Here is a 115,343-nt window from a genome sequence, read left to right as displayed (position 1 = left end):
TCCCCGGATTCAAAAAAAGGATGTCGCGCTCAACTGCGCATCCCGGCACGTGGGAATGACCGAACAGCACTACGTTCGCCCCTGTTTCCTCTGCTCGGTAATGAAGGCGCAGCAGCGAGCTTTTCACGCCAAACAAATGTCCATGTGTCTGGAGGATCGTAAGTCCCTTCCAGGAGGTCTTCCTCTCAGTCGGCACGTCCGAAGGGAAATCGCAATTTCCCTTGACCAGTTTCATGCCCGAAAACGGCTCGCGCTGATGGTCGACGCAGTAATCGCCGCAGTGAAAGACCATCTCCGCCTTGTGTCTTTCGACTACTTCCTTTACTTCACGGACCAGTCCATGGGTATCGCTCAGGATGAGAATGCTCACTTTTCCTCACTCTCCTTGCGTACACTGAATTACTCGCCGGACTTTAAGGTCGTCAGCAAATTCTGCATGGCCATGGCGCGGTGGCTGATCTGATTTTTTTCCTCGGATGTCAGCTCGGCCATCATTTTCTTTTGCTGCGGCAGATAAAAAACCGGGTCGTAGCCGAAGCCATTGGTGCCTTTTGGTTCGCGGGCGATCACACCCTCGCAGGAGCCCGCTGCCACTACCGGCTCCCGTCCCGGCTCCACGAGGGCGAGTACGCAGCGAAATCTCGCCGTCCTCTGCTCGTCCGGCACGTCAGCCAGCTCGCCCAGCAGTTTTCGCCAGTTGGCTTCATCAGACGCATTCTCGCCGGAGTACCGGGCGGAGTAGACGCCGGGACGGCCGCCCAGCGCATCTACCTCCAGACCGGAATCGTCACCGACTGCCGGCATGTTCAAGTATGTAGAAATGGTTACAGCTTTTTTCAGTGCGTTGGCTTCAAACGTATCGCCGTCCTCCACCACTTCCGGAACGCCTTCGAACGCATCCAGGCTGATTCCTTCCCATCCCAATTCTGCAAAGAGCTTGTTAAACTCCTTCACTTTTCCTTTGTTCCGCGTAGCGAGTACGACTTTTTTCGGTTCAGACATGATTTTCCTCCGCCTCTTTCTCCTGATCGCCTTCGCCTTTGTTCTCAAAAGAGAGCGTCAGCTCGGACAAGGCCTCCCTTTGAGCGGCAAATAGCTGGTCAATGCCCTTTTTCGCCAGTGCAAGCAGCTCCTGCAGCTGTTCTACGGAAAAAGGAGCCTCTTCCCCGGTGCCTTGCAGCTCGACGAATTTTCCTTCCCCGGTCATCACGATGTTCATATCGACCGTCGCTGTCGAGTCTTCCTTGTAGTTCAGATCAAGCAAGACTTCCCCGTCGATAATTCCGACAGATGTCGCTGCGAGAAAATCAGTCAGCGGGTACTGTTTCCACGTACCGTTTTCGACGAGCTTTGACATTGCTTCTACCATCGCCACGTAGGCTCCGGTAATCGACGCTGTCCGGGTGCCTCCGTCCGCCTGGATTACGTCGCAGTCCAGCCAGATCGTACGTTCACCCATCGCTTCCAGTTGAACGACAGACCGCAGTGCCCGACCGATCAGACGCTGGATTTCCATGGTTCGCCCTGCCACTTTCCCTTTGGAAGACTCTCGGGCATTGCGTGATTCCGTAGCCCGGGGGAGCATGGCGTATTCGGCTGTAATCCATCCTTTGCCGCCACCGCGCATGAACGGCGGAACGCGGTCCTCCAGCGTCGCCGTGCAGATTACTTTGGTGTCTCCCACCTCGATCAGGCAAGAACCTTCCGCGTGCTTGATGTAATTCCGCGTAATCTTAACAGGACGCAGTTGGTCATGGGTGCGGCCATCATTTCTCATTCCATGTTCCTCCTAGTGTACTTTCATCAACTCCGCCCATTATACCAGAGAGACAAAACCACTTGCCACTCTGCACGGGGTTTGACTTGCGCAGGTGCGTTGAAAGTTTGCCGGCCGACTTTCGGAAAAGCAAAACCACGCCGGGACCAGAGGCGTGGAATGATATCCTTCCTTAATATTGGATCGGGTTGATGTGAACGGACCGGCTGACCGGCTTGCTGAAATCAAAGCTTCCGCTCTTGAGCGGCTTGCCTTCCACCATGAGCTGAACATTTTTCGCTCCCGTACTGTCGGAAAGCGACAACACCAGCGATTCCAAAGCCTCCGGACTCGCTTCCCTGCCGTCATCGTATTTCAGGATATCATCGCTCAGATTGACAGTGACCAGCCCGTTTTCCTGGCGAACATCGAGAACGCGGGTCGTCTGCAGCAGCGAGCTGAAAAGAGGCGAGCCTTCTTTTGGTCCCTTGATCAATTCCTCTACAGCTGCTTTGGCAAGGTTCTCTGTTTCTGGCACCAGCCTCGTCACCGGTACAAAATACGTCCGTTTGTCATCGAGCTGCCCCTGAAAATAGACGGTGACCGAGGACGTTTTCCCGGGTACCGCCCCCTCTCCGAGCTCCACGTTGACTCCCTGATTGCGGTCGAGGTACGTGGTTGGCGTGTTGCTTGCCGGCATTTCCGAGAGCGGCGTGCCGTTTACCCAGATCTGTACCGATTTTACGTTGCCAAACTCAGTGAGTGCCCGCGTCACCGCATCGACAATCTTTTTTTCCTGCTTTTCGTCGTACTTCTTAAACTCCTTGGAAAAGTCGACCGTAGCCACACCTTCCTTGATGACAAGCCCCTTTACCTCTGTCCCTTTTGGCAGGACGGCCGAAAAACCGCTGGGCAGCATGCTCTCTACCGGACCGCCTTTCACCATGTAGGTCAGTACCTGCTTTGCCATGCCTTCCACCTTTGGCAGCGTCAACGATACAGGTACGACGTATCCATTATTATCAAGCAGATAAACGGTTCGGTCGACCGATTCCTGTGTTGCCGCCACTGTCTCTCCGGCTGCAGCGTCTGCGGGGGTTTGGGTACCTGGCGTCTCCACCGCCACTTCCGACAACGGGGGCGGGTCGATGCTGGTCGCTTCCTTTTCCGGCCCAAACAATCCGCACCCTGAAAGCAGCAGGGCGCTAACCCCGATCACGGCCGTCATTTTGCCGATGCGTCGTATTTCCATGTTATCCAGCCTCCTCCAGACACTTTGTACTAACATGTATACGAGCATGGCTTGGGTTTATGCGTTGTTTGTCCGCAAAAAGGAAGGTTCTTTCGCGTCAATCAGAGAATGACTGACGAAAAAGAACCTCCTGCGTTTATTTGCCGACTCAGGATTGATACAGCTTTTCCAGCGACCTGCTTTCAACCTGTACCGGAAAGCCCAGCCATTCTTCCGCTATTCGCTGGAAGGAAAGCGCATTTCCGCTCGTGTAAAAGCAGTGTATGGGAGGATCTGCAGGTCGCTCTTTTCCCCGCGCCAAACCGTTCGTGACGTCTCCCAGCAACCGGCTTACCTCGCGTGCCGTTTCCTCCGCCGAGCTGATGAGGGCAACCCCCGATCCGACGGCTTTCTGAATCAATGGCGCAAGCAGCGGATAGTGCGTGCACCCGAGAATCAAGGTGTCCAGTTCGAGACCCTGCAACGGCTCAAGGGTCCGCTCCACCTCTTTTTGCGCTTCCTCTGAATGCTGACAATGCGTCTCCACCAGAGGCACGAAGGCAGGACAAGCAAGTCCGACTACACATGAATCGGGTCTCAACTGCTTGACAGCCTGCTCATATGCTTTGGTGCGGATCGTGGTTTCTGTTCCGATCACCCCAATCCGGTCTGTTTTCGTTACGCTGATCGCTGCCCTTGCCCCCGGCTCGATTACCCCAATGACCGGCAACGGAAGCCTTCTCCTCGCTTCTTCCAGCACCACCGCTGTCGCTGTGTTGCAGGCAATGACGAGCGCCTTGATCGGAAACTTCGAGACAAACTCAATCATCTGAAAACTGTAGGCACGTATTTCTTCCGGCGTCCTGGACCCATAAGGACAGCGGGCATTATCGCCGAAATAGAGAATGGATTCACCGGGCAACTGCCGCATGACTTCTTTGGCAACAGTCAGCCCCCCCACTCCGGAATCAATGATTGCAATGGATTCATGGTCGCTCATCGGTGTGTCTCCCCTGTTGTGTTGTCCATACCTAATAGCATACCACTTCCTTTTATTTTCGCTACTACCATATGCGCTGGATATTTACCATGTACTCCGCGAATGCCGCACATCCGCTGGGCTTCTGTCATACGTTGTAGATGAGATTGCAAGCGAGGAGGAAAACCATTGCAGGAGCATACCCGACACCTGTCCAACTGGAGCCAGTGGGGCATTCAATGGATTGAGCATCTCCGCCGCCAGCATCGCTTCAATCGCGAACTGGAAAGGCATATGCACAAATTTGAAGAAGCCTTTAGCCAAATAGGCCGCAGGGCGAATTCACTTAAAAATGAAGAATCCGCAACAGCCATTCCTGCGCTGATGCAACAGGCAGAAGCTGTACAGCAGCAATTCCACCAGTTCCTGCGTCTGATCCAGGACCGCGAAAAACAGGAGCCCGAAGTCAGCCAGTCGGTGTACCCGCCTGCTCGCCAACCGGCACCGGTACCCATCGCTCGGCCTGTACCTATAGGCAAGCATACATTGCCCCCGATTCCCTATGCCTACGATGCACTGGAGCCGTATATCGATGCCGAGACGATGCGCATCCATCACGACAAGCTGCATCGCAAGTACGTAGAGGATCTCAACAAGGCGGAGAGTAAGCTTGCGGAAGCTCGCGCCAGAAACGACTTTGAGCTCGTCCGCCACTGGGAACGGGAGCTGGCCTTCAACGGAGCCGGACATTACCTCCATACGATTTTTTGGAACGTAATGAGTCCGGAGGGCGGCGGCGAGCCGACAGGAGATCTTGCGCGACAGCTCGCCCGCGATTTTGGCTCATTCGCCGCATTTCAAGCCCATTTCTCCCAGGCCGCCGAAAAAGTGGAGGGGCCGGGCTGGGCTATTCTCGTCTGGTCCCCGCGTGCACAGCACCTGGAGATTTTGCAGGCCGAAAAGCACCAGAATCTGTCGCAGTGGGATGTCATCCCGCTGCTCGTCCTCGATGTCTGGGAGCATTCCTATTTCTTGCGGTACAAGAACGACCGGGCCCACTACGTGGAAAACTGGTGGAAGCTGGTCAACTGGCCCTATGTAGAGGAGCGCTTTGGGCAAGCGAGAAACCTGCGCTGGCAGCCATTTTGACGAAGGAAACCTGTCGAAACCAAAGCCTATCCAAAAACTGCTTCATCAAAATATCCCCGGCCAAACAAGCGGCACGGGGATATTTGTTTGGCCCTCCACACTCGCCGCCTATCATATTGATGAAAGGCTTTTACAAGTTTCCTAAGCTTCCAAAGGTTTAGACACAAGAGAGCGGAAAAATACGTTATCATAGGATTATGGAAAAATGAATCCGTTCAACCTCACTGTACAAAGGACGTGGATCACACCATGGGCAAACGGCTTACATACCTGCTCCCCGCGGCGCTGCTGCTCGCACTCGCCGCAGGCTTCCTCTTCTCTTCGCAGACGCTCCTGGGGCTGATCAACCAAAGCTTTCTGGCGGGACTGTTCTTCTTGCTTCTCGGCAGCATCTCTCTGGTGCTTCGCTCCGGCTTTTTCACTGTCTTCCTCCAAGGCTTCAAGCAAGTAAAGCTGCTTTTTTTCAAGCGGCCCAGAATCATGGAAAGTGATTGGTTTCAGGAAAAAGACCCGGTATTGCAAAAAAAGACAGAGACGCTGATCCGAATCTGCACGTCTCTGTCATTATGGGCGGGGGCTGCCCTGCTGATGTTTTCGGTTGTGCTGACTTGCTTCTATCTCTATCAGTCGTAAAGGTGGCAGGCTACCCAGTGGCCTGCCTCCGCTTCTTTCCAGACAGGCTCTTCCAGCGCGCAGCGCTCGGTCGCCTTCGGACAGCGGGTACGGAAACCGCAGCCGCTCGGGCGGTTGGCCGGACTTGGCAGGTCTCCCTGCAAAATAATTCTCTCCCGCTTGACGGTCGGGTCTGGCACCGGCACCGAGGAGAGCAGCGCCTGCGTATACGGATGCAGCGGCAGCTTGTACAATTCGTTGCTGGTTGCAAGCTCTACCATTTTCCCCAAATACATGACGCCGATGCGCGTCGAGATATGCTTCACCATCGACAGATCATGGGCAATGAACAGATAAGTAAGCCCGCGCTCCGCCTGCAAATCCTCCAGCAGATTGACCACCTGCGCCTGAATCGAAACGTCCAGGGCGGAAATCGGCTCGTCCGCAATGATAAATTCAGGCTCCACCGCAAGCGCCCTGGCGATGCCGATCCGCTGCCGCTGACCGCCGCTGAATTCATGCGGAAAACGGGAAGCGTGTTCCTTTCTCAGGCCGACGAGCTGCAGCAGCTCGGTAACGCGCTCCCGGCGCATTCCCCTGGCGAGGCCGTGGATGTCCAGTCCCTCTGCAATAATGTCCTCCACCGTCATCCGCGGATTCAGACTCGCCTGCGGGTCCTGGAAGATCATCTGTACATCCCGGTTGAACTGGCCCGCTTCCTTCCCTTTCAGGCGATGGACGTTCTTTCCTTTGTACAGCACTTCTCCGTCCGTATTTTCGTAAAGACGGATGATCGTCCGCCCCAGCGTAGACTTTCCGCAGCCGCTCTCTCCCACCAGGCCGAGCGTCTCGCCCTGCCTGATGGAAAATGTCACGCCGTCGACCGCCTTCAAAAGCTGGCCGTTTCCGATATGAAAGTGCTTCTTCAGGTTGTTTACTTCTACCAAGCTGTCTTTCATTCTCCCTGCCTCCCTGCTGCAACCAATTCCTCGATACGCGGCGCACGCGGATCATGCAACCAGCAGGCTGCCTGATGTCCCGGCTCGAACGTGCTGATCTCGGGCATTTGCTGATTGCAGATTTCCATGGCGTAATCGCAGCGGGCTGCAAAAGGACAGCCCTTCGGCGGGTTGAACAAGTCCGGCGGCGTTCCGTCGATCGGGACAAGCCGCTGCTTTTCCTCTCCGTCAATTCGCGGCAGAGAACGCATCAGACCCCATGTATACGGGTGGCGCGGCGCGGCAAACACGTCTTCAACCGTTCCCGTCTCCACCACGATCCCCGCGTACATGACAACCATGCGGTGGGCGATTTCAGACACGACGCCGAGATCATGGGTAATGATGACGACAGAGAGCTCCTGCTCCTCCTGCAGACGCCGCAGCAGGTCGAGGATTTGTGCTTGAATCGTCACGTCCAGCGCTGTCGTCGGCTCGTCTGCGATGACAAGCTGGGGCTGGCACGCCAGTGCGATCGCGATGACGACACGCTGGCGCATCCCGCCGCTGAATTGGTGCGGATACTGGTCGACCCGTTTTTCCGGATCGGGAATCCCGACGAGACGCAGCATCTCAATCGCGCGTTTTTGCGCTTCCTCGCGGGTTACCTGATGGTTGCGGATAAATCCTTCGACGATTTGCGTTCCGACCTTCATCGTCGGATTGAGCGCAGTCATCGGGTCCTGGAACACCATCCCGATCTTGGAGCCGCGGATTTGCATCCACTCTTTTTTCGTCAGATGGGTGATGTCGCTTCCTTCAAAGACGATCTTTCCGTCCACGATCCGGCCCGGAGGATTGGGAATCAAGCCCATGATCGCCTGGGCGGTTACGCTTTTTCCGCAGCCGCTCTCGCCGACGATCGCCAGCGTCTCCCCTTTGTCCACATGGAAGGATACGCCACGAACAGCTTGTACTTCGCCGCCGTATGTCTTAAAGTTCACTTTCAGGTTGTCAATCGTTAGCAGATGTTTTTCCATCGCGGTTCCTCCCTCCAGTCCTACTCGCGCAGACGCGGATCAAGTGCATCCTGCAAGCCGTCTCCAAATACGTTAAACGCAAACATCGTCAGTGAAATCATCAGGCCAGGGAAGAAAAGCCGCCACCAGTCGCCTGTCAAAATAACCCCCATCGCATCGTTGGTCATGGTTCCCCAGCTTGCGTCCGGCGCTTGCACGCCCAGGCCCAGGAAGCTGAGGAATGATTCCGCGAAAATCGCAGACGGAATCGTAAAGGTCAGGTTGACGATGATGACACCGATCGTATTGGGAATCAGATGTTTAAACAAAATTCGGGAAAACTTGGCTCCCAGCACTTGAGAGGCAAGGATGAACTCCTGGTTCTTCAACTGGAGGATTTGACCGCGCACAAGCCGCGCCATCCCTGTCCAGCCGGTAGCCGAGAGCGCGATGATAATAGTGAGCATCCCCGGTTCCATCACGACCATCAGCAAAATGACGACGAGCAGATACGGCAACCCGTACAGTACCTCGATCACACGCATGATGATGGTGTCGATCCGCTCACCCCGCTTTCCTCTGCCGGCCATGTAACCGGCAATACCGCCGACGGTCACGCCGATAATCAAATCGATCAGAGCGGCAACTACGCCAATCGTGAGGGAGATGCGGGCTCCGGCCCAGGTACGGGCGAACATGTCCCGGCCGAGATCATCCGTTCCGAACCAGTGCTCTGCCGACACCGGCTTGTTTTTCGTGAGCAGGCTTTGATCCGATGCGCTGTAAGGCACCAGATGGGGACCGATGATTGCCATCACCACGAGCAGCAGGATGATCGCAAGACCGAGCATGGCCAGTTTGTTTTTTACGAGTTTGCGCACCACTTGCTGAACATTTGTCAGACTGGGGCGCATGGATATGTCATGGGCTTCCGACTGCTTGGAAAGCGGTCGGAACAGCGGATCGATACGTTGTTCCATCGCCACTGGTTATCCCTCCTTGTTCGTCAGCTTAATTCTCGGGTCAATCAGGGTGTACGCCAAGTCGATCAGGAAGATCGTTACGATCAGGATGGAGCTGTAGAAAATCGTCGTTCCCAAAATTACCGGGTAGTCGCGGTTAAAGATTCCATCCACAAAGTATTTCCCGATGCCCGGAACGGCGAAGATTTTCTCCACCACGAACGTTCCCGTAATCAACGAAGCGATAAGCGGTCCCAAGAAGGTGACGACCGGCAGGATCGCGTTGCGAATGCCGTGCTTGACCACAAGCGCAAAGGTAGGAACACCTTTGGCTTCTGCGGTGCGAATGTAGTTCTGGTTCATCACTTCGATCATGCTGGCCCGCATGTAACGGGTGATGATCGCCAGCGGCCCGAAAGCCAAGGCGAGCGACGGCAGAACCGTATGCATCCAGGTGCCCCACGTTGCGACCGGAAAGATCGGAAACTTGATCGCAAAAAAGTTGATCAGGAGCGGCGCCATGATAAAGCTCGGAATGGCAATGCCTAGGACGGCTATCGCCATCGCAGCGTAATCAAGCCATTTGTTTCGGTTCAGCGCTGCGATGATTCCAAAGGTGATCCCGAAAAATATTGCAATGACAATCGCTTGCGCCCCCAAGGTAGCGGAAGCGGAAAATCCGTCGGCGATCATATCGTTTACGCCGCGCGTGTCTGACTTGATCGATGGACCGAGGTCAAGCATGACGAGGTTTTTCAAATAGAGCACATACTGTACGGGCAACGGCTCATCGAGGTTGTATTTGGCGCGCAGGTTGGCCAAAATTTGTTCCGGGAGCTGATCCGATTCGGAAGCAAACGGATCACCAGGGATGGCATGCATCAAAGAAAACGTCAGCGTCACGATGATCCACAGTGTGAGCAGCATCATCAGAACGCGTTTTACGAGGTAATGGGACATGGCTCAACCTCCATGATGTTATTTCGCCAGTTCGTACATGGCTTCCGCGTAGATAGCCATCGCCCTGAGCAAGTCGTCAATCTCTGCGTACTCATCGGTGAGATGAGCCATCGATTTCTTTCCGGGGAAGAGAGGGCCGAATGCGACTCCTGCTTTCAGCGATTTGGCATAGGTTGCACCGCCGGACGAAAGCAGTGTCGCTTCCTCTCCCGTATGATTGGTGTAGACGCGGGAGAGTGTTTGGATGACCGGATGATCCTTCGGTACGTAATGGGAGCGCGACGTCCTCAGGCTGGCTATCGTGACGTCCAGCTGCGGGGCCCGTTCCTTCAGTTTTTCAACGTACTCTTCCGGATTAATCGTCGCAGGGTAGCGAATATTCAGTCTGACAGAGCCGCCTTCGTTGCGGTCATAGGTCAGGATGCCGGCATTGACGGTCAAGCGCCCTGTAGCTTCGTCGGCGCAGGCAAGACCGAGCTTTTCTCCGTAGTAGTCCTCATGCAAAACATCGGACAACAGATTCAGGAAAGTTCGATCAGATCCGGCGAACGGCAGGCGATTGAGGAAGCTTGCCATAATTGTCCCCGCATTTTTTCCCTTGAACGGCTCCATGCCGTGGGCAGGCAAGCCTTTGGCAAAAAAGCGAAGTGAACCGTCGCCGCCCGGAATCACCTCTCCTGTGGCTCCATGTGCGAAAAGATGCTTTTGAAAGCTCTCTTGCAGATCCCGAATGGCTTGTTCGTTATCCGCGGCGGCCGGCAGAGAAACGATGGCAACCGCTTTTTCCGGTACGCTGTTCCCCTGGTCGCCAGAAGCAAACGAGAGCAAATTCCAAGACGACGAGTCATTAGACGCAATGCGCGGCGCAATCGCCAGCGTCGGATTGATCTGTCCCTTTTCCGCGTGAATCATAGGGAAGGATGCATCCGGGGAAAAGCCTACCTCCGGCAGCTTTTCTACCTTGGTGTAATGCTGCATGCAGAGCCAGCCACTCTCTTCATCCGTGCCGATAATGAGGCGAATCCGTTTGGATATCGGGAGCCCGGAGTCCTTCAACAGCTTCAGGGCAAAATACGCAGCCAATGCGGGCCCTTTGTCATCAATTGCCCCCCGGGCGTAAATTTTGCCGTCCCGAATGTCGGGCTCAAACGGCGGCGTCGTCCATCCTTCGCCAACCGTTACAACGTCGACGTGCACGAGAACGCCGATTTCCTCTTCGCCCTCGCCGTACTCCACATATCCGGCGTAGCCATCCAGATTTTTTGTGGCAAAACCGTCCGCTTCGCCCAGCTTGAGCAAGTATTCAAGCGCCTGAGCGACACCCTCGCCGAACGGCTTGCCCTCAGATGCGGTCGTCAAATCCTCAATGCTGTTGATTGACAAAAACGGAATCAGCTTGTCCAGATAACTCTCATTCTGCGCTACAGCCGCTTCTTTCCAGTTTCCGCTCATCTCGATTCCTCCCTATCCGGTAGCTTTACTTGCAAAAGGCGAGAAACGCTTCTCCCTTTGATGAGATACTGCTGCCCTGCCGGCCCTTGCCGACACGGATCAATTCATCCTGCTGAAGCATTTTCAGACGGTAGCGCAGCTGCTGCGTGGTCAAGTCGATTCCTCGCTCGCGCAACTGCTCCTGAAGTGCGTATCTCCCGCCTCCTGCCGTGGACAGCTCTTGAAGAATGGCGGTCATTTCGAGCAGAAACCCGCGCTTTTCGTACGCCTGATAGACTTCTTCACATTCATGCTGCAAGCCATCTGCTTCCAACGGGACAACGGCTGCAGTCTGCAAAAAGGGCAGATGATACGCGTAAACCTCTTCCTCCACCACGTGTGCCAAATACTCCACGACATTTTCCAGCTCGCGGATATTTCCCGGCCAGTCGTACGCCTGCATGGCGTTCAAAGCTTCGCGCGACAGGGTAAAAGGAGGGCGTCTCAAATCTACACAATAACGACGGATAAATGCGTCTACCAACCACGGAATATCTTCCGCCCGTTTTCGCAGCGGCGGCAAATGAATCGGCAAAATATTGAGCCGGTAATACAAGTCGGCCCGAAACCTTCCCTCTTTGACCATTTGCTGCAAATCCTGATTTGTGGCGGCGATGACCCGGATGTTGATCGGGATTACCTTGTTGCCCCCTACGCGCATGATCTGCCGCTCTTGCAGCACCCGCAGCAGCCGATTTTGGATCGCTCCGCTTGCGTCCCCGATTTCATCGAGAAAAATCGTCCCTTTGTGCGCCAATTCAAACCAGCCGATGTGTCCGCCCTTTCTCGCCCCGGTAAAAGCTCCCTCCTCGTAGCCGAAGAGCTCGCTTTCCAGAAGCGATTCGGAAATCGCGGCAAAGTTTACGCCGACGAACGGCTCCCGTTTTCGCGGGGAGGCATTGTGAATGGCTTGTGCCAGCAATTCCTTGCCTGTTCCCGTTTCGCCGAGCAGCAGCACGGTGGAATTGCTTCTGGCAATTTTTTTGGCGATCTGGATGACCTGTTGAAAGGACTGGCTTTTGCCGTAAATTTCGTCAAAGCTGTACTTGGCGATCAAGCCTTTGCTGTACAAGCGCAACCGGTAGTCGTGCTCCATCTTTTCGATCTCCGCTGCCTTCCGAAACAACAGCAGACTCCCCAGATAGCGTCCTTCCATGACGATGTGCATTTTTCGGAAAAAGTAAGTCCGGCCTGCCCAGTCCACGAGCACTTCTTCATTTTCGTCGCAGTCGCGAACCGTCTCCATAAAGTCTTCCGGCAGACAAACGGCCGCTTTCTCCCCTTGGACACCCGGTCCGTGCAAATGAAGCGTATCGATGGCTTTCTGATTGATAAACCGGATGACTTCTTGCTCGTCCAAAGCGATGACTGCGTCTTCAATCCGGTTGACAATACCCTCCAGATACATTTGCAGCAGGCGGGCATGAAGAATTTCATTGTTCAACTGCTTCGTGATGTAAATGAGCGACTGCATGGTGCGGGCTGTTACCTTTTGGAAATTCCCGTTGTCAAAATGGGCGTAAATCTCCAACCACGTAGACAAGTCGATGACCCGAAAGCCGATGTCGACGACCTTGCGAATCGTCGGAGGAACATGCTCGGCCTCGCCCGGCGTTACGGCGATGTCAATGTCCAGCGGATAATCAGATCCGGGGTAATACGGATACAGCTCAAAGTCCATCCCCGATGCGATCAAAAGCCTCATCGTTTCGTCCACCGTCTCGGCCGTATCGCTGACGAGCAGTACCTTCACACCTCTTGGTATCTCCAGCATTTCCCGCAGGTTGTGATAGGGCAGCATCCGCTTTGCCACGATCGCCCTGGAGTCTTGCGGCAAATACGGCTCCACCTGTTCGTAGATGCTTTTCGTGGAGAGTACAACCAGTGAACCTTCGGCAATCGGCCGGTAAGGCAGCTGGTCGACCCGCCGACCTTCGATATGAAAGTCTTGCGAGATGCCCAATTCATGGCATTGACTAACCACGGATTGTAAAAATTCGTCCATCTTCGCAACAAAGGTTACAGTCTTTTTTTCCATGAGTACCCGCTCCAAGATGTATAGTGAGGACAAGGGCGGGATTGCAAGCCCTTGTCCTCACTATCGTACTATTTTTTCGAAATTTCGGCCCACTTGAAGTCAAGCGTTCCAACAGGGTGACGGATAATGCCTTTTACATTCGGCTGATCCATGAACACTTTGGTACCAAAGTAGATCGGCACAAGCGGCATATCGTCCATGAACATCTTCTCGGCATCGTGCATCAGCTGGAAGCGTTCTTTTTCGTCAGCCGTATTGCGGATTTTTTCTACCAGCGCATCGTACTCTTTGTTGCTGTAGTTGATGCGGTTGCCAGGATGATCGGTCACGAACAGCTCCAGGTAGTTGAGCGGATCGCCGTAATCAGCCGGGATGGTGGAACGGGAGATTTGCAATTGACGGGCGCGCTGGTCGGCCAGGAACACTTTCCATTCCTTGTTCTCCAGCTTTACATCAACACCCAGGTTTTTCTTGTACATTTCTTGCAGTACTTGCGCGATCTGCTTGTGGGCGTCGCTTGTGTTGTACGTCAAAGTAACCGGCGGAAGAGTCGTGTAGCCTTCTTCTTCCATCCCTTTTTTCAACAGCGCTTTTGCCTGTTCTACATCGTTGTCCTTGATGAAATCGCCGCCGACTTCACGGAAATCGCGGCCGTCCGGTTCAGGGAAGCCGACCGGGATATGCGCCAGTGCCGGAAGCTGTTTTCCTTGTGCCACGTTGTCGATCAGAGCCTGACGGTCGATCGCCAGTGCAAATGCCTTGCGGATGTTTGCGTTTTGGAACGGCTCCATTTTGACGTTCATCCGGTAGTAGTAGATGGATGCTTCCGGTTCCACTTTCGCTTCGCCAGAATCGATCAGTTGCTTTTTCATATCGTTTGGCACGGTTTGGATCATGTCCAATTGGCCTGTTTTGTACATTTGGTATTGGGTGTTTTCGTCGTTTACCATGACCCAATCGATGCCCGCGTATTTCACGGAATCCTTATCCCAGTAGCCTTCGTTCTTTTCTACTTTGACGGATTGATCATGTACCCATTCGGTGATTTTGAACGGTCCGTTGCTCACGAGAGTAGATGCTTCCGCAGCAAAGTTCGGATTGCTTTCTACCACTTTTTGTTAACCGGGAAGAAGGTTGGCTGAGTCAGGATGTGCAGGAAAAATCCCGCAGGAGACTTCAGCTTTACTTCCAGTGTCTTCTCATCGATTGCTTTGACTTTTACGCCGTCGGCTGTGCCTTCGCCCTTGTTGAACTCCTCGGCTCCCTCGATGTAGTAAGCCAGGAATGCGGACGGGAATGCGTTCTTCGGATCGACGATGCGCTTGAACGCGTATTCAAAGTCTTGCGCCGTTACCGGATCGCCATTGGACCATTTGCTGTCGCGAAGCGTAAAGGTGTATGTTTTTCCGTCTTCGCTCACTTCCCACTTCTCGGCCATCGCCGGCTGCGGCTTGTGATCCTTGTCCAGGCGGGCAAGGCCCTCCATCGTTGCGTTCAGCACTTCGTTGGAGGTGCTGTCAAACCCTTTCGGCGGATCGAGAGAAGGCGGCTCCGTCTTCAGGTTCAACCGAAGCTTGGCCGAAGCGTCTGCTTGTCCTCCCGTTTCCCCCGCTTGCTGCTTGCCTGGATCTGCCGGTGCTGCTGACTGGCTGCAGCCTGTCAGCACCAGCGAGAGCAGCAAAGCGGAAGTGCTCAGTACTTTCCATCCTTTGCGCAAATTCATCGCAGGATTTCCCCCTTTTTTATGCTTGTTGTATATATGCGTAAACGGCTGTCAGGAAGCAACGAGCCTTTACACGCCCAGTGGAGTGTTGCTTGCGTGCAGGGTAAAGGCAGTTTCAATACGGCCTACTGCCTTTCCGCTCATGTTCTTTACGATCGGGTTGGTGTACTCTGCGAGCTTCTCAAGCGGACCGTCCGTGCCGATGCCGAGCTGGCGAAGCACTTCATTGACCACCGCGTATATAGCGCGCGGTCCACCGTCCTCGATCTTCACAGCGATGCCGATGCCTGTTTGACGGTCGCCCAGGCAGTATACGGACTCTGCACCTGCCTTGCCAAACACTCGTCCGGCAAAGGCCGTCATCAAATCGGTACAGTAGCGGTTATTGCCGCCGACCATTTCCGGATGCGCAATCATCGCATCGGTGATCCGGGCAACCGCCTGACGGCGAGTCGGATTTTCGATCACGTCGGGCCTTGCCATTTTGGCGTACGCCCAGGCGTAGTGGGCCAGTGGCAGGCGGTGAACAGGAACGCCGCAACCATCCGTTCCCAGAACGATTTTGCCTTTTGGATAGGAAGTCAGATCGACAACTGCATCCAAAATGCGCTGCTGCACGGGGTGCTCAGGCAGATGGTACGTGGCTACTTCTTCTCCCATGTGTACAGCTGTAGCGATCATCCCTGCATGCTTGCCGGAACAGTTGCTGTAGATCGGGGTCAATGGCTTGCCCGCACGGATCAGTTCCTTATAGCTTTCCTCGTCGCGAGGCACATGGGTTCCACATTGGAGCATTTCTTCCGGCTGTCCGGCGCGTATCAGCATTTCCATCGCCCGCGAGCGGTGACGCGGCTCGCCGCTGTGTGAAGCGCAGCAGAGAGACAGATCGGCTGGTTCCAGTCCAAACTTGTCCGCTGTTCCCGTCTCAATGACCGGAATCGCCTGGATCGGCTTCATGCTGGAACGCGCGAAGGTTTGGCGATGAGGATCACCGTAGGAATAAAGCAAGTTTCCGTTTGCATCGACGACAGCTACATGACCGAGGTGTGTGCTTTCTACCGCATCCCCCCGGTATACGTTGGCTACCAGGTTCATGACTAATCTCCTTTGGTGTTGAAATATGGAGTTGCTATATAAACGAGTTATTGCAAGATGCGTGCCAACCATTCCGACAAGTCGAAGGACGTTGAATTTTCGCTTAATTCCTACGCTTCAGGCTGTTCCATAGATTGTGACCAATTAGTATTAGGTTACCCTATTTTTATTAATAGGTGAACAATTTGTTTAAAATAGGTGAAATAAATTCTAACAAAAATGAAAAGCACCCCTTTTCCCCCAGCACCGGGGAAAAAGGGGCACCCATTGGCCCAGTTATTCGGTTGCTCCTTCTTTGCGCAGGCATTCGGCCTTCTCCAAGCTGACGAATGTATCCTCCCACATGACCAGATACTGCTCTCCCTTTATGTCCAGGATGATTCCCCTCGCCCCGTCACCCGCGTACGTCACGACTTCGCCCACTTTAAACATCATCCATCGCCTGTTACCCCAATCTGAAGATGATGCCGTGTCCGCCTTTGGGGTATACCCATTTGATGTTTTCATGTGGACAACCGATCCGGCAGCTTCCGCATTCGTGACACCCTTCGTATCCCACATGCATTCGCACCTCTTCCCACTTGTACACTTCTGCCGGACAAAAAATCGTACACAGCTTGTCGGGACATTTTGTGGCACATACATCCGTATCCAATACGTGCAGGTGCGACTCCGTATCCGCCTTGAAGCGGACCAGGTACTGCTTTTCCTCGATCGATTGACCTTTGGGCAGTTCCTTCATCACTTCATCACCCTCCAAGCCTGCATCAGATCGCGGGCCATTTTCCACTTTTCTTTGGCGGAGCCAAGCTCCCTCCAGATTTTCTTTTGCTTCTCCCACTTGGAGCTGCCATCGACGGTGAACATCTGGCTGGCGGCCCTGTTCATGAGCGGAATGTACTTCTCGAAGTAATGCGGGTACTTTTCAAAGTGGTGCGTGGCATCCTTGTATTTTTTCATGTCCTGTCCAACGAAGCTGTCCATCAGCCTCTGCCGGTAAGAGTCGAGCATGGAAGCCGAAAAGTCTCCCGCAGCTTTAGCTTCGAGGATGGCCTCTGCCGCCAGCACCCCTGAAGTCATCGCCATATTGGAGCCTTCCCGGTGAATCGCGTTGACCAGTTGAGCCGCGTCCCCCACTACAATCACGCCATCGCCTACGACCTTCGGGATCGAGCGGTAGCCTCCCTCCGGAATCAGATGCGCCAGGTATTCCTGCTGCTCCGTTCCCTGAATGTACGGCCGGATGATCGGGTGCTTCTTGACGTAATCCAGTAGCTGATGCGGCTTGATCTTGTTCTTGATCAGGCCGGACAGCATCGCGCCGACGCCGATATTGAGGCTGTCCTTGTTGGTGTAGAGCCAGGCTGTTCCGAGAATTCCTTTGGTCGCGTCGCCGAAAATTTCAAACGTGCAGCCCTGGTCCTGCTCCAGGCTGAAGCGGTCTTCGATGATTTTCCGGTCGAGCTTGAGCACTTCCATGACCGCCAGCGCCACCTCGTCCGGGCGAAACTCCTTGTGAAAGCCGAGCGATTTGGCCAAAAGGGAGTTTACCCCGTCAGCCAGCACGACCACATCGGCAAACAGATCGCCGTCCGGGCGGTCTGTCCTCACCCCGATGACCTTCCCGTTTTCAACCAGACACTCAGTCACAACCGTTTCATTGACGAGCAGGGCTCCCTGCTGAACCGCCTTTTCTGCAAACCACTGGTCAAACTTCGCCCGAAGGACGGTGAAGTTGTTGTACGGCTCCTCTCCCCACTCCAGGCCCTTGTAGCTAAAGGTGACGGCGGATTTTTCATCGAGCAGCATGAACCGCTGCTCCACGATCAGCCGTTCGACTGGCGCTTCCTTGTAGAAGCCGGGGATAATATCCTCCATCATTTTGCGGTACAAGACGCCGCCCATCACGTTTTTGGAGCCCGGATACTCGCCCCGCTCGAGGAGCAGGACGTTGACACCCGCCTTTGCCAGCGTATACGCGCAGGACGTACCGGCCGGCCCCGCTCCCACGACAATGACATCAAATTTTTCCGCCATACTGTACCTCCTTGCCAGCTGTCACCTGGAACGCGTCGATCAGCATCGGAACGATCTCGAATGCATCCCCGGCAATGCCGTAATGACAGGATTGGAAAATGGGCGCCTGCGGGTCTTTGTTGATGGCAATGATCAGGCCGGAGTTCTGCATGCCGACCAGATGCTGGATCGCTCCGGAAATGCCAATGGCAACATACAGCTTGGGCGTGACTGTCACCCCGGTTTGGCCTACCTGGTGGGCGTGGTCGATCCATCCCGCCTCGACGGCATCCCGGCTCGCCCCTACAGTGCCTCCGATCGCCTCGGCCAGGCGATGGATGAGCTGAAAGCCTTCCTTGCTGCCGAGCCCCTTGCCCCCTGCGACGATAATGTCAGCCTCGTCCAGGCGGATTTTTGTCTGCGTTTCCCGGACGATCTTCAGCACCTTGGTCCGAATGTCTTCCTCCCGCAACGGGATGGATTCCTCGATGAGCTCTCCTTTGCGGCTGGTGTCGATCGGGAGCGCTTTCATGACCTTCGGCCGCACCGTGGCCATTTGCGGCCGGTGCTTTTTGCAGAGAATCGTGGCCATGATGTTGCCGCCGAATGCGGGCCGGCTCGCTTCCAAAAGCCCTGTCGCCTCATCCACATCGAGCATCGTCGTATCCGCAGTCAGCCCTGTCTCCAGATCGGTGGCAACCGCGCTGGCGAGGTCCTTGCCCGTCGAGGTCGCACCGTACAGGATCGTTTCCGGCTTGTGCTTTTCTACGCAAGCAATGACTGCACGCATGTACGATTCGGTCCGGTAATCCCGGAAAACGGGATCATCGTAGAGATAGACCGTATCGGCACCGTAGTGAAACGCGGTCGCGGCCAACTGCCGAACTCCCTCTCCAATCAGTATGCCGGCCAGGGGTACTCTCCGCTTGTCTGCCAGCTTTCGCCCCGCTCCCAAAAGCTCCAGGGAGACAGGCACGATTTTCCCGTCCTGGTGTTCGAGGAATACCCACACGCCTTTGTACTCGTCCAGATTCATGCCCGTGCCTCCTTCCCTGCAAAGAGCTCTTGTTTCTGCTGCAAAATTTCCATCAATCGCTCAACCTGCTGCTGTGCCGATCCCTCCAGCATTTCGCCGCCTTTTGGCTTTTCCGGAGGCCAGACCTTGGCCACAATCGTCGGGGAGCCTTTGAGACCCAGCAGTGTCCTGTCGACGTCCTCCAGATCGCTGACCGCCCAGATTACGGGCTGGTAGCGTGCGGCGCGAAGCATGTTGGGCAGCGGCGAATAGGGTACCTCGTTGATTTCCTTTTCCACCGAAAACAGGCAGGGCAAAGCGGACTGAATCACTTCATAGCCGTCCTCCAGCTTGCGGTGGACGATGGCATAGCCTTGCTGCTTGTTTACCTCGACCACCTTTTTCACGCTGGTCAAAGGCGGGATGTCGAGCCGTCTGGCAATGCCCGGTCCTACCTGGCCCGTATCCCCGTCGATCGTCATCTTTCCGCAGATGATCAGGTCGATCGGCTTTTCCTTGGCGATTTTTTCGAGGGCTTTCGTCAGCGCATAGCTGGTGGCCAGCGTATCTGCCCCGGCAAAGGCCCGGTCGGTAATCATGTACCCCTCATCCGCACCGATCTCGATGCATTTCCGGATCGCTTTGACAGCGGGCGGAGGCCCCATGGTCAGGACGGAAACTGTTCCCCCGTACCTTTTTTTCAAGCGGACAGCTTCCTCCACGGCATGCGCATCGTACGGATTCAAAATGGCAGGCGCGCTGGAACGGTCCATCGTATTTGTCTTCGGGTTCATCTTGATGATCTTCGTGTCCGGCACCTGTTTGATACAGGCGACGATATGCAGCATGAAAAACTCCCCCCTTGCAGCCCGGCGGGGCATCGTTTCGATGGCAGCTCTTGCACAGGTTGTCTCTTTTTGACACGACGCTTCGGGCGGCATGTTCATCATTGATATAACGTATTGCTCAGCGCTGTCGAATAGACCAAGAACTGCCAGAAGCGGGGGATCGATCAATTTTTTTCAATCCATTGACAAGCTCGCTTCGCTCCTTATAATTGATTTATAAATCACATATCGTTCGGATGAACCATTCAGGAGAAGACAGATGTCTACCGACGGGGCAAGGGAACCTTCCCGAAACTCTCAGGTCTAGGAAACTAGTAAAACTGCATGGGGACGAGCCTCTGGAGAGACTCCCTCTTTTTTCAAAAAGAGGATTGGGCACCGAAGGAGCAAATTCGCCGCGGCGAATAATCTCTCAGGTAAAAGGACAGAGTGGACGCTTGGACTTATACAAAAACGGTTAGTAATTTGTCGATAAAAAGCTTTGCTGTCAGTTCTCTCGAAGATATTCGTTCTTCGTATGACGAAGTTTTTTATGTGTTGCAGAAGATTGAACATTTTTCATGTTGCTAAACTTTTCTGCACCCATCAACAAATGCGGTTTGCCGCCGGTTTTTTGTATTCTTATTTACGTAATTTTGTACGTCCTGCGACCGTCTCCAGAGAACATTTCATTTTCGGGTGAAATGTTTTTTCTTTTTCTCTTCAAAAACAGCAAGGGGGAAACCGAGATGGACATGCTTATGCAATGGTTGGAAATGGTGAATGGATTTGTGTGGGGACTGCCTACGCTGATACTGCTCGTCGGCACTGGGGTAATGCTGACGATCCGCCTTCGAGGGCTGCAGTTCAGAAAGCTGTGGTATGCGCTGCGCCTCGCTTTTGGGAAGCAGCAGGAGCAAACAGCGGCTGGGGACATCAACCACTTTCAGGCGCTGATGACCGCGCTTGCGGCAACGATCGGGATGGGAAATATCGCCGGGGTGGCCACGGCTGTCGCGGTCGGCGGACCGGGTGCTCTGTTCTGGATGTGGATCACAGCTCTGTTCGGGATGGCGACGAAATACGCCGAAGCGATTCTCGCTGTCAAGTACCGCATCCGGCAGGCTGACGGCACTTTTTCCGGCGGACCGATGTACTATTTGGAGAAAGGGTTGAAGCAAAAATGGCTCGCTGTTTTGTTCGCCTTGTTTGGAACAATGGCTTCCTTCGGGATCGGAAACATGGTCCAGTCCCATTCCGTCGCTGAAGCGGTACAGTTGAACTTCTCGATCCCTCCGGTCGCAACGGGGATTGTACTGGCTGCCTTTACCGCCTTTGTCATTCTCGGCGGCGTAAAAAAGATCGGACAGGTCACCGGCGTCATGGTGCCGTTTATGGCCCTTTTCTATATCGTTGCCGGAATCATTGTCGTGCTCTTTCATGCGGGTCAAGTACCGCAGGCATTGGCAGACATTGTACACGGAGCGTTTAACGGCACTTCGGCTGCAGGCGGCTTTTTGGGAGCGACCGTAGCCATGGCGATCCAAAAAGGGGTTGCCCGGGGTGTCTTCTCCAACGAGGCCGGTCTGGGCAGCGCACCGATCGCAGCCGCGGCGGCAAAAACAGACGAACCGGCCAAGCAGGCGCTCGTTTCCATGACAGGGACGTTTATTGATACGATTCTCGTCTGTACGATCACAGGGCTTGCTTTGGTCACTACGGGAGCCTGGTCCACCGGTATGTCTGGCGTGGAAGCGACTACCTACGCCTTCCAAAGCGTCTTCGGTCAAGCCGGCAGCTACGTGCTGGCCGTTGCGATCATCCTGTTTGCCTACTCCACCATCCTCGGGTGGGCGTATTACGGCGAGAAATGCTTTGAATATTTGTTCGGCAAAGGCTCTGCCAAATACTACCGATTCGTCTGGGTAGTCATGGTCGCTGTCGGAGCAACGATGAAGCTCGATCTGGTCTGGACGCTCTCCGACATCATGAACGGCTTGATGGCAGTGCCCAACCTGATCGGCCTGATCGGACTCTCCGGTGTGGTCGTTGCCGAGACGAAGCGCTTTTTGAATGGGCCTCTGGAGTCGAAGCTGTCACAGTAAATATGCTCGCACCCCAAAAATTCCCCCCTCATAATGAGGGGGTTTTCCTATTTCTGCGGGATTCGTTTTGCGGGACGAGCGCACTTGCGGAGCGGATGCTCCCCCCTCCTCGTGACATTACCGGACTTGCGGAAAAAAGTGTGTATAATAGAAGGCATATCTTCTATGCACGGATCAAACCGGTTGGAGGGCATTGTCATGTTGGAAACATTCGGATTTTCCCATTACGAAAGCAAAGTATATGAGACGCTCGCGGCAAGCGAGTCTCCCATGGATGCCACAATGATCGTCAAGCATTCCGGCGTTCCCAAAGCGAAAATTTACGAAGTGCTGACCCGTCTGGTAGACAAGGGCCTGGTCCTCGATTCTGTGTCGGATAAAAAGAAATGGTATACCGCTCTGCCGCTAAACAGCCTGATCGACAAGCTGACCAGTCAATTTCAGCACGACGTGGAGCGGCTCAAAACCTCTTTGGCCAGCAAGCAGGTACGGGATGACCGGATTTGGAACCTCAAGGTCGACTCCTCCATACGCGCTGAAAGCAAGCACTTGATTCAGCGAGCCGTCAAGTCCATCCGCATCTCCGCCTGGAATGACGATTTTGCCGGATTTATCCCTCTCCTCGAGGAAAAGGAACGGGAAGGCGTAGAAGTGGAAGCGCTGGTGGTCGGAGAGATACAGACAAACCTCAAACGGGTCCACGTCTTAATCCCTTCGGAGGAGCACGAGGGATTGGAACGCTTCCAGCTCATCGTAGCGGATCAGGAGGAGATCATGTTTGCCGGAGAAGAAGACGGCAACTGGCAAGCTATTCAGACGAGAGCACAGCCGTTTGTCAAATTCTTCGCCGACTTCTTTTTCCATGACGTAGCATTGGCCCGCATTACGCAAAAGCATTACGACCTGCTTTTTGGAGACGAAGAGATACGGCGCATGCTCATCCGGCTCCGTTACTAACATCATCCATGATTTTTTTCTTGAATGCGCAGACCAAAAAGGTTACCATCATGGTGGTAACCTTTTTCAGGTGCAGAAAGGAGCTCTTCTGTGTGAATCCTCGCGTTTTTATTCTTGCTATTGCAACCTTTGTGGTCGGGACGGTGGAGCTGATCATCGGCGGGACGATGAATCTGATCACCGCAGACCTGAATATTCCGCTTAGCGCCGCCGGGCAGTTGATTACAGTGTTTTCCCTGTCGTTTGCCGTTTCAGCGCCAATCCTAATGCACGTCACTCGAAAAATTGCCCGCAAGCGCCTTTATTTGCTGGCCCTGTTCGGCTTTTTTCTGAGCAATGTGCTAGCCGCGCTCAGTCCGGTGTACTCGGTCCTGCTCATCGCCCGGATTCTTTCCGCCTCCTGCGGGGCCCTGCTGACCGTCTTGTCCATTTCAATCGCCACGCAAATCGTCGAGCCTGCCTACCGGGGCCGGGCATTGGGCATCATCTTCATGGGGATCAGCGGCTCTTTGGTGCTCGGTGTCCCGATGGGAATGACACTCGGCAACGCATTTGGCTGGCGTGCTCCGTTTTGGCTCATCGCCGGACTTAGCCTTGTGGCGATGCTCTGCCTCAGCATTATGCTGACCAATGTTCAAACGCCTCCGGCGATACCGCTGCGGCAACAGCTCGCTTCATTGAAAAGCGAGAAGATCGTCAGCGCCCAGTTGATTACGATGCTGATGCTGACCGGCCATTTGACGCTGTATGCGTACTTTACTCCCTTTTTGCAGGAAACGATGCAGTTGGAAGGAGCCTGGCTCAGTTTTGTCTATCTGCTGTTCGGCGTCGCTGCAGTCATGGGCGGGGGCGTAGGCGGATGGATTTCCGATAAATGGGGGCCGCCCAAATCAATCCTCGTCATCGTTTCGGCCTTCGGGCTGGTGATGGCATCCCTGCCCTTTACCACCGGATCGCTCTACGTATTTTTGATCGTGATGGTGGTGTGGAGCGCACTGAGCTGGGCCATTTCACCCGCCCAGCAGAACTACTTGATCCAGACCTCTCCCCGGACAGCCGACATTCTGCTTGGGTTGAACACCTCTGTCCTGCACGTCGGGATCGCGCTTGGATCGGCTGTCGGAGGCATCGTGATCGAGAAAGCCTCGGTTCAGTACAACGCGTGGGTCGGCGCCTGCTTCGTCCTGGTTTCGCTGGGGTGTGCGGTCTTTTCCATTACCCGTCCCGGTTCCGAAAAGACGACTGCAGACGCTGCTTCAACTATCGACGCCTGAATCGCCAATCAACAAATCAGATCGTCCACAGCCGGCCCGTCCGGCTGCCCAGAAAAAGGCTTTGCGAGCGATGGCCCCGCTCCCGAAGCCTTTTTCTCGTTTCCAGCCGAATCTGGACGGTTCGGCTGGCCCCCTATTGGCATCTTTTCTGCCGAGAAAGCTTCCTGCGCCGGACAGACCGACCTCTTATTCCAGACCATTACAAAAAATGTAACTTTCCATCCTGTCATTCGTATCGATTTATGGCAGATTAAAAAATTGCCAAATATGGTGAATACCATTAAAAAGGGAGCAAGTTTGCCATGCAGCAAAAAAGGACTATAGCCGTCTTTTGACGGTCAATAAGCTTTTGCTACCGTCGAACAATGCATGCCAGGGAAGGAAGCGGATTGCCTTGATCCAGGCCTGATCCGGCAAGCGGGGGAATGGCTGGGAGCCATGCATCGCCTCTCCGCAGAAGACGCCATTCCGTTTACTTCTTTCAGCCCGTGGAGCATGTTCGGCCCAACTGACGATCTCGCTGAAGACGTCTGCACCCTCCAAAAAGCCGTGCAAGCCAGCGAAGCGAATCAAAGCTTGTGGCAGGAGATTTACGCGTTATACGAGAAAAAACGGGCGTTTCTGGAGATATTGTGGCCAGATTTCCCCGCAGAAGCGGTATAAGGGGATTTTTCTCTGAATAACCTGCTCGTGGATGATGACGGCAGCCTGTGCAGCATCATTGACTTTCACCTTGCAGGAAACGATGGTATTCTCTGTCACTTCGCCGGTGAAGCAGCGTTCTTGGCCTACGAAGGGAACCGGAAGGATGATGACTCCGAAGAGACGGGAGATCTGTACTTTGGCGCATTTGCCGCAGGATATTTCAAAAACCGGCAGCTCCATGATCTGGAACGGGACTGCTTGCAGGATGTGCTCAGGATAAAAAGAGCGTTTGCCTGTCATCAAGTGGACGATGTGCTGGACAAGTTCAACGCCGGAGAAATCGGCCAGGTTGACATGGCACTGGAAAAGATCCGATTTTGTTTAACGAAAACACTTCCTGTCTGATTGCTCATTTGTGAAGGGAGACGAATGGAAAATGACTATCCGTATCGAACAAGCATCACATGATCATTTTACCGACATCATCAAGCTGTGGAATGAAAATTGCAAAGAAGTAGCAGAAAGCGAACTGTCTGCCGAAGAACAGGAGAGTATCCATGACCAGCTCGTGCAATACACCCAATCCCGTTTCGGCGTGGTGTATGTAGCGCTCGACAGCGCTTCCAGACTGATCGGCTATGCTCTTGCCTCTCTGAAAAAAGATTTGATCGAAGACATCTTCCTCGGCCAAATCGACGAAGTATACGTTGTGCCGGAATATCGCAGACAGCACACGGCAAAAGCGCTTGTGGCAGAAATGAATGACTGGTTTCAGCGCCAGGAGGTCTCAGCCGTTTCCGTACTTGTCGATGTGGAGAACACTTCAGCGCAAAAATTCTGGGAGAAGATCGGCTACGGCAAGGAGTTTTTCGTTATGTCCAGCGATGAGTGATTGGGACGAAAGAAGCTGCCCTTAAAAAGGGGCAGCTTCTTAGAAATATTCATCTCTTCTTCACAGGCAAACGAACCTGAAACCTCGTGACTCCGTTCGCCGATTCGACGTCAATTTCTCCTGCGTACTTCCTTATGACCTCCCGGACGATCGAAAGACCGATGCCTCTGGGCGGCTCGCCATCGCGCCGTTTCGTGCTGACCCCCTCCTGGAAGATCGCCGTCAGTTGACGGGGCGGGATTTCGGGGCCGGTATTTTCCACCGTAAACCGGTACGCCGAATCATCCTCCTGGCAGCACAGCCGGATTCGCTTTTCTCCTTCCGCCTCCTCGGCCGCCTCAATTGCATTGTCCAGCAAATTGGACAAAATCTTGATCAGATCAACGGAAGGAATCTGGTCAAATGGGTGCTGGCTGACCTCCAATTGCATCAAAATTTGACGTGTCCGTGCCTTTTCCCATTTGGTATGCAGCAAGACCATCAACGCCGGATTTTGTATCCGTACGGACAGATCGAGTACTTTGGCCTCCCGAATCAGGGTCCTGATGTACTCATGCGCCTTGTCGTAATACCTGCATTCGATCAAGCCGTACAGAACCTGCATGTGATTGACAAAGTCGTGGCGGATCGAACGCATCGAGGCAATCACGGAACGGATCTCGTCCTGATACGTTCTCTCCGTATCCCCGACGGCCGCTTTCAGCTCGCGACGGTACCATTTTTGCAGCAAGAGGAAAATTGCCGCCAGCAGCGCGACAAACAATGCATGAAAGACAAAAGTGTATGTGCTGCTGCGCAACACTTCCCGGCCGATGCTGTACATATTGTCCGCGCTGACATCCACACCGAGAATGCCGATCACATGTCCGGCTTCGTCGTAGATGGGTGCCCCTGCCGACACGTACTCCCCATAAATCGGGTCTTTGATGACATCGGAATAGTAGCTGTAGCCCTGTTTCACCTGCCCGATTTGCTGTTCCGTCACGTTGCAAATTTGTCCAGGCGGAAACGAAAGCGGCGAATCGGGCGGGTGGGCGGTTACAACGGTTTTGGCAATTTTTTGGCGATCATCGATTTGCATCGTATAGACGTACAAAGCACCTGCCATCTCACGAGCGGCTTGCAGCTGCTCCTGAATTCTGGCAAAGGCGGCTTGATTGCTTGCAGGCGCTCGCAACAGCGTCCTGTAGGCCGATACGTCCAGTTTCCCGGCAATATATGCTGCTTCCTGCATGCTTTTGGATGCGAGGGAGATGTGCACGGATTTCATCGTGTTTCGATAGGAAACGGCCACATTAACGGCTGTCAGCACGAGCAGTATAATCGCGGCTATCCATAACACCAGCATGACACGGGGTTTTTTATATATGGTTACAAACATGTTCTCTACCCCATTGCGGACCCTATGGCATCCCCTTATCTTACAGCCATTTGTCTCCAGTCTCGGTCACGTTCATTCTAGTACACCTGCAGGGACGTGTCTATATTTACTTCGTTTCCGATCAGCTTGCGGATGACCAGATCGGTTAGCTGCGGAACGATTTCAGTCGAGAACGCGATTTCCATCCGCTCGTATTTTTTGTGCGCGTCATACCCATAAGGGCCGATATTAATGGCAGGAACATTGAGGTCGCGGATGTCTTCGTAATTCACATAGTGCTTGGTCCCCCAACCCGGGTTGTTGTCGCTTACGGCGCGAATCCCTGCTTCGTCATCACGCAAGCAAACCATGCTCATGTCGCAAATATAAGGAAAGAAATTTTTTGCTACGATCGGATGGGCATAGTTCGGTTGAACGGCTTCGACTGCCTCCTCCAATGCACGCAGCAGCTGCCTCTCCCGTTCGTCTTTGCCGCTCAAATCGATCGGCGGTGAATACAGCGAGGAATAAAACAGGATGATCGCCGGGCTTTTGTCCCTCATCCAGCTCCACTCTTCTTCTACCACTCTCGCGGCAAACATTCTCGTATCCAATGTCTTGTCTTGCATAAGCTCCTCTTTGAAGGCTTTCATATGAAGGGCGAAGCTTTCCCCATGCTCCTCCAGCAGCTGCCGGTGCATCTCCTCGTAGATCATGACCCGGGGCTTCCACGGCAGCGGCTGATACGCTTCATTGCAGCGCTCGCGGTAACGGCGGTAGCGGTCTTCCAAAACACAGAGCGCATTGGCAAAGGCAATCTCCGCCTGCTCCTTCAACTTGTCCAGCACTTCCTTCGGCGACCAGGAAACGGTGAAAAAGTTGTAGTACACATAGGCTGACAGCGCGGTTTGAACCGTATAGGTCGGCTTCAAATCCATTTGCTTCAACGAAACCGGCGGTACCGGGATCTCACCCAACGCCTCGTCGCACAGCTCCGGATTGTAGCTGATCTGCCGCGTCAGCTCGGCGGCGAGAAAATTCGGGTCCAGGCCTTCAAAGCAGGAGCCTACATGCGTCTCCGCTCCCGTGATGAAAAAGGAAGGCAGGAGTTTGCCAATCGTCCCCTTGTAAACATAACGGTTTTCGTCTCCCTCATAAAGCGGCGCCACAAAATCCGAATTGATCAGCGCAATATATTCGAAGCCATGCTCTTCCTTCCAGCGTTTCAAGTCTTTGATGCCGGACAGTACTCCATGCGAACTGTCTTCTTCATCGCATTCAGCCAGCAGCACCAGGTTGCCCGCCAGCTCGTCGGGGTGCTCGGCGTAATATTTCAGCAAATATACATGGCTGGCCACCCCGCTTTTCATATCCAGCACACCGCGCCCGAAATGCCACTCGCCCGACTCCAACTGTTCTTTTACCAGAGGTGGCAGCGATTCCTGTCGAAGCGCTTTCATAAGTTCCTGCGGATGGCAAGCCTTGTCTTTCAAATGGCCAAAATCTTCGATGCCGACCGTATCGGTGTGTCCCATCAAAATGACGGTTCGACTGTCAGCAGCCTTGGTTCCCTTTACGAAGGCAAGCACATTGTACCGCTCTACCTCATCGTCTACGGTACGTGAAAGGAGCAGTCTGTCCGGATGTTCCTGAAAATAGGGCAACGAGGATAACAGCTCATACAAGGCTCGGGCGACATCGATCTCTCCCGGCGTGTTGACCACACTCTCTACCTTCACCAATTGATCTGTCAATTGCAACACCACTTCACGAGAGGACAACATCTGAACACTCCTTTTCGCAAATCGCGGATCTGGAATAGAAACGGCCCGTCATGCTTTACCCAGGTCCATCTCCCTACATAACCCATTCGTCAGACGCATGGTTCATCCTGCCGATGGTCTTGATTTTTTCTGGCAGCTACCCTTTGCAATCATATGCTTTACAAGGTGATATTGCGAAAATTCGGTAAATTTATCTATACTAAAAGTGTTTCTTCATCTCTACATGCCCCGGCGTTCGTTGAAAACTATGGAATGGGAGTGAATTGCATGCGTGAACAATTATTTGCCCGGCTTCAAGAGCTGTACCCGGAAATGGTGAGCCTGCGGCGCGACCTGCACATGTACCCCGAGCTTTCTTATGAAGAAGTAAACACGGCAAAAAAAGTGGCAGATCGACTGGCGTCACTCGGCATCGAGGTACGTACCGGCGTTGGCGGCATGGGGGTCGTCGGGCTGCTCAGGGGCGGCAAACCGGGGAAAACGGTTGCTTTGCGGGCCGACTTTGACGCCCTTCCGATCCAGGATGAAAAAGAGGTTGCGTACAAATCCCGCGTCCCTGGCGTCATGCATGCCTGCGGCCACGACATTCACACCTCCGCCCTGCTCGGTGTCGCACAGGTATTGAGTGAAGTCCGTGATAAGCTGCCGGGCAATGTCGTATTCATTCACCAGTTCGCAGAGGAGCTGCCTCCCGGGGGAGCGCAGGCCATGGTGGCAGATGGCTGTCTCGATGGGGTGGACGTCGTATATGGCGCCCACGTCGCTTCCGACATTCCTTGCGGCGTCGTCGGGATCGGGAACGGTTTTGTCTCCGCCGCATCCGATCAGTTTGAGATTGTCGTCTCCGGCAAGGGCGGTCACGCTGCCCATCCCCATCAGGCCATCGACCCGATCGTCATCGGCAGCCAGATCGTGATGAATCTGCAGCTCATAGCCAGCCGACGAGTAGATCCGCTGGAGCAAATCGTCGTGTCCGTCTGTTCCTTCCAGGGCGGGGATGCTTTCAACGTCATTCCAGATTCCGTAAAACTGAAGGGAACTGTTCGTACATATAATGAAGAGGTTCGGGAAATGGCCGAAAAAGCGATCTTCCAAATCGCGGAGGCCGCTTGCCAGGCTTCGGGCGCAAGCTGCGAGGTCGTCTACCGGCGCGGCTACCCGGCCACCTGGAACCACCCCGAAGAGACACAAGCGCTATTTGATGTCGCCAAACAAATCTGGGGCGACAAAGAAGTCATGGAAGTCCCGCCGGGCATGGGAGGCGAAGACTTCGCCTACTACGTCAAGGAAAGACCCGGTACATTTTTCAACGTAGGCGGACAAAACCCGGACATTCAGGCGACCTATCCGCATCATCACCCCAAATTTGACGTCGACGAGCGCTCCATGGTCCGCATCGGGCAAGTATTCATCGCCGCTCTGCTCGACTATCAGGAACGGCATCAATAGCGGAAATACGTTCTCCAAACGCAAGTCAAGCTGATCGGAGGCCCTAGCGAAATATTGAATGCAGGGCCTCTTTTTTTGCAATGTTATACCTCATGCCCCACGATCCAATCGAGCCGCTTGCTTTGCAGGCGAGCCGGAATCATCCTCATGGCAAGATTGCGAACAGCGAGCGCCAACGGATTTTCCAGCTGGACAATCCTGCCCATCATGCGCGAGCCTCGTACAATCGCCTTGGTGCGCTTGAGCCTCAGCAGCTCGTATCGCTGGCATGCAGCCTCTATGCCTGAAGCAGTTACCGCGTTTTCAGCAGAATTAGCGGCGTTTTCCCGATACTTGGACAAAGACAAGCACCGGGCCAACACCAGCGCGTCTTCCATCCCTTGTCCAGCTCCCTGTCCCAAATTCGGCAGCATCGGATGAGCCGCGTCCCCGGCCAGTGTCACCCTCCCCGCGCTCCAGGACTTTAATGGCTTCCGGTCATAGATGTCGTTCCATAGCATGGCAGACACATCTGTGGCCGCGATCACTTCGCGTATTGGTTCGTACCAGCCTTCAAAGCGTTTCAGGAGGTCTTCCTTGTTTCCGGCAAAACGCTTTTCCGCGCCCTCCGGCGCATTGATCGCCGCAAACCAGTGAATCCGCCCGTGGCCAATGTGCGAAAAACCAAACCGAACCCCTTTTCCCCACGCCTCAAACCCGCCTCCCGTCTCCACGGGGTAGCGTTCATTCCTGTAGACAGCAATGCCCCGGACAGCCGTATACCCGGAATATCGCAGCAGCTCTTCGCCAAACAGCTGCTTTCGAACGTTCGAATGAATCCCGTCCGCCCCGATCAGCACATCGCCGCAAGCCGCCTCGCCGTTTTCAAAAAACGCCCGAACCCCGTTCTCTTCCGTCTCAAAACGGCTGAACGAATGCCCCAGGCAGATCGACTCCTTGCGTATGCACCCAAGCAAGGCCTGCTGGAGGTCAGCGCGGTGGATCATATAGCTGTCCGCCCCGCATCTCTGCGCTTGCTCCCTCACCGGCAGCCTGACGAGCAGCCTACCCGTCCAGTCGCGAATCTCCGCAGTCCGGACAGGGGCGCCCAATGCCCGGACTCGTTCTCCGGCTCCCAGCCTATCGAGCGCCTTCATCGCATTCGCGGCCAAAACAATACCGGCCCCGATCCCTTTCAATTCGCGTGCACGCTCATAGATGACTGCCTCCCAGCCGATCTGCTCCAGGGCAATCGCTGTACACAGGCCGCCGATCCCTGCACCGATGACGATCGCTTTTCCTTGTTTGCCAAAACGATTCTGCATCCCGGCTCCTCCACTTTCCGCTTCGTCTGTGCTTTCTTGCCCTTAGTCTACGGGCTTTCGGCATCGGCGTCCAGCTTCTTCCCTTGTGGGCAACTCTTTGCAAGTCTTACAGCTCATTAGCATCTCTCCCCTTCGCCCTTCTACTTAGGAACACAGAAAACCTCCTTTTGCCCATGGGGCATAAAGGAGGCCTGGATTTGTACGGAATGAAGTCAAGCGTTTATCTGCACCCGCGTTCTTTCCAGGAGCAGCGCCTTTACTTGCTCCTGACCCTCCAGCTTCAGGGCGGCTTCCGCGAGCTCCTTCATCTCTTCGAAGGACAGATGATTGATCAGCTCACGGGCAGCCAGCACAGACGATGCGCTCATGCTGAACCCGTCAAGACCCATGCCCAGAAGCAGCGGGATAGCCAGGGGATCGGAAGCCATCTCACCGCACATGCTTACACGGCGGCCGTATCGGTGAGCGGCATCGATCACCTGCCGGATCAGACGCAGAATGGCTGGATGAAACGGCTGATACAAGCCGGATACTTGTTCGTTCATCCGGTCGCAGGCGAGGGTATACTGGATCAGATCGTTGGTCCCGATCGACAAAAAGTCGGCGTCCCGGGCAAACAGCTCGCTGGCCAGGGCCGCTGCCGGCACTTCGATCATCAAGCCTACCTCAATGGCAGGGTCAAACGGAATCCCCGCTCGGGCAAGCGTTTCTTTTGCCTCCGCCAGCAACCGGTTCGCCGCCCGCCATTCTTCCAGCGTAGCGATCATCGGGTACATCAGCTTGACGGAGCCGTAGTGCGAAGCGCGGAGAATCGCCCGCAGCTGGGTAAGAAACAATTCCTCCCGATCGAGACACAACCGGATCGCGCGATAGCCGAGAAACGGGTTCAGCTCGCTTTGCAGGTTCATATACGGCAGCTCTTTGTCGCCGCCGATATCCAGCGTCCGGATGACGACCGGCTTACCATTCATGTCTTGCGCGACCTGCCGATACGCCTGGAACTGCTCTTCTTCATCCGGCATACTTGCCCTGTTCATGAACAAAAACTCGGAGCGAAACAGTCCGATCCCCTCTCCGCCAACCTGCTGCACAGCCCGACATTCATCCGGATGGCCGATGTTTGCTCCCAATTCGACACGATGTCCATCCTGGGTTACCGTGGGTAGCTCTGCCCAGCGTGCCTGCCTCTTTTTCTCTCGTAACCAGTCGGCTCGCTTTTGTTCGTAGGACGAAAGCTCCTCCTCGTCCGGTCGCAGACAAAGCAGTCCTGCTGTCCCATCCAGCACGATCAGGTCCCCATCCTCCACCTGCTCCAAAGCCTGTCCGAGGCCGACGACTGCCGGAATCCCAAGAGCACGGGCCATAACCGCGGAATGCGAGGTGCCGCCTCCGATTTGTGTGGCAAAACCCTTGATCAGGCCGGTATCAAGCTGGGCCGTATCGGATGGAGACAAGTCATGTGCGACAACGATGACCGCATCAAGCGAAGTTCCTTTCTCTTCCCGTGCAGTTCCTTGCAGATTTCCCCATACAGCTTCTTGCAGACAGGACAGAAGACGCTGGCCCACATCCCGAATATCTGCCGCGCGCTCCCGCATGTACTCGTCTTCCAGCGATGAAAATAAAGTCGCCAGCTCGCCGGTCGCTTGCTGTACAGCCGCTTCCGCGTTTATGTTTCCTGCTGCCAGCAGCACCTCGATTTGACCGATCAGCTCCGGGTCTTGCAGCAGCATCATATGGGCCTGAAAAATATCGGCTTCCTTCTGTCCCAAACGCAACCTGGTCTCTTCATATAATGTCGCCAGTCCGCTCAATGCCAGCTCGCTTGCTGTTTTGAAACGAGCCAGCTCCTCTTCAGGCGATCTTACTTCCTGACTGATTTTTTGGTCCTGCTTTTTCCACACCTGTGCTCTGGCGATCGCGATTCCGGCGGATGCGCCTATCCCATGTACGCGTACGGTTCCCATGACTACTCGGCTCCTTGTTCCAGAAAGGCGGCCAGCTTATCCAACGCTTCTTCCTCATCGGAACCGTCGGCGGTAAGCTTCACGGTCTCCCCGTTTGCCACGGCAAGCGACATCACGCCAATGATGCTTTTGGCGTTTGCGCTTTTGTCCCCCTTGACCAAACCGATCTCACTGGAAAAGGCGGTGGCCGTTTTTACAAACAGCGTAGCCGGCCGGGCATGCAGTCCCTGGGGAAGGTGAACAACGACTTGCTTCTCTCTCATCTCGCTTCACTCCTATCTCAATTCGTTGAAAAGCTATACGGCAGGCAAGGCGGCGAGCAAATCTTCCACCTGATCGAGCCGCGTCAGTCCCGTCTCCCGGTCCACGATGGACGTATAGACGTGCGGGATGACCTCTTTTACGCCTTGCTCCAGGCAGGTTTCCACGATGGGTCGGATGGATTTTTCATCGATTCCGCCCGTCGGCTCGAATACGGGGATGCCGTAGCGGACGGCTGCTTTTGCCATCATTTTGACTTCGTCCAGCTTTTCGGTTCCGCCGACCGGATAAAATTTGACGGAATGAACGCCGATCTCGGCAAGCATGGCGGCAGCGGCATCGCAGGATACCAAGTCTTGAGCCTGCCCGCTGAGCGGACCAGTTGCGACAATGACCTTTCCCGGCGTGCCGCTCGGCGCTATCAGGGCATTGACCAGCGTGTGCCGGCTGTCAACCGCCTGCAAGGCACCCAACGTATAGCCGGCGGCAGGAAAAACCTGATTGACGTGATCGGGCTTCGTGAGCACAGCGGTCTCGGCGACCTTTTTCCACTGGCTTGGATCGCCTGCACCAAGTCCTACAGACACGGGAATGCTTGCCTGCTGGTATGCTCTGATCGTTTCCGCAGCTGCCTCCACGGAGGGGTAACCCTTGACCATAATGCCGATCAAAACGCGACCCTCTGCCGCATCTACGATCTGTCTGGCATTGTCTACATCTCTGGCCAGTACGTTTAAACGGATGACTGGATGTATCGTCACGACTTATCACTCACTTTCTGTTGTCCCATATCTCTTTGAAGCGTGCGGCAATGACCTTCTCCTGGCCTTCATGGAGCGGGCGGGGATCGAGGAAAATCACTCCCGTATTGGCGTAATGGTTTCGCGTGAAAATGGCGGGATCACCCTTTTCGAGGAGCCGGATCACTTCCTTTGCCGAATATCCCGACTCGCGTTCATCGATCCGTACTTGTGTCCTGTAGATGTCCCGGCCAGCTTCGTCCTTGACCACGCTGGCTGAGAGTCCGGGCAACTGGTTCAATTCCTGGGCGAGCCGTTCCGCCCGATCACGCCATTCTCCGCCATGGCCTGCTGCCTGACTGTACCTGGCAAGCGCGGAGAGCAGTCCGACGATCGCCTCCTTGCCCGTTTTCATGGCGCGCCCCACGCCTTTATACTGGGCCCGGCACGCTTCGATCAGGTCTTTGCGGCCGGTGATAAAGCCCGATGTCGGTCCGCCAATTGCTTTCCCCCCACTGTATATGACCAGATCGGCCCCCATCGCCACATAGCGGCGCAATTCCTCTTCCGCAGCGGCATCGACAATCACCGGGACCTTGTGATCGCGTCCGAGCTGTATCATCGTCTCAAGCGACTGCATGCCTTTTTGCACCGCATGATGGGATTGCACGAACAAAAGCGCCGCTGTCTGCTCGTCTATCTCCGCACGCAAATGCGCTTCCTCCACGTGATTCGCATGACCCGCTTCGATGGCCTGCCCCCCTCCGAGGGCAACCATCTGCCGCAGCGACGCTCCAAAATGCACCGCGTGTCCTTTTTGCAAAATGATTTTGTTTTTCAGTCCTGCCGAGTCTGGCAAACGTTCGATCAGACGCAGATCGGTACCGGCGATGACAGCCGCCACGCTGATCGCGATCCCCGCTCCCGCTCCCGCCGTCGGACAGCCGTCCTCGCCGCCGGTAGCCTCCGCGATCAGCTTTCCCGCTTTTTCGATCAGTTCGCTGATCTCTACGTAATCCATCGCCGCCTCACCCATGGCCCGGGCTACCTCCGGATGGACGGCGCTTCCGCCTAGCGCCGTCATTTTTCCGCTTGCATTGATGACTTGCTTCAGCCCTAGCTGCTGATAGATGCCCATATCTCATATCCCGTCCTTCCTGATTCTGTTTCCGACCCCCTGTTTACTGGGTAGGAATGGGGAAAATCGCGCCGAGAACCATCGCTCCGATGATCGCTCCTCCGGCGATCGGCTTATTGAAGTAGTAAAAGATGGCCGCTCCTGCCGTTGCACCGATTCCAACCGGAATGGAGGCCATGATGGCGGAAATGACGATGAGCGGACCGAGATAGCGTCCTGCGGCATTCCCTGCACCCATCATGACATCGGCTCCAAAGGTAGAGTTGACCGAATTGATCGTAAATTTGCGAATCAAAATAATTACCGCTCCAATCGCCAAACCCAATACCGCCCCCGTCGTCAAAGCCAAGGGAAAGGAAATCAGTGGCGCAGTAAACCCGGCACCCAGCATCAGAGCCGGAACGCCGATTCCGATACCTGTTTGCAGAGAACCGCCGATGTCGAGGATGCCGACCAGCGGCCCCTCCAAAATCCGGGCAAACAGAAAGCTTGCGCCAAACGCGGCCGCAGCTCCGTATCCGCCTCCCTTGATACCCGCCTCGAGCATGGCGACAATCGCGATGTCGTTAAAAGCACCTACGTGATAGACGTAATACAGATGAGTACCGGCAAAGATTCCCGACGAGAGGCACGCGACAAAGAGGGCAAACGCCCATTCCGAATACCAAAATCCTTTTGCTTGCAGCTCATTCATTATTTCTTCACCGCCGATCCAAATGTTTCGTGAAGCTCAACCAGCCATTGCGGAATTTCTACTTGCAGACTCTTCAACAAAGCGACATCAAAGGCACGGAAGAAGCCGCTCAGAACAAACAAGAGTGCGACAGCCACGACCATCGTTTTTGTAATTCGGTTCCAGCCGCTGTCGTCCAGCCCTTTTCCGATCAGGATACCGAGCACGATGCCAGGCACGGCGTTGCCCATGACCAGGTGGGACATCCCGCCCAATACGGTGCCCCAGATTCCTGTGCGCTTCCCCGCATCCAAGGCCGCCATCCAGAAAACAATCGGCATGATCGGGTTGATCAGCCAGTTGGCGGCAGGGACCAGCACTTTTGTCGCCACCAGCTGCATCGATTGGGGAATGGCGGTTGCCGTCGAGTTGAGCAGCGTCACAACGACGACACCGACGAGTGCTCCGGCGAACGCCATCCGCTTCGGATTGTGCAGCGTTTCCTCGACGTTTTTGTTTTTCCAAAGAAGGATCGCAGCCGCCCAGTTCGGGATGACCCGGTGATCGACGTCCTGCGTCAGAGCTCCCGCCCCGACCACGGAAGCCCATGAGTTGAACAAGAAGCCAAGTCCGAACGAAAAATGGGAAATCGGATCTCCGGCGCAAGCATTCAGTTCTCCGAACGTGCGAAATGCCCCCATCCCCTGGACGTTCGGCGCGTGAAACATGCGAGCGGCACCCGCCCCCACGCCGAAGCCGACCAATGCGCCAATGACAATCGACTTCAAAACGATGATGATCGTTACCATGAACCTTCCCCCCTTTACTATCTATCGCTGACTTGCCACCTGTCCCAGCCTTGCTGTCTGTTCTGTCTGCGTTTGAAACGGAATGCTTGCCACGTCCACCACACCCAGCCGCACCTGGATATCTACGGTGATGTCGTACCTCGTTCGCGTGCGCGGGAAAAACAGGCCGAACAGACGCTCTTTGTACATGCTCTCTGTTGCTGATACGACCTCGATGCGGACCGGCTCGATACGAACGACGAGATCACTTGTCTGTCTGGCCACGACGTGCTTGATCTGTCCGAAGATCTTGTTAAATGCTCCTTCCTTCGTATCCCCGCTGCCCGTCAGCCGCAAGCTCTCGATCCTCTCTCTGTACATGGCTTACCTCCCCCTCAGCTTTATGCATTCTTCGGTCATTCTTCTGCCGAGTTCCTCTGTATCCATAAAGCCAAAACCGATTACTTTCTTGCCGCTGCGCAGGGCTGTAATTCCCGCGTCCACAGAGCGCAGGCCATATTCGACGGGATAGCCGTACTTTGTCTTGGCCGTCAAAGCGCCTGCTCCTCCGCTGCCGCAAAACGACAAGCCGAGATCGGCCCCTTCCTGCATCATGACATCTCCTACTTTCATGTCAGCCCCTACCCCAGAAATAACAATCGGGATCCCTCCGGCAGCCTCCACACCTTTGGCGATGTTCTGTCCCTTTCCCAAACGATCTCCGATGACGATCTTTACTTTTGTCATCCTTTCAGCCTCCCTTTGTGCAATGGTTTGCAGGTTTGTGTTCATTTCCCCTGGTTTGCTCGTATCGCCTCAAAATGGACAGCGAGCAGAAACACTTCCGTTCCGTCTTCCTGCGAGCACGTTTCCTCGCCAAACAGGACGCGGCTAGACAGCGACAACATTTCTGGGTGAATCTCCTCGAACAATTCCGCTTCGACCTGCGGCAGCTTTTCACCGCTTGCCATCCGGCGGACGAAAGCGAGCAGATGGGCGCAAATGGCCAGCCATCGATCACGCGGTATATCGATTTTTTTCTCCCGCATTTCCGACTCAATCATTCGCATGAGTCGTTTGCATTCTGAATATTCCGACATATTTTCATCTGCTGGTCCTGCTACTTCTCTCACAATCTCCTCAATCATGTGCATGTCAAAACCTTTCCTGATGAAATGACCTGTTGGGCAAACACGGTTTCTTTGGCAAAAATCGTTTCCTGTTCCGAATCGGTCAAAGCGGCGGGCACCTGTTCCTTTTTCAAGATTGTGACATCCGCATGGGCTCCAGGCGCTAGCGTCCCGATCTCCCGCTCAAGCCCCAGAACCTTGGCCGGGGCGGCAGTGCAAGCCGCTACTATGTCATACAAGGTGTAGCCCAGGGCGAGAAATTTGCTCATCGTATGCGTCAGGCTGTGGACAGGACCGTTCAGATTGCGCACATGGACGTCCGTGCTGATGGAGTAAGGGGCGATTCCCAGCGCTTTTGCCTGCTGCATGGTGCGAAAGCTGAAGCTGGCTTCGCCGTGCCCGACATCAAACAGCACTCCTCTGGCGAGAGCGGACTCTGCTTCCGGGATAAGCTGTCCCTGTTCATCCAGGATGCCTCCTTTTTTTCCATGGAACGCGTGCGTTACCACGTCCCCCTTGTCGAGCAGGCCGAGCACATCGGAAAGGGCTGGCGGAGCATTGCCGATGTGGACCATCAGCGGCACCCCGGCCTCTCGGGCAGCCTGCTTTGCCACCACCAAGGGAGCGAGGCCGTTCGCTTTGACCACAGACGCGCTCATCCTCGCCTTGATCCCGCGGATTGACGGCTGCTCGGAAATGAGCGTTACCGCGTCCTTCACTGCCAGTCTGGACATGTCGGACAGTTCGGCTCCGCCTTTGCACAAGCCGTCGCCTGAAATATTGAGAAACGCCAAAACACGTGTGACAGATGGCTCCACCGCCTCCTTCAGGAAAGCGTCGAATGTCCATGCCCCGGCGCTGCCCGCGTCGACCAGTGTGGTCACTCCCTGCTCAATGCCAACGGAATCAGCCCTAACCCCCAGCTGCGTGCTCTCAGGCATGACATGAGCATGCAAGTCGATCAGCCCCGGCGTAACAAAACATCCGGCGGCATCTATCGTTTCCCGCGCCCCAATAGGCTCTTTTGCCTGCCCCTCATCGGCCCTCTCGACGTCGAGGATGCGTCCATCTGAAATGACGATATCATATAATCCATTCAGCTTCTGGGAAGGATCGATCACCCACCCGTTCCGAATCAGCAAATCAGCACTCATCGTCTCCCCCCTCCTTTTTCGCAAGATAACGCAGGATGGCCGTTACTTCACTTTGCGGAACAATGATTCCCGCTTCCTGCATAATTTGGTTGATGCGACTGCGCCAAGCGGAATGCGCTGCGCTCTCTTCCCCGCCATGTACGTCCCATTCGTCATAGGAGGAACCGAATGCCAGCCGGTTTACCATCAGCAGCACATGGAGCACAAGCCCGCTTGCCGTCTGCTCCGTCAGTTGGCTGCGGAAGGCTTCCGTCAGCTTGCAGCTGATCTCGTATCCTTTTACAATCACATCCTGGGAAAGCCTCTCCACCAATGGCAAATCCCGCGGACTTATCTCCGTTGTCTCTATCGGCATCCAGGTATGTGGTGACTTCGCTGAGCTTTTCCTCACTCCGTCTGTTTCCGGCTCCAGCTCGAGCGCTTCCAGACAGGCATGGATGCGGCTGATGTCCTGACGGGTCGGCAGCGGATTCACGATGACCACAGGCACCTCCGTTTTCACTGGCAGCACACTGATGATCACGTCTACTTTGCGAGTAGCCAAATACTTTTCTACCTCCATGGTGGAACAAAGGCCGACGACCCTCAGGGAACGCACTTCGCTCTCCAGATGGGTCTTCAGGAACCGGGACGTCCCTCGCCCCGTACCGCAGACGACAAGCGCACATGCTTTTTTCTTGTCTTGCCAGCGGTCGTAGCCGGCCTGGAAATGCAGAACGAGGTAGGCGATGTCCGCATCCATCAAATAAATCCCGTAGGGCCAGAATACTTCTTCACACGATCGTTTTACCGCATCAAACATGCGCGCGTAGGAACGGCGAATCTCCTCGGTCAACGGATTGGGATAGAGGACGCCTTGCATATACCGGGTCATGCGGTCATTTACATGGGCGAAAAGGTGTTCACTGAGCTCCGGATCATCCCACAGCGGCGTTCGTACCATCTCCCCTACCTTTTTGATCAGCTCCCGGGTCGCCACATAAACGTCCAACGGCTGCCTGCTGGTCCGTCGCTTCAGGTGCACCTGTTCCGCTTCGAGCAGCGGCAGAGAGGAATAGGCAATTTCATGCTCGGGCATTTCCATACCCAAACGCGCGCACATCTCCCGCACTGCCCGCGCGTACAGAGAATAACTGCCCCACCCAGCCGCTTCCGCCATATCTGCCTCGTCCATCGAGACGATTTGCCCTCTCTTGACGCGGTTGACGACCATACACAATCGGATCATGATACTGATCAGCGTCCGATCCGGCAGGCTTTTGTCCAGCTTCGCCACGAATCCCTTGGTTAACCTGATGATTTCATCCAGCTCCGGCGGACTGATGAGCCACCTTTCCAAAAGCGGCCCTGCTCCGGTGCCGGGACCATGCTCCGGCAGGACCCCCTGGACCAAACGATACATGACGCTGCCATCCAGCAAATCATGTGTCAAACACTCGAGGGCATAGCGCTTCTGGCGTTCGCTGCCTTCCACCCGGATACCGTATCTCTGCTTGGAGACCAGCTCCAGGTGCAATCCGTCGAGCAGTTTCTCCGTCTCTTTTACATCGGCGATAACGGTATTGCGGCTCACCCCCACATGATCGGCCAAATCGTTCAGACGCTGGTAGCCGTCGGACAGGAGCAGGATAAACGCCAGATGTTTGGCCCGCTCTTTTTGGTGAAGGATGACGTCCTTGCTGCCGTGCTCATTGAGCTTGTGCCGCAGCTTTTGCAGGACCTCCTCGGCTTCGCTGATCCAGATTCCTTTATTCGGTTGGGAATGAAGAATAATGTTGCGGTCTTTCAGCCATTGCCTGATGTTCTCCAGATCGTATTTGATCGTCCGCTCGCTCACTTGAAAATCGTTTGCAACCTCGCGGATTTTCAGCGGGTTGGAACTGTCCAGGATCACCTTCAAAAGTGCTTGGGAACGCGATGTCAGCAGCATTCTTTTTCTCTTCACCCCCGTTGTGATCGACATTGATCTAACCCGAGTTCATTATATGAAACCGTTTTCTTGCGGTAAAGAACGATTCCTTTCCCCATTGATTGGTGCAATTTTTGCAATAGTCAGCTAAATGTTGGACTAATGGCTCTTTTCCTCTTGGACTAGTGATTTCTCGAACGAACTCCGTGAGCACAGAAAAGCCGCTGAACGACACAGCATCCAGCGGCGATGATTCCGTTTTAGAAAAAATTCATGCTCAAATAGCGTTCCCCCGTATCCGGTGCGATGCAAACCACACGTTTGCCCTCCCCGAGCCAAGCAGCCACCCGGATCGCCGCAAAAACGGCAGCTCCGGCAGACGGTCCCACGAGGATGCCTTCTTTGGAGGCGAGCGCCCGCATGCTCTCCAGCGCGTCTTCATCGGCGATCTGCATGATCTCGTCGTAGATCGCGGTATTCAGGATTTTTGGCACAAAGCCCGGGCTTGTGCCCACCAGCTTGTGCGGTCCCGGCTTTCCACCGGACAGGACAGGCGAGCCTTTTGGTTCCACAACCCCGATATACAGCTGTGGCAGCTTTTCTCTGAGCGCTTCCCCGGTACCCGTGATCGTGCCCCCTGTTCCCGCTGTGGCGATGAAGGCATCCAGCCGTCCTTCCATCTGCTCGTAAATCTCGCGGGCTGTGGTCACACGATGGATATCGGGGTTCGCTTTGTTTTCAAATTGATGGGGAATGAAGCTTCCGGGAATCTCTTTTTGCAGCTCCAACGCTTTGGCGATCGCCCCCGGCATCCGCTGCTCGCTCGGCGTGAGCACGACTTCTGCTCCGTATGCCTTGAGCAGATTGATCCGCTCTTTGGACATATTGTCGGGCATGACGAGGATCGCTTTGTACCCTTTCGCTGCCGCGTTCATGGCCAGTCCGATGCCCGTGTTGCCGCTCGTCGGCTCAATGATCGTGTCTCCCGGCTTGATCAGCCCCTCTGCCTCGGCGGTGGCGATCATGTTGTAGGCAGCCCGGTCCTTCACACTGCGGGAAGGGTTGTACATTTCCAATTTGACAAAAACATCTGCCGCACCCCCGGGCACGATCCGGTTAAGGCGAACCATTGGAGTATTGCCGATACAGTCTGTTATGTGTTGGTAAACGTTCATGAAGACCTCCTGTGTGGGAGCGGATTTTAATGTTTAGTATTACACTAAGAATACTACACTTTAACGATTTGCACGAGATTCTTTTCACCCTCTCCGCTGTTCCCAGCATGATCGTCGATGCGGGAACGACAGCCCCACACTTTCATTCGAGTTAAAGCCCGTTTTCCTCGTCTGGAATGAAACCCTATCTGGCAACAAGCAGACAAAAAGTTATTCCTTTGGATATCCCTCATGTATAATTTTTTCCATAAAGCGATTCCCGTAAAAAGGAGTGGTGCAAATATGAACCCGCACAACCAATTGCTGACGGCCTATAAACAGACCGCTTATCCACTGGTTGGGCATGGAAAAAGAAATCTTCATGTGCTGAAAACTGTCTTGAATGAAATGGACGGGGATATAGAAAGCGATGCGTATGGTACAGGCGCGGTGATCGAAAACTTTCAAAAGAAACTGGCAGACTACTTAGGCAAAGAATCCGCCGTATTTTTTCCGAGCGGTACCATGGCCCAGCAAATTGCCATGCGAATCTGGTGTGAGCAAAAAGGGCTGAATAAGGTGGCCTATCATCCCTTATGCCATCTGGAAATTCATGAAGAAGACGGGTTGAAAAAGTTGCACCAGATCGAACCAGTCCTGCTTGCGGATGAGAACAGATTGATTCGATTGGAAGATGTTCTAACGATGCAGGAGAATATCGCGTGCTTGCTGCTTGAGCTGCCTCAGCGTGAAATTGGCGGGGAATTGCCTGAATATACAGAGCTTGAAGCCATTTCCGCCTATTGCCGCGCAAATGGAATCAAGCTGCATCTGGATGGCGCTCGCCTTTTTGAAATACTGCCTTATTACCAAAAATCGGCCGCTGACCTTTGCCGGCTTTTTGACAGTGTGTATGTTTCTTTTTACAAAGGAATTGGGGGAATTGCAGGAGCCATTCTTGCAGGCGAAGAGGATTTTACAAAGGAAGCAAAGGTGTGGAAGAGACGCCACGGCGGCGATTTAATCAGCCTTTACCCTTATATCGTCAGTGCCGATTATTATTTCGATCAACGATTGCATAGCTTCCAGCAGTATTTCGAGGAAGCGAAAGAGCTCGCTTCGCTCTACAATCAGTGCCACGCCGTCGAAACAAGGCCGCTCGTTCCCGTATCGAATATGTTTCATGTTCATGTTCGTTTGCCAAAAGAGCAGCTTGAGGCCGTATTGCTTTCCATTTATGAGGAAACAGGGGTTGGGCTCACTACACATCTAAAGAAAGTCGACGAGAGATTGTGCTCTTTTGAAGTGTCAATCGGCGATCAGTACGCGCAAGTCCCGAAAACAGCGCTTCGTAAAGCATTTCACATGCTGGATGAGAAAATAAGAGAAATCGTTTTTCGGGAAGGAAAAGATTGATCGCGGTGATAGATGGGCTGCCCCCTTCTGAACCATCCAGTGTTTTTTGGAGGGGGCAGTTGTTTACATTGTATTCCTTATTCCATCTCAAAATCCTCTCGTGCCTCTTCACCCGTCGGGGTTAGCCGATACTGTCCTTTGCGCTCCGGATGCTTCTCGGCCAAGCCTTTTGCAATCAAGGCCTTGAGCGGTTGGTTGACGTAAAGGGAGCCTTTCGTTTCGACGATATGGGGATGCAGTCCCGGCAGTTTCCTAGCAATCCTGGTCGGGGTCTGCCAATCTTTGGTCAAAACAAGCAAAACGCTGAGTTGCTTTTCAGAGAGCGTTACGGCATGTTTTGCGGCATGTTTTTTTGGTACAGCTCCGTTTGCTTTTTGATTTGTCCCTCCCGGAAGGGCTGTCTCCACGTCCCGGAAACGGAAATACAGCTTTCCAGCCTCCTTCTTTCTCTCGCACCACCCCGCTTCATATTCCAGAAGCGCTTTCGCCAGTGATGCACGCGGACTGGCATAATGCGTTTCGCAATGGTCCAGGATTTCCTTGATGCTGCACCAGTCTCCTGCCCTTTTCAAGAAGTGTTTGACCTTGTTGATGGTGATCCGGTACGGAGTGATGTATCCGCCTCCGCTGTGGCCGCCTTTTATCCCGGAAGTCTGGTGATGTTCGGTCAGGGACTGTTGCAAATGAGGGACCGTCCGACGCATGAACCGAGCCTTCCCCTCCGTCCATACAGTTCCATGCTTGCTGACAAAGAGGACCCCGATCCCGTAATCCCGCAGCACCATGTTTACAAACTGCCTGTAGCCATTTTTCCGGTATGGAATGGCGATCCAAATGTAGTTGGCAAACCCGCGCCAGCGAAGTGCCTGATCAAGTAAATCCAGCGAAAGGGATTGCTTCATTTCCACAACGCCGACGAGCGGGCCGCTGGTCACGACGATATCGGCTCGTCCACCGGCCCGGCGGCATTCCACCTCCGGAAAAACCGTAAATCCCCGCTCTTCCATCCATTGCTTGATTGGATCGTATAAATCTGATTCTTTCACGTACTGTTCTCCTTTTCGGGGCTGGCTGTTCCTCCCGATACTCTTCCTGTTTGGCTCCGAACGAAAGGAATGTAATGCAAGCCGTCCGGACAAATTAAGCATGAATGCAAAGTCGAAGAGAAAGGGAGCTGCCGATCCATGACAAAGAAAGATTATGTAGCAAGTATTATCAAAAATATTCAAAAGCACAACGACATTATCCCTTCCCATCTGCAGGAGCTGTTGCAGGAAGTGAGCAGGAATGTAGAGACGGTCTCCTCGCAATCGTTTTTTATGCAGACAAATCACGTCGTGACTGAACCTGCTTCGCAGCGGACCTACAACCCGAACGAGCCCCTCTTTCGATTGTCGGAAGGATATCGTGAGCTTAAGACATTGGCGGAGACGAACAGAGCGTCAAGGCCTGATTTAAAATCGGCAGTTGACCAGCTCGAAGGGCTATTGGGCACCTCCGAGAGCTATTCCCCTGAATAAAGGGGCGTACTCGGATTTTCGGAGACAGGTATTGGTCGTAAATCGGATATTTTATGCGGAGGGCATGCCCTTTTCTTTGGCGTTTTATTGGAAGCTCTTCCAGGTAATATCAATACTCAGGTACCCTACAGGAGCTTCCTTCAGCGTTGCCTTTTCTTTTGTAGCCAGCTCCGGCTTGCGGAAACAGACCAGGTCTTTGTGAAAGCCAAACATACGGCAAATTTCAGGCCGAACAGCATGAATTCCACATTGGTCTTTATCCAGGTCGTAGAAAATGCACGTTCCGAAAAATCTCGGCTGATTTTCTAGCTCTTCGCGGATCTTGCGCGGCATGGATGCAACCTTCTTCTGAATTTTTTTCAATTCTCTCTCCGTTACGGGAACAGGGCCGCAGCATAAACCTTTGCAACCTTGACAAGGCAAAGTATCCATCTAATGTACAACCTTTCTAAATATTCTTGATAGATGTTTCTCCAAGAACATTATGTAAGGTTTTAATCTTTTTGTAAACAAGTCAAATATTTTACAATAACATAAAAAATATTTTTTGTCAAGAACAATCCGAAGGTCAATGGTTTTTACAATCTCCCGATAGGCGGAACTGTGTCCCCTCAAAATATACAACGAACCTGTTATGCCATCTGGTCTATTGTGTAAAATTACCTTCATAACTCTTCGTCCCTAGGCACACCCTAACATCGGGTTAAAAGAACCAGCAAGGAGACCCTACATGGACTTGAAAACTTTAATGAATTCCGGGAGGGCATTAATGGGAATCCTGAGTGGCAATCCACAAGATGAACCGATGCACTATGGTGAAGTGTTTGGAGTATGGAGTTATCTTTCGGCTTCAAAAGGCCTATTGGTGACGTATCAAACGTTTATCAATCACACCGGTGACAAAGATCTAAAAGGTTTTCTTGAAGATCTCACACGGGCGATGCAGCAAGAAATCCAGCAGGTCGAAAACCTGCTGAAAGCAAATGGAGTTGCACCTCCGCCTACCCCAGCCGAGCGTCCAGTCGCATCACTGGAAAGTATTCCGGCGGGTGCACGTTTTAACGATCCTGAAATTGCTGCAGGTGTCGGACATGATCTTGCCGCTGGACTGGTTGCGTGCAGCCAGATCATCGGGCAATGCATTCGGGAAGACATTGCCATGATGTATTCGCAATTCCATTCGGCAAAGGTTCAATTCGGTCAACGGTTGTTGCGGATCAGCAAAGAGAAAGGCTGGTTAGTGCCGCCGCCTCTTCATCTGCAGACACCCGAGCTCGTACATGCTTAGTTTTGTCGATAAGCGCTGCCGCAAGGGCAGTGCTTATCAGCTTTTATCTACGTGAGATGGTTATTGACGATTGAGGGAGGAGGCCCGTTTTTTGAAAACAACATGTATAGGAGCCTTTTTGTTTGGGGTCGGCATGATCGGCATGCTCGATGGGATTGTTTTTCACCAAATACTGCAGTGGCATAGTGTGAACATGCATACGGATCGATTTCACCAGATCATGAGCGACGGCCTTTTTCATTTAATCGTAACGCTATTTATATTCATTTCCGGTGTTTTGCTGTGGAAAGGAGACCCCAAGGTCGGGGCAAGCAAATTTTGGGGCTGTTTCTTAGTAGGGGCTGGCGTATTTAATCTCATCGAAGGAATCACCAACCACCACATCTTGCAGGTCCACCATGTCAAACCGGGACCCAGCCAGCCTCTTTACGACATTTCATACGATCTGTTCGCCTTGCTGCTAGTGGTTATAGGCTGGATATTGCTGCGCCGGAAAAGCGCAGCGTAATTTTTTCGTTGCTGTATTCAAGTCGTACTAATTGTCTGCACACCCGCAACAACCTTCCCGAATGCTCGTCATATATTTTAGGATCATCCCTATTCAAGGAGGGCCCATCTTGTTTTCGTTTCATGCGGCCTTTGTGGCTTTTGGCTTTTGTCATTGGCCCGTGCCTGGTCTTGCGAAGGGCTGGGGTGATTTACCCGTTTTCACCTTTTTCTCTTGCTTCTCTTTCCGGAAGCAGGACTGATTTCATGATTCACCTTTTTAAACCTTTTGAATCATCGGCTTGGGAAGCAAGACTGCGTTGATGATCCAGCTTTAATACTTTTTTGAATTATCGGCTTACGAAAGGATGGTTCTATGTTAATCTTTATCGCTTTCATCGGGGCGATCTTCATCTTGATGTTTCTCAATACAATTGCATACATTGTTCATAAACCCAAAAAATATATACCCCCAGCTATCATTACAGCCATTCTGGGGGCGCTTTTGATTTCCTTCATTCTTTTAGCATTAAAATAGTTAGCATCTGTTGCCATTCATAAAAAAAGTTGCGTTTATTTCTGCAAAGGGGCGACCGGCAATAATCTGAACTTCGTTTTCATATCGTTCGGCAGTGTCCGTGACAGCAAGCAGTCTTCCCCAAATTGCTGCGTCTTTCATTTACTTCACAATTCCAAGAATGAAGCCATCATAGCCTTTACTGCCGACTGTTTGCACTGCCGTCGAATCTATTCGGGTATCTTCGGACAGCAAATCGACGAATTGACGGATACCTTGGACGCTTGCGTCTTCGGGATCGATGACACGCCCCTTGCGAACGACGTTGTCTGCAATAATAACGGTTCCTGATCTTGAATAATTCAACGCCCATTTCAAATAATGGGGGTAGTTTGGTTTATCAGCGTCGATAAAAATAAAATCGAAAGCGGTGAACCCTTTTTCTTTTAGAGTTGGCAGGGTATCAAGGGCTGGGCCGACAATGACTTCCACTTTGTTTTCCAACCCTGCTTTTCTTATATTTTCTTCGGCAACCTTGGCATGATGCTCATCAAGCTCAAGTGTGACCAGACGCCCTCCCTCCGGCAATGCACGTCCAAGCCATATACTGCTGTATCCTCCGAGTGTGCCCAGTTCTAATATATTTTTTGCCCCTGCGAGCTTTGCGAGCAAATAAAGCAATTTGCCTTGATTGGGAGCAACATCTATAGCAGGCAGACCCGCTTCCGTATTTGCTTTTAGGATGGAATCCGGTACGGGATCGGACGTGTGAAGTTTCGTTTTAAAATAAAGATCAATGTCATTCCATTGTTCAGGTGTACTCATCTTTTTCCTCCTTGGATATGTTTCGGCAAGCTTCTTGTTTTCTCAAGTCTTTGTTGGAAAAATATGGATATGTAGGAAGGACGAGGACATCCGATAGCTCCCTGTCAGCCTTTGTCCTTGGTATCGTCATCAGGCGGAGCATCCGATACTTTATTGGGCTCCTCATCCGAAGCCGCGAGCTCATATAGGCTATGGTGAAGATTGATCATGATTTCCTTAAACTGGGATGCCTGTTTCGAGTCAGGGGTTTCCCGTGCCATCCTGGCTGCTTTGACCATCAGGGTAAATACATCTGGCCAATCTTCGATGAGCTTCTTTACATCGCGCTTCTCAATTGCCCGGTGGCTGCCTTGCCAATTCCAACGATCCTTTTCCTGTACCGCCCGGGTTCTTCTCTCCTGAAGATACTCGCCACCCTTATCCGTAATATGATACAGCTTTTTGCCATCTTCCTCGCTCGATACGACAAGCTCCATTTCTTCAAGCAGCTGCAAATTAGGGTAAATGGAACCCGGACTCGGGGAGTATAAACCACCGGTTTTCTCTTCCATCGCCTTAATCAGCTGATATCCGTGCATGGGAGCTTCTGATAGAAGTTCGAGTAAAGCGAATTTGAACTCACCTCGTTCAAAAAAACGCCGCTTACCTTCACCGCTCCCCCCAAAACCACCTCCGGATCCACCATGACGATGTCTCAGGTATGGTTCCGACCGCCCCCCTTCCATGTGTGAACCTCCAAATCCTTTCCATTCATGATTATGTCCCCATCGATTTCGTTGATTACAAAATTTCAACATCGGCACTCCTTATTTGTTTCAATACGATATATCGCGTGACAAGTCGAGTTTAATACGATATATCGTATTGTGTCAACGAGAAATTCGCTAGATGAACCTTTTATTCCCGCTGCCTTTATCCCTCCGTCTATTTTCGATTCATGAAAACTCTCGTCCAATCAAAAGGGGGATTTTGGTAGTACACTACTTTAGATCGTTATAAGGAGGGAAGTTCACTTGAAAAAGAAAAAGTCGAAAAGCAAGGCAATCAAGAAAGCAAATGTTCGCTTGGTGCATTATCCCACTCAAATAACCGGTTGTTTTCGGTGTTGCGGGCGCGGTTGGTGCGGTTGGTGCTGCCCAGAGCAAATTATGTGACCGCATCAGGAAATAACATTTGATTGCCAACAGGCACTCCCTATTCATTCGGGAGTGCCTGTTTTATGAGCTATTTACTATCTTTGGTTTCAAAGAAACGTGCTTCGCTGCAAAAAAATACGTTGTGTCGATCCGCTGCTCATTCACAAATGAGTGAGACAATCCCCCTATTTGTCATACCCATTACTAGAAAAATAGGTAATTCCACTCAACTTCTCCCCAAGCATCAACTGCTCCACGGAATAATCTGTACAAAACAGAAGGAGTGGTGGGGTCAAATGAGTAAATTTTCTTTTACCGGGTCGTTTAGCTATCGGAGCGCTGGTAAAAAGTTTTTACTTTTTGTTCCAAAAGGGGTAAGCGGAACATTCGCAATCTCCAACAACAGCCGGAGATCTTTTGTTCTCATTTTGGATGGCATCAAAGAGTTTTCCGTAAAGCCATATAGCATAGCCAGAATTGGTATTGCATCCCCAGGGTTCCCGACAAGAATTTCCATACAAACTCGCGGAGCAGCCAGAGGATCATTTATCTATCAACAAAACCAACAAAAATAACGAAGCGAATGCAGGATCTGCTGAATAAGCAGATTTTTCTTTTTGCCTCTTGTCATGAGTCGTTTTTCGCCCGTCGGTCAAGAGCCAATTATAAGACGTGCGTGAGAACAGTCCACCCCCCTGCTTGCATCCGAGCATAGTTTACAGAAGTTCAAAATTAGGGAGGAATGGAACAATGCCTCAGACCCAACTTCGTCTGCCGAGACTAACACTTTTTGATGATGAAAACTATCGTGGAAGGAGCAGAGTTTTCCGCGGCAACGTAGCAATCCGCAATGTGGAAAGAATCTTTGATGAACCGGAAAGTTTACGATTTCGTTCAAATGGCAGAGGTGCAACTTTAGTTTTATTCTCAAGAAATAATTTTAAAGGTGCTTTTCGAATCATTCGCGTCAGCAGAAGTATAGCTGATGTCGAAAGAATCATCGGATTCGATTTCGAAGCCAACTCCATCATCATGACAAGCAGACGATTGACACTGCAACAAGTATTAAATATTCGGAGAACCGGAAAACTCCCGAGTGGAATTTTTTAATAGTGGATCATGTAAAACGGTCTATTTAGCATAAGGCGATCTATTAATACCACTCTGTTATGAGTGAAGTGACCTATAAGATGGTCACTTTTTTTAAAGTTTCCATCAAGAGGGGCGCAGTCCAGTCTGCTGATGAAGCAGACTTTTCTATTGCCTATTTTTGGTTAGGTTGGTTCTCTTTGGCTATAAGTCTAACTACTTACGTTGCAAATTAACGTAGCATAAGTTAAGCCATGATGTGGAGGTGTCTGCATGCTATGCCGACGATCAAAAGGGGCTGAAAAAAGAAACAGGAAAAAAATAAAGTGCTTACGTCCTCGCAAGAAGAAGTGTCCGAAGAAAAAACAAAAAATTGTTTGGGTTAAATGTCCGCGTCCCAAAATTATTGTACGCGCTCCTGCTGGGCCTCCTGGGCCCCAAGGAACACAAGGACCCCAGGGATTCCGTGGACTTCCAGGACTTCCAGGACCTCAAGAACCTCAAGGACCTCAAGGACCTCAAGGACCTCAAGGACCTCAAGGACCTCAAGGACCTCAGGGACTTCCAGGACCTCAAGGACCTGGTGGATATGAAGGCACCATAACAATCCTTCCAGAAGTATACCGATATTTTTATATTGCACCCGAAGATATTCAATTGACCCGCACAGTTACAATTGCCGCAACCCATTTCACGGACAATCAGAGAAATTTGGCAACAAGTTTTAGAGGACTAAGTCCCAGCAGCTACATCAGCCTCTTCGTAAACGGGATTTTGCAAGAGTCCAGTTTGAGTGAGATCAGTGAAAATGAACTGACACTCCTTGGAACAGGAGACACTATTTATTCAGGAACTCCTATTATTCTTGAGATCGTTAAATTCTCTGCTATAATCACCCCTGAAAATGAGGAATTCAACGGAGTCGATTAGCACTTACAAACTTCCAAAATCTTGCATTTGCTAAAAGCGAAGGAGGTGATACCAGATGCCAATCGTAAAACCCTTTATTGCAGGCAGAAGGTTCTCAGGCACAGCAGGTGCGGGTACAGGAACGGGGGCTACGTTTTCCATTGCAGCAACCACTTTCACAGATGATACAGGTGCGGCGGCCACAGCATTCCCAGCTTCTTATTCCTACTACAATCTGTACATTAATGCCGTGATTCAAACTGCTGATACTTCCACTGCTACTACCACAGCGATAACGATCCCCGGCGGAGACGTATTGGATCCCGCAACACCGATTATTATTGAGTTTGTCGTTACGTAAGCCTTTTGCCAACAACGTCGACATTCCATTTTTTTCATGAATGTCGGCATTGTTGTTTTTTTATCCTCAAAGAGCCGAAATGTATTGTTAACGCTCCTTATTCCTCCCCATAGTTTGCAACCATAACCACATTCATTTGAAATCAGACGTAAAAAATGACCGCTAAAGCTTACCTAAGGGTGGTTAATCGATTGTTCAACAGTGTATGTTGAAGCTCCATCAGTCAGGTAACTGCAGAACTAGTTGCCGAGAGCTCCATTGACTTCAGCCCATGAATGCAAAATTGTACGGTAATACCTTGCTTCCCATTTCTTGAGACGGAAACCGATCAGCATAAATAAAAAGAAAAAGGTTCATAAAGTACCCTTAAACTCCTTTACGGAGCATCTATACAGCTTAGAAATAATAAATTTCTTGGCAAACACGTTGTGCATAACAACCTTGTGGTTCAGCCGCAAAGGCAGCACCTGAGACAGACATAACCATCATGATTGCAAAAGAAATAGCCAATCATTATTTCATAGGTATCACCTCCTTAATAGTAGATTATGATAAACAAGTTTACATACTTGCCATTTGTTTTAAAATTTTTGGTGTACGGGTGGCGAGCGTAACCAGATATGCTTCAGCCTTACTCATGCCTCGCATCGCAGCGCCGAGAAGGAAGAACTCATTAGAACAAGCGCAATCGTACCAGAGACGGTAAAGTTGGGGCCGGATTTTCCAAAAAAGACCTTGATGTTTGAATGAATTTTGGCACCCCCCGTAACTTCTCTACCCAAAATTGATTCACCGGTCGTAGAGTGGCTAAACTCGGACGATGCAAAGCCTGTTCTCCTGAATTTGGGCAAAAAAAAATCCTCCCTTCCATCGCAAGGGAAGAAAAGGGAGGCTGGGTGGGCTGGGTTCAAATCTCTAACTCACCAAGTCGAACGAGTTCGACTACTGCTTGAGATCGACCTTTGACACCTAATTTTTGCATGACATTGCTGATGTGATTGCGTACGGTTTTTTCACTGATGAAGAGTTGTCCGGCAATCTCTTTTGTTGTCTTATCCTGGACCAAGAGTTCAAATACTTCTCTTTCTCGATTTGTCAACAACGGCTTGGTTTGGTCGCTCCCCTTCAATCGTGCCACCCCTCCTTGTGGGCTCTACAGGAACAAGGTTGAGGGATTACAGAGTCACCTTATCCTATGTAGGGGGGTGGGTGGTGGTGCCGGAATTACGGGGATTTTAGGCTTTTGCCTTACATCCTATTCAAAAAATGGGCGATGGGTTCCGCCGGGAAAGCCCCCTTTCCCAACTAAATAAACGGTGTCCGTTGATACGTTTCCTGAAACCGGTCGCGAAGCCCCTTTGCCAGGAGCGAAAAGGAACCGATGGCAATGATAAAAGCAGCCAGCGGGATCATAAAAATCCAGGCGTTGTTCCCGTAGACAAACCCTCTGTACGAGCCGAGCAGACCAGCCCACTCGTTCGTAACGGAGTGATAAATGACCGGATCGTAGGTGACATAGGTGCCGCCCACAAACAGATCAAACATACCGAGCAGCCCCATCAAGGCCATGATGGAAATCATCTCGGTGACGGCGATCAGGACAAGCTGTTCTTTTAGCTGCGGGAGGACATGACGAAAAATGATCTGCTCGCGTCCGGCCCCGAGAGAGACGGCAGCCAGCACATACTGCGTTTCCTTGATCTGTTCGGTCTTTTGCCGGATCGAAGACGCGACGCTGGGGGCGCCAAGCAGTGCGACGAGGCCGATAAACAACAGCACCAGGGTGCCGATGGCCAGCTCCGAGTTCCGATTCAGCCCAACGAGTAAAAAGTACACCGGCAAAAAGAGAGGCATGTATCCCCAGGCGTTTTCGATCGAGAGCCACCACTTTTGCGGCTTGTCCTGAATGCCGATATAAAGGCCGATGATCGTACCGATCAAGAGGCGTGCGACAGCGGCGAGCATCGTGACGAACACGGTGTACGGCGCTCCGTGAAGCAGCTTTGTCAACAGATCATAGCCCCATTTGTCGGTGCCAAGCCAGTGCTCGCTTGAGGGGGAGAGCGGCGGAGAGATGATGACGGTCTTTCCATTCACTTCGACATTTCTCACTTTTTCTTGATGTTCCAGATCGTAGGGAGCGATATAGGGGCCAATGATCCCGAGAACGATCAGGAGCATCACAAGCACCGCTCCGACCCACAGGGATACATTCACTCGACGCTTCTGCATGGCAAAACCTCACTCTTTTTTACACTCTGCTTATTTGTAGACAGCAATCTGTTCAAACAGATACAAAATAGCCCGAATCAACAGGTACACCAATATGGAAAGCAATATAATGCCCATCAGACCCATTACGGCCGCGTTAAACTGATAAATGCCATTTTTGGAAAAAATGAACCGGGTCAAGCCCACTACATTTAGAAGATATTCCACGATGAACAAGTTGGCCACCGTAATCGCGATGGTCTTCTTCAGATCCGCCAGCAGAAACGGCTTCACATTTTTATACACATGGTGAACGAGAATATGCCAAATGCCCATCCCCTTTGCCAAAGCGGTCTTGATGTAGTCCTCACCGCCGATTTGCCCGTATTTGAGACTGATTACCTTCATCAGGAAAATGGTCGGACCGATCGCCAGCATCGTGAGTGGGAACCACATGTTGCTGGAGTCACTTGTCGGGGAAAGTGTAATAATCCGAATATTCGTCCACTTGTAAAACTGAATCGCCGCCAAAATGGATAAAAATATCAGTACAAAGTCAGGAATCGTGGAGAGCAGATTCAATAGTTTTTGAAAGTAGCGAACAAATGCAAACCGCTGCAGGAACAGCCCGAATAACAAACTTGCCAAAACAGCGATCAATACACTGTAAAACATCAGTTCAAAGGAGTTGATCGCAAAAGGAACGATATCCTCCGCAATGCTCCGTTCATCATTTCCCGAGTAATAAGTACCCAGTGATCCTTCCCCTATCTGCTGAAGCAAATAGACGGTGTATGTGACGACTCTTTCCGGCGCAAAATGCACTTCCTCTTTCTCAACATAAAGCATGTACGGGCCGCCGCAGACAATCACAACGAGGAAAAACATCCCGATTAGCTGCCTAATATATGACAAACATTCATTCCCCCTTACTATCTCAAACAATACACGATCTGGAAAAAAACGACCAGACAATCAAAAATATTTTATCTTTTTTTATTATTCCAACTCTTGCACAGATTCGTCAACCCTTCGCGAACCGAAAAAAAGGCGTTCTGCCAATGCAGAGCGCCCACCTTCCTACTTTCCTACCAGGACTTGGATTTCCATACGGCCCATGTCGCTTAAGTCAAGCGGGACTGTATATGCGGTCCGAGAACCCCATCTATTCTCCTGTGCCTGAATAAACTGCGGCGGAGTAATATCAATCACTACGCCTTGATTGTAAAGCATTGTGCTGGCGTTGCCGGAGATCATATTCCCGAGTTCCGATATAGCGCTTTTCCCGATTTCATCAAGTTCATTAACGGGGAAGCCCCCCATCATCGCTGATACAAGACGCAAGGCGAGGTCGTTTTGCAAGCCGAAAAACACGTCGCCTTCCAATTGACCGGTCATTCCAATGCGGATCCAGGTATGATCGTCCCGATAGTACCACTCTGTCATCTCCAATTCTCCCCGTTTGATCGTCACGTTGCAAAGCTGTTCAATCACAAAGGAAGCCGAATCCAGAAACGGATTGAGGTACTGGACGTTCATCTTCATTTCCTTCCTTCCCGTACGAATTTCTCCTCATGAGGCCCATTATAATGTCGAAAAATGGCAGAGACAAGTCGTTATCCAAAATATTTAAGGACTTTCGGTGTATAAAACAGGTACATCCGGAAAGAGAACCTGTACATTAGCACTAGTTTCTCTTGTGAAAATGAGACTGCATTTGCGCAAGTCAAGCACCTCGACTCCCACTTCATGACAGCTCAACTGCCACAAAGGGCTGCTTACTTCCTTAAAAGCAAAGACCGTATCTCCAAAAGCCAGACATTCTCTAATGCAGCGCTCTGCCGGAAAATCCGGCCCCTCCTCCAGCAAATGAACGGGCTCCACGCCAAACTGCTGCAACAGATGAACCCTGTCAGCGAGCTGCTCAGGGCGCTTTCGCGACACGTTTCTTCGCGGTGAAAGCAGCGGATATTCCTTTTTTACATATACCCAATCAATTCCATGATAAAACACGTTCACTCCTCCCTGCACAAAACATTTCAGACCCCGAAACAGAGAAAAGGATGCCGGCTGGCACCCTTATCTCTTTTTCCCTACGATGACCATCTCTGCTTTTGTTTCGCGCCCGAGGGCATCGACTGCCACTACGGACAGCTTCTGCTTGCCTTCCTTGACGCTGTTTACAAGCGCACGGAATTCTCCTCTGTCATTCACATCGACGAACACATGCTGGTCTGCATAATCCAGATGCATCCGTACGGTCCCCGGAGCCGTCACTCTCCCGGAAATCTGCATGCTTTCTCCCGCATATACCTCTTTGTTCTTCTCTTCTATATGCAGTGCCGGCGCCGGAAAAGGCTTCGCCTGATACGTGTAGCGCTGCTCGGCGTGATGCATCACGAGCGAACCGGCCTGGGCATCCACATAAGCGTATACCGTCATAGAGGACTCATTGCCCGCGGCGTCTTTCCCCTCAAGCAAAATACGGTTTTCGCCGTGCTGAAGGGGGAGCGTCTGGGTGAAGTTTTTCTGCACGGCTTTCTCCAGGTGATCTTCCTCCCAACTGGAGACGATCTGTCCGTTGATGCTTACCTGGCCTTTGTATGTCTGATCGCGATACGCAAACTTTACGGGTACCAGCATTCGTTTGGTCCCTGCATCAAACCAGATTGTCTCGCTGCCGTCGTTGGTCAGCTGAAGCTGCGGAGGTGTCGTGTCTACGATGATCCGCTGCGTAAAATGTCTGCTGTTCCCATGCATGTCCTGGGCATGATAGGGAACGTAATTGAGCCCTTCCGGCAGCTTCAGGATGGTTTTAAATGAACCGTCCGTCTCGACCTGGACCGGATTTTTATTGATTTGCAGACGCACTCTGTCCAGCATGTCTTCACCCGCAATCCTGCCGTTGACCGCTACCTCAGGCTGACGGGTGACCAGCACCGAGGTGTACAGGTCATTGGGAAACTGGACAAACGGAGGGGTGACATCGCTCTTTCCATTGATGTTGACAACACTCATATTTCCCGCATAGTCATACGCCACCAGGGAAATCCGTTTGTCCGGCTGACTGACAATGGTGCTGGTTATGCTCGCAGAATAGGGTCCGCCCACTTTTTTCCCGCCTACATACAACAGGTAGCCTTGAATGTCCTTGTCGCGGGAGCTCCAATGTACTTTGTTCCCGGACAGGGAAGCAGTGACGACCGGGGCTTTTGTGTCTACTTTAATCGGAAGAGTCAGCGTGTGCCAATTGGCATGACGGCTGTCGATGCGGGCCCGGACGACGAATCGGTAGGCTCCATCCGGGACGGTTTCATAAACGCCCTTCTCGGGATTGTACTTTTTCCCGTCCCAGCTCCATTCTTCCCGCTCCGTATAGTAATAAGGGGTCCCCAGCTTTGATTGATCAAATTTGCTGATTTTCTCATCGCGTGACAGCGACCGGATGATTGTTCCTCCGCTGTCCACCACATCCACCGTCACTTGGCGGGCATTGCGCAAAAATGTAATCGAAGGAGCTGCAACATCATAGTGTCCGTCTCCATTTGGCGAAAATGCAATCTTGGCCGGATCGACCTGTACATGTCCGTCCTCGCTCACGCCAGTGACACCAAGGTAATCGCGGTATTTCCACTTGTCATTTTCCTTGTCGTGATACCAGGTCGTCTTGACGCCTGTACGGTGCTCCTGGCTCCCCGGGTCCCACATCGGCTGATCCATTACGCGCGGTTCATCCCATTTTCCGTAAAACCCGTAATAAGGCACCCGCAGCACAGGAATTTCGGAGTCGGTCGGCTGAAAAACAACATATCCCTCGGCAAAAATATTGCGGGGAGCGTTTTTCGGAATGTGCAGCGTTACCTTTACTTCTGCCCGCTGTCCGGGCTGAACGGTGACCTGCTGAGCGGAAAATCGCAATGCGGCCCCCTGCAGTGCTGTATCGGTAAGCATGTTAATCCCGTCCTGCCGCTTGTCCGTCAAGACCCCGAACTCATCCTTGACCTGATACGTGACCGGCTTTTTTCCGAACTTGTTCTCGACAAACAGGGAAAACGTCGTCGTTTCTCCAACCTCGCCCAGCGATACGCCAGCTTTCCCCTTGGCATCAGTGATAATGCTCGGGGTTTTAATCGCTTTGGCGATCTGCATCACGCCCGCACCTTGCACGCGCGGACTGTACGGCACTTTACCCGTCATCCCGCCGCTTGCCGTGCTTGCAGCACTGCGCGGGTCGAGTACCGGCTGCGCTGTATTCATTGCCGCGGCCTTCATCGTTTCAACCAGTTGTCGTCCGGACAACTGGTAGCCCTGTTTTTGGTAGGCCTGCTTCAGAAGAGCCATCCCGCCTGCCACATGAGGGGTAGCCATGGAGGTTCCGCTCTTGACGGCATAATCGGTTTCGCGGACGAGCGACAAAATGCCTCCGCCTGGGGCGGCAATCTCCGGCTTGAATTGCAAATCCGGCGTCGGTCCCCAGGAGGTGAAGGCGGAAACCGTTCCCCCATCCGGATACGGCATCGGATTTTGCGCGAACTGACCGTCAAAGTTGATTTTTACTTTTTTTCCCTTTTTCAACGCCTGCGTCAGCATTTCCCCCGTTTGCTTCAAAATCGAGACAGCCGGCAAGGCAGTGGTGGTCTCGGCGGAAATGATGAGCGGCCCCGGCTGATTGTTGTAGATTACAGCCCCTGCCGCTCCTTTCTCCTTGGCCAAACGCAGCTTCTCGTCAAAGGAAATGTCGCCTCTCTCCAGAAGGACCACTTTCCCTTTTACCGAGACGTTGTAATCCTCTTTTTTCCCTTTGCCCATGTACATCAGTTCGTACTGCTTCATCAGGGCTTGCACGGGATTCAACGCTTGTCCGCTGGCTGCGTGCCCATGGAGATACACGACCCTTTCGAGGCCCGGCACTCCCTCGACGGCGAAGCTGAGACCGGCAAGCGTGGTCGCATTTACAGACGCAACAGAGAAGGCGTCAGGAGCGAGACCCGGAGAGCCGATCATCGAGACATCCGGATTCTGCGCCTTTACCTTGTCACTGCCAAAGTAGGCGTCATTTCCTGCCGCGGCGACGACGATGACTCCGTTGTCGACAGCCCGTTTGACAGCATACTGCTCGGTATTGGTTTCATCTACATATCCTGCTGACGAGCCCAGACTGAGATTGATCACATCCGCTTTTTTGGCGATGGAATCATTGATCGCAAACAAAATAGACTCGCTCAGCCCGGGGACCTCCCCCTGGTAATTGCTGAAAACCTTTTGGCTCAAAAGCTGTGCTTCAGGAGCAACGCCTTTTATTTTTCCGTTGGCAGCCACAATGCCAGCCACATGAATGCCGTGTTGGGACTCGCCTACATCCTCTGTAATTTGATTGCGGTCTGCCCAGTTGTACCCGGGTATTACTTTTTTCGCTACTCCTGATTTTTGCTGTGCGGAACGCTTGTCCCGCGGGGCAGGCAAATCGGGATGCTTTCCGTTAATTCCTGTATCGATCACAGAGATGAGCATGCCTTCTCCCTTGACCCCGATCTCCTCCCAAGCCTTCTTCGCTTCGATCATATCCAGGTTGGAAGTGGGGGGATCCGCTACCTGCTCCCCCATCAGCACATGTTCGGCACGCGTCCATTCATCTGCAGATGCAGACTGGACTGTACCAGCATGAGTAGCGCTTTGCATAGCTGGACTTGTCTGTCCGTCGTCAGGACGCAAATCGGACCAGACCTGCTGCTTGGTAATGGCGGCTACGGCTTCAGGAAAGTCGCCCTTTGTGCTCCAGGTGCCCGCCGTCGTTGACGGAAGCAAAACCAACGATAACCCGATGTAAAAGACCTGTTTCTTCATCGTTTGCCCCCTTCCTAAAAAACACCGAATACCATAAGTCTTCCATGGAAAGCAGACACCTATTCTCAAAAGGGAGATTTCACCTGTCTCGAGAATGCGGGATCTGCGGGCATACTACTGGGAAGAAAAAGACCGTGGCATCCGCAGTACGCCTATGGACAGGAGAGATACACGATGGAAACGCAAAAAAATAGAGGATTGTTGATTACTGGCCTGCTCGTCGCGATGTTGTTCGCATCTCTTGACAATACGATTGTGGGAACAGCAATGCCGCGGATTGTCGGTGAGCTGGGGGGACTGGGGATTATGACCTGGCTGACCACCGCCTACATGCTCAGCTCCACTACGGTTGTCCCTATCGCCGGCAAAATGGCCGATCTGATCGGTCGGAAAACGGTTTATGTAACGGGCCTGATCATTTTCATGCTCGGCTCTGCGCTTTGCGGTATGGCTCAGTCCATGACCCAGCTCATCTTTTTTCGCGCTGTGCAGGGAATTGGCGGCGGCGTTATGATGCCGATGGCGATGATTATTATCGGGGACATTTTTACAGGGGAACAACGGGCCAAATGGCAAGGGGTGTTTGGAGCTGTATTCGGTCTGTCTTCGATCATCGGTCCGCAGGTGGGCGGTTGGATTGTAGACGCATCCAACTGGCGCTGGGTTTTTTACATCAACATGCCGGTCGGAGTACTGGCTACCATCCTGATCGCCATTGCGCTTAAAAACCGCCAGCAAACAGGTCCGGTCACCTTTGATATCTGGGGAATGTTTACGATGGTCGGAGGAGTCGTCAGCCTCCTTCTGGCGCTTACCTTCGGGGGCAAAAATTACCCTTGGCTCTCTTGGCAGATTCTTTCTCTATTCGCCTTGTCCGCCGCCTTCATTACCGGATTCATATGGATCGAAGGCCGAACAAAAGAGCCAATCCTGCCGCTGCGCCTGTTTCAAAACAGAACCTTTTCGCTCTTGAGCGGAATTGGCTTTCTGATGTCGGTCGGGATGTTTGGCGCGATTATGTTCGTCCCGCTGTTTATGCAAGGTGTCGTAGGCATCAGTCCCTCGGAATCCGGAACCGTCATGGTGCCGATGATGCTCTCGATGATGGCTGCCAGCATGCTTGGCGGGAGAATCGTCAAGTTTTTGGGAGTGCGGCTCCAGATGATTCTTGGCATGGTCGCGATGGGCGCCGGCTTTTGGCTTTTGTCGACGATGGGCATGGAGACAACAAAATATACGACGATGGTGCATATGGTCGTGCTCGGATTGGGAATCGGGCTGGTCATGCCGATGATTACCATTGCCTTGCAGGAGTCCTTTCCCAAATCTCAGCTTGGCGTAGTGACTTCCTCCAGTCAGTTTTTCCGGCAAATTGGCGGGACGTTCGGGATGACGATCCTCGGTGCTGTAATGAACTATCATTCGACCAATTTGCTTACAGCAAGCTTGGTACCGTATCTGGAGCAGCTGCCGCCTCAGGCCCACGATATGGTCGTCCATTTTGAATCGATGATCAGGACGAATCCACAGGGGATGTATTCGATGCTTCTTAGTCCAGAGGCCCTGTCCCAAATCCCTGCGGCCATCCAGCAAACGCTGCTGCCCATCTTGAAAGTCTCGATGGTCGAATCCCTGCACCATGTGTACCGATACGGGCTGCTCTTCGTCCTGCTGGGAGCGATTTGCACGCTTTTCCTCGGCAACATCAAACTGTCCACCACACAGAAGAGTGAGGAAAAAAAGCCAAACAGACGTCCGGAGCCGGAGACACAACAGTGATAGGGACGATTTACAACAACAAGGCCCCTGTCGCAGAGCCGGTAGCATCCAACTCGCGGCAAGGGCCGTTTATCAATTCCCATCGTATGTACACCGGGTTTCAGCAATACCTCTTTACAGCTCGACAAGCTCGCCGGACTCACCATCGTACATGCAGTCACAGTCAATGACGTAGACAGGAATCGCTTTCTTTCTGCCGCGTCCGCTAGGGTCCGGGTAGTGGGGATCAAACATGTATCTCAGTTTGACAGTTACTCTGCCCTTCAGCGCATCCCAGGCTTCCGCTCTGGTTCGCAGAGCTTTCCGGAAATGGTCGTTTCCTGCTATTCCTTTCTCTTCGGCATGATCGCCTTCTCCCGCTTTGACACTCCGCCAGAAATCCAAAGCGTCCATAATCTGAACGAGTTCCCATGTATCTCGGTCAAAAAAGAAACGGATGCCTCCCCCCATCAAGAGCGGTATGCCGTGAATCATACGATGTACGTGGACGACTACCCGATTTTGGGGGAAGCTCTCGACAGCTTCCTGATCCGGTTTGCGGGTGTAGACGTACTCAAATGGATCGTCAGCATAGGCGGTGGATAAGTACGATCGGACAAGTTCCTTGGCAAGCTCTTTTTCCTCCATCGCAAGATCAGGGAAAAGCGGATGGGGCGCGTCGATCTCTGCTTCTGTCACGTGGTCGGAAAGACGCAGCAGCTCACGGTAGTCCTTGGTCCAAATCGGCTGTTCGTTCCATTTCACTGGCTTTGCGTCCGCTTCGTTCTGATACAATGCAATTCGCTCCAGCACCACGATTTCATCCGAAAACAGAAGTTCCCCCGTTTTGGCGTGAATGACATGCTCATGGCAGACATAGAACGGTTTTTCCAGCGAAAGGACCGGAAGATAGCCCAGGGACAATTGTTCTTCCGTGAGCTTTGCCAAAAGATTGCCGTCCGATATCCGTTCTTCGCCCTCTTCAAACTCGCAGTCATCCCATCTGCAATACAGGTGAAGAAGCTGATTATCATCTGCGTCCAGCCTTATGTCAAATTGCTGGTAGCTTCGGAATGGAATGCCGGCGCGGGCCCGGGAAAAGCTGAGCTCGTACCATTTGTCTCCGCATAACCGCTTTTTCCGGACTACAAGCTCGCCCAGATCAATCGGCAATCCGAGCTTTTCTATCCATTGGATGATGTGCCCCGAGACCTTCCTGTACATCTCATCGTCCATGTCCTCTACATCAAGATTCTCAGCCGTCTGGTCACTGCCATACCGATAGAAGGCAGTCAGCTTTCCCGTGCACGCATCCAGCACGGCGAGTATCGTATTTTTGTTTACCAGGCCTTCCTCATCCAGCTCCGGCTCTCCTCTTTTGTTCCACATCACTTCCATTGTATAGAAGGGCGTCTGGTTCTGTTCGCTATTTCGATAGATGCCGCTCGTTATGACTTCATGCGTACACGGTATGTCTGTCCACTGCTCTATTCTCTTGATCGCTTCTTCAACGGTTATCAGCTTCAAGGGCCATTCCTCCAAAGTACAAAAAATACACCTCTCTTTCAGTACGTGTGAAGAGCCCTGGTGGTTTCCTGAAAAAAAAAGCGTACATCCCAGAGCGGATGCACGCTTTTTGAAAGCTGTGTTTCTTCTTACGAGAAGAAGAAGCGTTTCACAGCGTATTTGGTTGTTTCTTTGTTCATGTGAGCGATCGAAGTGGTGAGCGGAATACCTTTCGGGCAAGCCTGCACGCAGTTTTGCGAGTTTCCGCAGTCACCGATACCGCCGTCCTCCATCAATGCTTCCAGACGCTCATGCTTGTTCATTGCACCAGTCGGATGCTGGTTGAACAAGCGCACTTGCGAGATAGCGAAAGGACCGATGAAGTCGGATTTTTGGTTGACGTTCGGGCATGCTTCCAGACAAACCCCGCACGTCATGCACTTGGACAGCTCATAAGCCCATTGGCGCTCTACCTCAGGCATGCGCGGACCTGGTCCCAGATCGTGGGTACCATCGATCGGAATCCATGCTTTGACGCGTTTCAGGGCGTCAAACATGCGGCTTCGGTCGATAGAGAGGTCGCGCTGAACCGGGAAGGTGCTCATCGGCTCAAGACGGATTGGCTGCTCCAGCTTGTCGATCAGAGCGGAACATGCCTGACGCGGCTTGCCGTTAATCACCATCGAACAAGCGCCGCACACTTCCTCCAGACAGTTGGACTCCCAGTTGACCGGGGAAGTCTTTTGTCCTTGTGCGTTTACAGGGTTGCGCTGAATCTCCATCAACGCACCGATCACGTTCATGTTCGGACGGTACGGGATTTTAAATTCTTCCACATACGGAGCGCTGTTAGGGCTGTCTTGACGAGTGATTTTCAGATGAATAAGCTTTTCTGCCATGATCAGTTCCCTCCCCTCTTACTTCTTCTTCTTGTCAGACGTATAGTCACGTTTACGCGGCGGAATCAGGGAAACATCCACGTCTTCGTAGTAAATTTCCGGTGCAGTCGTCTCCGGATTGTACTTGGCCATCGTTGTTTTCATGAAGTTCTCGTCGTCGCGCTCTGGGAATTCAGGCTTGTAGTGAGCGCCGCGGCTCTCGTTGCGGTTCAATGCGCCGAGCGTGATCACGCGGGCGAGCACAAGCATGTTCCACAGGTGACGAGTGAAGGATGCGCCGGAGTTGCTCCATTTGCTCGTATCGTTGATGTTGATCTTCTTGTAGCGCTCCATCAGTTCCTGAATTTTTTCATCCGTTTTTTGCAGACGGTCATTGTAGCGCACTACCGTTACGTTATCGGTCATCCACTCACCCAGTTCCTTGTGGAGGAGGTATGCGTTTTCAGTGCCGTCCATCTTGAGGATGTTGTCGTACTTCTCTTGGTTTTGCTTGGTATAGCTGTCGAAGATCGCAGAAGACAGATCGTCGGCAGACTCATCCAGACCGTTGATGTACTCGATCGCTTTCGGACCAGCCACCATTCCGCCAAAGATCGCGGACAGAAGCGAGTTCGCACCCAAACGGTTTGCACCGTGCTGGGAGTAATCGCACTCACCTGCAGCAAACAGACCAGGAATATTGGTCATTTGGTTGTAGTCTACCCACATGCCGCCCATCGAGTAGTGAACAGCCGGGAAGATTTTCATCGGAACTTTGCGCGGGTCATCCCCGACAAACTTCTCGTAGATCTCAATGATTCCGCCCAGTTTTACGTCGAGCTCTTTCGGGTCTTTGTGAGACAGGTCCAGATATACCATGTTCTCGCCATTGATACCCAGCTTCATGTCTACACAGACGTGGAAGATTTCGCGGGTCGCAATGTCGCGCGGAACGAGGTTTCCGTACGCCGGGTATTTTTCCTCAAGGAAGTACCACGGTTTTCCGTCTTTGTATGTCCAGACGCGGCCACCCTCACCACGAGCGGATTCAGACATCAGGCGCAGCTTGTCGTCGCCAGGAATCGCAGTCGGGTGAATTTGGATCATTTCGCCGTTCGCGTAAATGACGCCCTGCTGATAAGCCGCAGACGCTGCTGTACCCGTATTGATGATGGAGTTGGTGGATTTACCGAAGATGATACCAGGTCCACCGGTAGCCATAATGACGGCATCTGCGCGGAAAGAGCGAATTTCTGCAGAGCGCAGGTTTTGTGCCGTAATCCCCTTACAGGTGCCTTTCTCATCCAACACGACACCGAGGAAATCCCAATATTCGTACTTGGTCACAAGACCTTCCGCTTCAAAACGGCGAACTTGCTCGTCCAGAGCGTACAGGAGCTGCTGACCGGTTGTCGCACCAGCAAAAGCGGTACGGTGATGCTTGGTTCCCCCGAAACGGCGGAAGTCCAGAAGTCCTTCTGGTGTACGGTTGAACATGACGCCCATCCGGTCCAGCATGTAGATGATGCCGGGAGCGGCGTCACACATTGCTTTTACAGGCGGCTGGTTGGCCAGGAAGTCTCCCCCGTATACGGTGTCATCAAAGTGTTCCCAGGTGGAGTCGCCTTCCCCTTTTGTATTAACGGCACCGTTGATACCGCCCTGCGCACATACGGAGTGGGATCGCTTTACCGGAACCAGGGAGAACAATTCGACGGGAACGCCTTTTTCTGCTGCTTTAATGGTAGCCATCAAGCCGGCCAAGCCACCACCGACAATGATCAGTTTACCTTTTGCCATGTATGAGTCCCCCTATCCCTATTGAATGAACGCTGCCATCGCGCTTAAGCCGATGAACGAAACGATAACGAAAATACCCATGGTTACGTAAGTGGCAATGCGTTGGGAACGCGGGCCGACAGTGATTCCCCAGTGAACGAGGAAAGACCAGATACCGTTGGAAAAGTGGAACACGGTGCTGAGAATCCCGATTGCGTAGAAAATGATCATTACAGGACTGCTCAGGATATTGGCCATCATGTCATAGTTGACTTCGGCACCCATCGCTTTTGGAATACGTGTCTCAAATACGTGCCATGCGATAAAGATGAGCGTGATAATACCTGTCAGGCGCTGCCACAGGAACATCTGGTTCCGGAATTGACTGAAGCTGCCGACGTTGTGCTTTGCTTGGAAAGCAATGTAGATCCCATACACAGCGTGGAACAGGATGGGAATGTAGATAAAGACAAATTCCAAGACAATCAAAAACGGAACATGTTCAATCAATCCTACGACCTCATTGAACGCTTCCGGTCCTCGGGTTGCCTGATAGTTCGCTGTCAAGTGGAACAAGAGAAACAGCCCGACTGGGAACAAACCGAGTAATGAGTGAAGCCTGTGACTCAAAAAGCTATGGCCTTTTGCCATACAGTGGTCCCCCTTTCAATTATATGTCGCGTCCTTTTCATAGAGCTTTTCTCCACTATCCTAACCCATTGCCACCATGGTTACACATAATCGAAGGGCGACTTTCTCCCTGGGCGTGGCAAATTGTGTCGGAATACGGAAAAAAGTTGGGCAAAACGTTGACCAAAACCAATTGTACTCCTGTCTTTATAGAGCGTCAAGACAATGAATAGACTAATTCTATTTTTAGAATGGACTAAAAAAATTTGCTATTTTCTATGAATCTGTCATATCCCGCTTCTCTTTCTCATACTACTATATCAAGTAACAAACCAGACCGCATTCTCTCGCAGGCCTCGGTACAAAACCTTTGCAAAAAGGGACAAGCACCGGCCGCCTGTGCTAGAAAAGGAGGCATCCCGGTGAAAGAACAGGAACAACTCGGGGCACTGCTCCCCTCCCGTGTCATTACCGACATCGAACGCATTCACATGCCCTACCTGGGCTATCATCTGCTTCGCGAAAAACTGACAAGCACTCTTTTGGGAGAAAGCGAGCAAGCCATTCTCCACTGGCTGGGAAAAGACATTGGCCGTCAGATTCCGATCCAGTCCGCAGCGGGCCTCGTCATGCCTTTTATCAGGCTGGGCCTCGGCAAGCTGGATGTCCTGGAGGAGGGAGAGCGTCATTATCGATATCGATTGACGCACACGATTTTTTCATACATGCCGCCTGAACGAATTTTGCGCTCTCTGGCCCTGGAATGCGGAATCATTGCCGGAGCCGTCAACAGGTGGCAGGGCAGGGAGCCGGAGGTGCGAATGGAGCTGGCCGAGAAGGGGAGCGTCTTGATCTCTTTGGCTGTTTGAATGCGTGATTCTTCTGGTGCCATCACCTGAACAAAAGTCCCGGATCAGCTTCCCTATATTTATATAGAAGAAACAGGAAAATGGAATCAAATGCGCCTCGCTGCAATGAACAGCCAGACGGTCATATTTAACCCCCCTCTTCAACGAAAAGGGGGGAGGCGACTCTTGTATGTGGTTGTGCTTACAAACTGTGCACCACGGCTTCTTCGCTTACGTCCAAGCCGTAGGCCGTATGCAAGCTGCGAACTGCCAGTTCCGTAAGTTCTGCGGGAATCACGCAAGAAACCTTGATGTCGGAGGTGGATACCATTTTGATCGTGATGTCCTGCTCGGCCAAGACGCGGAACATCTCGGCGGCAACCCCCGGATTGTTCACCATGCCGGCACCGACGATCGATACCTTGGTCAGGCCCTCTTCATGATCGACTTTTTCAAAGCCAAGCTCTGCCTGATTGGAGGAGAGGGTTTCCAGCGCTTTTGGCAGGTCGCTGGCAGCCACCGTGAACGAGATGTTCGTCACGTCCGCATCATAGGAGCTTTGGATAATGATGTCTACGTTTACCTGGTTGTCAGCCAGCGTATTGAAGAGGCGGGACAGGGTTCCCACTCGCGCAGGCATGCCCACGACCGTCAGTTTTGCCACATCTTCATCATGTGCCACGCCGCTTACTACTCTTCCTGTTTCCATATTGGCAACCTCCTCTACGTACGTACCTTCTTCAGCCGTAAAACTGGATCGGACGACGAGCCGCACTTTGTATGTTTTGGCCGCTTCCACAGAGCGCGGGTGAAGAACACCGGCCCCCAGATTGGCCAGCTCCAGCATTTCGTCATATGAGATACTGTCCAGCTTTTGCGCGGACGGAACGACCCGCGGATCGGCCGTATACACGCCGGCCACATCCGTAAAGATCTCGCATCTGTCGGCATTCAGGCCGGCTGCAAGCGCTACGGCAGAAGTATCGGAACCGCCTCGTCCCAATGTGGTTATTTCTCCTTCGGCACTGACCCCTTGAAACCCTGCCACAATGACGACACGTCCCCGGGCCAGTTCCTTTTGAATCCGCTCGGTTTTGATTTCCGTGATCCGCGCTTTGCTGTGGATCGCTTCTGTTGTGACACCAGCCTGCCAGCCGGTGAGAGAAATGGCGTCATAGCCGCGCTGATGCAGAGCCATGGACAAAAGTGCGATGGAGACCTGTTCACCTGTCGCCAAGAGCATATCCATCTCGCGCTCCGAAGGGTAGGCGGAAATTTGTTTGGCCATATCCACCAGCACATCTGTCGACTTGCCCATCGCGGATACGACAATGACCATATCATGGCCCGCTTTTTTATATTCAATAATCCGGTCTGCTACTCGAAAAATGCGTTCAATGCTACCAACGGAGGTCCCTCCGTATTTCTGCACGATCAACCCCATGCGGCTTCTCTCCCTTTTCCTTGAATAGACCAATGTCTCTATGGATATTCTCTGTCGAAACGAAACGTTGCATGAGTCTTTTCCTTATCAAAAAAGGCAACGACAAGGAAAATACCTGCCGTTGCCTACGTAATAGACAATATCGGTTCCTCCTTCCCTGGACCACGCAAGCCGCTGGCACAAAGCATGACAGTACAGCCCCTGTCATCTACACGCAGCAGACTCGTGAGATAGCTCTCCATCCGGCAATGGGGTATTGCTCGGATGACAGTCCTGTATTTGTTCAACACAGGCCCAGCACGCAAGGAAGCGGGTCTTCCCTCCGTACTTCGGCGAATCCCCCTTTCCGCTACCCGTCAACGATCCCGATCTCAGGGTGGTACTCATGGTTTTCGCGCCTCTACCTCACTCCAATAAAGGGAAGTGAGGTTACATATTCTGTTTGAAAGGGATTATATCACGCAAAAGGCACCGGTTCAAATATTATTTTGAACAATTTCTCAGCTCACATCTTCCTGAGATGGGCGATAATCTCCCGGGCCAGCTTGTCGCCAATCCCGAGCTGCCTGAAATCCTCGACAGTCGCCTCTTTCATCTTTTTCAGCGAACCAAAATGCTGGAACAGAAGCTTGCGCCGTTTTTCGCCGATGCCGGGAATGTCGTCCAACTGGGAAGAGAGCATCGTCTTTGTCCGGGCCTGCCGGTGAAACGTAATCGCAAATCGGTGGACCTCATCCTGCACGCGCTGGAGCAGGTAAAACTCATAGCTGTCCCGCTTCAGCTCGACCGGCTCGGGCGGATTCCCGTAGAGGAGCTGGGCAGTCTTGTGCTTTTCATCCTTGGCCAGACCGCATACCGGGATGTAGAGCCCCAATTCATTTTCCAGCACATCCATCGCAGCGCTGATCTGTCCTTTGCCTCCGTCGATTACGATCAGGTCGGGCAGCGTCTGGTTTTCCTTCAGCAGGCGCGTGTACCGGCGCCGGACTACCTCGCGCATCGAGCCGTAATCATCCGGCCCCTCGACGCTTTTGATCTTGAATTTCCGGTACTCTTTTTTGTCCGGGCGTCCATCCGTAAACACGACCATCGCAGAGACCGGCTCTGTCCCCTGAATGTTGGAGTTGTCAAACGCTTCGATCCGGTGCGGGGTTCCGATCCCGAGAATATGGCCCAGATTGTGCACAGCCTGAATCGTCCGGGCATCGTCCTTGGACATGAGCGCAAATTTCTCCTGCAGGGCGATGCGGGCATTCTCGCTGGCCATCTGCACCAGCTCCCGCTTTTTGCCGCGCTTCGGCGCATGCACCTTCACGCCCAGCCACTCGGCGAGCAGCTCCGGATCGCTTTCCTCCGGCAGCAGGATTTCCCGGGGGAGGGCATTCTGCTTGTCAAAGTAAAACTGGCTGACGTAGGACATGAAATCCTCTTTTTCGCCGCCGTAGTAAGGAAAAGAGGTCGTATCCCGCTCAATCATTTTGCCTTGCCTCATATAGAAAACCTGGACGCACATCCAGCCTTTCTCTACAGAAAATCCGATGATGTCGCGGTCGACCGTATCGGTGAAGGTCACCTTTTGCTTCTCCATGACCGCCTCGATGCTGCGGATCTGGTCACGGTACTCCTTGGCCCGTTCAAACTCCATATTCTCCGCCGCCTGCTGCATTTTCTCCGTCAACTGCTTTTTCATTTCCTCGTGGCCGCCGTCGAGAAAACGGGCAATCTCCTCGACCAGCCGCTGATTCTCCGCCGCCTCTACCTCGTACACACAAGGCGCCAGACATTGTCCCAAATGGTAGTAGAGACAGACCTGCTTCGGCATCGTTTTGCACTTGCGCAGCGGGTAGAGTCGATCCAGCAGCTTTTTCACCTCGGAAGCCGCGCCCGCGTTCGCGTACGGACCGAAGTAACGTGCCTTGTCCTTCAGCACTTTGCGGGTAATCTCCAGCCGCGGCTGCGCTTCGTTGGTGATCTTGATGTAGGGGTACGTCTTGTCGTCCATCAGTTTGACATTGTAGCGCGGATTGTGCTTTTTGATCAGATTGCACTCCAGGATGAGCGCTTCGATCGCTGAAGAGACGACGATGTATTCAAAATCGGCAATCTCGCTGACCAACAGCTGCGTCTTGCCGTCATGGCTTCCGGTAAAATAGGAGCGAACGCGGTTTTTCAGCACTTTGGCCTTGCCCACGTAAATAATTTCGCCCTCTTCGTTCTTCATCAGGTAGCAGCCCGGCTTATCCGGCAGGACTGCCAGCTTGTCTTTCAAGGAGCTGTTCACGGCTGCTCCCTCCCTTTCATGTACTCTCTACTCTCATAGACCGCTTCTGCGGTGCTGGGCAAGCGGTTGTTCCAGTGTATAAAAATCATCCTCCAGAGCGCTCATCCGCTCCAGCATCAGCTTGCGGCAATCCTCAACCGCCTGATTGTAAACGACAGGACCCAGGGTTTTCACAAAAAAATCAAGCATCTGCTCTGCGGCCAGACGCCCCAGCTCTTCTCCCCGCTCATCCTGAAAATACAACTGAACCTGGTTGATCACATGCTCTCTCTGTTCACGTGGAAACTTTGTCATTTTCACCTGAGTTCCTCCTCCCGCTCATTTGTCACACGTTTCTTTCATAAAAGATTTTGCAGGAAAACCATGTATGGCAATCTCGGTACATCGAGGTGACTGGCTCAAATTTGAAATGCGCACCGAATTCCCCCGCACACATCTGAAAAAAGCAGATTGAGGGAACATACGTTGTCCTTCCATGTTACCATGTTTTCAGTGAAAACTCGACGGAATCTCTCCCCATCCGTTTGAAAAAGCACCGTATCCATCCTTGGCCAAGCCGAAAAAAGCAGCACCCGCCATTGGCGAATGCTGCTTTTTATAGACCGTATTGCAAGGCTTACAGGTGTTTGCCGACAGTTCCCATGAGGGCTTCCTTCGGTTGGAAACCGATCACTTTATCTACCGGTTGACCGTCTTTGAATACGATCAGGGTAGGGATGGACATGACGCCAAAACGGCCTGCAGACTCCGGATTGTCATCGACGTTTACTTTCACGATTTTGAGCTTGCTGCCTACTTCGCTGTCGATTTGCTCCAATACAGGTGCGATCATTTTGCAAGGGCCGCACCAAGGAGCCCAGAAGTCAACCAGGACAGTTCCGCCTTGCTCTACTTCCTGGGAAAAGGTCTGATCGGTTGCATTAACGATAGCCATGGAATATTACCTCCTTAAATTCGGTACGGAAAAAGGTTCCACACGCCACTCAGTATACCATCCCCCGTAAAAAAAGACTACGTGCGGCGACACTTTCTGACATGTCAAAGTATAGTTTGTCCGAAGCGCCCGTTCCCTATCGCCTTCTTGGGCTGCCTCCGCAAAAAACAGCCTCGCTTCAGAGGAAGCAAGGCTGCAGATGTTCGTAAGCCAAGGGTTACACCAAAACCTTTTTAAATTCTGCAGTCAGCAGCGGAACGACCTCAAACAGGTCTCCCACGATACCGTAATCAGCTACTTGGAAAATTGGCGCTTCCGGATCTTTGTTGATCGCGACAATGACTTTGGAATTGGACATTCCCGCCAAATGCTGAATCGCACCGGAAATGCCGCAGGCGATGTACAGGTCCGGCGTCACCACTTTTCCGGTCTGGCCGATCTGCATGGAGTAATCGCAATAGTCGGCATCGCAGGCCCCGCGGGACGCTCCTACCGCCGCTCCCAGCACGTCAGCCAGCTCATTGAGCGGCTGGAAGCCATCCGCGCTCTTTACGCCGCGGCCGCCGGAGACGATGATCTTCGCTTCTGAAAGGTCGACCTTTCCGCTCGTTTTGCGAACGACTTCGCGCACGATGGAACGAAGGTCTTTGATCTCGACTTCAAATGGCACGACCGTCACGGTTTTGCCTGTGTCGGCAGTACCTGCGGCGATGTTGTTCGGACGGATCGTAACCATGATTTTTCCGTCTTCAAAACGGCGCTTTTGAAACGCCTTCCCTGCGTAAATCGGCCTGACGAAAACTGGACCCGCTTCGAGCGCGGTAACATCCGAAACCAGTCCCCATCCAAGGCGTGCAGAAACGCGAGGAGCCACGTCACGGCCGATCGCCGTATGTCCGAGGACGACTGCGTCAGGACCGACAAACTCGATCAACTGCTTCAGCGCCTGGCTGTAAGCATCTGGTGTGTATTGTGCCAGATCGGCGTGATCAACCACATAGACCGTGCCCGCTCCATGGTGTCCGAGAGCTTCGGCATGTGAAGCCGTATTCGGCCCGAACAGTGCAGCGACCACTTCTCCTCCCTCTGCAAGTATCCCTGCTGCGGCGAGTGCTTCCAGAGAGACATTGCGCAATTGTCCGTCACGTACTTCTGCTACTACCAGTACTTTTTTCATCTGAATCTCTCCCTCTCGCTTAGATTACTTTTGCTTCATTTCGCAGCAATTGCACCAATTCGGACACTTGTGCCGGGATTTCGCCGGCAAGGATGCGGCCTGCTTCCTTCTTCGGCGGCAGTGTCTGATCGACAACCTGTGTCTTCGGCGCAACATCTGCGGCAGAAAGGCCAAGATCGTCAGCAGTCAGGCGCTCCAAAGGCTTTTTCTTGGCCTTCATGATGCCTGGGAGAGAAGGATAGCGAGGCTCGTTCAGCCCTTGCTGTGCCGTGATCAGAACTGGGAGGCTCGTCTCCACCACTTCCGTATCCCCTTCGACGTCGCGCTCCACGCGAACGGAGCTGCCGTTGATCTCCAGCTTGACCGCTGTGGACACATGGTTGATGCCCAGCTCCTCCGCAAGGCGTGGACCGCCTTGTCCGGCTCCCGAGTCGACCGCCATTTGTCCGCCCAGGATCAGGTCGTAGCCGGTTTTGCGAGCTACCGCGGCCAATACCTTCGCCGTCGTATACTCGTCGCCGAACAGCGACTCGTCATCCACCAGAATGGCTTTGTCCGCTCCCATTGCCAATGCGGTACGGAGTTCTTTTTCCACGCGATCCGGACCTACCGAGACGACGGTCACTTCGCCCCCGTGCTCTTCCTTCAGCTTGATCGCTTCTTCAATGGCGTATTCATCGTATGGATTGATGATAAACTCCACGCCGTCATCCTGGATTTTGCCGTCTTGAATCACGATTTTTTCCTCGGTATCAAACGTTTGCTTCATGACAACCAGAATATTCACAAGAATACCTCCCTCATAGTGACGCTGCTGCCTCACGTATGCTGCTGCGGCGAGCTGCATCCTGGTGCCCCCCCGGAAACGCTGGGCAACGAATCCCTTTACCGTGCCTTCCATGTAGGTTCTAGCGATCGGCGAATTGCGGCTTTCGCTTTTCCAGAAAAGCGGCAACTCCTTCTTTTATGTCCTCTGTCCCGAATGCTTGGCCAAACAGCTTTGCCTCCTGTTCGATACCGGCAACGGGACCGTCTGTCATTCCTGTATGAATCGCGTTCAAAGCGAGCTTCATCGTGACGGAGCTCTTTTGGGCGATGACCGCAGCCAGTTCCTTTGCTTTTGCGAGCAGTTCATCGAGCGGGTACACAGCCTCCACCAGTCCGATCCGCAGCGCTTCTTCGCCGCCGATCATCTCCGAGGTGAGGATCATCTGTGTCGCTTTTCCTCGTCCCACCAGCCGGGGCAGTCTTTGCGTGCCGCCGTAGCCCGGGATGAGTCCGAGGTTCAGCTCCGGCAGACCCAGCTTCGCTTCCGGAGCAGCCAGTCTGATGTGGCAAGCCATGGCCAGTTCGAGGCCGCCGCCGAGGCAGGCTCCGTTGATGGCCGCTATAATCGGCTTGGGAAAGCTCTCCAGACGGTCAAACAGCTTCTGGCCGCGCTTCGCCATTTCTTCCGCATCTGCCGGCGAAAGCTCGGTAAACTCTTTAATGTCAGCGCCGGCGATAAAGAAGCGGCCTTCCCCGGTAACGACAATCGCCTTTACGAGCGCGTCATTTTCCAGTTCATCCAGGAGCGCTGCCAATTCCTTCAACGTCTCGTGGCTGAGAGCGTTGGCCGGCGGGCGGTTCACGGAAACGACCGCGATCCGGTCTTCCTTATGGACATTCCAATGAGAATACATCCTCTCTCCCCCTCTTCCTTTTCCCAAAAATGAAGGGCGCTGCTATCTGAGCGAACGCTCAGTCTTGCTATTCCCATTGTAACAAACGGACTATCTCAACAAAAGCGTTTTCTTTCTCATTTGCCCTTCAAGCCAAATTGGAAGAGGTTATGAATGGGATCGACATGAGAAAGCAGGTCGTACTTGCATTGTTTCATGACCCAGGACGTCGTCACTTCATCCAGCGTGCCAAAAATCATTTTTCGAGCCAACCGGACATCGAGGTCGGAACGGAATACACCCTTTTCGATTCCTTCTCTGATCAACTCTTCGATCAGGTCGAAATACTGCTTCATGACCGCACCGATGCCCTCGCTGATTTCCTGATTGGATTGACGCAATTCGATCTGCGTCACTTTTGCCAGCTCCTGGTCGCGCGATAATTGGCTCAGATGAGTGTGAACAAGGATGTACAATTTTTGTTCGATGGATTCTGCCTGTGCCAGGCGTCCTCGGCCTTCCTCGATAAATGCTCCCATCTTCTCGTTGAAGAGCGAGATGAGGATGTCATCCTTGTTCTCAAAGTAGAGGTAGATCGTTCCGTCCGCTACCTTCGCCTCTTTTGCAATTCTGGATACCTGGGCGTTGTGATAGCCCTGCCGAGCGATGACGCGAACAGCCGCATCAATGATGGCTTGATACTTTTCCCCCGTTTTTTTCGCCATGATTCCCTCCACATTGATAGACAAGTCATTGCAACTGAATGACTATTCATTCATATTTAGTGTATGACAGTTCCCCTATTCTGTCAATCCAAAAGAAATGGCCTTCCTCCACGGAAGACCGCCAATCTGTCAGCTTGTTTTTTCCTGTTCATGCTGCTCTCGCCGAGCTTTGTCCTCCTCCTGGAGTTGACGGCGGAGAACCTTGCCGACGATCGTTTTTGGCAGTTCGGAACGCACCTCGTATTGCCTGGGTATTTTGTAGGCAGCCAAGCGCTGGCGACAGTACTGTTCCAGCTCGCTTTCGGCAACCTGCTGTCCTTCTTTGAATACGACAAAAGCCTTCACCGTTTCCCCGCGGTAAGGATCAGGCACTCCGATGACGGCCGCTTCCTGTATCGCCGGGTGCTCAAACAAAACTTCCTCCACCTCGCGAGGATAAATGTTGAATCCTCCCGCGATGATCATGTCTTTTTTTCGATCGACGATATAAAAATACCCACCCTCGTCCATATAGGCCATATCGCCCGTCAACAGCCAGCCGTCGCGCAGGACAGCCGCTGTTTCCTCCGGTCTGTTCCAATAGCCTGTCATGACTTGCGGTCCTTTGACGGCCAGCTCGCCAATCTCTCCCTGCGGCAGCTCCTCTCCCGTAGCAGGGTCGATAATTCGACAGTCCGTGTCCGGCCACGGCAAACCGATGCTGCCGTTCCTCCTTTTTCCCCAGATCGGATTGGAATGCGTGACAGGGGACGCCTCTGTCAATCCGTAGCCTTCCACCAGCTTTCCTCCGGTCAGCTCTTCGAACCGGGTCTGCACCTCCACCGGCAAAGCCGCGGAGCCGCTGACGCATGCCTCGATCGACTTCAAATCGTATTTGGGCAAATCCGGGTGATTGATCAAGCCGATATACATCGTCGGGGCGCCGGGGAAAAGGGTCGGCTTCTTCTTGTCGATCAGGCTCAGGATCTCCTTGACGTTGAATTTCGGCACGAGAATCAGTTCTGCCGCGATTGAAATTCCTTGATTCATCACGGTTGTCATCCCGTACACGTGAAACAGGGGAAGCGCTCCCAGAATGCGTTCCGTTCCCCGCTTGGTTTTATACAGAACAGCTTGGCACTGAATCGTGTTGGCGATCAAATTTTTGTGGGTCAGCATGACGCCTTTGGCTACTCCTGTCGTTCCCCCGGTGTACTGCAGCAAAGCCAGATCATGCTCCGGGTCGATATCAGGAGAGACAGGCGTGACAGCGCTTTCTTTCAACACAGAAAGAAAAGCCTCAACATCGCTTCCATAGGTGATTTGCGGATTGTGGCCTTGTTTTTTCTGTACGAATGGGTATATCCATCTTTTCACTGTCGGCAAAAAGTCGCCAATACTCGTAATAATCAGACGTTTTAAAGGCGTGGAAGGTCTTACGCCGGCGACGCGCTTGTACAACAGGTCCAATGCAATGATCGTCTCGGCACCTGAATCATGCAGCTGGTGAATCAGCTCCCGCTCGGTGTACAGCGGGTTGGTCATGACGACAGTGGCCCCCGCGAATAAGGCTCCGTAATAGGAAATCACGGCCTGCGGGCAATTGGGAAGCATGATGGCCACCCTGTCTCCTTTTTTGACGCCTCGCTTGATCAAAGCGTTGGCGAACTGGTAGGACATCGTCAACAGCTCACGGTAGGCAATCCGTTTCCCCATAAAAAAAAGGGCATTTCTCTCGGGAAAATCTGCTGCCGCCTGCTCCAGAAAATACGTCAGCGGAACACGGGGGTATTCCAGTGACGGTGCGGTTTCGGGCGGGTAACTAGCAATCCAAGGCTTGGCAATAGACATGGGCATTCCCTCCAGTCCCATATTGACCTTACCTCTCCCGTACGATCCACATTCATAACCTCTTCCACCTCCATTCTATTCCAAAGATAAGTAATTTTCCAACAAAATTTACAGAACGCAACCATATTCTCGGAAAAAATAACAAGAGATGTATCCTCTGTACTGATCAGATACATCTCCTCTCTCCATTTTACAGGCGCCCTTCTAGGCAGTGGTCAGGGAGCGAGCCCGGAGAGGATTGCTTGTTTGACCCGCTGCCGTTCCTGCTTGGGAACGAGGTGGTACCAGCCCAGCACGCCGTTGTGCCAGATCCGCTCATCGGAGCCGGTCAGCGTATCCGATTGGATTGCGTTTGGCGTCGGGTCGCTGTATGAGAGCAGCAGGGAAGCAATCTCTTTCTCCGTCAAATCGGTTTTCACATGCTCGCCGAGTATTTCCATCAGGGTAAATGCCTTGGCAAACGCTTCTGCGGACGTACCCTTTTCCGCCAATGCCTGAACGATCTCCTGCTGCCTGGCGATGCGTTCGTAGTCGCTGTCCTCTTTGCCCAGGTCGTTTTTGCGGTAGCGGGCGTAATCCAGCGCCTGATCGCCGTTTAACGTTTGCAGGCCGGGCATAAGGTCGATATGGGTATCATCGCTTGGGTCGGTATACTTCATTCGCTTTTTCACCTGGATCGGCACGCCGCCCAGCTCATCCACCACTTTTCGAAAGCCGTCAAAGTCAATGGTCACGTAGCGGTCGATCTTGACGTCGAGAAACTTTTCCAAAGATTGCACGACCAGCTTGGGGCCTCCGTACGCCATGGCATGGTTCAGCTTGTCGTAGCCTTTTCCCGGCAGCTCCGTGTAGCTGTCTCGCGGGATCGACAATAAATAGACCCGCTGCTTTTCAGGGTGAATCGCAGCCAGCATCATCGTGTCCGACCTTGCCCGTTCACCGTCCCGGCTGTCGATCCCCATCACGAGCAGGACAAATGGCTTCAGCGGCTTCGTCCCGGCTAGCAATTCAAGCGGGGCAACAGCGGAAGCAGGCCGTTCGACGGTTACTCCCGGTTTTGTGTCCAGCGGCGCATACCACCCTCTGGTCATTTGCTTGAACTGATAAGCGCTGTATCCGACGGAAGCGATCAGAAAAACTGCCAGGCTGAACACCGTGTAGCGGAGAAGCTTCTTCCCGCGCTTGCGGATGAAGGAAAAGAAAGTGATCATGTGCGAACCCCCTTTGACGTATCCCGAACGGTCGACAGACGCGTATTGGCAGATGGAAATTGCGTTGCGGCAAAAGCCGCTGCAAACGACGCAAATGGCAAACTGGGCCGTTCATGGCTCCAGCAGGCTGTCGTGTACGAAAAAACCCCATCTTCGCGGCGCTTGGATGGGGTCTTGCTTTCCATTTTTAACAGGGGATTCGTTTTTTAAACCTGCAATCGCTTGTTTTTATGGCCTTTCCACAATCATCGCCATGCCCATGCCGCCACCGACGCAAAGGGTAGCCAATCCGTACCTGGACCCTCGGCGCTTCATCTCGTGGAGGAGGGTGACAACGATTCGGCAGCCTGTGGAGCCGACCGGATGACCGAGGGAAATGCCGCTACCGTTTACGTTGGTGATCGTACGCGGCAGCTCCAACAGCTTTTCCACTGCCAGATACTGTGCTGCAAACGCTTCGTTCACCTCGATCAGCTCGATATCAGCAAGAGTCAGTCCTGCCTTCGCCAATGCTTTTTTGACGGCTGGCACAGGGCCATAACCCATCAGATCCGGCTCCACCCCGGCCCATGCATAGGAAACGATGCGGCCGAGCGGTGCAAGTCCGGCTTCGCTTGCCCTGCGCTCACTCATCAGGATCACGGCGGACGCACCGTCATTCAATCCTGATGCATTCCCCGCTGTCACCGTACCATTCTCACGGAAGCTCGGCTTTAGCTTGGCCAGACCTTCTCTCGTCACCTCTCGTCTCGGATGCTCATCGGTATCCACGAGTACGGTTTCCCCGCGTTTTTTTACCGGGACAGGGATGATCTCCTCCTGAAAAAGTCCCCCGTCGATGGCGCGAATGGCGTTCTGCTGGCTCCTCAGAGCGATTTCGTCCTGCTCTTCCCGGGTGATGCCGTAAAGGTCTACCAGGCGCTCGACTGTTTCACCCATTAAAACGCCATGATGCGGGTCGGTCAGGAGCTCCCACATGGAGTCGGTCATCTCTCCGTGTGTCAGCCGCTTGCCCCAACGGGCGTTTTTCAGCACATACGGGGCGTTGCTCATGCTCTCCACTCCGCCTGCGATGACGACCTCCGCCTCGCCAAGCATGATTTGAGACACTCCACTGGCGATTGCCTGCATCCCGGACGCACATTGGCGCTGTACCGTAAATCCGGTCACTTCTTTTCCCAATCCGGCATCCAGGGCTGCCACGCGGGCGATGTTGGCCTCATCCGAGCGCTGGATACAATTGCCGAAAATGACTTCATTGATCAGTGCCGGGTCGATGCTTGCCTTGTCGATGACACCTCTGACGGCTGTCTCCGCCAACTTGCGAGCGCTTACATCTTTCAGCGCACCGCCAAACGTACCGATAGGTGTACGCCCGGCAGCCACAATGACTACTTGATCCATCCGACATCTCCTCCTCCGCCGACTGCGGTTGATCTGGCCTTCTTTCTCCATTTTGACACAGACCTGTTACAAGCGTGAACGAATATTTGCCGCAGGCGGTTTGTTAACCGATTTTCTCCATCATCACAGTCACCCACTCGTCGCTGGTCGACTCTTCCATGCATCGATAGCCCGCCTGCTCATAGGCGGCAATGACCTTTTCCCTGTTCCATACTACGATCCCGGAGAGGATCACATGCCCTCGAGGCGCGAGATGCCTGTCCACTACAGGAAGGATGGAAACGTCCTCTTCCCCGCCGATATTGAGCAAAATGAGATCTACCTCTTCCGGCAGCTCCGCCTCTACTCCAGGGTCTGCGATATCACCGATCACGATTTTCACGGCGTGTTCTCCAAGCTGATTGTTTGCTGCGTTGACGCGAATCTGATAATCGCTCTGCTGGTTGATATCCACCGCCCAGACCGGCATTTCGGCTCCGTTTTTCACACAGAAAAGGGAAAGGATGCCCGAGCCTGCTCCGATGTCCAGTACCCGTTTGCCGGACGGGGACCATTTTTGCAGCAATCTCAAAATATCCTGTGTCGTCCCGTGATAGCCTGTTCCAAAAGCTGCCCCCGGATCGATCCAAAGGACGCGATCCGCTTTTAGCACCTCTTCAGCCGTATTCCAGGACGGCGCAATCCACCAGTCTCCCACGCGCACCTCGCGGAATTCATCCTTCCACGAATCGTTTTCTTCGGCTACCTGTTCGACCTGCTGAAGTCGCACGGCCTCTCCCCAACGGCTGATATAGGCTTGGAGCTTCTCCACTTGTCCGGCCGCGCTCTCTTGAATCGGTTCAAATAAATAGACGATGACCGGGCCATTGGTGTTTTCCGCGTAATCATACCCGTTTTCCGTGGTCAAGACCTCGATTTGCGGCTCAACCCATCCAAGCGTATACGGACTTTCCAAAACCTCCCCCACAAACAAATCTTCCATTTCTCTGTCTACCAATAGGGTGTACTTATGCCATGTCGATTCCATTTTTTCAAGCTTGCTCCTTCCTCGTTTTTCAGCTTCGCTTGTCTTCTTCAAATAGCCAGAAACGGTAGTTTAATGATATGATACAATAATGGACTCATATCCACTCTGGAGGTATTCAGATGTTTGATGAATTTTTCTACCGCCGTCGGAAAAACAAAACGATGCTTGTCTTGATGATAGGCTTGATTATCCTGGGGATCGGCCTGTTTGCGATGGGTTTTCTGTATATGTTCTAAGGCCGCTTTACTTCCCCTTGTTTACTCGATTATACTTGAGAATGTGTTTTTCCTGTACGTTTGATATAGAAAGAAGGTTCACACCATGTCGCGTATACTCATCTCCGGGTATTACGGTTTCAACAATGCCGGAGACGATGTAGTCCTGTACGGCATCATCAGCGCGCTCAGGCGGGAACAACCGAATATATCGCTGGCCGTGTTGTCCAATCAGCCGGATCGGACAACCTCCCTGTTTGGTATCCCGGCGTACAACCGCTGGAGCCTGCCTGTCATCATGCGCGAGTTGATGAAAAGCGACATGCTGGTGATGGGTGGCGGAACCCTGATGCAGGACGTCACGAGTCCCCGCAGCGTTCTCTACTATCTGGGCATCGTGACGATCGCCAAGATGCTGGGCAAGCCGGTCGTTTTTTACGCCCAGGGGTTTGGCCCGATCCTCAAGAGAATCAGCCGCACCCTGATCAAACGGGTCGTGAATCGCGTCGACGTAATTACGGTTCGCGACTACGAGTCGGGCGACGACTTCAAAGCCTGCGGGGTGACAAAAGCTCCGATATATGTAACGGCCGATCCAGCTATGACAATCTCGCCAAGCGATGTATCCGACGAGCGGGGGCAAGAGCTGCTTCGCGGTTTATTTCCCGACCTGACAAAGCCGCTGGTCGCGATCTCGGTTCGTGACTGGAAGCAGGAGCAAGCCTTTAAACAGGTCATCGCCCGCGCTTCCGACATGTTCGTTGAAAAAGGATGGAACGTGCTGTTTTTGCCCATGCATTTTCCCAGTGATCTCGCCCCTTCGCGCGAAATTATCGGGATGATGCGTAGCGCTGGCGCACAGCTTCTGGACGCGTCTGTCACCTTTCACGATATCATGTCCGTGCTGAAACAGTGTGACTATGTCGTCGGCATGCGCCTGCACTCGTTGATTCTGGCCTGCATGCTGCAAACGCCGTTTACCGGTATTTCCTACGACCCGAAAATCGACCGATTTGTGGAACGCGCAGGCATGCCGAGCGCCGGACACATTACCCAGCTGGATGAATCCTTCCTGCTGCCCCTGCTGGAGGAGCGCATTTCGCAGCTCGACCGGGAAAGGGAAATCATCAAAGAGCATTCCCGGATACTCGCCCAGGAAGCTTCCAAAAGCAGCGAGCTGGTGCTCAAAGCTTTGCGACGTTCATAAATATTCGGGCCCTGCCGGGACGTTCAGTCTTTGCGGGGCTCTTTTCCGAATGCACGAAAGGAGGACTTTCCGTGTCCCTATCCTCTCAGCTGTTGCTTTCACTAAATAAATTATTTCATCTTCCCGTCCATCCGTTCAATCTCGCCAATGACGGGCAGATGAGCTACACCGAATGGCAGTTTCAAAAAGGGGAGCAGACGATCCAATTTTTTCTCGACTACCATACCCAGGACCAGATGTTCCGCGATAAAACCGTACTGGACATCGGCTGCGGCGGTGGCGGAAAGACCTGCTATTACGGTACCTTTGGACCAAAAGAAATGATCGGTATCGACATCGTGCCCCACTACGCGGAAGAAGGCAATGCCTTTGCCCGCGAAAAAGGGCTGGATGACCGCGTACGCTTCATGACAGCCGACTCCGCCGAGCTGCCTTTTGCAGACAATACCTTTGACACGATTATCATGAACGATGCGATGGAGCACGTAGACCGGCCCGAGCTCACGCTGGAAGAGTGCTTCCGCGTACTCAAGCCCGGCGGCCATCTGTACATCAATTTTCCTCCTTACTATCATCCCTACGGTGCCCATTTGTCCGATGCGATCGGCATTCCCTGGGTCCATGCCTTTTTCTCCGAGCAAGCGCTGATCGACGCATACAAGCAGCTGGTCCGCGATTTGCCGGACGGACAAGACCGGATCTCTTTCCGCTTTGGCAAAAAGCCGGATGGCAGCGATACGATCGCCTACATCAATCAGATGACGATCAAGCGCTTCCGGCGAATCCAGCAAGGCGTCTCCCACCCTGCTGTCTACCAGCGCGAAGTACCGCTGCGGGAAGTGACCGCGGGTCTGGCGAAACTGCCGCTTTTCCGGGAGTTTTTCGTCAAGATGGTCGTCTGTGTGTACAGAAAGCAGGGATAGGTCCCGCGCTGGGCAACATTGTGGAAAAAGCAGGGATTTCCCCCCGTACACGCGAGATATATTCTCGCGTGCTTTTTTTATAAGACGGGGCCTTGCGTTTGTCATCTTGACCCTATTAGTCTCGCCCCCTGCAAACTTGTGCACGAATTGTCGGATGGGTTCCGGCAGCTTTTGCTATCCTCTAAGCCATGGGAGGTCATGAAAGATGGATTGGCTTGATAAAATGAATGCTGCCCTCCGTTATATTGAGGAAAATCTGACGGAGGATATTGATTTCGCTGAAGTCGCCCGGCTGGCCTGCTGCTCCCAGTACCATTTTACGAGGATGTTTGCTTTTATCGCGGGCGTTACACTGTCGGAATATATTCGACGCCGGCGCCTTACCTTGGCGGCTTTTGAGCTCACAGACAAAAACGTCAGGGTCATCGATGTGGCGATCAAATACGGATACAGCTCGCCTGACTCGTTTACCAGAGCCTTTCAAAGCTTGCATGGCGTAACGCCGTCAGAAGCGAGAAACAGCGGCCATTCGCTCAAAGCGTATCCTCCGATGACCTTTCATATTTCAATCAAAGGAGGAAGCAGTATGAATTATCGCATCGTGGAAAAAGAGGCATTTCGTATCGTCGGGTACAAGAAAAGGGTTCCCTTGATTTACAACGGGGTGAATCCGGAAATTGCCTCCATGTGGGAAGCTCTGGATGAAAGCAAGATCCAGCTATTGAAGCAGCTTTCAACTGTCGAGCCAAAGGGCCTGATCAGCGCATCGACGAATTTTTCCGAAGGACGGCGGGAACACGGGGAGCTCGATCATTACATCGGCGCGGCAACGACGCTGGACGGCCCCGATGACCTGGCTCAGCTTGAGGTACCGGCATCCACATGGGCTGTATTCGAGTCTGTCGGACCGTTTCCAGACACCCTCCAAAGCATCTGGGGCCGCATTTATTCCGAATGGTTTCCGTCCGCAAGCTATGAACTCGCGGAAGGCCCGGAAATGCTGTGGAATGAAAATAAGGACATTGCCTCTCCCACGTTTAAAAGCGAAATCTGGATTCCGGTCGTCAAAAAGGATCGCTGAGTCTGCGGCCTGAAATGGTTAAAAGACAGGAAAACAGTGCTGGCCCCTCATGTGTTCGTGAAAACGAAACTCATTGTACCAACAAAGGCTCTTATCCCGTGAGGATAAGAGCCTTCTTTTTGACTACCGCGCATCTGAAGAAGAGGACTGTTTCTTGCGCAGAGCGTTCATCAGCATGCGGAGCTTGTTGCCGCCCGGCAGCCATTCCAGTTCCTTCTCGTGAATGAGCGGAATAATGAGCAAAAGTCCGAGGTAGACGATCAGCCCGACGCCGACACCAGCCACGGTCTCTGCTGCCCCCAGAAGACGCGCTTTCCAGTGAAGCAAATACCCGACAGCCTCTGTCGTCCCCCAAGCCAAAAGCAGCATCAGATTGGACACCAAGAGCGGGTACAGCGCATCGATCTTCCAGTTGATCTCCACCCGAACGTAGCGGGCGATGATCCGCATATTCAGCAGGCACACAATCGACGTAGCCACCAGCCAGGAAACGGACAGGCCTTCCATTCCCATGATTGATGTAAACAACAGCGTCGCGGCGATTTTGATCAGCACACCCCAGACGAGGTTCAGCGCGGGCAGCTTTTCTTTGCCCAAGCCTTGCAGGATGCCATTGGTCGCCAATAGGAGCGAGAGCGGGATCGCACTGACCCCGAGAATCGCCATCGCCTTCGTCCCTTCCACATCTCCGTACAGAGCGAGATTGGCGCCTTCGGCAACCGCAGTCAGCCCAAGACCAGCGGGCAAACCGATCAGCCAGGCGAAGCGCATCGACAGCTTGGTTAAGGTTTGCACTCGTTCCTCGTCTCCCTGACGCTTCGCCTCTGCGATGGCAGGAACAATCGAAAGGGCAATGGACGAGCCGAACAGGCTGGCGAGCTGCAGGAGCGGACCGCCCCGGCTGTAAATGCCGAACCAGGTATCAGCCGTCAATCCGTCTACCTGCCAGACGTAGCGAAAAATATTGATCGCCAAAAAGGAGTCTACCAGGCTGAAGATCGGAATGACCAGGGCGCTGATGCAGATCGGCCAGGCGATCCGCCACATGGACAGGAAGAACTTCCGGTCATACCACCAGTCCAGCCGCTTCCAATCGCCGCCGATTGTTCCCGGCTGCTTGCGCTTGTGCAGCCACAAAAGCAACGCCAGAAAAACAAGACTGAGCATTGTACTGATCATCGTGCCGAAATTGACGCCGGTAATCACCGTATCCGTGTCTTCCCCCAGGGAGACCAGATACAAGGACGCGATCAAAATAAACGCCACCCGCAACGACTGCTCCACGATCTGCGACAGGCCTACATACATCATCTTTTGATGACCGTAAAAGAACCCGCGAAGAACCGCAATAAGCGGAACGAACAGCAGGGAGAGGGAAATCGCCCGTATCGGTTCGATCAGATGCGGATTCCCCATCATCCTGGCGATCAGCGGAGAGCTCACGTACAAAATGGCAAACAGGACGAGACCGATACCGCCCATCAGCACCATGCTGCGGGCGAGAATTTGGCTGACCGTCCCCTGCTTTCCCTCGGCCAGCGCTTCGGCGATCACACGGGACAAAGCGACAGGGACGCCGGCGGTGGCTAAGATCAGGAAGGTCAAATAGAGCGGATAAACCTCCTGATAAAGCCCGAGGCCGTTGTCTCCCACGATCTCCTGCAAGGGGATGCGGTAAAACATGCCGATTACTTTTGACAAAATCCCCGCCATCGCCAAAATAAAGGCGCCGGCGAGAAAACTATTTTTCACCATGGGAAGCTCCTTGTACAAACGTGGTAAAGGTTGAAATCCACTCTCTATCGTACTATCAATCGGCTCTAGTGGCAAACAGGTATAGGGTCCCAATTCGGCAGGAATACTGAGGGAATAGAAACCAAGGCACAACTTTGAATTATCTGCCGAAAAAGGAGGATTTCCTATGCCCCTGACCGGTTCTTTGATTCGAAACGTTCAATGGCCGCTAATGGAGCGTTTCAAGCAAAATCGAACACGTGTCTATATGCATGACCTGCGCGAGGCGCAAGCCCTCTCCGTTGAAAACCTAAAGTCTCGCCAGTCGGCCAAGCTGAGCCGGCTTCTGGAACACGCTGTTCATCACGTCCCTGCCTATACCGAGTTTGCCGAGGAATGGCATGCGGCAGGGAATAGCGAGGAGCCAGCCCGATTCCTGCAGCGGCTACCCCAGCTTGAGAAGAGCCGTTTTCGGGAGCAGGCCGACCGTTATTTGACGATAGGGGCCAACCCGGGTGAGCTGATCCCCAACCGGACAGGAGGCTCGACCGGGGAGCCGACCCGTTTTTTCCTCGACCGGCCTACGGTGGAACGCTACGAGGCTGCCCGTTGGCTCGGATTGTCATGGTACGGCATCCGGATCGGCGACCCTTCCGTGATGATCTGGGGCTCGCCGATCGAGCTGAACCGCCAGGACGCCCGCCGCTACCAGCTAAAGGAGCGCTGGCTGAAAAACAGGCTGATGATCCCCGCCTACGATTTGGACCAATCCCGAATCGAAGAGCATGTGAGGACAATCCGCCGCTTTCGTCCCGTCTACCTTTACGGTTACGCTTCCGCTCTTGCCTTGTTCGCCGAACTCATGCTGCAAGCCGGGCTCAGGCTGGGGTTTCCCCTCAAGGCGGTCGTCTCTACCGCAGAAACGCTGCATGATCACCAGCGCGCAGTGATCACAGAAGCATTTGAAGCTCCCGTCGTCAATGAATACGGCGCGAGAGACGGCGGGATCATCGCCTACCAGTGTCCGGCTGGCAGCATGCATGCGTTCAGCGAAAACTGCTATCTGGAAGTCGTCGACCCTGTTGCCGGAGAGCCTTTGCCCGTCGGGGAAATCGGCGTACTGCTGGTGACCGACCTGCACAATCGCGTAATGCCGCGCCTGCGCTATCAACTGGGCGATATGCTCGCACTCTCGTCACAGAATTGCACATGCGGCATCAATTATCCTGTGCTTCAGGAAATCGACGGCCGGGTCGACGATATGTTCGTTTCCATGCGGGGCTCCTTTGTCCACGGCCATTTTATCAATCACATCATCCGCAATATGGAGAGCTTCCGGACGTTTCAGCTCGTCCAGCACGAGCCTGACCGATTGACGCTCCGTCTGGTCAAGCACCCTGAGCGGTTTCGGGCTGATGACGAAGAAAAAGTTCTCCAAGGCATACGCTCTGCCTTGGGTGACGCCAGTATCCGATTAGAATACGTGAAGCACATCCCTCCAACGCCGTCTGGCAAAACCAGATACGCCATCCGGGAATGCCCGCTTACTGTGTCCCCCCGGCCGGAGTAGACCGCCTTTTCAAGACCTTCTGCAGCAACTCCGAGACGAGCGGCTCCCTCAGGATGGTCAGGACGGCAAAGTACACGACTACAGCGCCGCCAATTCCTGTCAGCATGTAGAGCCAGAGCGGCATAGCTGACAGCCAGGGGTCCACACCGATCAAGACTGCTGCCATGACCACGCAGCCAGCCAGCGTTTTCAAGACAGTCAGCAGGAAGCTTTTCTGTACCAGAACGCCGATCCTGCGCCACAACAAAATGAACAGCAAAATCGCTTGGCTGAATGCGGAAATGGCCGTTCCCAGGGCAATTCCTCCGTGATCCAGCACAGGAATCAGCAAGTAGTTGGCGACGGCGTACACGCCGATCCCGACCACGCCGATGAGCACTGGTGTCCGCGTATTTTCCAAAGCGTAGAACGCCCTCGTGATCAGGTCCCGGGCAGCCAGTCCGTACAGAGCCAATCCGTAGAAAGGGAGCGCCCAGGCCGTCAGCATGACGGAACGCTCGTCAAAAGCGCCTCTCTCAAAGGCCAGCCTGATAATCGGCTCGGCGTAGACAATAAAGCCGACGCTGACGGGCAAAAGCAGGATGAGCAGGTAGGCCAGCCCCTTCTGCAGGGTGCTTTTCATCTGGTCCATCTCCCCCCGCTTCACAAAGCTTGCAAGCAGCGGAAACAGCGGCAGTGTAAAAGCGCCGACGAAAATCGCCATCGGCATTTGGACGAGCTGATTGGCGTTGGCAAGCGCACTGAGCTTGCCCCCTTCCAGGCCGTTGGCAAAGCCTCTTTCCAGGAACGTAGTCGCCTGGGCCACAACGGCCCCGATCAGGATCGGAATGACGCGCTCGCCCATGTCCCGCAAAGCGCGGTCTTCTCTCCAGTGAAAGGCGAGCCGGTGACTGTAATCAAATTGCTTAAGCGTGACGAGCATCGGCAGCATGGCAGCGAGATAACCGAGTGTCGTCGCGATTGCAAGGCCTACCGGGCCGTAATGCGGCACCAGCAAGTACATCCCCACGATCACCACGGCTCCGTTCGCTACGGCGGAAACCGTCGGCGTAAAAAAATGCTGGTGTGCGTTGCTTACGCTGGACCACAATCCCGTCAGCCCGATAAAGATCGCCGACGGCCACATCCAGCGAAGCATTTCCGCCGTGAGCGCCAGGGTGTCGCCTTTTGTTCCCAGCAGCATCGCGATCGGCTCCGCAAACAAAATGCCGAGCACCGCGATCAGCGTGAATACGACGAGTACAATCGTCAGCATTTTGTGGTAAAGCTCACCGGTTCGCTCCTCTTTTTCCAGCATCCCCCGCATCGTCGGGATGAGTACGGCGTTAATCGCGCCAGGTATGACCAGAAACAAGGCAAGCGGAATCGTTGCCGCCGTGTTGAAGGCGTCGGTAAGTTTATCCGTTCCATACAGGCTGTTTACGTAAATGCTGCGAAAGAAGCCCAGAAGCCTGCCGACCAATGTCAGCACGATAATCATCGAGGCTGTTTTTAGCAAACTCATAAAATCGATTCTCCCATCTCTGCGACCAAATACATCTGCAACAGGCAAATACACCTGCTATCATATCGCATTTCTCTCAATCCTACCAATCTCTTTCCCCGCCGCCTTGCGACAACGAACGTCAATTCATTATAATGGATGAGTTAATCCAATGTAGGAGGATTTAAAAACAAATGAGAGAGACTGTGTTGAAGTGGGGGAGCCGCCCTATTACGTGGTTGTCTTTGCTTATGGCCTATCCCCTTATCGATTACGTCTTGCGCAAGTTCTTGCCGATACCTGTCGTATCATCGCTATGGGATGAGGGGCTACTGATTGTCCTCCTGCTGTTTGCGTTTGCCGCCTATTTCAAAGGCGCACGCAAGCTGCCATCCATCAAGCACCCGTTTATCGCGTTCATCGTCTTTGGCATCGCCCTGATGGTAACCGATATGACCAACTGGGATGCGAGTGTCGAGGGCTTTCGCGCCGTCTATCAGTACATGATCGCCTTTTTCATTGGTTTTTATCTGCTGGCGGACAGACAGCAGATGGCCAATATGCTGAAGGTTTTGTCGCTGATCGGTTTTATCACAGGTTTGTACGGGATCGCCCAGGTGATATTGGGTGTGGAAACGCCGATGGGCTGGGTCCAGGAGGGCGAGTCGACCACAACCCGGGCCTTTTCATTCGTCACCAGCCCGAACGTTCTCGGCAGTTACATGGCCTTGATCGCACCTATTTCTGTCGGACTTGCCCTGTATGTAGATAATGGAAAAGAACGGCTGCTCTGGATCGTCGTCGCCCTGTCTTCGCTTTTGGCGCTGGTCCTGACCGGATCGCGGGGTGCGTGGATCGCTCTGGCCGCCGCGCTGTTTGCCTGCTTTTACATTTGGAAGAAGCGCTGGGCTGGCTATCTGGTCCTTGCCGGAATCGTCGGAGTTCTCGCTCTCTATTTCGTGGTGCCTGAATCCGTACCGCTCGTCGGAACGATCAAAAACCGGATTTTCACGCTGTTTACTCCGGAGTACATGGAAGCTAGTGCACAGGCCGGACGACTCAAGCGTTGGGTTGATGCCTACGACAAAATGAGGCTGGAACCATTGTTTGGCGTCGGTCTGGGTCACCATGGCGGTGCCGTCGGGTCACGTCACTTCGGAACGATTTACACGGACAGCTATTTGTTCAAGAGCATTGCGGAGCTTGGCCTGATCGGGGTCGGCATGCTGATCGGCCTGATCGTCATGATCCTCCGCTACGCGGCTCGCGTGGTCCGCTCCCTGGTCAACAAGTCTGAGTTTTTCATGGTCCTGGGACTGTTCGGAGGCCTTGTCGCAGTCGTACTCCACAATACCGTGGAGAATATTTTCGAAGTGCCGTTCATGTCACTCTACTTCTGGCTGTTTGGCGGCTTCCTGGTAGCGCTGTACGCCGATCAAACGAACGAGAAAAGGTGGTGAGCTTACGCCCATGAAACGAAATGGAGCTTTGTCTGCAGTGAACTGGGCCTTGTACGCCATCGCCCTGTTCCTGATCTATCATATTTTGGTGAAGCCGGCGTTCCTCGACTTGTCCTGGATCGCATTGGTTATATTGTTGCCGCTGCTCGCCCTCTGCTACTATTTGCCGCATCCGGACGAGCGCAGGCAGATTGTCGTCTTTTCGCTGGGCTTTCTGCTCCTGGATCGGTCATTGACCCAGCTTGATGTCAAATCGATGGTCGCAGTCATCGTTGGCGGCGCCGTTGCGATCATCGTGGTTGCCGCTTTGGCGAAGTGGTACGGACGCCTGAGCTGGAAAGCCGTCGGCGCACTCGTGCTGATCGCCGTCATTGCAAACACGACGTTTTATCGCGATAACCTGTACGCACTCAGTCACTTTACGGTGAAATACGAGTCTGATCGCCTGTACAACGGAAGCTGGGTCGATTATTTCCCGATCGCCCTTCATGACGTAGACGGCGACGGCAAGCAGGAAATTATTACGTACGGCAATGCCGATGAGCTTCCTCTCCCGGATGAAGAAGCGCCGAAACCGGAGACAGAGGAAGAGAAAAAGGCGCTGGCTGACAAACTGCTTCACCTGCAGGCTGAGCCGCTCTCTCTGTACGTGATGAAGTGGCAGGACGGCAAGCTGGTTCGGATGCCAAATGATCAGATTCCGGCCGAAACATTGACAGCTGTTAAAGAAAAACTGCCATCAGATTTTCCGGGATTCCCGTACTATACGACGAAAGATGACCAGCTGGTGCCAAATGTTCAGCGTCAATCCTTTGCGGAAGGCATGCTGCAGATCGGCACCGCCCCGTATCGTGCCCTCTTGCTGGACCTGCAAAACATCGGGGACAAGCTGGCCGAAAATAACGGCAATATGGATGGCAGACTCTCTTTGGGAACGAAGTTCAAGGATCTCAGCATCCGTGAGGGTTTGCTGAGCGGTACGTACGAAGGCAAGCCTTTTGCCGCTACGACGAAAGCAACGAGAATTCTCGACACGATGAAGCTGCCGGACGGACGCGAGGGTCTCATGATCATGGGCGAACACATGAGTGTATTGGCTGTAGAGCCGGATGGTACGACTGTCGAAGCATACACATTGACTCGCAAGGAGACTGCACTGGCGACTGCCCGATTCATTCCGGCCGATGTGGACAATGACGGTGCGGATGAATTGCTGATCGGCAACAAGCCGTCTTACATCCTGAAAGCGATGCCTGATGGAAAATGGGACGTTTTGTGGTCGAGTCAGGAAGGCGACGAAAGCTTCAGCTTTACCAACTATGCCAAAGTGGGCAATGAAGACCAACCGGAGCTCATCGCTCAAGCGAAAAGCTGGGTCAGCATGAACAAGACCCGCTATCTGTCCGGTTATACCTATACACCGGAAGGATTGGAGCATAACTGGCGCATTTACATGCCTCTGCTCAACATTCAAATCGGCGACATCGACGGTGACCAATCGAACGAGATCGTTGCTTCCATCTATGACCAGCACCGCATTCTCGTATTCAAACGCCACAATGTACCAGTCGTTCCGCTCGTCAGTCTCTTGTTCATCGGATTGATTGGATACGGGATCGTAAGGAGGGTTCGCCATGCGTAAACGGACCACCGCGCTGCTTGCTCTGTCTGCTCTCGTTTCCGCTTCGCTGTTGACAGGCTGCACCTATGAGTCGGGTCCAAAGTCGTTCGCGCTGACCAATTACGGGGCTACGGACAGTACTCCCGCACAGACGGAATCTGCGACTGAATGGCTTCAGACAGCGCTGGAAAAAGGAAAAACCGATCCGAATGCACAGAAATATTGGTACAAGGGACACGTGATCAACTACATCATGGCCCGCACGACAACCAGCATGTTTAACGGCGCTGTCCGCAACCCTGACGGTTACAACGTGGACGCCCGGATCGCCCGTCAGGACTACCAGTACTACCGCATCGGAGACAAGAACTATGTTCGCGTCAAAGACGCCTGGATGACGGCGCGGGAGACGCCTCTCGAGTTTGATGTACTCAAAGGCTTTGACGACTGGCTCCCGTTCCTGGATCAAGCCGTGCAGCTCAATGACGACAAGGTGTACGGAACCGTCTGCGTACCCTTCCAGCTGAAGATAACCGGAGCTGAGTGGCTGGAAAAGAGCAACAGTCCGCTCTTTGAGTCTTTGAAAAAGCAGTTGGGAGATCGGCCCGACCTGGACTATATTTTGAAGGAATCAACCATTAAAACGACGTTCTGGATCGGCAAGGATGACCGCCTGCTCCATCAGTACGAAACCTGGATCATCCTGCCGATGCCCGAAGGCGGCACGATGGACCAGCAAATCTTCTTCCAGATGTTCAAATACAATGACTCTGGAATCGAAATTAAGGATCCAGAAGAAGTCGAGAAGTACTTGCTCTATTAACGCACGGGAAGAAAATCAGCGTTTCATCTTAAAGGAAGAGGCCGCGGCCAGGCAGATATCTGCTTGGGCCACGGCCTCTCTATTTATTTCTGCACCGATGAGAATGACTGCACTCGCTCTTTCGGATCATCATTTTTGCCCACAGCCCCATAGCTATTGGGTGCCCTCGCTCGGTTGTCTCTTCCAAAGCATCACGCTATACAAGCAACCCAACACCGAGCAAACCGCCATCACCTGATACAGCGCAGCTCCGCCCCAATGCTGAAAGACCCAGCCGCCTCCAAACGACCCGATGATGCCGGAAATGCCGAAGAAAATAACGGCAAGCACCGTCTGTCCTGTCGCCTTCCATTCCTCCGGGATAATCCGGTACAAGTACTGAATGCTGGCGGTGTAAAAAATGACAAATGTGATCCCTTGCATAAGCTGGAGAAACACCACCAGCATCGGGCCTGAGAAAGCTGCACAAAGAAAATACCGGATGGCGTAGATGGCCGATGCCAGAGTGATCATCTTGATCTCGTTTCCGTTTCGCAGCAGGCGCGGACTCAGCGCGAAGAAGGCCACCTCGCTGATCGCTGCCACAAACCAGGCCAAGCCTACCATGCCCGTATTTCCGCCCAAGCTCTGTACATATACGCCGAGAAAGCTGTCATTCGTACGATGAGGAATGGCCGCAAGCAGGACCAGGAGAAAGAAGCGCAGAGTCGCCGGATAGGTGAGAAACCGGCGAAGATCGGCCACTGAAAGCCGCTTGCCGCTGACAGGTGCATCGGGAACAACGAGACACAGGAGATAGGCAAGCCCTCCATACGCGGCGTATACCCAAAAAAGGTTCTCCATCCCGATTCTGTCCACGGTAAAACCGATGATCAGCGAGGCAGAGGCATACCCGATCGCGCCGAAGGTCCTGACCGATCCAAAGTGGATGCCGTGCTGCTCAGCTACGCGGTAATTCAAGCTCTCCGTCAGCGGATCGGTCGGAAGCATAAAGAAATACATCGCTCCCACCAAAACAAACAGCAGCCACAGCTGTGAAGACTGGAGCAGGGTGAATCCCACGACGAGAGACAAGCCCAGCGTTACGAGGATCACCCTTTTTATCGTCTTGCGCCTGTCGCTGACCATGCCCCAAAATGGTTGCGACAATATTCCGATGAACGATCCCATGCCGATCAATATTCCGATTTGCGCAGGACTTACGCCGCGAAATGCGAGATATACCGGCAGAAACGATATAAATATGGACAACAGCGAAAAATAGAAAAAGTTATAAGCCCTTAATGCTTGAATTGCCATCATATGCTCGTTTTCACTCACTCTCCCGTAACCGCTCCCTGCACAAAGCAAAGGACGCACAACATACATACCACGATTTCCCTGCAACGGTCAATTCTTAAGATGTACAGCCCCGCCAGGTTGTCGGACGGGGCTGTCATTTTATTTTGTCTTATCCTATCCTTGTTTGTCACTTGGCCAGCAGCTCACTCATTAACTGCGCCAGTTGACGTGCTTGCTCGCGTCTCTCGTAAGGCTTGACCCGTTCGGCAAACTCCACGCCACGGTCAGCCGCATCGATCTCACCTTGTTCCTTCCATGCCTGATACAGCTTGAGGTATGCCTGTTTCATCGCATCCTTGTCCTCCGGGTCGGCAACTTGTCCCAAGTGGAACGTTTCGATGATTCCGGTAGCTTCTCCGGCTTTGTTCAGAGCCAGGATCGACTTGCCGATTCCCATGTATTCATACAGCTTGCCCGGGATGTACGCTCCGGCATCGGGCGAGACATCGCCGATGAGCAAAAGGGCGTCCGCCCCTTTCATGAGACCAAGCGCCTCTTTATGCGGCAGATTCCCCAATACCCGGACAATATCGCCGAGGCCCAACGCTTCCACGCAATCCCGATTTTCCGAATAACCCGGATAGTCGAATACGCCGGCAAAACTGAGCAAAAGGTCTTTTCGGTCAACCTGCCCTTCCTCAATCAGCTCGTGGATCGCTTTCAGCAAAAGGCGCGGATTTCGCTTCTGGTACAAAATGCCCGCATAAACGGCATGAAACTTCCCTGGTACGGTATGCTGTGGAACCAATCCCTCAAAATCGGCCTGGTCAAACCCGTTATAGATGAGCTCCATCCGCCGTATACGGTGTCCATGCTTTGCCTTGAAGTTTTGGGCAAATGTCGCTGTCACAGTTGTAATCGCATCCGCCCTTGCCATAACCTTCTCTTCCATCCGCTCTTCCAGGCGCTCTCTCCAGGCGATTCCCGAGGTATGCATATTTTGTGTCCACGGATCGCGGAAATCGGCGACCCACTTGCATCCAAACTCCTCGGCCAGCCTCTGGGCAATCAAATGATTGGTCACCGGGCCCGACGTCGAAAATATCGCGTCTATTTTTTCCCGGCGCATAATCTCACGGCCCAGCTTGAGTGCCTGCGGGAGCCACAAAATCTGGTCGTCAGGGATCAACAGGTACGGTTTTACTTGTTTCAACATTTGTACAATGCCTTGCCTTAGTTTGCTCTTCAGACTGGTTCGAACCACCGCCGGTTCCGTGCTCGCAGCCGCCTTTGCTGCACCTTTCTGTCCCGCAGAAGCTCCCCCGCCTCTTCGCGGCAAGATCTGCAACTCCTTCGCCCGATGAATCTTCACATCATCCGGAAGTTGAGCCAGCAGGGACGGGTCCAATGTCGCATGGTAAACGGGATCGACTGTCAGCACATGTACATTCCAGCCGAACTCTCCGAGGTATTTCGCCATTTTTAACGGCCGCGGCACCCCTCCGCCGCCAATGGGCGGAAAATAATAGCATATGAGCAGCACGCTGTGAGTTTTCATCAGCAAACCTTCCTTGTATCGTCGTTTTTCTCCTTCATCAAGATACCACAAGTCCCGTGTTATTGCGAATAAACCAGTCATCTGCTATAGTGAGAATGGTTTTGTTTTTATTGGACGATCGGGATTTTTCCTGTTTTTGATACGAGAGAGCTTCGGTGAGAAGCTTTTTTTTACGAAGGTTCGGGTGGAGTTGTCATGAATAAACTGCGAGTCCTCCATGTTATCGGCGGAGGAGAGTTTGGCGGAGCGGAACAGCATATCCTCAATTTATTGTCTTCTCTTCCTGCGGATGAAGTGGAGACGGCCGTCGTCTGCTTTTACGACTCCCTGTTTGCCAGCGAGTTGCGCAAAGCAGGTGTGCCTGTCATTGCCCTGGACCGATTCGGGCGTTTTGACGTACGGCTTCTACAGGCGTTGCGAGAGGTATTTCGTTCCTTTGGGCCACATCTCATACATACACATGGCGTAAAAGCCAACTTCTTTTCCAGACTGGCCTCCCGGGGAAGCGGAGCGACACTGCTGACGACCGTACACAGCTCGCTTCGCTATGACTACGCCCATCCGCTGGCCTATGCGCTCGTATCCTTGATGGAACGAGGTACACGTCGATGGAACCGGCACTACATCGCGATCAGCGAGGCGATTGCGGAGATTTTGCACAAGGACGGCGTTCCACGAGAGCAAATCAGCGTCATTTACAACGGAACAGACCTTTCTCCATACAGACAGACACATCTGCGTGCGTCAGACCGGGCCTCCCTTCGAGCAGAATGGGGAATTCCAGCCGATGCCTTTTTGTTCGGGACGGTCGCGAGATTTGTGCCTGTGAAAGGACTCCCGCTTCTGGTGGATGCATTTGCTCAATTGGCGAGGGAGATGCAGGAAGGTCCGATCCCTTATCTGGTCCTTGTCGGAGACGGTCCGGAACGTGCCGTCCTGGAGGCGAAAGTCCGTGAGCACGGTCTGGAAGAAAGGGTCCGCTTCGGCGGGTTCCGCCAGGATATCCCGGCGTGTCTGCATGCATGTGACGCCTTTGTCCATTCTTCCTTGTACGAGGGACTGGGGTATACGATCATCGAAGCGATGGCCTCTGAAGTGCCTGTCGTAGCCAGCCACGTCGGCGGAGTCAAAGAATTTGTTACACACAAACAAACCGGTCTTGCCGTATCGCCCGGTGACGTGGCAGGATTGACCGAAGCGATGAAAACCATTTTGCAATCGCCGGATTTGCGGGAGCGGCTCGTCCACAATGCCCTGACTTTAGTGGAGCAGACCTTTACAATCCAGCACATGGCTGAACAAACACTGGCTCTGTACCGTCGCCTGCTTTCATAAACGCTGCTGGCAGCCGAGCAAAGCAACACTGGGATTATGGCAAAAAAACCATGCGATTTACAGATAAAAGCACGGCGTTGGCTTTAGCGGGCCCCGTGCTTTTTTCGTTGACTTCGGTTTTGGGCCTGTGCATTCGCTTTTTGGCCATGTGCATTCGTTCCTTGCATTCGCTTCTTACTTCCGTTCTGCATTCCCTTGCTGTTTTTTGTGTCGAGCATTCCCTTCTTGCTTTTACCATTCGCTTTTGCTCCAACTGTTTGCAACGTTTTTCCATTTTTCTGTTGCCTGTATGGAAACAATCTGTTTTGATAAGAAAGAATGATTCAGAATTGCTAGAAAGGACGGCGAATGGCTATGAAACTGTTTCTTTCCGTAGACATGGAAGGAATCTCCGGTATTGTCGACACATCTTATATCAATCCAGACTCAGGCATGAACTATGCACGAGGCCGTCAATTCATGACCGAAGACGCCAATGCAGTGATCGAAGCAGCGCTGGAGTGGGGAGCTACAGAGATCGTTGTAGCCGACAGCCACAATACGATGAATAACATCCTCTGGGAGTCGCTGCATCCCGAAGCGAAGCTTTTGGCCGGCTCACCACGCGATTACTCCATGATGCAGGGCCTGGACCAGAGCTTTGACGCCGCTTTTTTCATCGGCTACCACACACGTCAGGGCGTCCCGGGCGTACTCAGCCACACGATGTCCGGGGTTGTTCGCAACATGTACATCAACGGACAGGTCGTAGGAGAGTTTGGCTTCAACGCCGTCTATGCCGGTATGTATGGCGTTCCGGTCTGTCTTGTTTCCGGCGATGACTTGATTGCAAAGGAAGCCAAACAGCTCATCCCGGAAATCAGTACGGCTATCGTAAAAACAGCAGTTTCCCGCACCTCTGCTCTCTGCCTCTCCCGTGACGAGGCCACAGCGGAATTAAAACGCCAGACCAAGCGGGCTCTTTCCCGAGTAGCACAAGTAAAGCCCGTGGAATTCGCTCAACCGCTTGAGCTCTCGATTGAATTTTCGCATACCGGACAAGCCGAAATGGCGGCGATTGTGCCAGGCGCACGCTACGATGCGGAAAAAGGGATCGTTTCCTACACGCCGCAAGATCAGCACGACCTTTACAAAACGATGCGGGCTATGATCAATCTCGCATCTGGCGCAGAATTTTTCTAACCAGTTTGGCTTATCAAGTACCTTCGATATGAAAAAGGCTCCTGCCGGCTGGAAACCGGCGGAGCCTTTTTCATGCAAACCCGAACCTTTCTTCGGTTAGATTCGGACTACAGTCACCTGCTCGTCAAGCGAGCGCGGGATGCGGTTTTTGGTATCAAACAAAACAGGAGACGAACTCATCAGACTGATCACTTTGTCCCAATCCAGCTCGGCAAATTCCTTCTGGATAGCCGTCAGCATGATGGCGTCTGCTCCGCGAACAGCTTCTTCGACCCTCTCTTTCTTGTGGTCGTAGCGGTTTGGTACGGCCGGGTCGTAGGAGCGAACGTCGACTCCTTTGGCCTTCAATGCAGCAATCAGATCATGGACCGGACTTACCCGGTCATCGTTGGAAAAGTCCTTCATCGCCAGTCCAAACACAGTCACACGGCTTCCTGCCAATGTTTTGCCGGCATTCTGCAGCGCTTTATCCAGCATGTCCACCAAAACGCCAGGCACACTGTCGTTTGTCGTGCGGGCCAACTGCAAGAGCGGGAGCGGAACACCCAGCTCTCTCGCTTTCGGCTGCAGGTAGTACAGGGCGTTTGGAAGGCAGAAGCCGCCCACTCCAGGTCCCGGTGTCAGCAGGTTCACGCGCTTGTGCGTGTTCGCGATGCGAATCAGCTCAAACGTGTCGATCCCGAAAGACTCGGCAAAACGGGCAAATTCCTGAACCATCGCGATGTTCACGTCACGCTGAATATTTTCAATGACTTTCGCCGTTTCAATCACACGAATATCAGAAATAGTGATTTCCGTTTCACTGATCACGGAAAGCAGCTGTTTCCCCTTCTCTGCACTCTCCGGGTTGATCCCGCCGAGGACCAGAGGCATATGAATGAACTCCTCGAAAGCTCGTCCTTCGGCAATGCGTTCGGAGCAGTATGTCAGGTAAAAATCCGTTCCGGCTTGAAGTCCGCTTGCTTCTTCCAGGATCGGTTTGATCACTTCTTCTGTCGTCCCCGGAACGACCGTGCTTCGGATCATCACCGAATCGCCCTTCTTCAACACTTTCCCGAGCGTTTCCGCACAGTTTTTGAGCGGTCCCAGGTCAGGATCACCATTGAAGACCGGCAGTCCAACCGTCACGATATAATTCGTAACCTCGGCTGCAGCTTCTTCATAGGAAGTGGTCGCACGAAAGCGGCCAGCGGCGATTTGCTCCCGCAGAATCTCCGCCAAAGTTTTGCCTTGGTAGGATTCCAGGTGATGGGAATGCCCTTTGTTAATCTCATCTACTACATGCGGTACGACGTCCACACCGACGACATGTGCCCCTTTCAGGGCGTAAGTGAGCGCAAGCGGCAGTCCGACAAACCCTAATCCGACAACAGCAACGCGTACTGGCTGAGTCATTGAGTATCTCCTCTTTCATATTCTCTGGTTATAGGTTGAGTGCATTGCCTACGACAGATAATAAACCCCTGCCGCAATAAACACTACACATAATGCGATGAGGACCTTGTACAGCGTTTCCAAGGCCATGCCTCCTCTTCCCTAACTCGTTACATTCTGCCAAAGTCTAATTATACTCTCCATCGGCAAATGGTTCAACGGGAAACGTCCCTAGCCATTCGTGGGCAAATAGACGGTCAGCGGGCCTGTGACATACACTTGACAGCTCAGCCTCAGTCCGGCTGCAAAGTCCGCTCCCAAACGATACCGCTCTGTAGGAGAGGGTTCGCTTGCTGAACCAGGGGGAATTTCCATTCGCAATCGGCAAGTGGCGCACTTTCCCGTAGTACAAGCAAAATCTACCGGAAAACGCTCCCGCACCATGGCCAACAGCAAATTTCCCCCAGTCCTCACTGACAGATGGCTGCGCTCTTCTCCCTGAACGACGGTAACTGTCACACACCCTGACTGATCCATTCTTCTCGCCTCCCGTTATCTCGTCAAACTGGCACCGATAACAAAGGAAAAACCGACAGAAAGCACCATCGCAATAAAACCGATCGCCCGGTTGTCATTGCCGATCTCTTCATCTACATTGAAGCTTGGAGTCATAAATTCAAAAATAAAATAGCTGCCCAGCAAGAGAAAAAAACCGAAAGTTCCCCAAATCAGCGCTTGCCCGATGGAGTCATGGTGCTGGATCGAATAGCTGAAAATATTGGCAATCCCGAACATCTTTCCTCCAGTAGCCATGGCGACAGCGAGGTTCCCCCGTTTTAATTCCTGCCACACCTGATACCGGGTCACAAGCTCAAACAAGGAAAGAAAAACGATCATCGCAAGCCCGGTAACGGTATAGTAGGCAAACGTCCCCAAATACTGATTGTGTAACAACTGTTCCATCCAGAACCTCCCTGCACAAAAGAAAATCAGGACAGGCTAGAGCCGACGTTCAACCCGTCATCCGGTTATCTCAGCTCGACGATCGTTGCTCCGACGCCGCCCTCCCCCTGACCGCCTAAGCGAAACGATTTCACATTGCGGTGCTGGCGCAAATACTCGTGCACCCCTTTTCGCAGCATCCCTGTGCCGTGTCCATGGATAATCGATACAGAGTGGAAGCCGGCCAAGAGCGCTTCGTCCAGAAACTGGTCGATTTCCCGAATCCCGTCCTCGACATTGTATCCACGCAGGTCGAGGTCCAGCTTGGCAGTGCCTTTGCTTCGCTTTACAGCGGTGTACTCCACGGCTTGCTGAGGGGCTTTGATGGAATTGAGGACGTTCATGTCGTCCCGCTTGACCTTCATTTTCATAATGCCGATCTGGACGAGGAACTCGTCTCCCCCGACCTTTTCCAACACAGTTCCCTTTTGCCCAAAGCTTGTTACCATGACTTCGTCGCCGACTTTGACCTGCGTGGCCCGTACCGCTTTTGCCGGTTTTTTCACCTTTTCCTTCTCAAGCTCCATGACGGCGCTGCCCAGCCGTTTTTTCGCCTCGATCAAACGGTGCTCTTTAATTTCGACGCCTTCCTTCATCATGCTCCGCAGCTCGCGGATAACGGCTTCGGCTTCCTCTTTTGCCAGTTGAACGGCGATGCGTGCTTCTTCCTCCGCTTCCTCCAGCCGTTTGTTCTTCTCTTCGGCGAAGCGAGCCCGCTCTTCTTCAAGCTGCTGGCGCAGACGTTCGGCTTCGCGCCGCAGCTCTTCGGCAGTCTCCCTTTCCGCTTCAGCCGTTTTGCGGTTTCGCTCCAGGGAGGCGATCATGCTCTCGACCTGATTGTCCTCTTCGCTGATCGAGCCTTTGGCAATTTCGATGATTTCCTCTGGCAAGCCGAGCCGCTTGGCAATCGCAAACGCGTTCGACCGTCCCGGGACACCGATGAGAAGTCTGTAGGTCGGCCTGAGCGTCTCCACATCAAACTCAACGCTCGCATTGATCACGCCCGGTCTGTCATAGGCGTACGCCTTCAGCTCGCTGTAGTGCGTAGTGGCGATCAGCCGGGCTCCGCGTTGGATGACGTGATCGATAATCGACATCGCCAAAGCTGCACCCTCGGTCGGGTCCGTTCCTGCACCCAGCTCGTCAAATAACACAAGACTCCGCTCATCCATCGAAGCGAGAATGTGAATAATATTCTTCATGTGACTGGAGAAAGTCGAGAGGCTCTGCTCGATTGACTGTTCGTCTCCTATGTCGGCGAAAACAGACGAGAATACGGTAACCTCGCTCTCTTCCTCCGCAGGAATATGCAATCCTGCCATCGCCATGATCGACAAAAGTCCGACTGTCTTTAGCGATACCGTTTTCCCGCCTGTATTGGGACCAGTCACTACAATTGCGCTGTAAGCTCCGCCCAGCTCCACATCAACCGGTACGACGGCATTATGGGGAATCAACGGATGGCGGGCCTTTTTCAGGCGCAGGTACCCACGGTCATTGAGTTTCGGGCATACAGCCTTCATCGCTCCAGCGAGCTGAGCCTTGGCAAACATAAAGTCGAGCTCGGCCAATGCATCAATATTTTCCTTCAGTTCCTCTACGGACTGCGCAACAAGCTCTGTCAGCGTATAGAGGATGCGCTCTACCTCCCGCTCCTCGCGAAGACGAAGCTCGCGAAGCTTGTTGTTCATCGTCACGACTGCTTCCGGCTCGATGAACAAGGTAGCGCCCGATGCCGATTGATCGTGCACAATCCCGCCAAATACATGGCGATATTCCTGTTTGACCGGAATGACAAAACGGTCGCCGCGGATTGTCACGATATTTTCCATCAGCATCTTTTGGTAGGAGCTTGATCTCGTCATCTGGTCCAGCTTTTCTCTGACGCGTGCTTCCAATTGGCGGATTTCCTGCCGAACCTGGCGAAGCTCCGGACTCGCACTGTCAACCACCGCACCGTCGTCATCGATACAGCGCCTGATTTCCGTCTCCATCTCGCGCAGCCCTTCAATCCGTTCTGCCTGGAACTGCAGCATCGGGAGCGGCTCATTTTCACAAAGGTCGAGCAGGAAATGGCGCAAACGGCGTCCAGCGCCGATCGTTCCTGCTATGTCCAACAATTCCATGGGAGCGAGCATGGCATTCAAACGCGCCCGCTGAATCGGTGCGCGAATGTCGCGGATGCCTCCGAGCGGAACACTTCCCTTCAGCCGAAGCGCCGTCACTGCCTCGCTAGTCGCCTGCTGCGCGGACCGGACTTCTTCGATCCGCAAGAACGGCAGCAGCGCTTCCGCTTTTTCTCTCCCGTATATGGACGTCGCCTTTTCCATTAAAAGCGCGACGATCTTTTCGTATTCCAAGGTTTTTAAAACCCGTTGTTCCACAAGTGGTGCCTCCTTTATCGCTTGGAAAAAACCAATCATTCGTATTATATCACGGAGCTTGCGGCAAGAATAATTTAACGCGATTTCCACGGCATAGTTCCCTTTAAAATCAGCCAAAATGAGAAGGAATCAACATCTGCAAAGGAGGATCACACGTATGACGATTTTACGCCACGTTATCCGTTTTGTGGTTGCTGCTGTCGTACTGATGTTCGTCGGGTTTCTCGTACCCGGTTTTTCGGTTAACAACTTCTGGACCGCTCTCATTGCGGCAGTAGTTATCGCACTGCTGGGATGGGTAGTTGAGGCATTCTTTGGTGATCGCATCTCTCCATACAATCGCGGGATTGTTGGTTTCCTTGTAAGCGCAGTCGTGATTTACCTGACCCAATTTGTCGTTACCGGCTTCTATGTGACCATCCTCGGGGCTCTGCTCGCTTCCCTCGTGATCGGAATCATCGACCTGTTTATTCCGATCAAGACACATATGGATTTGCGCAATGGCGACGCCGGAAACAGGCAAGAAACCTAAGTTCGTATAGTGCAAGAGCCAACCATCGGGTTGGCTCTGCTTTCGGTTTTATGAAGACGCCGTTTGTCTGTGGATCATTCCTGCCAGGTAGCCGGCTCCAAAGCCATTGTCAATATTGACGACAGCTACGCCGTTTGCACAGGAATTCAGCATGGACAGCAGGGCTGCCATACCTCCAAAATTCGCTCCGTAGCCGACGCTGGTGGGAACGGCAATGACCGGTTTGTCTACGAGTCCCGCCAGAACGCTTGCCAATGCTCCCTCCATGCCTGCGATGCAGACAATCACAGCCGCAGCGCGAATCTCATCCAGCCGCTGAAACAAACGGTGAATCCCCGCTACACCGACGTCTGCGATGACTCTGGCTTCACTGCCGAAGCAGCGCACCGTCCAAGCCGCTTCCTGCGCAACTGGCCAATCGGAGGTACCGGCAGCCACGATCGCTACATAGCCTTCGCGGACGGGCTTCAGCGGACTTTTTGTACTGATCAGCAGCCTGCCCTCTCTTTCGTACCGAACGTCCGGCCAATGCTTTTGCACCGCTTCCGCCTGCTCATCACTGACGCGTGTAGCCAGAACCAATTCCTGGTGCTCTCTCAATCGGGCAAATATTCCAACGAGTTGCTCTGCGCTTTTGCCTGCCGCGTATACGACCTCGGGAAAACCGGTTCGTTTCTTTCGATCAAGATCAAGGGTCGCATAATCCAGACGGCTGCTTCCTTGAACAAGCTCTAGCGCATGTTCGACATCAATCGTGCCTGCTTTCAGCTCTTGAAGAATTTTTCTCAAGTCATCCATGGGTCTGTTTCACTTCCGCTTGCAGTACGGCATTCATGCTGCCAGTCTTGTATCCGAACAAATCGAGGGTTACGTACTGAAACCCGATCGCCCGCAGCTCGCGGTCAATGCTTTCCCGATGCTCCAGCAAGCGCGGAAAATCGTCCGGACTGATCTCGATTCGTGCAATGGTCTCGTGGTGGCGCACCCTGACCTGATGAAAACCGAGGCTCATCAAGAAGCCCTCCGCCCGATCGATTTGATCGATTTTTTCCAGTGTAATCTGCGAACCGTACGGAACACGTGAAGACAGGCAAGCAAAAGACGGCTTGTTCCAAGTGGACAGCCCCATTTGCTTTGACAACTGCCGAAGCTCTTCCTTGTAAAGTCCGGCTTCCTGCAGCGGACTGCGCACGCCCCGTTGAACGGCTGCTACTCTCCCCGGGCGGTAATCGCCCAAGTCGTCCATGTTGGCGCCGTCACAAATAACGGCATTCCATTCATTTTTTTCAGCCAATTCCCCTAAATGCTCATACAATCCGTCCTTGCAGTAAAAGCAGCGGTTGACCGGATTTGCCACAAAATTGGGGTTTTCCATTTCGCGGATTTCAGTCGTGACAAATCTGGCTTTGAGCTGCTTTGCCAGCTGCTTGGCGGCCTCAAATTCGCGTGTCGGGAACGTTTCCGATGCTGCTGTGACGGCAATCGCGGACTCCCCCAATTCTTCAACGGCGCGGGCCAGCAAAAAGGTGCTGTCCACTCCGCCCGAAAAAGCGATCAGGACACTGCCCATCTCGCGAAGAATCTCTCCCAGCTTTTCGTTCTTTTGTTCCAGAGTCAGCTGACTTGCAGCCTCCACCAACGCTTCTTTGCTCATCAGTCGCGCTCCTCTCCGTTCGTGATTGTCAAGCTTGCGACAATAGGGAAAAGAGAGGCAAAAAGCCCCTCTTTCCAAACATCTATGATGGATCGTTCGCATCCTCCTGAAGCATCTTCAACAGCGCTTCGTACTCAGTACGCAACCGGAAGTATTCGTCTGCGATGTTTACTGCGGTAAGTACGGCAATTTTGGCCGTGTCCAGGCGATGGTTGCCTTTTCCGATTTCATTCATTTTATCGTCTACGAATCCGGCTACCATGCGCATATGGTTCACACTTGCCTTTCCACTGAGCCGATACTGCTGACCATATATATCTACTGTCAACCGATTCTTACCATCACCTTGCACGAAGGCTTCCTCCTCCAAAACAGCTCTGAGACTTCCGTACCATTGTATCTCAGATTAGGTTACTGAAAATGTCAGGTTTCGTCAAGTTCTCCTTACATCCGCAGCTCAGCACCCGTCTCTGTCCGCAACGCTTCGACGACGGCTTGCGTCACCTGCTGGACCTCTTCGTCCTGCAGTGTCCGGTCAGAGTGACGGAATACGAGGGAGAAGGCCATGCTCTTTTTGTCGGTTGCGATACGTTCACCTGTATACACATCAAACAGCGTCAGCGATTCCAGCAAGTCTCCGGCGGCTTTGCGGATGACGGACTCCAGCGCATACGCGGGCAGATCGCGGTTGACAACCAGCGCCAGATCCCTCGTAATAGCAGGGTATTTCGGAAGCTGGTTGTAATGGCCCACAGGTGCAGCCGCCTTCGTCAGCTCTTCCACATCAAACTGGAAGACGTACGTTTCAGCCAGATCATGCGCTTTTTCCGTAGCAGGATGGACCTGCCCGAAGTATCCGAGACGGCGGTCAGCTACCCATGCCTCTGCCGTGCGGCCCGGATGCATCCCGGCCAGATTCGCTTGGGCGCGGTATTCCACGCCGGTGATACCAAGACTTGCGAACAGCGATTCCACCAAACCTTTCAGCAGGTAAAAATCAACCGCTTGCGTCTGTCCCATCCAGTTCGTCGGCAGCCATTGGCCAGTGAGTGCCCCGGCCAGGTAAAGGCGCTCTTCCGGAAGCTGTGTCAGCTTTTCCTCCGTGCTCAGGAACACGCGTCCCAGCTCAAAAATGGAGACATTGTGATTCTGTCTGTTCTTGTTGTAGGAGACGGTCTGCAACAGGCTTGGAATCAGGCTGATGCGAAGCACACTGTGCTCTTCGCTCATCGGCATCGCAAGCGGGATCGGCTTGGCAGCGATCTCATGCAGTCCGGCGACCTCTTCTGCCTTTTCCGGGTGGAGAAGCGCATATGAGATCGCTTCGTTCAAGCCTGCTCCGATCAAATGACGGCGGATCGTCCGGCGAATTTTTTGCTCATATGTCAACTGACCCTGTGTGGTCATCCCTTCTGGAAGGGTGGTCGGAATGTTGTCATACCCGTAAAGGCGGGCTACTTCCTCCACCAGATCCTCCGGCAGCGTGATATCCCCCCGTCTCGTCGGAACGGTAACGGCCCATTCTTCGCCGTTTTGTTCATAAGGGAACTGGAGGCGGTCAAAGATTGGCGTAACATCCGCTGCGGACAGAGCGGTTCCCAGATGCTGATTGATTTTGCTCAAGGTGACCGATACGGCGGCCGCCTTCGGCTCGCGGACCGTCGCTGTAGCCTGGCCCTTGGAAACCGTAGCGCCGGAAAGCTGCTGGATGAGGTACGCTGCACGTTCTCCAGCCTCCTGCACGCGCGCTTGGTCGACGCCCTTTTCCCAGCGGACACAGCCCTCTGTCCGCATTCCCAGCTTGCGAGATGTACGGCGGACTGTCTGCGGCGTGAACCAGGCAGCCTCCAGGATAATTTCCTTGGTTTCCGGTGTAATTTCAGAGTTGGCTCCACCCATGACACCTGCGATAGCCAGTCCTTTTTCGCGATCGGCAATCAACAGCGTTTGACTATCCAGCTCGCGCTCCTGATCGTCCAGCGTTACCAGTTTTTCACCCTCTTCCGCGAGACGGACCACGATGGAGCGGTCTTTTACCATCGCCGCGTCAAATGCGTGCAACGGCTGTCCGTACTCCAGCATAACGTAGTTGGTGACGTCCACGACGTTGTTGATCGGACGGATACCTGCTGCCATCAAACGGTTTTTCATCCATTGCGGAGAGCTTTTGATCACGGCATTCGTAAAATGGCGTCCTACGTAACGATAGCACTCGTCCTCTGCTTCAATCTCCACTGTAACCGGATTGTCTTCGCCATTTTCGACGACTGCAATCTCCGGAAGAATCACTTCACGGCCGAGAATGGCGGCCACCTCATAGGCGACACCGAGCATGCTCAGACAGTCGGAGCGGTTTGGCGTCAAGCCCAGCTCCAGCACGTAATCGTCCATGCCCAAATAGGAAACGGCGTCCATGCCTACTTCTGCATCCTCAGGCAGAACCATGATGCCTTCCTGCTGGTCCTTGGCAAGCAGCTTGTCATTGAGGCCCAATTCTTTCGCCGAGCAAATCATTCCCTGCGATTCTACGCCGCGCAGCTTAGAGCGCTTGATATGCAGGTCTCCAGGCAGCTTGGCTCCAATCAGAGCGACGGGAACCTTTTGTCCCTGAGCGACGTTGGGAGCTCCGCACACGATCTGCAGATCCTCTCCCTGCCCTGCATCCACGATGCATACATTCAACCGGTCAGCATCCGGATGCTTGCTCTTTTCCTTTACATAGCCGACTACAACTTGGGAAACTCCCGCATTGCACGGTTCGACCGCATCCACTTCGATTCCGCTGCGGGTCAATTTCTCCGCCAGCTCGTAAGGTGTGATGTCATGCAGATCGACGTATTCCGATAACCACTGATAAGATACCTTCATGACTCTTTCGACTCTCCTTTCTAGGACCGGTTAAATTGTTTCAAGAAACGTACGTCATTTGTATAGAAATGGCGAATGTCTTCGACGCCGTATTTCAGCATGGCGATCCGCTCAACACCCATCCCAAAGGCGAATCCGCTGACTTCCTGCGGATCATAGCCGGCCATCTCCAGAACACGCGGGTGCACCATGCCGGAGCCGAGAATTTCGATCCAGCCGGTTTGTTTGCAAACGCGGCAGCCTTCTCCACCGCACTTGAAGCATTGCAGGTCGACTTCCGCGCTCGGCTCGGTAAACGGGAAGAAGCTGGGACGCAGACGGACCTGCTGATTCGGTCCGAACATCTGACGGGCAAACGTGAGCAGCGTTCCTTTCAAATCGCTCATCCGGATTCCCTTGTCGACTACGAGCCCTTCAATTTGCGTGAATTGATGGGAGTGGGTCGCATCATCGTCATCGCGGCGGTACACTTTACCCGGGCAAATAATCTTGACGGGTGTTTTCCCCTCTTTTTTCAGCATCGTGCGAGCCTGTACAGGCGATGTATGAGTCCGCATCAAAATCTCTTCCGTCACGTAAAACGAGTCCTGCATGTCGCGAGCCGGGTGGTCCTTGGGCAGATTGAGCATCTCGAAGTTGAAGTGATCCAGCTCTACCTCCGGCCCCTCGGCAATGTCAAAGCCAAGGCCGATGAAAATGTCCTCGATCTCCTCGATAATGCGGGAGAGCGGATGCATTGTACCTGCCGGGATCGGGCGTCCCGGCAGAGTAACGTCCACCGACTGGGAGGCGAGCTTGGCTGCGAGCTGCGCCTCTTCCAGCGCTGCCTGTTTGCCGGCGAAGGCTTCCTCCAATGCACTGCGAACCTCATTGACCAATTGGCCTACGACAGGACGCTCTTCCGGGCTCAGGCTTCCCATTCCTCTCAGGAGCTCTGTCAGCTCCCCCTTTTTGCCAAGATACTTTACACGCAGCTCTTGCAGCTGCGCCCCATCCGCGACCTGGCTGATCTGGGCCAGGGCAGACTGTTTCATTTCCTGTAACCGCGTTTGCACGTCATATCGCTCCTTTACTGATTTTGGTAAAAAAAGAAAGACCCGCCCCAAAAAGGGACGAGTCATTACTCGCGGTACCACCCTTGTTAAACAGAGCCATACGGCTGCGGAGACACGATCCTGGTCCTCCAGCCCTCCATACGGCTTTGCTTCACTCGTTCATGATAACGGGTTGCCCCGGTTACCCCCTACTTTGTTCCTAAAATACTGTTCAGGGGCCAGCTCGAGAGTGAATTCGGCAGCTATAGTGTGGGATGCTTTCAGTCAGCGGCATCTCCTCCCTGAAAAACTATAGGTCCTGCGTACTAGTCTCTGTCATCGCTTTGCGTTATAATGCAGTTGTAGGAAAATTATAGCGCAACCTAAGCTAACTTTCAATTATACAAATGTTGCATGATGATTCGGCCCGGCTCCTACGAAATACCCTCTTTGGGAAGGGGACTTCAGACATGATCGACCAGGTTTCCGCTCTCTATGACAAGAAAATAGCTTGCCTGCATTGCCAATCCACCTTTACATCAAAACGAGTCCGCAGCGGCTCTCTTTCCATGTTGAAGCGCGACAGTGATTTTTGTACATACTTCAAGGAGCAATCGCTGAACCCGATCCTCTATACGGTCAATGTCTGCCCGTCCTGCGGTCTTGCCTTTAGCGACCAATTCAAGCAGCACCTGACTCCCTCGCAAAAAAAATTGGTGGGCGAGCTGATTTCCGCAAAATGGACGCCCAAGGAATTTGGGGGGATCCGCAGTCTGGAAGCAGCATTGGCCGCTTACAAACTGGCGATTTACGCAGCCGAGCTGACCGATCAGGTGCATTCCGTCAAAGCTGGCCTTTATTTGCGTCTGGCCTGGCTCTGCCGTTTCCAGGAAAACCAAGCGGAAGAAAAACGTTTCCTCCACATCGCCGCAAATGAATACGAGCAATCTTTCATCCATTCTGATTATACACAAGGCGAAAAAGAGATGTCGGAAGTTCGCGTCCTGTACCTGATCGGCGAATTAAAGCGACGCGTTGAGCAGTATGACGAAGCGATCCAGTATTTCTCGCGTACGCTGGAATACAGAAATCGCACGATTGAAACGGGCATACTCAGCATGGCCCAAGACCAATGGGCACAGGCTCGGGAAGATTACAAAGCAAAAAAGCAAAAGCAAGCGGCGAAGATCAGTTGACGGCCTGACCGATTCTCTTCCGTTGGGCCTCGTACACCAGTATGCCGGCTGCAACAGCCGCATTGAGCGATTCAGCCCGTCCGTACAAAGGAATGTGTACATAGCCGTCAGCAAGACGAGCCACCTGCTCGGAAACTCCCCGCCCTTCATTCCCGATCACGATTACCGCTTTTCCGCGATAATCAGCCTCGTCATAGGCGAGGCTGTTTTCTTTTAGCGAGGAGACGAGTACGTTGGCCCCCTGCTGTTGTAAAGTCTGAATTGCCTCGGGCAGGGAACGCAGAAAAACGGGCAGGCGGAACAGGGCTCCCATCGTAGCACGAACGACTTTTCCGTTGTACAGATCGACGCTACCCTCGCCCAGAACGACGCCATCCACCCCTGCGGCTTCGGCTGTGCGCAGAATCGTCCCGAGATTTCCCGGGTCCTGGATTTCATCGAGAACAAGCAGCAGGTAATCCCGCTCCGATGCTCTTTCTATCCATTCTGCCCAGTTTTCCGAATCTATTTTCACCTCAGCGACAATTCCCTGCGGAGATTTTGTCTCTGTCAACTTGCCAAGAACCGCAGAAGACACAGCGATCACCTGTACGTCTGTCCCCCGCTCGTCTAACGCCCGCAGGCATGCCGGATCAATCCCTCGACTCTCATCGTAGAGAACGGTAACCACCTGTGCCCCGCTGTTCAGCGCCTCCTCTACGAGATGGGCGCCTTCCACCAGAAAACGGTTCTGCTCCTCGCGCCCTTTCCGGTTCAAGAGCTGGTGCAATCGCTTGACCAGTGGATTTTGTACGGACGAAATCACTTCATGACGCATTTAGTCTTGCTCCTCAAATGTTTTTAGATGCTTGTTGTTTCCGATCACGACGAGGACGTCGCCAAACTGGATCACCTCGTCCGGACTCGGGGCGATATTGAACTTGTCACCGCTTTTAATTGCGATGACGTTTACCTCATAGCGTGCCCGGATGTCCAGCTGGCGCAAGGTTTTCCCCACCATTTTCGAGGACACTACGACCTCCGCCACGCTGTAATCCTCAGCCAGCTCGATGAAATCAAGAACATTGGCCGAGATCAGATTGTGTGCGACTCGCACCCCCATATCACGTTCCGGGAAGACGACCCGATCCGCTCCTACCTTGTAGAGCACCTGTCCGTGCCTTTCATTTTGCGCTTTGGCGACGATCTTTTTGACGCCCATTTCCTTTAGAATCAGCACGGTCAAGATGCTGGCCTGAATATCGGCTCCGATCGAGACGACGACGACATCAAAATTGCGGATGCCAATCTCGCGAAGCGCTCTCTCGTCTGTAGAATCGGCTGCAACCGCATGGGTCACGTACTGAATATTTTCATTGATTCGCTCTTCATCCTCGTCGATCCCCATCACTTCGTATTCCATTTCATACAAGGTGCGGGCTACACTGGATCCAAACCTGCCCATGCCAATGATAGCGAACTGCTTGGACATTCCTTCCACTCCTTCTTCATTCCTGCCTGCTGTTGGGTTAAAAAGCCCATCCCATCATTGGCAGAAGACATCCTCGGATAGTTGAATACCAAGCATTATAACACAAGGATTTACCCTGCTACAAAAGCAGGTATGAGCTTACCTGGAAAGACGAATACTAGGGGGGCAACCCATATCGAAAAAGGGGGTGTCCGTCCGTCATGAACATCGCTTCTCTGAACCTTCGTCAGGCGATTATGTACAAAATGCAGGGCTCTGACGCAAATGCCGTCGAAGATACCATCAGTGACGCCATTTCCACCGGTCAGGAAAAAACGCTTCCGGGATTGGGCGTGTTGTTCGAAGTGCTGTGGCAAAACAGCGATGCCTCGAGCCGTCAGGAAATGGTGCAAACGATTGCCGAGCATCTGCCGAAACAGGCTGACCGTCCGATTTAATCGAGAAGAGAGGGAGGGACTTCGTGGTCTCTCCCTTTTCACTTAGTGCATTTCCATGCCAAGTCGCCGCAGCTTTATCGTGTATTTCACCTCAATCGGGAATTGCTTGAAGTCTTTGAACCAGTCATGCTTTCTCCAGTAATCCGCATAATGATGGCCGCGCATGGCGAGACCGAGTTTGAGGATGTCGCTGTTGTACTGCTTCTGCAGGATATCAAGCATTTTCCTGGCCCGTTTTTCCATTTCTTTTTTGATGAGTTTCTGCAGCATCACGATCACCTCTTCCGGCGACCCTTCAACGTTTTTGGTCATTTCGATAATGTCCCCCTGTATCTCGCATAAGTACGCAACGCCATGTCCGCTATGGTTATCCTGTCCCGTCGCATGCGATCCTTTCATTTCCAATTTCGTTCTGACGAAGTGAGGACGAAAGGAGATGTACCCTCCTCCCTTACCCGGGAGCGGTACGATGACATCTCCTCCCCTTTTCTCATCTCTCAGCTGCAAAAGTGCCCACGTATGGATATCATTGAGCGAGCCGACCATTTTTTGATCCCGAAAAACAGCCACCCCTTTCCATTTGACGTCATCCTTATAGGCCTGCACATAGTTTAGCATCGGCTGCAAGGTCTCATTGGACGTCTGAATCAAGTATTCGCCCATCGTTTGGTCAGGGATCGTGCCCATTTTCGTTCCATTTTCGATGAGATCCATTAAAAACACGACGGGAATCTGGATCAAGCCAGGTTTCATCTCCAGCAAATCGGCTGCTCTCCCTTGAACGACGACAGGCCACATCAGACGTCGTATTTGAGGGTCCCGCCGAAAGCTGTCAATGATGTCATCCATTCCTCTTCTGGCCACGTCTTCACTGATAGCGAGCACGCGCGTATGCCCGAGGAAAATCCGCTGATTCAGACGCTGCTGAAGATTGTTGACGGCATCAGTTACGGTTTTCCCGGTAACACTCATAATTTTTACCGCGTCCTTGTTTCCTCCCCCTCCCTGCCCGCTGCTGCCGGCAATTTTGATCGGAATCGGAATTTGTACAGTCAATTTATATAAGTTCTGCCTGCCCTCGACCAAGTCGATGCCAAGCGCGATAACGGATGTTCTCTCCTCCAGTTCGCGCCGATCCCAGCAGCCTGTCAAAAGCGTCATAAAGAGTAATAAACAGCATAGGGAAGCCCAGGCTTTACCCATGCGCATCACTTCCCTTTTCCCTTTTTCTTCCCCGGTCGCGATAGAGCATGATCAGCCAGTGGATCAAAGGTGAGACGACGCTGATCCAGACGGTTGTATATCCGATTAAAGAGGTCATCTTAAAGAGCTCCACGATGTTTTGCGGTCCAATCGCAACGAAAAAAAGGGGAAAGATCAAAACAATAGATGCAATCCGCTGGAAAAGCATTCCCTTCTTCAGAAGCTGGCGCAAGCCGTAGATTACTGCATAGTATCCATTAGCTACGGTTGTAAAAACAGCCGCTACCCAGACAGCGAGAAAAGCCGATTCCAGCCGTTCCAATATCAATCCGGGCACTTGCGTCGACTTGACGAGCTCCAAGGTCGGCCAGGTTACCCTTTGCAATTCCTCATGGCCAAAAACGACGATCCCCGCGAGGACGATCAATGTGTATACAAAAACAGAGATCCCGATACCGTAGAACCCTGCTTTGACTTTTCCCGTATTTTCGTGTGCAAAAGCGAAAAAGATCAGCATGATCTCGTAACCTTGAAATGAAAAATTGGTCTCAAACGCCCCCGTGATAATGGTCTCCCAAGGCACCCTGATCAGTGGGAGTATGTTGTTCCATTCCGCTTTTTGAAAGGACGCAAGCGCAATAAACAGAATCGGGAACAAAATGAGCGGAAACAGGATTTCATTGACCCGGGCAAGGGTATCGATCTCGTGCAAGCAGAGAATCACAGCCAACACGAACATCGAGACAATAATGACCTCCAGTGGCGTATCCATCAATACAGCTGTAACGACCACCTCACCAAAAATACGGGATGTTATGGCCGTGGTCACGAAGAGAGCAATGAGAAACATCATAATCCATGGCAGGCTGAGCCAAAACCCCAAACGGGATTGCTCATGTCCCCCCCACACAATCCGACTGTACTGGATAAATGTCAGTCCAGGGAAACGTCTGCTTAAAACCGCGATCAACCAAATCGCAAAAAACGTCAGAACCGACCCCAAAATCGGAGCCATCCAGCCCGCTTCAAACATCTTTTCAGTGGTTGTTCTCGGCAATGTCAGAACACCTACGCCAATCAGCGTGCTGGTAATGAGCGAAGTCATCTGCCACAGGGAAAACGTATTGTGCTGCGGATCTTTCCCAAGCTGGCTCATGACTTCTCTCCCCCCTTGCGGATCTCGTCCTGAGGATGGAACATGGTGGGGCGCCTTGTCAGCCACCTGAATGGCATGCGAATGACCATGTCCCTCATCGCGACCAAATTAATCGGGCTGATCGGTGTCAAGTAAGGCACGCCAAACGACTTCAGGGACGAAAGATGGATCAGGATAATGATGATAAACAGCATAATCCCGTACAAGCCAAACATCCCCGCCAATAGCATCAACGGGAATCGCAGCATCCGAATGGCGATAGCGGCACTATAGCTGGGGGTTGCAAAGGAACCGATCGTGGTCAGCGCGACGATGATGACCATGATCGGACTGACGAGGCCGGCCGAAACGGCGGCTTCACCGACGACA

General features: G+C 53.0%; 107 protein-coding genes, 1 pseudogene, 2 riboswitches and 1 other annotated feature (2 of these 111 cut by a window edge). Of the genes and pseudogenes, 31 read left to right on the top strand and 77 right to left on the bottom strand.

The window, feature by feature from the left end; translation table 11 throughout:
* From EDM54_RS10035 to racE, 5 genes are all read right to left on the bottom strand, one after another.
* Positions 1–370 carry the 5' portion of a metallophosphoesterase family protein gene (locus tag EDM54_RS10035; protein ID WP_003387671.1) on the bottom strand. 155 nt of this gene lie to the left of the window's left edge, so only the first 370 of its 525 coding nucleotides appear in the window; its start codon is at positions 368–370; the stop codon falls past the left edge of the window.
* 29 nt (positions 371–399) lie between these two features.
* Positions 400–1,002, bottom strand: coding sequence for an XTP/dITP diphosphatase (locus tag EDM54_RS10030; RefSeq protein ID WP_024984471.1), 603 nt, complete (start codon positions 1,000–1,002; stop codon positions 400–402).
* Positions 995–1,777, bottom strand: a complete 783-nt coding sequence (gene rph / locus EDM54_RS10025) for a ribonuclease PH (protein ID WP_024984470.1) — start codon at positions 1,775–1,777, stop codon at positions 995–997. Before rph ends, EDM54_RS10030 begins: the two co-directional genes overlap by 8 nt.
* Before the next feature lie 172 nt (positions 1,778–1,949).
* Complete coding sequence (locus tag EDM54_RS10020; RefSeq protein WP_003387674.1) at positions 1,950–3,008, bottom strand: GerMN domain-containing protein; 1,059 nt, start codon at positions 3,006–3,008, stop codon at positions 1,950–1,952.
* 148 nt (positions 3,009–3,156) lie between these two features.
* Complete coding sequence (racE, locus tag EDM54_RS10015) at positions 3,157–3,987, bottom strand: glutamate racemase (protein WP_122958147.1); 831 nt, start codon at positions 3,985–3,987, stop codon at positions 3,157–3,159.
* A 168-nt stretch (positions 3,988–4,155) separates the two neighbouring features.
* Between racE and EDM54_RS10010 the strand changes: the two genes are divergently transcribed.
* The gene (locus EDM54_RS10010) at positions 4,156–5,115 is read left to right on the top strand and encodes a superoxide dismutase (RefSeq protein WP_024984468.1); all 960 of its coding nucleotides are present in this window, start codon (positions 4,156–4,158) and stop codon (positions 5,113–5,115) included.
* Between the two features lie 249 nt (positions 5,116–5,364).
* Positions 5,365–5,748 carry a DUF3899 domain-containing protein gene (locus EDM54_RS10005; protein WP_003387677.1) on the top strand — a complete coding sequence of 128 codons (384 nt, stop codon included), beginning with the start codon at positions 5,365–5,367 and terminating at the stop codon, positions 5,746–5,748.
* Here the strand turns inward: EDM54_RS10005 and EDM54_RS10000 are convergent.
* From EDM54_RS10000 to EDM54_RS09945, 13 genes and pseudogenes are all read right to left on the bottom strand, one after another.
* The gene (locus EDM54_RS10000) at positions 5,739–6,686 is read right to left on the bottom strand and encodes an ABC transporter ATP-binding protein (RefSeq protein WP_003387679.1); all 948 of its coding nucleotides are present in this window, start codon (positions 6,684–6,686) and stop codon (positions 5,739–5,741) included. The two genes, EDM54_RS10005 and EDM54_RS10000, sit on opposite strands and share 10 nt — an antisense overlap.
* Positions 6,683–7,705 carry an ABC transporter ATP-binding protein gene (locus tag EDM54_RS09995; RefSeq protein ID WP_003387681.1) on the bottom strand — a complete coding sequence of 341 codons (1,023 nt, stop codon included), beginning with the start codon at positions 7,703–7,705 and terminating at the stop codon, positions 6,683–6,685. The genes EDM54_RS10000 and EDM54_RS09995 overlap by 4 nt, the downstream gene beginning before the upstream one ends.
* 20 nt (positions 7,706–7,725) lie before the next feature.
* Entirely contained in the window at positions 7,726–8,664 is a 939-nt protein-coding gene (locus tag EDM54_RS09990; RefSeq protein ID WP_170208325.1) for an ABC transporter permease, read from the bottom strand.
* Positions 8,665–8,673: 9 nt separating this feature from the next.
* Complete coding sequence (locus tag EDM54_RS09985) at positions 8,674–9,606, bottom strand: ABC transporter permease (RefSeq protein WP_024984465.1); 933 nt, start codon at positions 9,604–9,606, stop codon at positions 8,674–8,676.
* 18 nt (positions 9,607–9,624) lie between these two features.
* The gene (pepV, locus tag EDM54_RS09980; RefSeq protein ID WP_122958146.1) at positions 9,625–11,058 is read right to left on the bottom strand and encodes a dipeptidase PepV; all 1,434 of its coding nucleotides are present in this window, start codon (positions 11,056–11,058) and stop codon (positions 9,625–9,627) included.
* A gap of 25 nt (positions 11,059–11,083) precedes the next feature.
* Positions 11,084–13,135, bottom strand: coding sequence for a sigma-54 interaction domain-containing protein (locus tag EDM54_RS09975; RefSeq protein WP_024984463.1), 2,052 nt, complete (start codon positions 13,133–13,135; stop codon positions 11,084–11,086).
* Between the two features lie 68 nt (positions 13,136–13,203).
* A pseudogene (locus tag EDM54_RS09970) lies at positions 13,204–14,858 on the bottom strand (peptide ABC transporter substrate-binding protein).
* Positions 14,859–14,927: 69 nt separating this feature from the next.
* Positions 14,928–15,953 (bottom strand): asparaginase, encoded by a 1,026-nt coding sequence (locus EDM54_RS09965; protein ID WP_039069887.1) that lies wholly within the window; start codon positions 15,951–15,953, stop codon positions 14,928–14,930.
* 276 nt (positions 15,954–16,229) lie between these two features.
* Positions 16,230–16,388, bottom strand: coding sequence for a hypothetical protein (locus EDM54_RS26430; protein WP_155807993.1), 159 nt, complete (start codon positions 16,386–16,388; stop codon positions 16,230–16,232).
* Positions 16,389–16,398: 10 nt separating this feature from the next.
* Complete coding sequence (locus tag EDM54_RS09960) at positions 16,399–16,695, bottom strand: ferredoxin family protein (RefSeq protein WP_003387692.1); 297 nt, start codon at positions 16,693–16,695, stop codon at positions 16,399–16,401.
* A complete protein-coding gene (locus EDM54_RS09955; RefSeq protein ID WP_122958145.1) occupies positions 16,695–17,990 on the bottom strand; it encodes an FAD-dependent oxidoreductase in 1,296 nt (431 codons plus the stop codon). The genes EDM54_RS09960 and EDM54_RS09955 overlap by 1 nt, the downstream gene beginning before the upstream one ends.
* Positions 17,974–19,005, bottom strand: a complete 1,032-nt coding sequence (locus tag EDM54_RS09950; RefSeq protein WP_122958144.1) for an electron transfer flavoprotein subunit alpha/FixB family protein — start codon at positions 19,003–19,005, stop codon at positions 17,974–17,976. The genes EDM54_RS09955 and EDM54_RS09950 overlap by 17 nt, the downstream gene beginning before the upstream one ends.
* Complete coding sequence (locus EDM54_RS09945; protein WP_003387698.1) at positions 19,002–19,832, bottom strand: electron transfer flavoprotein subunit beta/FixA family protein; 831 nt, start codon at positions 19,830–19,832, stop codon at positions 19,002–19,004. The genes EDM54_RS09950 and EDM54_RS09945 overlap by 4 nt, the downstream gene beginning before the upstream one ends.
* 328 nt (positions 19,833–20,160) lie before the next feature.
* A riboswitch (glycine riboswitch) is annotated at positions 20,161–20,270 on the top strand.
* Positions 20,271–20,560: 290 nt separating this feature from the next.
* Between EDM54_RS09945 and EDM54_RS09940 the strand changes: the two genes are divergently transcribed.
* The 6 genes from EDM54_RS09940 (at position 20,561) to EDM54_RS09910 (ending at position 25,684) form a co-directional block, all read left to right on the top strand.
* A complete protein-coding gene (locus EDM54_RS09940; protein WP_024984461.1) occupies positions 20,561–21,916 on the top strand; it encodes an alanine/glycine:cation symporter family protein in 1,356 nt (451 codons plus the stop codon).
* A 198-nt stretch (positions 21,917–22,114) separates the two neighbouring features.
* Positions 22,115–22,873, top strand: coding sequence for a TrmB family transcriptional regulator (locus EDM54_RS09935; RefSeq protein ID WP_031932341.1), 759 nt, complete (start codon positions 22,115–22,117; stop codon positions 22,871–22,873).
* 92 nt (positions 22,874–22,965) lie between these two features.
* Positions 22,966–24,147, top strand: a complete 1,182-nt coding sequence (locus EDM54_RS09930; protein WP_122958143.1) for an MFS transporter — start codon at positions 22,966–22,968, stop codon at positions 24,145–24,147.
* Between the two features lie 369 nt (positions 24,148–24,516).
* Positions 24,517–24,810: a hypothetical protein gene (locus tag EDM54_RS09920; RefSeq protein ID WP_122958142.1), complete on the top strand. Its 294-nt coding sequence runs from the start codon at positions 24,517–24,519 to the stop codon at positions 24,808–24,810.
* A 27-nt stretch (positions 24,811–24,837) separates the two neighbouring features.
* Positions 24,838–25,197 carry a hypothetical protein gene (locus EDM54_RS09915; RefSeq protein WP_122958141.1) on the top strand — a complete coding sequence of 120 codons (360 nt, stop codon included), beginning with the start codon at positions 24,838–24,840 and terminating at the stop codon, positions 25,195–25,197.
* A 31-nt stretch (positions 25,198–25,228) separates the two neighbouring features.
* Entirely contained in the window at positions 25,229–25,684 is a 456-nt protein-coding gene (locus tag EDM54_RS09910) for a GNAT family N-acetyltransferase (RefSeq protein WP_003387704.1), read from the top strand.
* 49 nt (positions 25,685–25,733) lie between these two features.
* On the opposite strand, the gene EDM54_RS09905 is transcribed toward EDM54_RS09910, so the two are convergent.
* Together EDM54_RS09905 and EDM54_RS09900 are read right to left on the bottom strand one after the other, a co-directional pair.
* Positions 25,734–27,065 (bottom strand): sensor histidine kinase, encoded by a 1,332-nt coding sequence (locus tag EDM54_RS09905; RefSeq protein WP_003387705.1) that lies wholly within the window; start codon positions 27,063–27,065, stop codon positions 25,734–25,736.
* 77 nt (positions 27,066–27,142) lie between these two features.
* Positions 27,143–28,828: a M20/M25/M40 family metallo-hydrolase gene (locus EDM54_RS09900; RefSeq protein ID WP_024983878.1), complete on the bottom strand. Its 1,686-nt coding sequence runs from the start codon at positions 28,826–28,828 to the stop codon at positions 27,143–27,145.
* Between the two features lie 267 nt (positions 28,829–29,095).
* On the opposite strand from EDM54_RS09900, the gene EDM54_RS09895 reads away from it, so the two are divergent.
* A complete protein-coding gene (locus EDM54_RS09895) occupies positions 29,096–30,277 on the top strand; it encodes a M20 family metallopeptidase (RefSeq protein WP_122958140.1) in 1,182 nt (393 codons plus the stop codon).
* 83 nt (positions 30,278–30,360) lie between these two features.
* Here EDM54_RS09895 and EDM54_RS09890 read toward each other — a convergent pair whose 3' ends face one another.
* From EDM54_RS09890 to cysK, 13 genes are all read right to left on the bottom strand, one after another.
* Positions 30,361–31,581 (bottom strand): FAD-dependent monooxygenase, encoded by a 1,221-nt coding sequence (locus EDM54_RS09890; protein ID WP_003387708.1) that lies wholly within the window; start codon positions 31,579–31,581, stop codon positions 30,361–30,363.
* 212 nt (positions 31,582–31,793) lie between these two features.
* Positions 31,794–33,548 (bottom strand): phosphoenolpyruvate--protein phosphotransferase, encoded by a 1,755-nt coding sequence (ptsP, locus tag EDM54_RS09885; protein WP_122958139.1) that lies wholly within the window; start codon positions 33,546–33,548, stop codon positions 31,794–31,796.
* Positions 33,549–33,550: 2 nt separating this feature from the next.
* The gene (locus EDM54_RS09880; RefSeq protein WP_003387710.1) at positions 33,551–33,811 is read right to left on the bottom strand and encodes an HPr family phosphocarrier protein; all 261 of its coding nucleotides are present in this window, start codon (positions 33,809–33,811) and stop codon (positions 33,551–33,553) included.
* 33 nt (positions 33,812–33,844) lie between these two features.
* Complete coding sequence (locus tag EDM54_RS09875; protein ID WP_122958138.1) at positions 33,845–34,570, bottom strand: KDGP aldolase; 726 nt, start codon at positions 34,568–34,570, stop codon at positions 33,845–33,847.
* 10 nt (positions 34,571–34,580) lie between these two features.
* Positions 34,581–35,687, bottom strand: coding sequence for a DgaE family pyridoxal phosphate-dependent ammonia lyase (locus EDM54_RS09870; RefSeq protein WP_122958137.1), 1,107 nt, complete (start codon positions 35,685–35,687; stop codon positions 34,581–34,583).
* A 43-nt stretch (positions 35,688–35,730) separates the two neighbouring features.
* Complete coding sequence (locus EDM54_RS09865; protein WP_122958136.1) at positions 35,731–36,381, bottom strand: DUF4310 family protein; 651 nt, start codon at positions 36,379–36,381, stop codon at positions 35,731–35,733.
* Entirely contained in the window at positions 36,381–37,169 is a 789-nt protein-coding gene (locus EDM54_RS09860) for a DUF4311 domain-containing protein (RefSeq protein WP_003387715.1), read from the bottom strand. Before EDM54_RS09860 ends, EDM54_RS09865 begins: the two co-directional genes overlap by 1 nt.
* 21 nt (positions 37,170–37,190) lie before the next feature.
* A complete protein-coding gene (locus EDM54_RS09855) occupies positions 37,191–37,529 on the bottom strand; it encodes a DUF4312 family protein (RefSeq protein ID WP_003387716.1) in 339 nt (112 codons plus the stop codon).
* A 3-nt stretch (positions 37,530–37,532) separates the two neighbouring features.
* Positions 37,533–37,895, bottom strand: a complete 363-nt coding sequence (locus tag EDM54_RS09850) for an SFCGS family glycine-rich protein (RefSeq protein ID WP_039069894.1) — start codon at positions 37,893–37,895, stop codon at positions 37,533–37,535.
* A 41-nt stretch (positions 37,896–37,936) separates the two neighbouring features.
* Positions 37,937–38,302: a hypothetical protein gene (locus EDM54_RS09845; protein ID WP_003387718.1), complete on the bottom strand. Its 366-nt coding sequence runs from the start codon at positions 38,300–38,302 to the stop codon at positions 37,937–37,939.
* Entirely contained in the window at positions 38,293–39,432 is a 1,140-nt protein-coding gene (locus tag EDM54_RS09840) for an amidohydrolase/deacetylase family metallohydrolase (RefSeq protein WP_024983886.1), read from the bottom strand. Before EDM54_RS09840 ends, EDM54_RS09845 begins: the two co-directional genes overlap by 10 nt.
* Complete coding sequence (locus EDM54_RS09835; protein ID WP_003387720.1) at positions 39,422–41,362, bottom strand: BglG family transcription antiterminator; 1,941 nt, start codon at positions 41,360–41,362, stop codon at positions 39,422–39,424. Before EDM54_RS09835 ends, EDM54_RS09840 begins: the two co-directional genes overlap by 11 nt.
* Before the next feature lie 239 nt (positions 41,363–41,601).
* Positions 41,602–42,516: a cysteine synthase A gene (cysK, locus tag EDM54_RS09830; protein WP_003387721.1), complete on the bottom strand. Its 915-nt coding sequence runs from the start codon at positions 42,514–42,516 to the stop codon at positions 41,602–41,604.
* A 282-nt stretch (positions 42,517–42,798) separates the two neighbouring features.
* Between cysK and EDM54_RS09825 the strand changes: the two genes are divergently transcribed.
* On the top strand, positions 42,799–43,911 hold the full coding sequence (locus EDM54_RS09825) for a threonine aldolase family protein (RefSeq protein ID WP_039069897.1): 1,113 nt from the start codon (positions 42,799–42,801) through the stop codon (positions 43,909–43,911).
* Between the two features lie 77 nt (positions 43,912–43,988).
* On the opposite strand, the gene EDM54_RS09820 is transcribed toward EDM54_RS09825, so the two are convergent.
* Positions 43,989–44,957: a hypothetical protein gene (locus EDM54_RS09820; protein ID WP_122958135.1), complete on the bottom strand. Its 969-nt coding sequence runs from the start codon at positions 44,955–44,957 to the stop codon at positions 43,989–43,991.
* 138 nt (positions 44,958–45,095) lie between these two features.
* Between EDM54_RS09820 and EDM54_RS09815 the strand changes: the two genes are divergently transcribed.
* The gene (locus EDM54_RS09815) at positions 45,096–45,431 is read left to right on the top strand and encodes a hypothetical protein (RefSeq protein WP_003387725.1); all 336 of its coding nucleotides are present in this window, start codon (positions 45,096–45,098) and stop codon (positions 45,429–45,431) included.
* A gap of 84 nt (positions 45,432–45,515) precedes the next feature.
* On the opposite strand, the gene EDM54_RS09810 is transcribed toward EDM54_RS09815, so the two are convergent.
* The gene (locus EDM54_RS09810) at positions 45,516–45,863 is read right to left on the bottom strand and encodes a YkgJ family cysteine cluster protein (protein ID WP_031932331.1); all 348 of its coding nucleotides are present in this window, start codon (positions 45,861–45,863) and stop codon (positions 45,516–45,518) included.
* Between the two features lie 337 nt (positions 45,864–46,200).
* Between EDM54_RS09810 and EDM54_RS09805 the strand changes: the two genes are divergently transcribed.
* Both EDM54_RS09805 and EDM54_RS09800 read left to right on the top strand, forming a co-directional pair.
* Entirely contained in the window at positions 46,201–46,719 is a 519-nt protein-coding gene (locus tag EDM54_RS09805; protein WP_003387727.1) for a DUF3231 family protein, read from the top strand.
* A gap of 91 nt (positions 46,720–46,810) precedes the next feature.
* Positions 46,811–47,227, top strand: coding sequence for a DUF2243 domain-containing protein (locus EDM54_RS09800; RefSeq protein WP_031932330.1), 417 nt, complete (start codon positions 46,811–46,813; stop codon positions 47,225–47,227).
* Between the two features lie 657 nt (positions 47,228–47,884).
* Here EDM54_RS09800 and EDM54_RS09795 read toward each other — a convergent pair.
* Positions 47,885–48,547 carry an O-methyltransferase gene (locus EDM54_RS09795; protein ID WP_122958134.1) on the bottom strand — a complete coding sequence of 221 codons (663 nt, stop codon included), beginning with the start codon at positions 48,545–48,547 and terminating at the stop codon, positions 47,885–47,887.
* A 104-nt stretch (positions 48,548–48,651) separates the two neighbouring features.
* The gene (locus EDM54_RS09790) at positions 48,652–49,272 is read right to left on the bottom strand and encodes a PadR family transcriptional regulator (protein WP_122958133.1); all 621 of its coding nucleotides are present in this window, start codon (positions 49,270–49,272) and stop codon (positions 48,652–48,654) included.
* Positions 49,273–49,766: 494 nt separating this feature from the next.
* On the opposite strand from EDM54_RS09790, the gene EDM54_RS09785 reads away from it, so the two are divergent.
* The 4 genes from EDM54_RS09785 to EDM54_RS09765 all read left to right on the top strand — a co-directional run bounded on the left by EDM54_RS09785 (position 49,767) and on the right by EDM54_RS09765 (position 52,042).
* The gene (locus EDM54_RS09785; RefSeq protein WP_122958132.1) at positions 49,767–50,258 is read left to right on the top strand and encodes a hypothetical protein; all 492 of its coding nucleotides are present in this window, start codon (positions 49,767–49,769) and stop codon (positions 50,256–50,258) included.
* A 175-nt stretch (positions 50,259–50,433) separates the two neighbouring features.
* Positions 50,434–50,793 (top strand): hypothetical protein, encoded by a 360-nt coding sequence (locus EDM54_RS09780; RefSeq protein ID WP_003387732.1) that lies wholly within the window; start codon positions 50,434–50,436, stop codon positions 50,791–50,793.
* A gap of 252 nt (positions 50,794–51,045) precedes the next feature.
* Complete coding sequence (locus tag EDM54_RS26215) at positions 51,046–51,702, top strand: DUF4183 domain-containing protein (RefSeq protein ID WP_141334124.1); 657 nt, start codon at positions 51,046–51,048, stop codon at positions 51,700–51,702.
* A gap of 55 nt (positions 51,703–51,757) precedes the next feature.
* Positions 51,758–52,042, top strand: coding sequence for a DUF4183 domain-containing protein (locus EDM54_RS09765; RefSeq protein WP_003387735.1), 285 nt, complete (start codon positions 51,758–51,760; stop codon positions 52,040–52,042).
* Positions 52,043–52,949: 907 nt separating this feature from the next.
* Here the strand turns inward: EDM54_RS09765 and EDM54_RS09760 are convergent.
* From EDM54_RS09760 to EDM54_RS09735, 6 genes are all read right to left on the bottom strand, one after another.
* Positions 52,950–53,171: a helix-turn-helix domain-containing protein gene (locus EDM54_RS09760; protein WP_003387736.1), complete on the bottom strand. Its 222-nt coding sequence runs from the start codon at positions 53,169–53,171 to the stop codon at positions 52,950–52,952.
* Between the two features lie 176 nt (positions 53,172–53,347).
* On the bottom strand, positions 53,348–54,274 hold the full coding sequence (locus EDM54_RS09755; RefSeq protein WP_003387737.1) for an ABC transporter permease: 927 nt from the start codon (positions 54,272–54,274) through the stop codon (positions 53,348–53,350).
* A gap of 30 nt (positions 54,275–54,304) precedes the next feature.
* Positions 54,305–55,168: an ABC transporter permease subunit gene (locus tag EDM54_RS09750; RefSeq protein ID WP_170208323.1), complete on the bottom strand. Its 864-nt coding sequence runs from the start codon at positions 55,166–55,168 to the stop codon at positions 54,305–54,307.
* Between the two features lie 165 nt (positions 55,169–55,333).
* On the bottom strand, positions 55,334–55,792 hold the full coding sequence (locus EDM54_RS09745) for a chemotaxis protein CheX (RefSeq protein ID WP_003387739.1): 459 nt from the start codon (positions 55,790–55,792) through the stop codon (positions 55,334–55,336).
* 90 nt (positions 55,793–55,882) lie between these two features.
* On the bottom strand, positions 55,883–56,266 hold the full coding sequence (locus EDM54_RS09740) for a hypothetical protein (RefSeq protein ID WP_024984219.1): 384 nt from the start codon (positions 56,264–56,266) through the stop codon (positions 55,883–55,885).
* Between the two features lie 66 nt (positions 56,267–56,332).
* Complete coding sequence (locus EDM54_RS09735; RefSeq protein ID WP_122958130.1) at positions 56,333–60,097, bottom strand: S8 family serine peptidase; 3,765 nt, start codon at positions 60,095–60,097, stop codon at positions 56,333–56,335.
* Between the two features lie 174 nt (positions 60,098–60,271).
* Here EDM54_RS09735 and EDM54_RS09730 point away from each other — a divergent pair, with 174 nt between their 5' ends.
* A complete protein-coding gene (locus EDM54_RS09730; protein ID WP_003387744.1) occupies positions 60,272–61,876 on the top strand; it encodes an MDR family MFS transporter in 1,605 nt (534 codons plus the stop codon).
* A 114-nt stretch (positions 61,877–61,990) separates the two neighbouring features.
* Here the strand turns inward: EDM54_RS09730 and EDM54_RS09725 are convergent, their stop codons facing one another.
* From EDM54_RS09725 to EDM54_RS09710, 4 genes are all read right to left on the bottom strand, one after another.
* A complete protein-coding gene (locus EDM54_RS09725; RefSeq protein WP_122958129.1) occupies positions 61,991–63,382 on the bottom strand; it encodes a hypothetical protein in 1,392 nt (463 codons plus the stop codon).
* Positions 63,383–63,510: 128 nt separating this feature from the next.
* On the bottom strand, positions 63,511–64,260 hold the full coding sequence (gene sdhB / locus EDM54_RS09720; RefSeq protein WP_003387745.1) for a succinate dehydrogenase iron-sulfur subunit: 750 nt from the start codon (positions 64,258–64,260) through the stop codon (positions 63,511–63,513).
* Between the two features lie 18 nt (positions 64,261–64,278).
* Positions 64,279–66,039: a succinate dehydrogenase flavoprotein subunit gene (gene sdhA / locus EDM54_RS09715; RefSeq protein ID WP_003387746.1), complete on the bottom strand. Its 1,761-nt coding sequence runs from the start codon at positions 66,037–66,039 to the stop codon at positions 64,279–64,281.
* Positions 66,040–66,057: 18 nt separating this feature from the next.
* Positions 66,058–66,669: a succinate dehydrogenase cytochrome b558 subunit gene (locus EDM54_RS09710; RefSeq protein ID WP_003387747.1), complete on the bottom strand. Its 612-nt coding sequence runs from the start codon at positions 66,667–66,669 to the stop codon at positions 66,058–66,060.
* A 401-nt stretch (positions 66,670–67,070) separates the two neighbouring features.
* Here EDM54_RS09710 and EDM54_RS09705 point away from each other — a divergent pair, with 401 nt between their 5' ends.
* On the top strand, positions 67,071–67,517 hold the full coding sequence (locus EDM54_RS09705; protein WP_003387748.1) for a DUF2507 domain-containing protein: 447 nt from the start codon (positions 67,071–67,073) through the stop codon (positions 67,515–67,517).
* Positions 67,518–67,698: 181 nt separating this feature from the next.
* Here EDM54_RS09705 and EDM54_RS09700 read toward each other — a convergent pair whose 3' ends face one another.
* The 12 genes from EDM54_RS09700 to EDM54_RS09640 form a co-directional block, all read right to left on the bottom strand.
* The gene (locus EDM54_RS09700; RefSeq protein WP_003387749.1) at positions 67,699–68,940 is read right to left on the bottom strand and encodes an aspartate kinase; all 1,242 of its coding nucleotides are present in this window, start codon (positions 68,938–68,940) and stop codon (positions 67,699–67,701) included.
* Between the two features lie 223 nt (positions 68,941–69,163).
* Positions 69,164–69,351, bottom strand: a riboswitch (Lysine riboswitch).
* Between the two features lie 94 nt (positions 69,352–69,445).
* A complete protein-coding gene (gene uvrC, locus EDM54_RS09695; RefSeq protein ID WP_003387750.1) occupies positions 69,446–71,221 on the bottom strand; it encodes an excinuclease ABC subunit UvrC in 1,776 nt (591 codons plus the stop codon).
* 33 nt (positions 71,222–71,254) lie between these two features.
* A complete protein-coding gene (locus EDM54_RS09690; RefSeq protein WP_285844057.1) occupies positions 71,255–71,515 on the bottom strand; it encodes a DUF2164 domain-containing protein in 261 nt (86 codons plus the stop codon).
* Positions 71,516–71,837: 322 nt separating this feature from the next.
* On the bottom strand, positions 71,838–72,155 hold the full coding sequence (gene trxA / locus EDM54_RS09685; protein ID WP_003387752.1) for a thioredoxin: 318 nt from the start codon (positions 72,153–72,155) through the stop codon (positions 71,838–71,840).
* 217 nt (positions 72,156–72,372) lie between these two features.
* Positions 72,373–73,332, bottom strand: coding sequence for an electron transfer flavoprotein subunit alpha/FixB family protein (locus EDM54_RS09680; protein ID WP_122958128.1), 960 nt, complete (start codon positions 73,330–73,332; stop codon positions 72,373–72,375).
* A 19-nt stretch (positions 73,333–73,351) separates the two neighbouring features.
* On the bottom strand, positions 73,352–74,119 hold the full coding sequence (locus EDM54_RS09675; protein ID WP_003387754.1) for an electron transfer flavoprotein subunit beta/FixA family protein: 768 nt from the start codon (positions 74,117–74,119) through the stop codon (positions 73,352–73,354).
* 121 nt (positions 74,120–74,240) lie between these two features.
* Positions 74,241–75,014, bottom strand: a complete 774-nt coding sequence (locus tag EDM54_RS09670; protein WP_039069955.1) for an enoyl-CoA hydratase — start codon at positions 75,012–75,014, stop codon at positions 74,241–74,243.
* A 116-nt stretch (positions 75,015–75,130) separates the two neighbouring features.
* Entirely contained in the window at positions 75,131–75,718 is a 588-nt protein-coding gene (gene fadR / locus EDM54_RS09665; protein WP_024984375.1) for a fatty acid metabolism transcriptional regulator FadR, read from the bottom strand.
* Positions 75,719–75,847: 129 nt separating this feature from the next.
* Complete coding sequence (locus EDM54_RS09660; RefSeq protein ID WP_024984376.1) at positions 75,848–77,548, bottom strand: AMP-binding protein; 1,701 nt, start codon at positions 77,546–77,548, stop codon at positions 75,848–75,850.
* 215 nt (positions 77,549–77,763) lie between these two features.
* On the bottom strand, positions 77,764–78,759 hold the full coding sequence (locus EDM54_RS09655) for an LCP family protein (protein ID WP_194247117.1): 996 nt from the start codon (positions 78,757–78,759) through the stop codon (positions 77,764–77,766).
* Between the two features lie 228 nt (positions 78,760–78,987).
* Positions 78,988–80,163, bottom strand: coding sequence for a thiolase family protein (locus EDM54_RS09645; RefSeq protein WP_024984379.1), 1,176 nt, complete (start codon positions 80,161–80,163; stop codon positions 78,988–78,990).
* Positions 80,164–80,266: 103 nt separating this feature from the next.
* Positions 80,267–81,190 (bottom strand): 50S ribosomal protein L11 methyltransferase, encoded by a 924-nt coding sequence (locus EDM54_RS09640; protein ID WP_122958127.1) that lies wholly within the window; start codon positions 81,188–81,190, stop codon positions 80,267–80,269.
* Between the two features lie 321 nt (positions 81,191–81,511).
* Here EDM54_RS09640 and csaB point away from each other — a divergent pair, with 321 nt between their 5' ends.
* The 3 genes from csaB (at position 81,512) to EDM54_RS09625 (ending at position 84,616) form a co-directional block, all read left to right on the top strand.
* Positions 81,512–82,612, top strand: a complete 1,101-nt coding sequence (gene csaB / locus EDM54_RS09635) for a polysaccharide pyruvyl transferase CsaB (RefSeq protein WP_122958126.1) — start codon at positions 81,512–81,514, stop codon at positions 82,610–82,612.
* 71 nt (positions 82,613–82,683) lie between these two features.
* Complete coding sequence (locus EDM54_RS09630) at positions 82,684–83,535, top strand: class I SAM-dependent methyltransferase (protein WP_122958125.1); 852 nt, start codon at positions 82,684–82,686, stop codon at positions 83,533–83,535.
* A 205-nt stretch (positions 83,536–83,740) separates the two neighbouring features.
* Complete coding sequence (locus EDM54_RS09625; protein ID WP_031932320.1) at positions 83,741–84,616, top strand: AraC family transcriptional regulator; 876 nt, start codon at positions 83,741–83,743, stop codon at positions 84,614–84,616.
* Between the two features lie 123 nt (positions 84,617–84,739).
* Here the strand turns inward: EDM54_RS09625 and EDM54_RS09620 are convergent, their stop codons facing one another.
* Entirely contained in the window at positions 84,740–86,371 is a 1,632-nt protein-coding gene (locus EDM54_RS09620) for a putative polysaccharide biosynthesis protein (protein WP_024984384.1), read from the bottom strand.
* 166 nt (positions 86,372–86,537) lie between these two features.
* Between EDM54_RS09620 and EDM54_RS09615 the strand changes: the two genes are divergently transcribed.
* A complete protein-coding gene (locus tag EDM54_RS09615; RefSeq protein ID WP_122958124.1) occupies positions 86,538–87,920 on the top strand; it encodes a phenylacetate--CoA ligase family protein in 1,383 nt (460 codons plus the stop codon).
* Here EDM54_RS09615 and murJ read toward each other — a convergent pair.
* Positions 87,895–89,424: a murein biosynthesis integral membrane protein MurJ gene (gene murJ, locus EDM54_RS09610; protein ID WP_003387770.1), complete on the bottom strand. Its 1,530-nt coding sequence runs from the start codon at positions 89,422–89,424 to the stop codon at positions 87,895–87,897. The genes EDM54_RS09615 and murJ overlap by 26 nt on opposite strands.
* Before the next feature lie 173 nt (positions 89,425–89,597).
* Between murJ and EDM54_RS09605 the strand changes: the two genes are divergently transcribed.
* From EDM54_RS09605 to EDM54_RS09595, 3 genes are read left to right on the top strand one after another with little or no spacing between them, the layout of a single operon-like run.
* Entirely contained in the window at positions 89,598–90,863 is a 1,266-nt protein-coding gene (locus EDM54_RS09605) for an O-antigen ligase family protein (RefSeq protein WP_039069957.1), read from the top strand.
* 10 nt (positions 90,864–90,873) lie between these two features.
* Positions 90,874–92,505 (top strand): hypothetical protein, encoded by a 1,632-nt coding sequence (locus EDM54_RS09600; protein ID WP_024984386.1) that lies wholly within the window; start codon positions 90,874–90,876, stop codon positions 92,503–92,505.
* Complete coding sequence (locus tag EDM54_RS09595; RefSeq protein ID WP_003387773.1) at positions 92,498–93,307, top strand: hypothetical protein; 810 nt, start codon at positions 92,498–92,500, stop codon at positions 93,305–93,307. Before EDM54_RS09600 ends, EDM54_RS09595 begins: the two co-directional genes overlap by 8 nt.
* Positions 93,308–93,460: 153 nt before the next feature.
* Here the strand turns inward: EDM54_RS09595 and EDM54_RS09590 are convergent, their stop codons facing one another.
* Together EDM54_RS09590 and EDM54_RS09585 are read right to left on the bottom strand one after the other, a co-directional pair.
* Entirely contained in the window at positions 93,461–94,627 is a 1,167-nt protein-coding gene (locus EDM54_RS09590) for an MFS transporter (protein WP_227277575.1), read from the bottom strand.
* A 148-nt stretch (positions 94,628–94,775) separates the two neighbouring features.
* Positions 94,776–96,146, bottom strand: a complete 1,371-nt coding sequence (locus EDM54_RS09585) for a glycosyltransferase family 4 protein (protein WP_122958123.1) — start codon at positions 96,144–96,146, stop codon at positions 94,776–94,778.
* Positions 96,147–96,341: 195 nt separating this feature from the next.
* Between EDM54_RS09585 and EDM54_RS09580 the strand changes: the two genes are divergently transcribed.
* Together EDM54_RS09580 and EDM54_RS09570 are read left to right on the top strand one after the other, a co-directional pair.
* Positions 96,342–97,481, top strand: coding sequence for a glycosyltransferase (locus EDM54_RS09580; RefSeq protein WP_003387776.1), 1,140 nt, complete (start codon positions 96,342–96,344; stop codon positions 97,479–97,481).
* Between the two features lie 354 nt (positions 97,482–97,835).
* Positions 97,836–98,663 (top strand): M55 family metallopeptidase, encoded by an 828-nt coding sequence (locus EDM54_RS09570; protein WP_031932314.1) that lies wholly within the window; start codon positions 97,836–97,838, stop codon positions 98,661–98,663.
* A gap of 96 nt (positions 98,664–98,759) precedes the next feature.
* Here the strand turns inward: EDM54_RS09570 and EDM54_RS09565 are convergent, their stop codons facing one another.
* From EDM54_RS09565 to EDM54_RS09550, 4 genes are all read right to left on the bottom strand, one after another.
* The gene (locus EDM54_RS09565; RefSeq protein WP_122958122.1) at positions 98,760–100,058 is read right to left on the bottom strand and encodes a nucleotide sugar dehydrogenase; all 1,299 of its coding nucleotides are present in this window, start codon (positions 100,056–100,058) and stop codon (positions 98,760–98,762) included.
* Positions 100,059–100,268: 210 nt separating this feature from the next.
* Positions 100,269–100,574: a 2Fe-2S iron-sulfur cluster-binding protein gene (locus EDM54_RS09560; protein WP_122958121.1), complete on the bottom strand. Its 306-nt coding sequence runs from the start codon at positions 100,572–100,574 to the stop codon at positions 100,269–100,271.
* Positions 100,575–100,589: 15 nt separating this feature from the next.
* The gene (locus EDM54_RS09555; RefSeq protein ID WP_003387782.1) at positions 100,590–101,000 is read right to left on the bottom strand and encodes a DUF350 domain-containing protein; all 411 of its coding nucleotides are present in this window, start codon (positions 100,998–101,000) and stop codon (positions 100,590–100,592) included.
* Positions 101,001–101,065: 65 nt separating this feature from the next.
* On the bottom strand, positions 101,066–103,423 hold the full coding sequence (locus tag EDM54_RS09550; protein ID WP_003387783.1) for an endonuclease MutS2: 2,358 nt from the start codon (positions 103,421–103,423) through the stop codon (positions 101,066–101,068).
* Between the two features lie 157 nt (positions 103,424–103,580).
* Here EDM54_RS09550 and EDM54_RS09545 point away from each other — a divergent pair, with 157 nt between their 5' ends.
* Positions 103,581–103,955, top strand: coding sequence for a phage holin family protein (locus tag EDM54_RS09545; RefSeq protein ID WP_003387784.1), 375 nt, complete (start codon positions 103,581–103,583; stop codon positions 103,953–103,955).
* Positions 103,956–104,003: 48 nt separating this feature from the next.
* On the opposite strand, the gene larB is transcribed toward EDM54_RS09545, so the two are convergent.
* The 5 genes from larB to pheS form a co-directional block, all read right to left on the bottom strand.
* A complete protein-coding gene (gene larB / locus EDM54_RS09540; protein WP_003387785.1) occupies positions 104,004–104,753 on the bottom strand; it encodes a nickel pincer cofactor biosynthesis protein LarB in 750 nt (249 codons plus the stop codon).
* Positions 104,746–105,609 carry an ATP-dependent sacrificial sulfur transferase LarE gene (larE, locus tag EDM54_RS09535; protein WP_024984392.1) on the bottom strand — a complete coding sequence of 288 codons (864 nt, stop codon included), beginning with the start codon at positions 105,607–105,609 and terminating at the stop codon, positions 104,746–104,748. The genes larB and larE overlap by 8 nt, the downstream gene beginning before the upstream one ends.
* Before the next feature lie 82 nt (positions 105,610–105,691).
* The gene (gene zapA / locus EDM54_RS09530; protein ID WP_003387787.1) at positions 105,692–105,961 is read right to left on the bottom strand and encodes a cell division protein ZapA; all 270 of its coding nucleotides are present in this window, start codon (positions 105,959–105,961) and stop codon (positions 105,692–105,694) included.
* 92 nt (positions 105,962–106,053) lie between these two features.
* Complete coding sequence (gene pheT / locus EDM54_RS09525; protein ID WP_122958120.1) at positions 106,054–108,477, bottom strand: phenylalanine--tRNA ligase subunit beta; 2,424 nt, start codon at positions 108,475–108,477, stop codon at positions 106,054–106,056.
* A 20-nt stretch (positions 108,478–108,497) separates the two neighbouring features.
* Positions 108,498–109,532 carry a phenylalanine--tRNA ligase subunit alpha gene (gene pheS / locus EDM54_RS09520; protein ID WP_003387789.1) on the bottom strand — a complete coding sequence of 345 codons (1,035 nt, stop codon included), beginning with the start codon at positions 109,530–109,532 and terminating at the stop codon, positions 108,498–108,500.
* Between the two features lie 50 nt (positions 109,533–109,582).
* Positions 109,583–109,860 (bottom strand) — a binding site (T-box leader).
* A gap of 121 nt (positions 109,861–109,981) precedes the next feature.
* Between pheS and EDM54_RS09515 the strand changes: the two genes are divergently transcribed.
* A complete protein-coding gene (locus EDM54_RS09515) occupies positions 109,982–110,707 on the top strand; it encodes a DUF2225 domain-containing protein (RefSeq protein ID WP_024984394.1) in 726 nt (241 codons plus the stop codon).
* Here EDM54_RS09515 and rlmB read toward each other — a convergent pair.
* Both rlmB and EDM54_RS09505 read right to left on the bottom strand, forming a co-directional pair.
* Positions 110,700–111,524, bottom strand: coding sequence for a 23S rRNA (guanosine(2251)-2'-O)-methyltransferase RlmB (gene rlmB, locus EDM54_RS09510; protein WP_003387792.1), 825 nt, complete (start codon positions 111,522–111,524; stop codon positions 110,700–110,702). The genes EDM54_RS09515 and rlmB overlap by 8 nt on opposite strands.
* Positions 111,525–112,178: a potassium channel family protein gene (locus EDM54_RS09505; protein ID WP_003387794.1), complete on the bottom strand. Its 654-nt coding sequence runs from the start codon at positions 112,176–112,178 to the stop codon at positions 111,525–111,527. It lies immediately after the preceding gene.
* A gap of 200 nt (positions 112,179–112,378) precedes the next feature.
* Between EDM54_RS09505 and sspI the strand changes: the two genes are divergently transcribed.
* Complete coding sequence (gene sspI / locus EDM54_RS09500) at positions 112,379–112,615, top strand: small acid-soluble spore protein SspI (RefSeq protein ID WP_003387795.1); 237 nt, start codon at positions 112,379–112,381, stop codon at positions 112,613–112,615.
* A gap of 42 nt (positions 112,616–112,657) precedes the next feature.
* On the opposite strand, the gene EDM54_RS09495 is transcribed toward sspI, so the two are convergent.
* The 3 genes in view from EDM54_RS09495 to EDM54_RS09485 are tightly spaced (each overlapping or abutting the next) and all read right to left on the bottom strand, a layout consistent with a single transcriptional unit that may run on beyond the window.
* Positions 112,658–113,818, bottom strand: a complete 1,161-nt coding sequence (locus EDM54_RS09495) for a Ger(x)C family spore germination protein (RefSeq protein WP_003387796.1) — start codon at positions 113,816–113,818, stop codon at positions 112,658–112,660.
* Complete coding sequence (locus tag EDM54_RS09490; protein ID WP_003387797.1) at positions 113,811–114,974, bottom strand: GerAB/ArcD/ProY family transporter; 1,164 nt, start codon at positions 114,972–114,974, stop codon at positions 113,811–113,813. Before EDM54_RS09490 ends, EDM54_RS09495 begins: the two co-directional genes overlap by 8 nt.
* Positions 114,971–115,343, bottom strand: the final stretch of a protein-coding gene (locus EDM54_RS09485; protein WP_003387798.1) for a spore germination protein. It continues 1,160 nt past the right edge of the window; the window shows 373 of its 1,533 coding nt (coding positions 1,161–1,533); its start codon lies off the right edge, out of view — the gene reads right to left on this strand; the stop codon is at positions 114,971–114,973. Before EDM54_RS09485 ends, EDM54_RS09490 begins: the two co-directional genes overlap by 4 nt.

The organism is Brevibacillus borstelensis (assembly GCF_003710865.1).
In the GTDB taxonomy this organism is placed as follows: domain Bacteria; phylum Bacillota; class Bacilli; order Brevibacillales; family Brevibacillaceae; genus Brevibacillus; species Brevibacillus borstelensis.
Note: the sequence above shows the minus strand (reverse complement) of the source record. Positions and strands in the feature narration are given on the sequence as shown.

What these genes read in the sequence shown, in the direction of transcription:
- EDM54_RS09615 (WP_122958124.1), top strand. Translation starts at nt 86,538, where the DNA reads ATGCCCCTGACCGGTTCTTTGATTCGAAACGTTCAATGGCCGCTAATG.
- EDM54_RS09680 (WP_122958128.1), bottom strand. Translation starts at nt 73,332, where the DNA reads ATGAAAAAAGTACTGGTAGTAGCAGAAGTACGTGACGGACAATTGCGC.
- EDM54_RS09605 (WP_039069957.1), top strand. Translation starts at nt 89,598, where the DNA reads ATGAGAGAGACTGTGTTGAAGTGGGGGAGCCGCCCTATTACGTGGTTG.
- rlmB (WP_003387792.1), bottom strand. Translation starts at nt 111,524, where the DNA reads ATGCGTCATGAAGTGATTTCGTCCGTACAAAATCCACTGGTCAAGCGA.
- EDM54_RS09745 (WP_003387739.1), bottom strand. Translation starts at nt 55,792, where the DNA reads ATGAACGTCCAGTACCTCAATCCGTTTCTGGATTCGGCTTCCTTTGTG.
- EDM54_RS09730 (WP_003387744.1), top strand. Translation starts at nt 60,272, where the DNA reads ATGGAAACGCAAAAAAATAGAGGATTGTTGATTACTGGCCTGCTCGTC.
- EDM54_RS09765 (WP_003387735.1), top strand. Translation starts at nt 51,758, where the DNA reads ATGCCAATCGTAAAACCCTTTATTGCAGGCAGAAGGTTCTCAGGCACA.
- EDM54_RS09990 (WP_170208325.1), bottom strand. Translation starts at nt 8,664, where the DNA reads ATGGAACAACGTATCGATCCGCTGTTCCGACCGCTTTCCAAGCAGTCG.
- EDM54_RS09545 (WP_003387784.1), top strand. Translation starts at nt 103,581, where the DNA reads ATGACGATTTTACGCCACGTTATCCGTTTTGTGGTTGCTGCTGTCGTA.
- EDM54_RS09880 (WP_003387710.1), bottom strand. Translation starts at nt 33,811, where the DNA reads ATGAGAGAGAAGCAAGTCGTTGTTCACCTTCCCCAGGGACTGCATGCC.
- EDM54_RS09645 (WP_024984379.1), bottom strand. Translation starts at nt 80,163, where the DNA reads ATGGATCAAGTAGTCATTGTGGCTGCCGGGCGTACACCTATCGGTACG.
- EDM54_RS09890 (WP_003387708.1), bottom strand. Translation starts at nt 31,581, where the DNA reads ATGCAGAATCGTTTTGGCAAACAAGGAAAAGCGATCGTCATCGGTGCA.
- EDM54_RS09815 (WP_003387725.1), top strand. Translation starts at nt 45,096, where the DNA reads ATGACAAAGAAAGATTATGTAGCAAGTATTATCAAAAATATTCAAAAG.
- EDM54_RS09805 (WP_003387727.1), top strand. Translation starts at nt 46,201, where the DNA reads ATGGGAATCCTGAGTGGCAATCCACAAGATGAACCGATGCACTATGGT.
- EDM54_RS09625 (WP_031932320.1), top strand. Translation starts at nt 83,741, where the DNA reads ATGGATTGGCTTGATAAAATGAATGCTGCCCTCCGTTATATTGAGGAA.
- EDM54_RS26430 (WP_155807993.1), bottom strand. Translation starts at nt 16,388, where the DNA reads ATGATGTTTAAAGTGGGCGAAGTCGTGACGTACGCGGGTGACGGGGCG.
- EDM54_RS10005 (WP_003387677.1), top strand. Translation starts at nt 5,365, where the DNA reads ATGGGCAAACGGCTTACATACCTGCTCCCCGCGGCGCTGCTGCTCGCA.
- sdhB (WP_003387745.1), bottom strand. Translation starts at nt 64,260, where the DNA reads ATGGCAGAAAAGCTTATTCATCTGAAAATCACTCGTCAAGACAGCCCT.
- EDM54_RS09920 (WP_122958142.1), top strand. Translation starts at nt 24,517, where the DNA reads ATGCCAGGGAAGGAAGCGGATTGCCTTGATCCAGGCCTGATCCGGCAA.
- rph (WP_024984470.1), bottom strand. Translation starts at nt 1,777, where the DNA reads ATGAGAAATGATGGCCGCACCCATGACCAACTGCGTCCTGTTAAGATT.
- EDM54_RS09855 (WP_003387716.1), bottom strand. Translation starts at nt 37,529, where the DNA reads ATGTACAGAGAGAGGATCGAGAGCTTGCGGCTGACGGGCAGCGGGGAT.
- EDM54_RS09655 (WP_194247117.1), bottom strand. Translation starts at nt 78,759, where the DNA reads ATGATCACTTTCTTTTCCTTCATCCGCAAGCGCGGGAAGAAGCTTCTC.
- csaB (WP_122958126.1), top strand. Translation starts at nt 81,512, where the DNA reads ATGTCGCGTATACTCATCTCCGGGTATTACGGTTTCAACAATGCCGGA.
- sspI (WP_003387795.1), top strand. Translation starts at nt 112,379, where the DNA reads ATGAACATCGCTTCTCTGAACCTTCGTCAGGCGATTATGTACAAAATG.
- EDM54_RS09840 (WP_024983886.1), bottom strand. Translation starts at nt 39,432, where the DNA reads ATGAGTGCTGATTTGCTGATTCGGAACGGGTGGGTGATCGATCCTTCC.
- EDM54_RS09755 (WP_003387737.1), bottom strand. Translation starts at nt 54,274, where the DNA reads ATGCAGAAGCGTCGAGTGAATGTATCCCTGTGGGTCGGAGCGGTGCTT.
- EDM54_RS09560 (WP_122958121.1), bottom strand. Translation starts at nt 100,574, where the DNA reads ATGGATCAGTCAGGGTGTGTGACAGTTACCGTCGTTCAGGGAGAAGAG.
- EDM54_RS09585 (WP_122958123.1), bottom strand. Translation starts at nt 96,146, where the DNA reads ATGAAAACTCACAGCGTGCTGCTCATATGCTATTATTTTCCGCCCATT.
- EDM54_RS09850 (WP_039069894.1), bottom strand. Translation starts at nt 37,895, where the DNA reads ATGACAAAAGTAAAGATCGTCATCGGAGATCGTTTGGGAAAGGGACAG.
- EDM54_RS09960 (WP_003387692.1), bottom strand. Translation starts at nt 16,695, where the DNA reads ATGAAGGAACTGCCCAAAGGTCAATCGATCGAGGAAAAGCAGTACCTG.
- EDM54_RS09555 (WP_003387782.1), bottom strand. Translation starts at nt 101,000, where the DNA reads ATGGAACAGTTGTTACACAATCAGTATTTGGGGACGTTTGCCTACTAT.
- EDM54_RS09955 (WP_122958145.1), bottom strand. Translation starts at nt 17,990, where the DNA reads ATGGCGGAAAAATTTGATGTCATTGTCGTGGGAGCGGGGCCGGCCGGT.
- EDM54_RS09870 (WP_122958137.1), bottom strand. Translation starts at nt 35,687, where the DNA reads ATGGGCATCTATCAGCAGCTAGGGCTGAAGCAAGTCATCAATGCAAGC.
- trxA (WP_003387752.1), bottom strand. Translation starts at nt 72,155, where the DNA reads ATGGCTATCGTTAATGCAACCGATCAGACCTTTTCCCAGGAAGTAGAG.
- EDM54_RS09810 (WP_031932331.1), bottom strand. Translation starts at nt 45,863, where the DNA reads ATGGATACTTTGCCTTGTCAAGGTTGCAAAGGTTTATGCTGCGGCCCT.
- EDM54_RS09940 (WP_024984461.1), top strand. Translation starts at nt 20,561, where the DNA reads ATGGACATGCTTATGCAATGGTTGGAAATGGTGAATGGATTTGTGTGG.
- EDM54_RS09790 (WP_122958133.1), bottom strand. Translation starts at nt 49,272, where the DNA reads ATGGAAGGGGGGCGGTCGGAACCATACCTGAGACATCGTCATGGTGGA.
- EDM54_RS09595 (WP_003387773.1), top strand. Translation starts at nt 92,498, where the DNA reads ATGCGTAAACGGACCACCGCGCTGCTTGCTCTGTCTGCTCTCGTTTCC.
- EDM54_RS09985 (WP_024984465.1), bottom strand. Translation starts at nt 9,606, where the DNA reads ATGTCCCATTACCTCGTAAAACGCGTTCTGATGATGCTGCTCACACTG.
- EDM54_RS09795 (WP_122958134.1), bottom strand. Translation starts at nt 48,547, where the DNA reads ATGAGTACACCTGAACAATGGAATGACATTGATCTTTATTTTAAAACG.
- EDM54_RS09640 (WP_122958127.1), bottom strand. Translation starts at nt 81,190, where the DNA reads ATGGAATCGACATGGCATAAGTACACCCTATTGGTAGACAGAGAAATG.
- EDM54_RS09900 (WP_024983878.1), bottom strand. Translation starts at nt 28,828, where the DNA reads ATGTTGTCCTCTCGTGAAGTGGTGTTGCAATTGACAGATCAATTGGTG.
- EDM54_RS09620 (WP_024984384.1), bottom strand. Translation starts at nt 86,371, where the DNA reads ATGGTGAAAAATAGTTTTCTCGCCGGCGCCTTTATTTTGGCGATGGCG.
- EDM54_RS09995 (WP_003387681.1), bottom strand. Translation starts at nt 7,705, where the DNA reads ATGGAAAAACATCTGCTAACGATTGACAACCTGAAAGTGAACTTTAAG.
- EDM54_RS09950 (WP_122958144.1), bottom strand. Translation starts at nt 19,005, where the DNA reads ATGAATCTGGACGAGTACAAAGGCGTGTGGGTATTCCTCGAACACCAG.
- EDM54_RS09965 (WP_039069887.1), bottom strand. Translation starts at nt 15,953, where the DNA reads ATGAACCTGGTAGCCAACGTATACCGGGGGGATGCGGTAGAAAGCACA.
- EDM54_RS09565 (WP_122958122.1), bottom strand. Translation starts at nt 100,058, where the DNA reads ATGACTCAGCCAGTACGCGTTGCTGTTGTCGGATTAGGGTTTGTCGGA.
- EDM54_RS10000 (WP_003387679.1), bottom strand. Translation starts at nt 6,686, where the DNA reads ATGAAAGACAGCTTGGTAGAAGTAAACAACCTGAAGAAGCACTTTCAT.
- EDM54_RS09670 (WP_039069955.1), bottom strand. Translation starts at nt 75,014, where the DNA reads ATGTATTCTCATTGGAATGTCCATAAGGAAGACCGGATCGCGGTCGTT.
- EDM54_RS09785 (WP_122958132.1), top strand. Translation starts at nt 49,767, where the DNA reads ATGAGCTATTTACTATCTTTGGTTTCAAAGAAACGTGCTTCGCTGCAA.
- EDM54_RS26215 (WP_141334124.1), top strand. Translation starts at nt 51,046, where the DNA reads ATGCTATGCCGACGATCAAAAGGGGCTGAAAAAAGAAACAGGAAAAAA.
- EDM54_RS09860 (WP_003387715.1), bottom strand. Translation starts at nt 37,169, where the DNA reads ATGGTAACGATCATCATCGTTTTGAAGTCGATTGTCATTGGCGCATTG.
- larE (WP_024984392.1), bottom strand. Translation starts at nt 105,609, where the DNA reads ATGAGCAAAGAAGCGTTGGTGGAGGCTGCAAGTCAGCTGACTCTGGAA.
- ptsP (WP_122958139.1), bottom strand. Translation starts at nt 33,548, where the DNA reads ATGGGAACCGTACGCGTACATGGGATAGGCGCATCCGCCGGAATCGCG.
- pheT (WP_122958120.1), bottom strand. Translation starts at nt 108,477, where the DNA reads ATGAAGGTATCTTATCAGTGGTTATCGGAATACGTCGATCTGCATGAC.
- cysK (WP_003387721.1), bottom strand. Translation starts at nt 42,516, where the DNA reads ATGAACGTTTACCAACACATAACAGACTGTATCGGCAATACTCCAATG.
- EDM54_RS09735 (WP_122958130.1), bottom strand. Translation starts at nt 60,097, where the DNA reads ATGAAGAAACAGGTCTTTTACATCGGGTTATCGTTGGTTTTGCTTCCG.
- EDM54_RS09835 (WP_003387720.1), bottom strand. Translation starts at nt 41,362, where the DNA reads ATGCTGCTGACATCGCGTTCCCAAGCACTTTTGAAGGTGATCCTGGAC.
- EDM54_RS09660 (WP_024984376.1), bottom strand. Translation starts at nt 77,548, where the DNA reads ATGTCTATTGCCAAGCCTTGGATTGCTAGTTACCCGCCCGAAACCGCA.
- EDM54_RS09780 (WP_003387732.1), top strand. Translation starts at nt 50,434, where the DNA reads ATGCCTCAGACCCAACTTCGTCTGCCGAGACTAACACTTTTTGATGAT.
- pepV (WP_122958146.1), bottom strand. Translation starts at nt 11,058, where the DNA reads ATGAGCGGAAACTGGAAAGAAGCGGCTGTAGCGCAGAATGAGAGTTAT.
- EDM54_RS09580 (WP_003387776.1), top strand. Translation starts at nt 96,342, where the DNA reads ATGAATAAACTGCGAGTCCTCCATGTTATCGGCGGAGGAGAGTTTGGC.
- EDM54_RS09825 (WP_039069897.1), top strand. Translation starts at nt 42,799, where the DNA reads ATGAACCCGCACAACCAATTGCTGACGGCCTATAAACAGACCGCTTAT.
- EDM54_RS09935 (WP_031932341.1), top strand. Translation starts at nt 22,115, where the DNA reads ATGTTGGAAACATTCGGATTTTCCCATTACGAAAGCAAAGTATATGAG.
- EDM54_RS09710 (WP_003387747.1), bottom strand. Translation starts at nt 66,669, where the DNA reads ATGGCAAAAGGCCATAGCTTTTTGAGTCACAGGCTTCACTCATTACTC.
- EDM54_RS10020 (WP_003387674.1), bottom strand. Translation starts at nt 3,008, where the DNA reads ATGGAAATACGACGCATCGGCAAAATGACGGCCGTGATCGGGGTTAGC.
- EDM54_RS09700 (WP_003387749.1), bottom strand. Translation starts at nt 68,940, where the DNA reads ATGGGGTTGATCGTGCAGAAATACGGAGGGACCTCCGTTGGTAGCATT.
- EDM54_RS09905 (WP_003387705.1), bottom strand. Translation starts at nt 27,065, where the DNA reads ATGTTTGTAACCATATATAAAAAACCCCGTGTCATGCTGGTGTTATGG.
- EDM54_RS09895 (WP_122958140.1), top strand. Translation starts at nt 29,096, where the DNA reads ATGCGTGAACAATTATTTGCCCGGCTTCAAGAGCTGTACCCGGAAATG.
- EDM54_RS09495 (WP_003387796.1), bottom strand. Translation starts at nt 113,818, where the DNA reads ATGGGTAAAGCCTGGGCTTCCCTATGCTGTTTATTACTCTTTATGACG.
- EDM54_RS09910 (WP_003387704.1), top strand. Translation starts at nt 25,229, where the DNA reads ATGACTATCCGTATCGAACAAGCATCACATGATCATTTTACCGACATC.
- EDM54_RS09845 (WP_003387718.1), bottom strand. Translation starts at nt 38,302, where the DNA reads ATGCACATGATTGAGGAGATTGTGAGAGAAGTAGCAGGACCAGCAGAT.
- EDM54_RS09690 (WP_285844057.1), bottom strand. Translation starts at nt 71,515, where the DNA reads ATGACAAAGTTTCCACGTGAACAGAGAGAGCATGTGATCAACCAGGTT.
- EDM54_RS09600 (WP_024984386.1), top strand. Translation starts at nt 90,874, where the DNA reads ATGAAACGAAATGGAGCTTTGTCTGCAGTGAACTGGGCCTTGTACGCC.
- EDM54_RS09515 (WP_024984394.1), top strand. Translation starts at nt 109,982, where the DNA reads ATGATCGACCAGGTTTCCGCTCTCTATGACAAGAAAATAGCTTGCCTG.
- sdhA (WP_003387746.1), bottom strand. Translation starts at nt 66,039, where the DNA reads ATGGCAAAAGGTAAACTGATCATTGTCGGTGGTGGCTTGGCCGGCTTG.
- EDM54_RS09490 (WP_003387797.1), bottom strand. Translation starts at nt 114,974, where the DNA reads ATGAGCCAGCTTGGGAAAGATCCGCAGCACAATACGTTTTCCCTGTGG.
- EDM54_RS09865 (WP_122958136.1), bottom strand. Translation starts at nt 36,381, where the DNA reads ATGAATGAGCTGCAAGCAAAAGGATTTTGGTATTCGGAATGGGCGTTT.
- EDM54_RS09505 (WP_003387794.1), bottom strand. Translation starts at nt 112,178, where the DNA reads ATGTCCAAGCAGTTCGCTATCATTGGCATGGGCAGGTTTGGATCCAGT.
- fadR (WP_024984375.1), bottom strand. Translation starts at nt 75,718, where the DNA reads ATGGCGAAAAAAACGGGGGAAAAGTATCAAGCCATCATTGATGCGGCT.
- larB (WP_003387785.1), bottom strand. Translation starts at nt 104,753, where the DNA reads ATGGATGACTTGAGAAAAATTCTTCAAGAGCTGAAAGCAGGCACGATT.
- EDM54_RS09570 (WP_031932314.1), top strand. Translation starts at nt 97,836, where the DNA reads ATGAAACTGTTTCTTTCCGTAGACATGGAAGGAATCTCCGGTATTGTC.
- racE (WP_122958147.1), bottom strand. Translation starts at nt 3,987, where the DNA reads ATGAGCGACCATGAATCCATTGCAATCATTGATTCCGGAGTGGGGGGG.
- EDM54_RS10030 (WP_024984471.1), bottom strand. Translation starts at nt 1,002, where the DNA reads ATGTCTGAACCGAAAAAAGTCGTACTCGCTACGCGGAACAAAGGAAAA.
- EDM54_RS09945 (WP_003387698.1), bottom strand. Translation starts at nt 19,832, where the DNA reads ATGCTGCATATCGTCGCCTGTATCAAACAGGTGCCGGACACGAAGATC.
- EDM54_RS09975 (WP_024984463.1), bottom strand. Translation starts at nt 13,135, where the DNA reads ATGGAAAAAAAGACTGTAACCTTTGTTGCGAAGATGGACGAATTTTTA.
- murJ (WP_003387770.1), bottom strand. Translation starts at nt 89,424, where the DNA reads ATGAGTTTGCTAAAAACAGCCTCGATGATTATCGTGCTGACATTGGTC.